The following is a 113762-nucleotide window of genomic DNA, read 5'->3' as shown; positions in this document are numbered from 1 at the left end:
CCCACCAGCCGTCCTCGCGCCGCTCGACCGCCCGCTTCACGATCAGCAGGTCCTGCTGCAGCGGGTGCCGCAGCACCGCCACGTCCCCGGCCCGGACGGCCGCCCCGTAGTGCACCAGCAGCCGGTCCCCGTGTGCCAGCGTGGGGTGCATGGAGGGCCCCGTCACCTCCGCGACCCCGAAGGGCGCGCCGGGTTCCCGCCCTTGCTCCGTCATCGACCGCCTCCGGGTCCTTCCGTATGTTCCGCCACACGTCCCATGGTCACCCCGGACTTTTGACCTAAGCCCCAGGGGGCACCCGCGAAAACGCGCCTCTCACGGAGTAATGTCCCACCTGAGAAGACGATCACGAGGAAGGACAGCTCAATGCTCTCCCGCCTGTTTGCCCCCAAGGTGAAGGTCAGCGCACACTGCGACCTCCCCTGCGGTGTCTACGACCCGGCCCAGGCCCGCATCGAGGCCGAGTCGGTCAAGGCCGTTCAGGAGAAGATGGCCGCGAACGACGACCCGCACTTCCAGGCCCGTGCCACGGTGATCAAGGAGCAGCGCGCGGAGCTCGCCAAGCACCACGTGTCGGTGCTCTGGAGCGACTACTTCAAGCCCCCGCACTTCGAGAAGTACCCGGAGCTGCACCAGCTGGTCAACGAGACCCTGAAGGCGCTCTCCGCGGCCAAGGCCTCGACCGACCCGAAGACGGGCGAGAAGGCCCTGGAGCTCATCGCCGAGATCGACCGCATCTTCTGGGAGACCAAGAAGGCCTGATCTTCGATCATGCCTCTTGACCTGCGATTTCCTTGGTTGCAGTGTCTCCGAGTCCGCACCCGGTCCGCATGCCGCCGAGCACGGCGTCCATGACGGCCCGGGTGCGGTCTTCTTCGCCCGGCCAGAGGTGCGCATGGATCCGCAGCGTGATGACGGACGCGCGCCCGAGGACGGGCTGCACCTGCTTGGCGCTCGCGCCGCCGGTGATGAGCGCGGAGGCGCAGAAAAGCCGCAGATCGTGGGTCACCATGTGCGGCAGCTCGACGGACTTGCGGCCCTCACACCATCTTCGGCCCGAAGGCGGGCGAGAAGAAGGAGCTGCGCGGTCTGCTGAGCGCCGGACACCGGCGCAACCGCCTCGCCTGGCTGGCTCCGTTCACGAGAACGGGTTCTGGCTCAGGTTCCGTGCAGCAGTGGCTGAGCGTTGCGAGCCGGGAGGTGGCTGCCTCGCTGGTCAGGGCTGGATCTCATCCGGCCCGTACGACATTGGGGTGCCGATTCACGAACCGAGGAGAGCTGACGTGCGCGACAGTCCGCGGACGAAGGAAGTCCTCGATGTCCTGCATGCCGAGCTGGAGGTTGGGCGATCGACGAAGACCGGGTTGGCCACGCGGGCTGCATGGCTGGCCTTCGTGCGATTCGCGAGGCAGCGCTTTGCCACCGCGCCGCCACCCGACTCGGACGGCTTGCTCTTCCAGTACGGCACGTACGCCTTCAGCGGGCGCCCGATGTTCACTGTGGACCTCACGCGACAGTTCGACATCGGTGACGACGGCGGCGAGCACGACCACTACGTACAGATCCACTGCGAACTCCGCTACGAGTGCGAACCCCCCTGGACGCCCTGGGAAGCTTCAACTCATGGTTCTTCCACGACGCCGATGCGGACCTCGATGAGTGGCTCGCCGCCATGGAGGGGCACCTCGAACTGCTGCTTGCTCGTGTGCCCGCCGAGATCGATGTGTACGAGGAGCCGGTCTAGTACTGGTCTAGTACTCCAGTCGCAGTTATGGATCTTGGAGGGCTGCCGCCGACAGCAATCGAGTACAGGAAACGCGAGCGGAGTGAGTCCTCACTCATTGACGGAGTGAGGACTCACTCCGTACTCTCGCAGTCATGACACCACCTGAGGAGAACCAGACCGCCCGTCGCCGCGCCCCCGGGATGTCGCCGGAGCGGCGCCGCGAGATGATCATTCAGACCGCGATCCCGCTGATCACCGAGTACGGCTCGGCTGTGACGACCGCGAAGATCGCCCGCGCCGCGGGCATCGGCGAGGGCACGATCTTCCGGGTTTTCGCCGACAAGGACGAGTTGCTGCAAGCCTGTATCGCGGAGGCGCTCTCCCCCGAGCACGCGATCCGCGAGCTCGACGCGATCGACGTATCCCAGCCGCTGCCCGACCGGCTCGCGGAGGCGGCGGAGGCGCTGCAGGCGCACATGGACCGGCTCGGCGCGATCATCGGCTCGCTGGGGCACGGCGGCGGCAAGCACCCCGGCACGGTGCGCGGCGCAGGCCGCGACGAGTCGACGACCCGTATCCGCGCGGCCCTCGCGGAGCTGCTGGAGCCCGACAAGGCCGCCCTGCGCCGACCGCCGGAGCAGATCGCGGCCCTCTTCATCGGGCTGCTCTTCACCCAGCCGCGTACGAAGGACGAGCCCGACCTGACCCCGCAGGAGCTGGTGGAGGTCTTCCTGCACGGGGCACTCTCGGGGGACGCCAAGTGAGCGCGCACAGAGGGCGCCTGGGGGTTACGGCCCTGGCCGTCCTGGCCTCCGTCCTGGTGTGGCTGGTCGCGGACCCACTGCTGGGGCACCGGCTGCGGATCGCCGACGGCGAGCAGACGCTCGACATCGGCGCCGTGCCTGTGGCGGTCGTCGCATTGCTCGCGTCGCTCTGCGGCTGGGGACTGCTGGCCGCCCTGGAGCGGTTCGGCGTACGGCGCGCCCGCGCCATCTGGACCGGGGTGGCCGGCGCCGTACTGGCCGTTTCCTTCCTGCCGTTCATCGGCGACGGCATGGACGGCGGCACCCGGGTCACTCTCGCTCTGATGCACCTGGCGGTGGCGGCGGTGCTGATCCCGGGGCTGGGCGGCAGGACCCCCCGGGGCGGGAGCCGGTGCCGCTAGTACTCCGGCCATTGCTGTGGATCTTTATGCCGTGGCCTCGCGTCAACGGTAGTGGCAGTCGCGGGCGCGGGCCTGGTGTCGGCGGCGCCATAGGGACCAGCGCGGACGACGCCGGGGCCCCGGCTGGACGCCGACGCAACGGATGTCTTGGAGGTCTCGTCCAAACGGGATCGAGGCACCAACCGCGATGCGGCAGCAGATGCACGGGGTCTACGACGGGCGTGTCCGCGAGGGGCTGCGCCGCGGATGGGCCGTCCGGTTCCAGCACGGCGCAACTCCTCCCGCGCACGGAGCCGGTGGTGGAGGGCCGGGTGCGGTCTGCATGATGGACGGCGGCCCACCCGGCAGGCCGTGCCACTCCGGCGCGGCCGCGGCCGGGAGGACGGCGGGAACCGACCACGGACCGGAGGGGAGCGGAACATGTTGTGCGTGCGGGGCGTCGTCCTGCCCGAGCGGGAAGAGCGGACGCTGTGGATCGACGGGGAGCGGCTGCGCACCGACGCCGCTTCGGGCTCCGAGGCCGACCTCGTCGCCTACGACACCGACCCGGCGCTGGAGCCTCGTGCACTGGCACACCCCAGCCGGATCGTGCTGCGCGGCCGGGTGGTGCGCTGACCCCGGCGCACGTCCCCGTCCCCCGGGGCCCCGGCCCGCGGGTGTCCCGCCCCGGTGGCCCCGGCCCGGGAAGGTTCAGGCCGCCGGCGTGTGCAGCAGCGGGCTCTTGTTGCGCAGCAGCCACTGCCGGTACGCGGCGGCGCGGAGGGCCGCCTCGCGGTAGGCGGCGAGGAGTTCGGCGTAGACGAGGGCGAAGGTCTCCGCGCCCGGGCCGGGCCGCCGGTAGAGCAACAGCCGTACCGCGAGGGGGTCGTCGCGCAGCGGGCGTATCGCCATGTCGTCGCGCGGGCCGGAGGTGGGCTGGCAGGGTGCCACCGCCTCGCCGACCACGATGAGGGACGTGGCGGTGTGGTAGTCGGCGTGCAGCACCGGAGGGTCGATCCCCGCGGCGGTGAGGACCCGGCGCAGTCCGTCCCACTCGCCGTCGACCGTGGGGTCCACCATCCACCGGTCCTCGGCGAGATCGGTGAGGTCGACCACCGGGGCCGCGGCGGCCGGGTGGTCGCGGGCCATGGAGATGAACTGCGGCTCCCGCTCGACGAGGACCCGCCGTTCCAGCCCTTCCGGCACCAGCAGCGGGCAGCCCTCGACCTCGTGGACGAACGCCACGTCCAAGTGCCCCGCGGCGGCCATGCGGAGCAGGGTGTTGGCGGAGACGTTCATGTGCAGGGAGAGGTCCGTGCCGTCGGGGAGCCGCTGTCTGAGCCGTCGCAGCCAGCCCGCGAGGGCGCGGCTCGCCGTGGAGCCGATGCGCAGCCGTCGATCGTCCGCACGGGCGACGGCTGCCCGGGTCTCCGTCACGAGCGCCGACAACCCCGCGATCAGCGGACGGGCCCGGCTGAGGACGGTGCGGCCCAGCGGGGTGGGCCGGCAGCCCGTGCGCTCCCGGAGGAAGAGCTCCCCGCCCAGGGCGTTCTCGATCCGGCGGAGCTGGGTCGTCAGGGACGGCTGGCTCATGCCGAGCCGACGGGCGGCCTTGTGCAGACTGCCCGCGTCGGCGATGGCGCACAGCACGCGCAGATGCCTCACCTCCAGCTCCATACTGCGAGAGTAGGACGGCACCCTTCGTCACACCAGACACCTGTGTCGCTCCAATTTCCTTGATTCACAAGGGAGTTGGAACTGGTCATGTCCGTGATGCCGCAGGGTTATCGCCAGTTGGCATCATCCGCCGGCGGGCCGGGCTCCCCGACACTCTCCTCACCGATCCCCACTCGGATGAGGAGAACCCCCCATGAGACACCCCGAGCGACGCCCCCGGGCGTTACTCTCCGCCGCACTCGGTCTGGGCCTCGCCGCGGCCCTGGCCTCCGCCGTACCCGCCACCGCCGCCCCGGCGCCCGACGCCGCGAGCCCCGCCGTCCCCACCGGCCCGGCCGCGTCCGCCGTCGCCTACGACGGTTCCGCCGAGGACGCCCGCGCCACCAAGGCGTTCTTCGACGCGGTGGTGAAGTCGGTCGCCGAGAAACGGGCCGAGAACCCGGGCGCGCAGGCCGTCACCGTCGTCTACAACGCGAGCAGCGCACCGAGTTTCCGCTCGCAGATAGCCGGCAGCACGCAGATATGGAACGGCTCCGTGTCCAACGTGCGGCTGCAGGAGGGCTCCAACCCGGACTTCCGGTACTACGAGGGCAATGATCCGCGCGGATCCTACGCCGGCACCGACGGGCACGGCCGCGGCTACATCTTCCTCGACTACCGGCAGAACCAGCAGTACAACTCCACCCGGGTCACCGCTCACGAGACCGGACACGTGCTCGGGCTCCCCGACCACTACTCCGGCCCGTGCAGTGAGCTGATGTCGGGCGGCGGTCCCGGAACCTCCTGCCAGAACGCGTATCCCAACGCGGCCGAACGGGCCCGGGTGAACCAGCTCTGGGCGAACGGTCTCGCGGCCGCCCTCACCAAGGTCTCCTGACGCAAGACCCCCACGGCGCCTCGTGCCCGGGTTCCGGCCCGGGCACGGGGCGTTCCACTCATCGGAGTGCCGCCGACGCCGGTTTTCGCAGCGCCGCCGGTGCGTGTTCTCGCAGCGGCGCCGGACCGCGGGCCGGTTCCGGCACGCCGTCCCGCCCCCACGGCGCGTCGGCTCAGGCGCTTTCCAGCAGCCTCCGGTCCAGTTCCGCACCCTCGGGCAACTGCCGCCGAATCCGCCCGAGCGCGTCGTCGAAGTCGCCGTCGGCCACGCCGGACTCGTACGCCGCCCCGCCGAAGTGCAGCGTGAGGTTCAGATCCGTCCGGCCGGGCGTGCCGTCGGCCCCTGGCTCACCGAGCGTCAGCAGGCAGCTGAGCGTGGCCTGTTCCGCACTCCCGCGCTGGGTGACGGGCAGCGGCATGTCCCATTCCAGTACGCAGCCGGAGAGTCGTTCACCCGATTCCGCCGCGCCCAGGGCGGCGAAACTCGGCCCTTCGTACTCGACTCCCCTGATGCGGGTGCTCACTCTGTGCCCGCTCGGGGCGATCGCCAGGGCGATCGCCTCCGCACCCCGGCGGTCCCGGTACCAGCCGGTCCACACGTCCGTCGACTCCGTTGACATGGCGCGGACTGTAGCGGTACGACCGGCCCTGTTGTACAGCCGGTCGGCTCTCGAACGGTTCTGCGCCGCTCCGGTCAGGCGGACGGGCCCGCGGCCGGCTCCTCGTTCGTCCCCTTCGTGCCGTCCGCACCCCGCCGGCGCCCCGATTCCCGGGCTTCACCGGTACCGCGCGTGCACGCGGAGTTGTGGCAGGGCCCGGGCCCCCACTCGGGGACGAACACACCGAGCACCTTGCGTCGTCTGATGGCGGAACCGACAGGCTGTCCGCAGGACGGACACGCGTACTCGCCCTGCGGGCGGCGGACGGTCCGGCGTCCTTCGCTGCCCATGGGTCCAGGATAAGTCGGCGGGCCCGGGACGAACAGCGCTTGCGCGCCCCGGGCGCCCCCGCCGGCGCGGCTACCGCTTCCTGCTGTACTTCCGTACGAGCACCCCGTTGCCGAAGGTGCGCACCCAGTCCAGTGTGAAGTCGGTGACGGCGAATCCGGCGCCGAACATCGGCATACCGCTCCCGTAGACCTGCGGATAGGTCTTGATCACCAGTTCGTCGATCTCGTCGAGGAGTTCACCGGCGATCCGTGAGCCGCCGCAGAGGTAGATGCCGAGTTCGCGGTCCTCGGCCTTGAGGGCTCGCACCCTGCCGACCAGGTCGTCGGCGATGATCTCCACGCCGGCGTCCGGGGACTTCTCCAGCGTGCGCGACGCGACGTACTCGCGCAGGTGCCCGTACGGGCTGGTGATGCCGGCGTCCAGCGCCAGCTGGTAGCTGGCACGGCCCTGGATCAGGGTGTCGAAGTGCTTGTTCGGCGAGTCCTGGAGGCCCAGCGCCTCGCGCCCCAGGACCGCGATGGTCTCGGGATACTCGGACTTGAGGTACTCCAGGTAGTCGTTGTCCACGAAACCGAACATGGACGAGGCATCGCCGTCCGGGTCTCCGATGAAGCCGTCGATGGAGCAGGCGATGAAGTACGTGAGCTTGCGCAAACCGGTCCTCTTGTTCCGTCGGGGATGCGGGCCCGGCCGGTCCGCCGAACCACTGCGGATATAGTGCTCCAGACGTAGTGGTTGCGCAAGTGCCTTTTTCGGAGGGCGCATTGACGAGAAAGGGGAAGGCATTGGCCAGGAACCCGGGACGCAGGACCGCACTCGTGGACGCCGCCATCGAGGTGCTCGCCCGCGAAGGGGCCAGGGGCCTCACCTTCCGCGCGGTCGACAGCGAGGCCGGGGTGCCGCCCGGGACGGCGTCGAACTACTTCACCAGCCGCGACGACCTGTTCACCCAGGCGGGCGCGCGGATCCATGTGCGGATGACGCCCGCGCAGACCGACGTCGACAAGGCGATGCGGCCCGCGCCGACGCGTGAGCTGTACGTGCGGCTGATGCAGTGGCTGGTGCGGCGCATGACCGAGGAGCGGACGGGCTACCTCGCGATGCTGGAACTGCGACTGGAATCGACCCGCCGCCCGGCGCTCCAGGCGGAGCTGAACCGCGCGGTCGGCGCCGAGCTGGAGGCCAATCTGCGCCACCACCTCGACTCCGGCCTGCCGGGCGACGCCGACACCTTCCTCGCTCTCTACCTGGCCATGACCGGGCTGATGCTGGAGCACTTCACCCTGCCCGAGGTGCTCTCCGACCGGGACGTGGACGAGCTGGTGGAGACAGTGGTCAACCGGATCGTCCCCGCGGAGTGACGAGCCCGGCGCGGGGCCGTTTCCCCGCGTGGTGGCCTCCGGCGGGTTCGACCGCGCCGCCTGCGTTCACGGCGGATTCGCGCGCACGGATTGCATCCGCGGCGGGTTCGACCGCACCGCCTGTATCCACCGTGCGGCGTGCGGCGGCGGCCTCCCGACCGGCCGTCGAGCGGCACGGCTCGACGGAGTCCGGCCTGCGGCCCGGCAGGCGCGGGGCAGCGAGCCCGGGCGGCTGGTGCGGGACAGCGGGCCCGGGCGGCGCGGGGGATCCGCCCCGGGCGGCAGGGGCACACCGTGGCCGGCGTTCACCGTCCGGACAGAGGCACGCCGCGGCCCGCTCCGCCTTCGCGGGCAGGGGACGCCGTGGCCGGCTCCGCCCTCGTGGGCACCCGCGGGCCGGTGCCGGAGCGCACCGCCCGGGCGCCTACGGGGCGGGGTCCGCGCCCCGGCGCCTACGGGGCGGGGGTCCGCGCCGCGCCTCCGCTCCCCGGGGCGACGGGCTCCCGCCACATGGGCCACATCAGCGGGCCGTCGGGCAACTGGACGGTACGGTCCGTGAACGCGAAGCCCAGCCGCTCGTAGAGGCGGCCGCTGCGGGCGCTGCTCGCCTCCAGGTAGGCGGGCACCCCCTCCCGGTCGCAGCGTTCCAGGGCCGGGGCAAGCAGGGCGGTACCGAGCCCTTCGCCCTGCCGCTCCGGAGAGACCGCGATCAGCAGCAGATACTCGTGCGCCCTGCCCTGCGGATGGACCGCACCGGTCAGCCGCCCGACGAGTTCGGCCCGCTCGTTGTCGGGGTCGGCGATCTCCCTCATCCGGGCGGGGGTGTCGTCCTCCTCCTCGGGCGCCTGGGCGGGCACCTGGAGCCAGAGCGCCGCTGCCGTCCCGTCCTCGGTCATGTCGACCCGCCCCTCGGTGAGCGCGATGTCGAGGAAGACCCCGAGGAAGACCCCGTGCACCCGGCGGCGGTGGGCCTCGTCGGGAAAGACCCAGCTGCTGACCGGGTCGTGCATGAACGCCTCGTCGAGCAGCCGCACCACCGCCTCACGGTCCCGCTCCCCCGCCTGCCGTATCCGTACGCCCATGTCCGGGCCGCCTCTCCGAGATCGTCAACTGGCCGCTGCGATCCTAGAGTTGCGGCCCGGAGTGCGCACCGGCACGCGGGCTCGTCGGGCAGGCCCGGACTCAGCGGCTGCGCCGCGTGACGAACTCCGCGAGGGAGAGCAGGTCTCCCGCCGCCCTGAGGTCCGGGGCGGCGAGGGACAACTGCTGCACGGCCCGGGCCATCCGGTCCGCCGCCTGGAGCTGGGCCCAGTCCCGGCCGCCTGCCCGCTCCACCGCGTCCGCGGCCCGGGCGACCGCCCCGGCGTCCATCGGCCCGGTGTACAGCTCGGCGAGCTCCGCCCCCGCCTCCGTGCCCGAGCTCAACGCCGCCACCACCGGCAGCGACTTCTTGTGCGCGGCCAGATCGGCACCGGCCGGCTTGCCCGTGCGGTCCGGGTCGCCCCAGATGCCGATGAGGTCGTCGATCAACTGGAAGGCCAGTCCTGCCTCCCGGCCGAAGGCGTCCATCGCGGCGATCTCCTCCTCCCCCGCCCCCGCGTACAGCGCGCCGAGGGCGCAGGCGCAGCCCAGCAACGCCCCGGTCTTGGCCGTGGCCATGGCGAGGCACTCGTCGAGAGAGACCTCCCGCGGCCCGCGCCGCTCGAAGGCGCAGTCCGCCTGCTGGCCGGCGCAGAGTTCGATCACACAGGCCGCGAGCCGGGCGGAGGCCGCGGCGGCGGCCGGGTGCCGGTCCTCCGCGAGCAGCCGCAGCGCGAGGGCCAGCATCGCGTCACCCGCGACGATGGCGTCCGGGGTGCCGAACACCGTCCAGGCGGTGGGCCGGTGCCGGCGGGTCGGATCCTCGTCGATGACGTCGTCGTGGAGCAGGGTGAAGTTGTGGGCGAGCTCCACGGCCGCGGCCGCGCGCACCGCGTGCTGCGGGTCCCCGCCGAGCGCCCGGGCGGCCGCCAGCACCAGGGCGGGCCGGATCGCCTTGCCCGCGGAGCCGACGGCGGGTGTGCCGTCGGCGTGCTCCCAGCCGAAGTGGTACATCGCCACTCGGCGCATGGTGCCGGGGAGGGACTCGACGGTGTCCCGCAGCCGGGGGTCGACGGCGCTGCGGGCGCGTTCCAGGAGCCGCGCCGCCTCGTGGGCTTCGGTGGCGGCGGCGTCCGGACTGGTCATGGTCACGGTCACGTCCTCTGCTGAAGGGGTGGGGCGGGGGCGGCGCCGGGCCGCCCCCGCCGGTTCGGTGCCGGGCGAGCGGCGCCGGGGTCAGCGCCAGCGGCTCACCTCGACGTTCTCCAGCACGCCGAGGGCGTCCGGCACCAGCACCGCGGCCGAGTAGTAGGCCGTGACGAGGTACGAGATGATCGCCTGCTCGTCGATGCCCATGAAGCGGACGGAGAGGCTGGGCTCGATCTCGTCGGGGATGCCGGTCTGGTGCAGGCCGACCACGCCCTGGTCCTCCTCACCCGTACGCATGCAGATGATCGAGGTGGTGCGGGCGTCCGAGATGGGGATCTTGTTGCACGGGAAGATCGGCACACCGCGCCAGGCGGGGATACGGCTCCCCCCGATGTCGACGGTGTCCGGGTAGATGCCCCGCCGGCTGCACTCCCTGCCGAAGGCCGCGATGGCCCGCGGATGGGCGAGGAAGAGCTTGGAGCCGCGCCGCCGGGACAGCAGCTCGTCCATGTCGTCCGGGCCGGGCACGCCGTCGTGCGGCTGAAGGCGCTGGCCGTAGTCGCAGTTGGCGAGGAGGCCGAACTGCTTGTTGTTGACGAGCTCGTCCTCCTGGCGCTCGCGCAGAGCCTCGACCGTGAGCCGCAACTGCTGCTCGGTCTGGTTCATCGGCTGGTTGTAGAGGTCGGCCACCCGGCTGTGGACCTTCAGCACGGTCTGCGCGACGCTCAGTTCGTACTCGCGCGGCGCGGCCTCGTAGTCGACGTACGTGTGCGGGACGACGGCCTCGCCGACATGGCCGGCGGAGAGGTCGATGGCGGCCTCTCCGTACTTGTTGGTCCGCTGGTGGGGGATCGAGACCACGGACAGGAGATGGCTGCCGAGGGACTCGGCCCGGTCCGCGAGGGTCAGCACGTCCTGCCGGGTGAGCTCCAGCGCGACGCACGCGGTACCGGCGCGGGCCGTGAACTCCCACACGGCGTCGCCGTCGACCAGCGACCTGTCACCGAAGTACGAGCCGTCGGCGAGGACGCCGAGCACGGCCTCGTCCCCGTAGGGCCCGGTGCCGATCTGCTCCACCCGTCCGTGCGCGAGGAGGAACACCCGGTCCGCGGTCTCGCCCTTCGTCGCCAGCACGTCGCCCGGGGCGAACCGCACCTGCCGGCAGCGCTGCGCCAGTTCGCGCAGCACGGCCTCGTCGTCGTACCCGCGCAGTGGTGGCAGCTCGCCGAGCTCGGCCGGGATGACCTCGACCTGGCTGCCCGTCTGGACGAAGGTGACGCGCCCGTCGCCCACCGAGTAGCTGAGCCGACGGTTCACCCGGTACGTACCGCCCTGCACCTGGACCCAGGGCAGCATCCGCAGCAGCCACCGGGAGGTGATCTCCTGCATCTGGGGCGCCGACTTGGTGGTGGTCGCCAGGTTCCGCGCGGCGGCCGTACCGAGACTCTGCTGCGGCGGTGCCGCGTCCTGGCCGCCCTCGCGCACCTCGTCACCAACCGAACCAACCGACATGGGACTCCTTCGCAATCATGGATTGACCTGCAACGAAGAGCCTTCCAGCACGCTGCGTAGGCCCGCCATTACACAAATGAGTGGGACTAGACCGGGACGTGCGGGGCATGGCGTGCGTTTTCCGCCCGATCGGCGCACTGGCCGGATCGGCTCGCACACCGTGCGAACGCCTCGCCTGGTCACGGGGGTTGGGGTAGAAGCCCCGTACGAACACTTCCAGCCGTGAAGGAGTCGGACATGGCCCCACCGATGTCCGCGGACAGCTTCCTCGACGCCCTGCGCGACGAGGGGCTGACGGTCGTCCAGGTCGGCGACTGGCGCAACCACAACCGCAACCACAAGGGCCCCTGGGGCCCCGTCCACGGGGTGATGATCCATCACACCGCCACCCGGGGCACCGCGGACACCGTCCGCATCTGCCGCGACGGCTACGAGGGCCTGCCCGGCCCGTTGTGCCACGGCGTCATCGCCAAGGACGGCAAGGTCCATCTGGTCGGTTACGGCCGGGCCAACCACGCCGGACTCGGCGACGACGACGTGCTGCGCGCCGTCATCGCCGAGAAGGCGCTCCCCCCGGACGACGAGGCGAACACGGACGGGAACCGCCACTTCTACGGGTTCGAGTGCGAGAACCTCGGCGACGGCAGGGACCCCTGGCCGGAGGCCCAGCTGGTGGCCATCGAGAAGGCGGCCGCGGCCGTCTGCCGGCGCCACGGCTGGAACGCCCGGTCGGTCATCGGGCACCTGGAGTGGCAGCCGGGGAAGATCGACCCGCGCGGCTTCACGATGAACGCCATGCGCGCCCGGATCACCGAACGGCTCAAATGACGCGGTCCGTGTGAGCGCGGCCGCCCCGGCGGGGCCGCGGAGACGCCGGCGCCGGGCACGGCGGCGTGAACGCAGCGGGCCGCGGCGGCCGGACACGGGCGGCGCGTGAACACGCCGGGCCGGGCGGCGACAATGGCGGCGTGAACGTGTTCGACCTCGCCGTCCTGCGGCCCCGGCTGCCCTCCCCTCTGGAGCCGGTGGCCGACGAGCGCTTCGCGCGGCACGGGGCACGGCTGCTGCTCAAGCGGGACGACCTCATCCATGCGGATCTGCCGGGCAACAAGTGGCGCAAGCTCGCGCCGAACCTCCGCGCGGCGGCCGGCCGGCCCGTGCTCACCTTCGGCGGCGCGTACTCCAACCATCTGCGCGCCACGGCCGCCGCCGGGCGCCTGCTGGGCTTTCCGACGGTCGGCGTCGTCCGGGGCGACGAGCTCGCCGGGAAGCCCCTCAACGCGTCACTGGCCGCCTGCGCCGCCGACGGGATGCGGCTGCACTTCGTGGACCGGGCCACGTACCGCCGCACGTCCGAACCGGAGGTGCTGGCCGAGCTCCTGGAGCGCATCGGGGAGCGTGAGGGGTGCTGGGTCGTCCCGGAGGGCGGCAGCAACGCCCTTGCGGCGCAGGGCTGTACGGAGCTCGGCCGCGAGCTGCGCGGCAGGGCCGACGTGGCCGCCGTGGCGTGCGGGACCGGCGGGACGCTCGCCGGGCTCGCCGCCGGACTCGGGGACGGAGCGCGGGCGCTGGGCATCCCCGTGCTCAAGGGGGCCTGCCTCGGCGAGCGGACGGCCGCCCTCCAGCAGGAGGCGTTCGGCGGACCGGCGGGCGACTGGTCGCTGGACGAGCGGTTCCACTTCGGCGGGTACGCCCGTGTCCCGCCCGACCTCGACGCGTTCGCGCAGGATTTCGAAGCACGTCACGGACTGCCCGTGGAACGTCTCTATGTCGCCAAAATGCTCTACGGACTTGTCGTCCTCGCCGGCGAGGGCGCCTTCCCGCCCGGGACCACCGTCGCGGCCGTGATCACCGGCCGGCCTCAGTCCGCGGCCTCGCGGTAGGCGGCCGCCTCCTCGAGGTCCAGCCGCCGCAGCAGCGCCCGCATCATCTCGTCGTCGATCCGCCGTTCGTCGCGCAGGCGCACGAACACCTCGCGTTCGGCCTGGATCACTTCGCGGGTGAGGCGGCGGTAGGTGTCGTCCGCGGACTCGCCCGTGACGGGGTTGACCGCCCCGAGCCGCTCCCAGGGCGAGTTCCTGCGGCGTTCGAGCACCGTGCGCAGCCGGTCGAGCAGCGGGCCGGGGAGGGCGTTGCGCGGGTCGTCGAGGAGTTCCTCGAGGCGCTGCTCCGCGGCGGCGGACGCCTCGCTCTGGGCCTGCGCCTCGGCCAGGGTGACGCTCTGCGGGTCGCGCTCCGGGAGCTTCAGCACGCGGATGAGGGCCGGCAGGGTGAGCCCCTGCACGACCAGGGTGCCGATCACCGTGGTGAAGGTGAGGAACAGGATCAGGTTGCGCGCCGGGAAGGGTTCCCCGTCCGCCATGAGGATCGGGATGGAGAAGGCGATCGCCAGCGAGACGACGCCCCGCATCCCGGCCCAGCCGACGATCACCGGGGTGCGCCAGTCCACGCCGGGCTCGCGCTCCCTGATGCGCTTCGACATCATGCGTGGCAGGAAGGTCCCGGGGAAGACCCACACGAAGCGGGACACGACCACGACGACGAAGATGACGACGGCGTACCAGGCGGCCTCCCCGACCGAGAAGGAGCCGAGCTTGCGCACCACGTGCGCCAGTTGCAGTCCGATCAGCGCGAAGACGGCCGACTCCAGGATGAAGGCGACCATCCGCCACACCGCCTCCTCCTGGAGCCGGGTGGCGAAGTCGACCTGCCAGGAGCGGTGCCCGAGGAAGAGGGCGACGACGACCACGGCCAGCACTCCGGAGGCGTGGACGTGCTCGGCCGCGGAGTAGGCGACGAAGGGGATCAGCAGGGACAGGGTGTTCTGCAGCAGGGGTTCCCTGAGATGGGTCCGCAGCCAGTGGATCGGCACCATCAGCACCAGGCCGACGCCGATGCCGCCGGCCGCGGCGACCAGGAACATCCCGACGCCCTCGCCCCAGGTGATGCCCTCGCCGACCGCGGCCGCCAGCGCCACCCGGTAGGCGGTGATCGCGGTGGCGTCGTTCACCAGGGACTCCCCCTGGAGGATCGTGGTGATCCGGCCCGGCAGGCGGAGCTTGCGGGCGACCGCGGTCGCCGCCACCGCGTCCGGCGGGGCGACCACCGCGCCGAGCACGAGCGCCGCGGTCAGCGGGAGGCCCGGGATCACCAGGTGCGCCACCCACCCGACGAGGAGGGTCGCGAACAGGGTGTAGCCGACGGAGAGCAGGGCGATCGGCCGGATGTTGGCCCGCAGATCGAGGTACGAGCTGTCGAGGGCCGCGATGTGCAGCAGCGGCGGCAGGATCAGCGGCAGCACGATGTGCGGGTCCAGCGCGTACTCCGGGACACCGGGCAGGTACGAGGCCACGAGCCCGACCGCGACGAGCAGCAGCGGGGCGGGCACCACCGTCCTGCGGGCGATTCCCGCGATCGCGGCGCTCGCCGCGACCAGCGCCACCACCGACAACGCCTCCATGATCCGCCCCTCACACGCTCACCCACGTCGTAACCTGGCCATCATGAGCGAGTGCCCGCACGTTCTCGACCTGCCGCGCCCCGAACCCGCGCCTCTGAGCGACACCTGCGTTGAGTGCCAGGCGACGGGGACGCACCCGGTGCAGCTGCGGATCTGTCTCTCGTGCGGACACGTGGGGTGCTGCGACTCGTCGCCCGGCCGGCACGCGACCCAGCACGCCGAGCAGGAGGAACATCCGGTGATGCGTACCCTGGAGCAGGGAGAGAGCTGGCGATGGTGCTTTCCGGACGGTTCGATCGTCTGACGTCTGGGTACGTCAAAGCTCCGCCGATTTCTCGCAATTGAGGACCGCAGAGCACTAGCCACTGTGTGTACTCATGGGCTTACCATGAGTGACAGAGCCGGGTAGGGGTCCCGGCGACACGGCACCATGGATCGCGATAGCGTCGCCAGTCCAGGTACTGGCTGCGCACCGACGCGCAGCACTCGGCTCCGGGATCGCCCTCCCGGAGCCTCGATCGACCTTGTGCCACCTTGGAGGTGAGGGTGTCCCAGATCGCAGGCGAGCCCGGGACTCAGGACTTCGTGGAAGTCCGGCTGCCCGCTGCGGGTGCCTACCTGTCCGTGTTGCGTACGGCCACGGCCGGCCTCGCGGCGCGCTTGGACTTCACCCTCGACGAGATCGAGGACCTGCGCATCGCGGTCGACGAGGCCTGTGCGATCTTGCTGCAGCAGGCCGTCCCCGGATCCGTTCTCAGCTGCGTCTTCCGGCTCGTCGACGATTCCCTGGAGGTCACGGTCTCGGCTCCCACGACCGACGGCCGCGCCCCGGAGCGCGACACCTTCGCCTGGACGGTGCTCTCGGCACTGGCGGGCAAGGTCGACTCCTCCGTGGCCGACGACCGTACGGTCTCCATCAGCCTGTACAAACAGCGCGGCGCGGGACCCGGGCCGGCGTGAGGGACGGGGACGGTCCGGTGCGCGACGAGGAGCGGATTCCCGGAACGCCGAACGGCGGGCGCACGGCTCCGGCGGGGCCGGGCGGCGGACCGGCGGGCATCCCGGAGCAGCAGGCCAGGCCGCACCCGGTGGACGAGCGTGACGGCCTCCCGGCCGCGGCGGAGCAGAAGCAGGCTGGGGGTACCTCCCAGGCGAAGCACTGGCAGAGGGCGGCCATGAGCGAGCACGAGCACGACCTCAAGGAACACGGGCACCACGCTCCGAACGACCCCCGGAGCGAGGCGCGGTCGATGTTCATCGCGCTGCGCAAGCTCCCGGAGGGCTCCCCCGAGCGCGCCGAGCTCCGCAACCAGCTGGTGCGGATGCACCTGCCCCTGGTGGAGCACCTGGCCCGCCGCTTCCGCAACCGCGGCGAGCCGCTCGACGACCTGACCCAGGTCGCCACGATCGGACTGATCAAGTCCGTGGACCGGTTCGACCCCGATCGGGGCGTCGAGTTCTCGACGTACGCGACGCCGACCGTCGTGGGCGAGATCAAGCGGCACTTCCGCGACAAGGGCTGGGCGGTGCGGGTGCCGCGGCGGCTGCAGGAGCTGCGGCTCGCCCTGACCACGGCGACGGCGGAGCTGTCCCAGCAGCACGGCCGCTCCCCCACGGTCCACGAGCTGGCCGAGCGCCTCGGCATCTCCGAGGAGGAGGTCCTGGAGGGCCTGGAGTCCGCCAACGCGTACTCGACCCTCTCCCTGGACGTCCCCGACACCGACGACGAGTCCCCGGCGGTCGCGGACACCCTCGGCGCGGAGGACGAGGCGCTGGAGGGGGTCGAGTACCGCGAGTCGCTGAAACCGCTGCTGGAGGACCTGCCGCCGCGGGAGAAGCGGATTCTGCTCCTTCGCTTCTTCGGCAACATGACGCAGTCGCAGATCGCGCAGGAGGTCGGCATCTCCCAGATGCACGTCTCCCGCCTCCTGGCACGCACGCTCGCCCAGCTCCGCGAGAAGCTCCTCGTCGAGGAGTGATCCCCTCCGGCGGTTCCGGACGGGCCTTCGCGCGCCTACCCCGGCCGCCGGAGGCTACGCCCGGCCGCGGATGCCCAGTGCCTCGGTCGTGCGCGGGTTGAGCAGCAGCACCAGCGAGGTGACGGCCACGACCGCCAGCACGATGCCCGCGGGGATCAGCGCACCCGACGAGCGGAGCAGGGTCCAGGCGACCGGCAGCGCCATGATCTGGGTGACGATCGCGGGGCCGCGGCTCCAGCTGCGGCGCAGCAGCAGTCCGCGCGCCGCGAGCAGGGGGATGACCCCCAGCGCGATCAGCGTCACCCCACCCGTCTCGGCCTGGGACGTGCTCTCCGGCGCTCCGGTCAGGCCCGAGACCAGCATGTAGATGCCGCCGGCGAACAGGGCGAGGGCCTCGAGCCCGCACAGGCCTGCCGCCGCGGTCAGCCGGCCGGGCCGCTTCGCGGGGGCGCCGGGGATGGTCTCGGGAGTCTGCTCAGCACTGCTCACCCCTGCAGGGTAGCCCCGCGCCCCGAGCACCCCGGGGGACGGGCCGTGCGGGCGCCGCTCGCCCCGGACTGGGCCGTGTACCGCGTGGTAGGTACTCTGGCGGCCATGCGCGCACTCCTCGTGGTCAATCCGGCAGCAACCACCACCAGTGCCCGCACCCGTGACGTCCTCATCCACGCCCTCGCGAGCGAGATGAAGCTGGAGGCCGTCACGACCGAGTACCGCGGGCACGCCCGTGATCTCGGCCGCCGGGCCGCCGACTCGGACGACATCGACCTGGTCGTGGCACTGGGCGGCGACGGCACGGTCAACGAGGTCGTGAACGGGCTGCTGCACGGCGGACCGGACCCGGACGGCCTGCCGCGCCTCGCGGTCGTGCCCGGCGGCTCCACGAACGTCTTCGCCCGCGCCCTGGGACTGCCGAACGACGCCGTCGAGGCGACCGGCGCGATCCTGGACGCCCTGGAGACGGGGAGCGGACGAACGGTCGGTCTCGGCATAGCGGCCGGCACGCCGGACACCCCGGACGAGGGCGTTCCACCCCGCTGGTTCACGTTCTGTGCCGGTTTCGGCTTCGACGCCGGGGTCGTCGGCCGGGTCGAGCAGCAGCGGGAGCGCGGCCGGATCTCGACGCACTCCCTCTACATACGCCAGGCGGCGCGGCAGTTCCTCGCCGACCCGCACCGCCGCAGTGGCGCGATCACCCTGGAGCGCCCCGGGGCGGATCCCGTGCGCGAGCTCGCACTGGCCATCGTCTGCAACACCTCCCCCTGGACCTACCTGGGGAATCGCCCGGTGTACGCGACTCCGGCCGCGTCCTTCGACAGCGCGCTGGACGTACTCGGCCTGGGCCGGCTCTCGACCGCCGCCCTGGCCCGCTACGCGACCCAATTGCTCACCTCGACCCCTGATCGCGGCCCCCGCGGCAAGCACGTGGCCTCTTTTCACGACCTCACGGACTTCACCTTGCATTCGAAGGTGGCACTGCCCTTCCAGATGGACGGCGACCACCTGGGACTGCGCAGCAGCGTGACGTTCACAGGCGTACGCCGTGCACTGCGTGTGATTGTGTGAGCGGAAGGGGCAAAAGTCCTTCCACTCGAACGTTTAGGCGCGGGTCCACCCCATGGAAGTACGGCTGTGACCTAGTCGACACCGAGGAATCAAAAAAAACTTTCCGGAAGGGGTTGTATCCGCAGCCGAGGTTTGCGAATCTCTACATGGCGATCGGGACGGCCCGCAGGACCGGCCTCCACGGAGAGCCAGAACCCCTCCTCAACCTGGACCACACCAGTTCAACTGGGCGTCGGCCCTTCACTTGCGGGGGGATTCGTGAAAGCGTTCACATTCACAAGCAACCTGCACGTAATACCAAGAGAGGTAGCAGCCATGGACTGGCGTCACAACGCCGTTTGCCGCGAGGAAGACCCCGAGCTGTTCTTCCCCATCGGCAACACCGGTCCTGCGCTGCTGCAGATCGAGGAAGCCAAGGCCGTCTGCCGTCGCTGCCCCGTCATGGAGCAGTGCCTGCAGTGGGCGCTCGAGTCCGGCCAGGACTCCGGCGTCTGGGGTGGCCTCAGCGAGGACGAGCGCCGCGCGATGAAGCGCCGCGCAGCCCGCAACCGGGCGCGCAACGCCAGCGCCTGACGGCCCCCTGCTAACAGCCTGAGCCCGGCGGCGCGTACGGCGAGTACGCATTCACCGCCCCCGAGCCGCAGCGCGCAGCAGTATCCCGAAGCTTTCGAGCCCCGGACCATCTCCAACGGTCCGGGGCTCGCTGCTGTGCACGCGGGAACGACCGGCCAGGGGTCGGGACGGCCCGGGAGTCCTCCCCGCCATCCGCGCGGGCGCGGCGCGCGGCAGTAGGAGTACCCCCCTGCCCGGCGTTCCCGGGCCACTTCGCGCCGACGCCCGCGGCGGCCACCTCGCTGAGGCTCGGAGCCGCTTCGGGATGGCCGCCCGGGCTACTTCTGGCTCCGTACGGGAATGTCGAGGACGACCCGGGTCCCGCGGCCGGCGGCCGGCTTCATGTCGAAGGTGCCGCCCAACTCCCCCTCCACCAGGGTTCTCACGATCTGGAGGCCCAGGTTCCCCGCCGTCTGCGGGTCGAAGTCCTCGGGCAGCCCACGTCCGTCGTCCTGCACGGTGATGAGCAGCCGCTCCGCGCCGCGGGGGCCGCCGCGCACCGCCGACACGTCGACCGTGCCGTGCTCCCCCGGCGCGAAGGCATGCTCCAGTGCGTTCTGCAGGACCTCGGTCAGCACCATGGAGAGCGGCGTGGCGACCTCGGCGTCGAGGATTCCGCAGCGGCCGGTGCGCCGGCACTCGACTTTGCCGGGGGAAATCTCCGCCACCATGGCGAGGACCCGGTCGGCGATCTCGTCGAACTCGACCCGCTCGTCCAGGTTCTGGGACAACGTCTCATGGACGATGGCGATGGAGCCGACCCGCCGGACCGCCTCGTTGAGGGCCTCCCGGCCCCGCACGGAGTCCATCCGCCTGGCCTGGAGACGCAGCAGCGCCGCGACCGTCTGGAGGTTGTTCTTCACCCGGTGGTGGATCTCCCGGATGGTGGCGTCCTTGGTGATCAACTCACGTTCACGGCGCCGGAGTTCGGTGACATCGCGGAGCAGGACGAGGGAGCCTATGCGGGTGCCCTTGGGCTTCAGCGGGATGGCGCGGAGTTGGATCACTCCCCCGTTGCCCTCGACCTCGGCCTCGCGGGGGGCGTAGCCGCTGGCGAGTTTGACCAGGGCCTCGTCCACGGGCCCCCGGGACGGCGCCAGTTCGGCCGTGATCTGCCCCAGGTGCTGCCCGACCAGATCGGCGGCGAGGCCGAGCCGGTGGTACGCGGACAGCGCGTTCGGGGACGCGTACTGGACGACTCCGTCGGCGTCGAGGCGGATCAGTCCGTCTCCGGCGCGCGGCGAGGCGTCCATGTCGACCTGCTGCTCGGGGAACGGGAACGCACCGGCGGCGATCATCTGGGCCAGGTCGGAGGCGGACTGGAGATAGGTCAGCTCCAGCCGGCTCGGGGTGCGCACCGTGAGCAGGTTGGTGTTGCGCGCGATCACCCCGAGGACCCGGCCTTCACGCCGTACGGGGATGGACTCGACCCGCACCGGCACCTCCTCGCGCCACTCGGGATCGCCCTCGCGCACGATGCGGCCCTCGTCGAGCGCGGCGTCGAGCAGCGGACGGCGGCCGCGGGGAACCAGGTGCCCGACCATGTCGTCCTGATAGGACGTGGGCCCCGTGTTCGGCCGCATCTGGGCGACGGAGACGTAACGCGTGCCGTCCAGGGTCGGTACCCACAGGACGAGGTCCGCGAAGGAGAGGTCGGAGAGCAGCTGCCACTCCGAGACCAGCAGATGCAGCCACTCGAGGTCGGACTCGCTCAGAGCGGTGTGCTGGCGTACGAGGTCGTTCATGGAGGGCACGTTGCGAGCGTACCTTTGGTGAGAACCTGACGGGACGGGCCTCCGTGGTGGAGGATGGGCCCCGAAATCAATGCGTGCAGACGGATGGACAGGGCAGAATGGTCTAGTCCACAATGACACCGTTGTACCGGATACGATCCGGACGACAACAGAAGACCTCCGCCCTCCCCGCACAGGAGGGTGGACCGAGGACCCGGCGCTCTCTGCCCTGACTGCGCCGCGGGCCTCCACACGGCCGAACGGGACCGCACACCCGCCGGCCGGGCAACTCCGGGCTGCGGTGCCGGACGGGCTGAGGGTCCCGTCCCGGCGCCGCGGCCCGCGGGTCTTTCTGGGGCCGGTCCTTCACTGGCCGGTCTTTCACCGGCCGTTTCAACGGCCGGGCGCGCGCCGCCGGCGGCCCGATGCGGCCCCGCCCGCCCGCACCCGGCGGTCGCGGATCAGCGGGTCTCGGTGACCTTGGCGAGGGCCCGCGGGGCGTCCGGGTCCTGGCCCCGCGCGATGGTCACCTCGTACGCCAGCAACTGGAGCGGAAGGATCTCCAGGATCGGCTGGACCTCCTCCGCCACCCCTTCGGTGGGCAGCACGAAGCCTGCGGACGCCGCCTCGACCTGCGGTTTCGGCCCGACGACGAAGAGGTCGGCACCACGCCCACGCAGCCGGTCGAGCACCGGCTGGAGCGCCTCGCCGCCGCGGCCGTCCGTCACCACCGCGATCACCGGGGAGATGTTGTCGACCATGGCGAGCGGGCCGTGCAGCAGATCGGCGCCCGAGTAGGAGAGGGCCGGGATGTAGCTCGTCTCCATCATCTTCAGCGCCGCCTCCTTGGCGGTCGGGTAGCCGTAGCCGCGGGACGTGATGACCATGCGCTCGGCGAAGCGGTAGCGGGCGGCCAGCCGCCGCACCTCGTCCCCGCGGGCCAGGATCTCCTCCGCGAGGCCGGGCAGCACGTGCGCCGGCGCACCTTCCCCGCCGCGCAGCCCCTCGACGAGCAGATAGAGCGACAGGAGGGACGCCGTGTACGTCTTGGTCGCCGGCAGGGCCTTCTCCGGGCCCGCCAGGATGTCGACGTGGTACTCGGAGACGGCGGCCAGCGGCGAGTCCGGGTTGTTCGTCACCGCGAGGGTGATCGCGCCGGCCTCGCGCGCCGCCCTGGTGGAGGCCACCAGGTCCGGCGAGCCGCCGGACTGGCTCACCGTGATCACGAGGACGTCGGTGAGGCTCGGCTTCGCCCCGTAGGCCGTCGTCGTGGACATGGAGGTCAGTCCGCACGGCAGCCCGAGCCGGACCTCCAGCAGGTACTTGGCGTACAGCGCGGCGTTGTCGGACGTGCCGCGGGCGGTCAGCAGCACGAACCTCGGCTTCCGCTCGGCGATCGCCGCGGCGGTCGCCCGGATTCGCGGCGCGCCTTCGGCGAGGATCCGGCGCAGGACCGCGGGCTGCTCGGCCACCTCCCCGGCCATGATCCGGCCCGGCCGCTCGCTGTGCCCCTCGGACGTCGTGGTGGACATGACGTGTGCCTCCCATACGAACCGGGCGCCGTCCGGGGTCAGTCGACCACGGGGAACCACACCCCCGCCAGCCGGGATTCACCGGGGCGCCACCCCATTCTGCTAGATTGGTCTATACCACATGACCTTTCAATCGATCGGCAGGCCCAGCGTGGAAGTTGTCATCGTCCAGGACGCAAAGGCAGGCGGGGAGCTCATCGCGCGGGGCATCGCGGATCTGCTGCGCCGAAAGCCCGGCGCACTGCTCGGGGTGGCCACGGGATCGACGCCGCTGCCCGTGTACGAGGCCCTGACGGCCCAGGTGCGGGCCGGGGACGTGGACGTCTCCCGGGCTCGGATAGCCCAGCTCGACGAGTACGTGGGCCTGCCGGCCGGCCACCCCGAGTCGTACCGCTCGGTGGTGCTGCGAGAGGTCGTGGAGCCGCTCGGGCTGAGCCCGGACTCGTTCATGGGTCCGGACGGCTCCGCGGAGGACGTCCAGGCCGCCTGCGAGGCGTACGACGCGGCACTGGCGGCGGCGGGCGGCGTCGATCTGCAGCTGCTGGGGATCGGCACCGACGGGCACATCGGTTTCAACGAGCCCTGCTCCTCGCTCGCCTCGCGAACGAGGATCAAGACGCTGACCGAGCGGACGCGCGTGGACAACGCGCGCTTCTTCGGCGGCGACATCGCGCAGGTACCGCACCACGTCATCACGCAGGGCATCGGAACCATCCTGGAGGCCCGGCACCTGGTGCTGCTGGCCACCGGGGAGGGCAAGGCGGAGGCGGTCGCGGCGACCGTGGAGGGGCCCGTGGCGGCCGTGTGCCCCGCCTCGGCACTGCAGCTGCACCCGCACGCGACCGTGGTGGTCGACGAGGCCGCGGCCTCGAAGCTGAAGCTCGCGGACTACTTCCGCCACACCTACGCGAACAAGCCGGCCTGGCAGGGCCTGTAGGCGCCGCGGGGCCGGGAGGCCGGGGTCCGGGACACCGCGGCGCCGGACCGGCGCCCGGCGGGGACGAACGGGGCCCGCCACCGCAGCCCGTCCGGCTCCGGTGCGCCGCCGCACCCTGGGTCCCGCACGCGCCGGGGAGCGCCGGGCCGGGCGGATGCCCGTACGCGCCCGCGCCGGGGAGCGCCGGGCCGGGCGGATGCCCGTACGCGCCCGCGCCCACCGGCCCGGCGGCCGTCCGGGGCACGCCGCGGCCCCGGCCGTGCGCCAGGGCCCCGCTCCGGCCCTCCGTGACCGGCAGCCCGGGGCTCACCGCCCCACCATCTGCTGCCACCTGGCAGCCCTCGTGCGCCGCACCGGACCAGGAGGCGCCGGGCCGGGTCGAGGGGCGACCGCTCCACGCCCGCCCCGCCACACGCAGGAACGGCGATGCCGGCCCGCCCCTCGATCGGGCGGACCGGCATCGCCGTTTTCGCGACCGGTCTCGACGGCCGGTGCGGCCGTCCTCCTCCGGTGTCCGGTCGCCGGGGCGTCCGGGCCCTCCGGCCCGGCCGCCGGACCGGGGCTGTGCACCGCCGCCGGTCCGAGCCGCCGGACACGCCCTGCGGGCCGCCGGGCGCGTGGTCCTCAGTTCCCGGTGACGGCCTCCGCCGCCGCGATCCCGCAGACCCGGGCCGCGCCGTAGGTGGCCACGTGGAGGGCCCCGCGGGGCGGGGCGGCGTTGAGCCCCATCTCGACGACGATCGTGTCGGGGCGGGCGGCGACGAGGGCGTCCAGGGACTGCGACATCCACGGGTGGCGGTGGGCGTCCCGGACGACGGCCACGATGCGGCGTCCGCCGGCAGCCCGGAGGACGTCGTCGACGGCGGCGTCCGTGTACGTGCCGGTCTCCGTGCCGGGGAGGCGGCGGGCGAGTTCGGCGGCGACGCCCCACGGGGTCTCGTCACCGACGGCGATGTTGGCCACGGGCGTGAACGCGGCGACGTACGGTGCCGTGGTCAGCGGCTCGCTGGGACGCTCGCCGACCGTCACGCGCACGGCCCGCCGCGCGGCCGTCAGGCCGATCTCGGTGCCGGGCGCGGTCCCCTCCTGTGAAGCCGCGCCCGGCTCCGATGCCGCCCCCCTGACCCCCCTGGTCCAGTCCGCGAGCGCGCGCACCCGCGCGGCCGCGTCGGCCAGTCGTTCCTCGGGCAGCTCGCCCTTGCGTACCGCGGTGACCAGCGCGTCGCGCAGTCGCAGCACGGTGTCCTCGTCGGCCAGGCCGCCGCCGACACAGATCGCGTCGGCACCGGCGGCGATCGCGAGGACACTGCCGCGCTCGATTCCGTAGACCGCGGAGATGGCCTGCATCTCCATGCCGTCGGTGACGATCAGTCCGTCGTAGCCCAGTTCCCGGCGCAGCAGTCCGGTGAGGACCTGCGGGCTCAGGGTGGCCGGGCGGTCGGGGTCGAGCGCGGGTAGCAGGATATGCGCGCTCATGACGGACTTGGAACCCGCCGAGATGGCCGCCCGGAAAGGCTGCAGCTCACGGGAGTGCAACGTGGCCAACTCCACATCGATCCGGGGCAGGGCGTGGTGCGAATCGACGGCGGTGTCACCATGTCCCGGAAAATGCTTGGTACATGCAGCGACGCCTGCGGACTGGAGGCCCCGGACGTAGGCGGCGGTGTGCCGGGCGACCAGGGCGGGGTCGGCCCCGAAGGAACGCACCCCGATGACCGGATTGTCCTGGTTCGAGTTGACATCAGCCGATGGAGCCCAGTTGAGGTCGACTCCGCACTCGGCGAGCCTGCGGCCGAGCTCGGCGGCCACCGCCCGGGTCAGCTCGACGTCGTCCACCGACCCGAGCGCGTAGTTGCCGGGGAAGGAGGAACCGGTACGGACCTCCAGTCGGGTGACGTCACCGCCCTCCTCGTCGATCGCGACGAGGACGTCCTCGCGCTCCGCCCGCAACCGGGCGGTGAGGGCCGCGAGCTGGCCGGGCGAGGTGACGTTGCGGCCGAACAGTCCGACGGACGAGAGCCCTTCGCCGATCCTGCGCAGCAGCCAGTCGGGGGCGGTCGTGCCGACGAAGCCGGGCTGCAGCACGGCGAGGGCGTCACGGGTGAGTGTGTCGGTGCGGTCCACGAGCGTTGTCATGAAAGGCGTCATCCCTTCACTGCGCCGGCCGTCAGACCCGCGGCCATCTTGCGCTGGACGAGGAGGAAGAGGATCACGATGGGGACGGCCATCATCGTGGCGCCGGCCATCATCGGCGCGTACTCGGTGCCGTGCTTGGTGGTGAAGTTGCCGAGCCAGACGGTGGCGGTCTGGTTCTGCTGGCTCATCAGCATCAGCGCGTACAGGTACTCGTTCCACGCCTGGATGAAGCCGTACACGGACGTGGCCACCATTCCCGGGGCGAGCAGCGGGAAGACCACCCGCACGAAGGCGCCGGTGCGGGTGCAGCCGTCGACCATCGCCGCCTCCTCCAGCTCCCTGGGGATGTTGACGATGAACCCGCGCAGCGTCCACACCGTGAAGGGGAGGATGAAGGTGAGGTACGTGATGATCAGGCCCGTGAGCTTGTCGTACTGACCGAGGTCGTTCAGCAGCAGGAAGACCGGGATGATCATCGCGACCAGCGGGACCATCTGGACGGCCAGGATGCCCACGATCACGATCTTGCGGCCGCGGAAGGCGAAGCGCGAGATCGCGAGCGCCGCCAGCATGCCGACCACGATGCCGATGACCACCACGACCAGCGAGACGACGAGGCTGCGACCCACCGGACCCCAGAAGTCGGCGATGTCGAAGGCCCGCGAGAAGTTCTCCAGGGTGAACGTCCTGGGGAAGAGGTGCGGGTTCGGGTCGATCGCGTCCTTCGCGGGCTTGAAGGCCGTGTTGAGCATCCAGTAGACGGGGAAGCCGGCGGCGACGAAGACCAGCAGGCCGAGCAGGTTCCAGCCGAGCCTGCCGCGGCCGGGCTTCCGGCGCCCGCCCGGGGCGGCGCTCTTGGTCACGGCGCTCACTCGACTTCTCCGATCTTGAGCATCTGGCGCATGTAGACGGCGACCACGCCGAGCAGCAGGACGACCGTCACCAGGGCGATCGCCGAGCCGCCGCCGTAGTCGTTGACCACGAAGGCCTTGTCGTACGAGTACGTCGTCAGCAGCTGGAACTCGGCCTCCGGATGGCCGTTGCGCATCACGAAGACCTGCGGGAAGACACCCATGTCCCAGATGACGGAGAGCGTCGTGAGCATCACGATGATGGGCTTGAGGACCGGCAGGGTGACGTAGCGGAACACCCCCCACGAGCCGGCGCCGTCGAGCCGGGCGGCCTCCTCGAGCTCCTTGGGCACCTGGGTGAGACCGGCGCTGAGCGTGATGACCACGAAGGGCACGGCGCCCCAGACGACGAGCAGCATGATGACGGCGAGGCCCTGGGGGCCGCTGGCGAACCAGTTGTGCCCGACCATGTCGACGCCCGGCAGCCGGCTCAGCAGCCAGTTGAGGACTCCGTAGTCGGTGTCGAACAGCCATTTGAAGATGGCGGTGGCCACGATGATGGGCATGCCCCAGCTGGCCACGAGCGCGATGTTGATCAGCGTCTTCACCCAGCCCGACACCCGCTGCAGCAGCAGGGCTGTCAGCATGCCGAGGACCATGGTGAGGATCACCGCGCCGCCGGCGAAGACGATCGTGCGGACGACGACGGCCCAGAACTCGCCGTCGCCGAGGATCTTGGTGAAGTTGGCGAAGCCGACCGACTCGGGCTCCTGGAAGCCCCACAGCTGCGGCTGCCCGAACTTCTGGAAGGAGAGGGCGACCAGCCGGGCCAGCGGATAGCCGAGGACCAGCAGCAGGACGAGCAGGCAGGGGGCGAGCAGGGTCCACGGGAGCGCGGCCCCGCCGCCCGCGCGCCGCCGCACGGCCGGCTTCCCCGCTCCACCGGTCCCCCCACCGGCGCCCTGGGCTGTTGACGGCCGCGTCGGCGGCACCTTGGCAGTGGTTGTCTCTGCGGCACTCATCGGGCGCTCCTAGCGGTCCCTCTCCTCGTACGGGAGCAGGGCCCCGTCGCCGACGACGGGGCCCTGCCGGAAGGTCACTTGGTGTTGATGACCTTGTCGATCGCCTCGTCGGCCGCCTTCGCGGCCTCCTCGACCGACTTCTTGCCGGTGCCGATCTCCTGGAGCATCGTCTTCAGGGTCTGGGCCTTCTCCACCTGACCCCAGCCCGGTGCCATCGGGACGAACCAGTTGGACTCGGCGGCCGTGGCAGGCACGACCGTCTTCGGGTCGTTCTTCAGGGTCGCCAGGTCCGTCTTGTTGTTGGGCAGGTTGCCCTTGGCGAGCAGGCCCTTCTGGCCCTGGGCGCCGGTGAAGGCGTTGATCCACTCGGCGGCGACGCCCTGGGCCTTGGACTTGACCGGGATGGCGAGGTCGGAGCCGCCCAGGAAGACGGGGAGCGGCTGACCGGACGGGCCGGGCATCACGAAGGTCTCGAGCTTGTCGGCGAGCTTGCCGACCTTGTCCGTCTCCGGGGCCGCCGCCGCGCCGCCCTCCCACGCCGCACCGAAGATGGCGGCCGAGTTGCCCTGGCCGAACACGATGTGACGGTCGGACTCGTCCTTCGTCTTGTCGCCGTGCATGTACTTGTCGAGGATCGACTTGTACTCGTTGAGGCCCTTGATGGACTCGGGCGAGGAGAGGTTGGCCTTCCACTGGCCCCCCTCGTTCTCGGCGATGGAGCCGCCGGCGCCGTAGACGAAGGACATCGCGGCGTACCAGTCGGGCGAAGGCTGGTACCAGGCGCTGAACTTGGCGCCCTTCTTCTTCTGGATCTTGTCCAGGGCGGCGGTCAGCTCCGCGTACGTCTTCGGGGTGGCCTTCACACCGACCTCGGCGGCGATGTCCTTGCGCCAGGTGCCGACGCGGCCACCGGCGTAGTACGGGACGCCGTACGTCTTGCCGTCGTAGGTGACGGACTCCTTGAGGCCGTCGAGCCAGGCGTCGGACTGGTCGAACTGCTTCGGGTCGACCTCGGCGAAGGCGCCCTTGACCATGTAGCCGAGCATCTCGGTGTTGCCCATCTCGACGACGTCGGGGGCCTTGTCGGTGGCGAGGACGGCGTCGAGCTTGGCGTTCTTGTCCGGCCAGCCGTAGTACTCGTGCTTGATCTTGATGCCGGGGTGCTTCTTCACGACCGCCGCGTCGGCCGCCTTCACCAACTCGGGCCAGTTGTTCTGGGCGTCGACCGTCAGCCAGACGGTGAGCTCCTTGACGTCCGCCCCGGCCTTGTCCCCGCCCTTGTCGCCGTCACCACACGCGGCAAGACCGACCATCATGCCCGCGACGCCGATCGCCGCGATGAGCTTGCGCTTCACGCCACCCTCCTCAGGGATGCTGCAACCCCCCGCCCACCGCGAGGACATACGGAGCCATACGCCGAGTACTGCTCGTGGGGCTGGGACTTGGTCTTTAATGGTTTAGACCAGTACCGGGAGCTTGGCCTAGACCTTTAGGGGTGTCAAGGGTGTATAAGAAGGGCTGTCGTGTCCGTTATCGGACCGACACCTGAGGGAGGGCGACGACCCGTGACCGGACCGTGCCACCATGTGAGCCGCAACCAACGGAGGAGCCGGTGACGGCAGCACCACACGAGTCGGGAAGGCAGGCCATGGCCACGGACGGGGCCGGCACCGAGCCGGAGAACGGGACGGCGACCCGGACCGCGCGCGTGCCCAAGTACTACCGCCTCAAAAGGCACTTGCTGGACATGACGGAGACGCTGCCCCCGGGCACGCCCGTCCCGCCCGAGCGCACGCTCGCCGCCGAGTTCGACACCTCGCGCACGACGGTGCGTCAGGCGCTCCAGGAACTCGTCGTCGAGGGACGGCTGGAACGCATCCAGGGCAAAGGCACGTTCGTCGCCAAGCCCAAGGTCTCCCAGGCCCTCCAGCTGACCTCGTACACCGAGGACATGAAGGCGCAGGGCCTGGAACCCACGTCGCAACTGCTGGACATCGGTTACGTGACGGCCGACGACACCCTCGCCGGGCTGCTGGACATCGCGCCGGGCGGCCGGGTGCTGCGCATCGAGCGCCTCCGGCTGGCGAGCGGCGAACCGATGGCGATCGAGACCACGCATCTGTCGGCGAAGCGCTTCCCGGCGCTGCGCCGGTCGCTGGTGAAGTACACCTCGCTCTACACCGCCCTGGCCGAGGTGTACGACGTCCACCTCGCCGAGGCCGAGGAGACGATCGAGACCTCGCTGGCCACCCCCCGCGAGGCAGGGCTGCTCGGCACGGACGTCGGCCTGCCGATGCTGATGCTCTCCCGGCACTCGCTGGACGCCGGCGGCGAACCCGTGGAGTGGGTGCGCTCGGTCTACCGCGGCGACCGCTACAAGTTCGTGGCCAGGCTGCAGCGGCCCGAGGCGGGCTGAGCACCGCCCGCGCGGACACCGCCGGGAGGCTCGTCGAGACGCGACCGCGGGCCGGGTCAGCCCCCAGGGGCTGACCCGGCCCGCGCTGCACAGAAGCCCCGTACCGGACCGTCGCCCCAGTCGTTGCCGTACCGATACGTGAAGCGGGGGTGACGCTGGCGAATCGGTCGCCTAGATTGCCTGCGCGTTACAGGTGATCACGACGGGACGGGAGCCACACCATGGCCGAGCCGGCACCATCGAATACATCCCAGCGGAGAACAACTCCGCAGTCCATCGCAGTCTGGGTACTCGTCGCGCTCGTCGGCGCGGCCGGTTGGAGCGTGCTCGCCCTCTCGCGGGGCGAGGAGGTCTCCGCCGTCTGGATGCTGGCGGCCGCGCTCGGCTCGTACGCCATCGGCTACCGGTTCTACGCCCGCTTCATCCAGTACCGCGTCCTCAAGGCCGACAGGACCCGCGCCACCCCCGCGGAACGGCTGGACAACGGTGTCGACTTCCACCCGACCGACCGGCGGGTGCTCTTCGGCCACCACTTCGCGGCGATCGCGGGAGCGGGACCGCTGGTCGGCCCGATTCTCGCCGCGCAGATGGGTTACCTCCCGGGCACCATCTGGATCATCGTCGGCGTGATCTTCGCCGGCGCCGTCCAGGACATGGTGACCCTGTTCTTCTCCACCCGCCGCGACGGCCGTTCGCTCGGTCAGATGGCGCGGGACGAGATCGGTCCCTTCGGCGGCATCGCGGCCCTGGTCGCCGTCTTCGCCATCATGATCATCCTGCTGGCGGTGCTGGCACTGGTGATCGTCAACGCGCTGGCGCACTCCCCGTGGGGCGTCTTCTCCATCGGCATGACGATCCCGATCGCCCTGTTCATGGGCGTCTACCTGCGCACCCTGCGACCGGGCAAGGTCACCGAGGTCTCCGTCGTCGGCGTCGCGCTGCTGCTCCTCGCGATCGTCGCTGGCGGCTGGGTCGCCGACTCCTCCCTGGCGGGCTTCTTCACCCTGGAGCCGGGCACCCTGGTCATCTGGATGGTGATCTACGGATTCCTGGCCTCGGTGCTCCCCGTCTGGCTGCTGCTGGCGCCGCGCGACTACCTCTCCACCTTCATGAAGGTGGGCACCATCGTGCTGCTGGCCCTGGGCGTGGTCATCGCGCTGCCGACGCTGAAGATGCCGGCCGTCACCGAGTTCGCGTCCAACGGGCAGGGACCGGTCTTCGCCGGCTCGCTGTTCCCGTTCGTCTTCATCACCATCGCGTGCGGCGCGCTCTCGGGCTTCCACTCCCTGGTCTCCTCGGGCACCACCCCGAAGATGATCCAGAAGGAGACACAGATCCGGATGATCGGCTACGGCGCGATGCTGACCGAGTCGTTCGTCGCCGTCATGGCGATGATCTGCGCCTGCATCCTCGACCCCGGCCTGTTCTTCGCGATCAACTCCCCGGCCGGCGTCATCGGCACCACGGTGGACTCCGCCTCCCAGGCGGTCGCGAACCTCGGCTTCACCGTCACGCCCGAGCAGTTGACGCAGGCGGCGAAGGACGTCGAGGAGGCGAGCCTGCTCTCCCGCACAGGCGGTGCGCCGACCTTCGCGCTCGGCATGTCGGAGATCTTCTCCGCGGTCATCGGCGGCGCCGGGCTGAAGGCGTTCTGGTACCACTTCGCGATCATGTTCGAGGCGCTGTTCATCCTCACCACGGTCGACGCGGGCACCCGGGTGGGGCGCTTCATGCTCCAGGACATGCTGGGCAACGTCTACAAGCCGATGAAGCAGGTCAGCTGGAAGCCCGGCGTCTGGTTCGCCAGCGCGGTCGTCGTCGGCGGCTGGGGGTACTTCCTCTGGGTCGGCGTGCACGACCCGCTCGGCGGCATCAACCAGCTCTTCCCGCTCTTCGGCATCGCCAACCAGCTCCTCGCGGCCGTCGCCCTCGCCGTCTGCACCACGCTGCTCGTGAAGTCCGGGCGCCTCAAGTGGGCCTGGGTGACTGCCGTCCCGCTGGCCTGGGACGCCACGGTCACCCTCACCGCCAGCTGGCAGAAGATCTTCTCCGCCGACCCGAAGGTGGGCTTCTTCGCCCAGCGCGACAAGTACCAGACGGGCATCGACTCGGGCGAGGTCCTCGCCCCGGCGAAGTCGATGGACGACATGCACACCATCGTCACCAACTCGACCGTCGACGGCGTGCTCTGCGCGCTGTTCGCCCTCCTGATAGTGGTGGTCCTGGTCGACGCCGGGCGGGTCTGCTTCAAGGCGATCAGCAAGCCGGAGACCGTCCGGCTCGCCGAGGTCCCGTACGTCGAGTCGAAACTCGTCGCGCCCGCCGGAATGTTCGCCACCAAGGAGGAGAAGGCGGAGCTCGCAGCGGTCGGCGCCGGCGCCCCGGCCCGCGAGTCCGCGGACTCCGGGGCCGCGGGCGGCGGCAAGGCGTGAGTACCGTGGGAGCCATGACGGCGGTGAGCGGGGTACGGCGTGCTCTGGACTGGGTCCGCTGGTACGTGCGCGAGGTCTCGGGCGAGTCGGTGTACGACCGCTACGTGGCCCACACGCGGTCGCACGACCCCGACGCGAAGGTGATGTCCCGCCGCGAGTTCGAACGCTGCCGCATGGACGAGCGGGAGGCGGACCCCCGCAAGGGATTCCGCTGCTGCTGACCGTCCGCACCGGCAGCCGCCCCCGGGCCTTCGCGTCTCCCCGCCGGGGAGACGCGAAGGCCCGTCGCCGTTCCCGGGGCGCACCCTGCCCCCCGCGGACCTCGCCGTGAGCCGCGCGGGCCCGGCGGCCAGGGGGCCTCGGGGACCCCGGCGCGCGGGCCCATCCCGGCGACGGGGCAGCCGAGTTCGGGGAGGACCCCGCCCGCCCCGCCGTGCTGCGGGACGCCGCCCCGCGGGCCGCGGAAGCCGGCGTACCGCTCGCGGCGGGCGGCGAGGAGCCGATCGCCGGCGCAGTGACGTTCACGGCCGGCGGCGGCCCCGGGCGGATGCCGCGGGACGCGGCGAAGCCGCGTCCCGGATGCATGCCGTCGTTCCGCGGGCCCGCGGCGAGGGTTTCCCGCCGGGCACCCGCGCGCGCGTCACGCCGCCCGCGCCCTCGGCCGCACCGGCCGGCGCCCTCCACCCGCTCCGCGGCGCACGCCCGCATGCCGTCTCCGCGAACGGCCAGGCCTCGTACGGGCACCCGGAAGGGGACGGCACCCGGGCCCTGCCCGCCGCCGCGGGGGTGTACGTCCTTGAGCTCCAAGCGGGGCCACGACACAACATGTGGGGGGTTCCGCAACTCGCGGCCCCCACATGTATGCTCATGCTCGCTGTCGCCGCAGGGAAATCCGGTGGGAATCCGGAACTGTCCCGCAACGGTGTACGGCGTGCGCGGGCCCGGATCCGGGGCCCCGTACGCCCGTGAGTCCGAGGACCTGCCGACGGTGCGCCCGGACCGTCCGGCCCGGGTGCCCAGACGTCCGGGCCTCGCGGAAAAGGCCGGTGGACGCGGTCCGCCCTGCCCGGGTGTGCGTCCGTGCCCCCGCGCCCCGCCGGCCCCCAGCCGAGCGAGGGAGAGCACCCCGTGACCATCGCGCCGCCCGATCCTGCTTCAGCGAAGCTCGCCGACGGACCAGGCACCGCGCTCCTGCGGACCCTGACCGAGCTCACCGCCGACCTGCCCGACGCCGACCCCGGCCGGGTCGCCGCCGCGGCCCTCCGGGGCCGCCACGCGGGCTCGGACGAGGCCGAACTGCGCGAACTGGCCACGGAGGCGGCCGCGGGCCTCATCTCCGAGGACCCGGCGTACTCCCGGCTCGCGGCCCGGCTGCTCACCCTCACCATCGCGGCGGAAGCGGCCGGCCAGGGAGCGTCCGCGTTCTCCGCCTCGATCGCCGTCGGCCGGCGCGAGGGGCTGATCGCCGACCGCACGGCCGCGTTCGTGCAGGGCCACGCCCAGCGCCTCGACTCGCTGGTCGACCCGGCCGCCGACGACCGCTTCGGCTACTTCGGCCTGCGCACGCTCTACAGCCGCTACCTGCTCCGGCACCCGATCACCCGCAAGGTCATCGAGACACCGCAGTACTTCATGCTCCGCGTCGCCTGCGGCCTCGCCGAGGACGAGTCGCTGCGCGCGCTGGACGAAGTGGCGTCGCTGTACGGGCTGATGAGCCGGCTCGACTACCTGCCGTCCTCCCCCACGCTCTTCAACTCCGGGACCCGGCACCCCCAGATGTCGTCCTGCTACCTGCTGGACTCCCCGCTGGACGAGCTGGACTCCATCTACGAGCGCTACCACCAGGTGGCGCGGCTCTCGAAGCACGCCGGCGGCATCGGCCTCTCGTACTCGCGCATCCGCTCCCGCGGTTCGCTCATCCGCGGCACCAACGGCCACTCCAACGGCATCGTGCCGTTCCTGCGCACGCTGGACTCCTCGGTGGCGGCCGTCAACCAGGGCGGCCGGCGCAAGGGCGCGGCCTGCGTCTACCTGGAGACGTGGCACGCGGACATCGAGGAGTTCCTGGAGCTGCGCGACAACACGGGCGAGGAGGCGCGCCGTACGCACAACCTCAACCTGGCGCACTGGATCCCCGACGAGTTCATGCGCCGGGTGAACGCCGACGCCGACTGGTCGCTGTTCTCCCCCGCCGACGTGCCGGAGCTCGTGGACCTCTGGGGCGACGACTTCGACGCCGCGTACCGCAGGGCGGAGGCGGCCGGGCTCGCCCGCCGCACCATCCCCGCCCGCGATCTCTACGGGCGCATGATGCGCACGCTCGCGCAGACCGGCAACGGATGGATGACCTTCAAGGACGCCTCCAACCGCACCGCCAACCAGACCGCGGAGCCCGGCACCGTCGTCCACTCCTCCAATCTGTGCACCGAGATCATCGAGGTCACCGACGACGGCGAGACCGCCGTCTGCAACCTCGGCTCGGTCAACCTCGGCGCGTTCGTCGTGCGGGACGCCCCCGACGGCGAGGACGTGATCGACTGGGAGCGGCTGGACGACACCGTCCGCACCGCCGTGACCTTCCTCGACCGGGTCGTCGACATCAACTTCTACCCGACGCAGCAGGCCGGCCGCTCCAACGCCAAGTGGCGCCCGGTGGGCCTCGGCGCCATGGGCCTCCAGGACGTCTTCTTCAAGCTGCGCCTGCCGTTCGACTCCGCCGAGGCGCAGTCGCTGTCGACGCGGATCGCCGAGCGGATCATGCTGGCCGCCTACGAGGCGTCCTGCGACCTCGCCGAGCGCAACGGGCCCCTCCCCGCCTGGGAGCGGACGCGCACGGCCCGCGGGGTGCTGCACCCCGACCACTACGACGCGGAGCTCGCCTGGCCCGAGCGCTGGGCCGCACTGCGCGCACGCGTCGCCGCCACCGGGATGCGCAACTCGCTGCTGCTCGCCATCGCGCCCACCGCCACGATCGCGTCGATCGCCGGTGTGTACGAGTGCATCGAGCCGCAGGTCTCCAACCTCTTCAAGCGCGAGACGCTGTCGGGCGAGTTCCTCCAGGTGAACTCCTACCTGGTGGACGACCTGAAGAAGCTCGGCGTGTGGGACGCGCAGACCCGTGAGGCGCTGCGGGACTCCGGAGGCTCGGTCCAGGGCCTGAACTGGATCCCGGCGGAGGTCCGCGCGCTGTACCGCACCGCCTGGGAGATCCCCCAGCGCGGCCTGATCGACATGGCCGCGGCCCGCACCCCGTTCCTCGACCAGTCGCAGTCGCTGAACCTGTTCATGGAGACGCCGACGATCGGCAAGCTCTCCTCGATGTACGCGTACGCCTGGAAGCAGGGCCTGAAGACCACGTACTACCTGCGTTCCCGGCCCGCGACCCGGATCGCCCGCGCCGCCTCGGGCGCGGCGCCGGCCGCCACCATCCCCGTCCAGCAGGCCGCCGACCCCGACGCCGTCGCCTGCTCGCTGGAGAACCCGGAGTCCTGCGAGGCCTGCCAGTAACTCCGCCCGCCGACCGCACACCACCGCTGGAGGACGGCGCCCCGCGCCGACTGCTATGAACGACAAGAACCTGCTCGACCCGGGCTTCGAGCTGACGCTGCGCCCGATGCGCTACCCCGACTTCTACGACCGCTACCGGGACGCCATCAAGAACACCTGGACGGTGGAGGAGGTCGACCTCCACTCGGACGTCGCGGACCTCGCCAAGCTCACCCCGGGCGAGCAGCACCTGATCGGCCGTCTGGTCGCCTTCTTCGCGACCGGCGACTCGATCGTCGCGAACAACCTGGTGCTGACGCTGTACAAGCACATCAACTCCCCCGAGGCGCGCCTGTACCTGTCGCGGCAGCTCTTCGAGGAGGCCGTGCACGTCCAGTTCTATCTGACGCTGCTGGACACCTATCTGCCCGACCCGGAGGACCGCGCGGCGGCCTTCGCCGCGGTGGAGAACATCCCGTCGATCCGGGAGAAGGCCCAGTTCTGCTTCCGGTGGATGGACTCGGTCGAGAAGATCGACCGGCTGGAGAGCCAGGCCGACCGCCGCCGTTTCCTGCTGAACCTGATCTGCTTCGCGGCCTGTATCGAGGGGCTGTTCTTCTACGGGGCGTTCGCGTACGTGTACTGGTTCCGCTCGCGGGGTCTGCTGCACGGTCTCGCGACCGGCACGAACTGGGTGTTCCGCGACGAGACCATGCACATGAACTTCGCGTTCGAGGTCGTGGACACGGTCCGCAAGGAGGAGCCGGAGCTCTTCGACGACACGCTCCGGCAGCAGGTCACCGACATGCTGAAGGAGGCGGTCGAGGCGGAGCTGCAGTTCGCGCGCGACCTGTGCGGGGACGGTCTGCCGGGGATGAACACCGAGTCGATGCGCGAGTACCTGGAGTGCGTCGCCGACCAGCGGCTGACCCGGCTCGGCTTCGCCCCGGTGTTCGGCTCCCAGAACCCCTTCTCCTTCATGGAGCTGCAGGGTGTGCAGGAACTGACGAACTTCTTCGAGCGCCGGCCCTCGGCGTACCAGGTCGCCGTGGAGGGCACGGTCGATCTGGACGAGGACTTCTGAGGACGGCGCCCGACGCAGACGGACGCGCGCGGGCGGGCGCCCGGACCGGGGATCGGTCCGGGCGCCCGCCCGTGTCGTCGTCCGGACGCTCCGCCCGGCGCAGTTCGCGGTCGGTCCTGCGGTCCCCGGCGTGGCCGAGGAGCGGGGCGAGGGCGACGAGGAGGAGGAGGCCGCCGGCGGTCAGGTAGTCGAGGACGCTGTTCATGTCCTCCACTGTCGCGGTACGGGCACGGAAAGGTCAGTGGCAGGACTGTCGTAGGGCATCGAATTACTGCCACACTCCGCTCATGCTGGAGAATGTGGCGGCCGTCGTGCTCGACGGCGTGCACCCCTTCGAACTCGGCGTCCTCTGCGAGGTCTTCGGCCTCGACCGCAGCGACGACGGGCTGCCCGTCCACGACTTCGCCGTCGTCTCGGCCGAGGGCCGCCGGCTGCGGACCCACGCGGGCTTCACCGTGGAGGTGGAACACGGCCCGGAGCGGCTGGCGGAGGCCGATCTCATCGCCGTGCCCACCGGCAGCGACTACACGGCGCGCGACTATCCCGAGCCACTGCTCGCGGCGCTCCGCGACGCCGTCGACCGCGGCGCCCGGGTCCTCTCCGTCTGCACCGGCGCCTTCGTGCTGGGGGCCGCGGGGCTGCTCGACGGACGCCGCTGCACCACGCACTGGCTGCATGCGGACGCGCTGGCCCTGCGCCACCCGCGGGCGAGGGTGGACGCCGACGTGCTGTACGTCGACGAGGGGCCGGTGGTCACCTCGGCCGGCACGGCCGCCGCCATCGACGCCTGTCTGCATCTGGTGCGCCAGGAGCACGGCCCGGAGGTCGCCAACAAGATCGCTCGGCGGATGGTCGTCCCGCCGCACCGCGACGGGGGCCAGGCCCAGTACATCGACCGGCCCCTGCCTCGGACCCGCTGCGACACCGTCGGCGAGGTGCTCGCCTGGATGGAGCGGCACCTGGACCGGGAGATGACCGTGGAGCAACTCGCCGGGCGTGCGCACATGTCGCCGCGGACCTTCGCCCGGCGCTTCCTTCAGGAGACGGGTACGACGCCGTACCGCTGGCTCCTGCGCCAGCGCGTGCTGCTGGCGCAGGAGTTGCTGGAGGCGACGGACGAGACGGTGGACGCGATCGCGGGCCGGGCCGGTTTCGGCAACTCCGCGGCCCTGCGCCACCACTTCCTGCGGACGCTGGGGACGACGCCGAACGCGTACCGGAGGACCTTCCGCGGCCCCGTCCGTGCCGCCTGAGCCCGTCGCCGTTCAGATCCCGCAGCCGGACGCCGACCAGAAGCGGCTCGCGCGGTGGTCGACGTGGGCGTGGTCGCCGTGGCCCGGGTAGCCGGGGCCGAGGATGCCGTTGAAGCCGTGGTTGCGGGCCTGCCGGGCCAGGGTGCACAGGGAGTGCGGGCCTGCGCCCAGGTCCGCCGCGTCGCCGTAGAGATGGCGGCTGCCCGATGCGCCGCCGACCGCGTCGTTGCAGGCGTGGGAGCGGAAACCGCTGGTGACCCGGAGGGGCTGGTCGCCGAGCGCGTGCCGCATGGCCTCCAGTTTCCACATGGTGCGCAGGGCGTTGGACTTGGCGGTGGCGGCACTCACCGCGCCGCCCGCCCAGGTGGAGTTGCAGTCGTTCAGTTCGGCGTAGCTGAAGTGGACGGGGGTGCAGTCGTCGTCCTGGAGGGCGTAGAGCTTGCTGAAGGTGGCGGGGCCGGCGACACCGTCGGCGGCGAGGCCGTAGGCGGACTGGAAGCGCTTGACGGCGGCCGTGGTGGCCGGTCCGTAGTCCCCGTCGACGGCCAGGACCGCCCCGTGGCCGGGATATCCGGCGACACGGATCTGGAGCTGGGTGACATCGGCGCCCGTGGCGCCCTGGGAGAGGGTGCGGGACCAGGTGTAGCAGCCGTCGGCGTGCGCTGTGCCGGCGGTGGCCACGACCCCGCCCAGCGATGCGACCATGAGCATGACAAACGACAGCAGGAGTCGAGCGGTACGTCTGGGCATCGGCCCTCCATGACGGGTCCACCGGATGAGGGAGTGCACGCCAGAGACTGACGGGACGGTCGACGCGCGTCAACAGGGCCCGGGGTGCCGACATTTGTCGGCCCATTGGCGGTAACGGCCGCGCCCCGCGCCGACGTTCGGTGCGGGGCGCGGACAGGCGCTTGCGGAGCGCGCGACGGCCGAAGGGCGGGTCAGTCGTTGGGCACGGTCTCGTAGCGCGGTGTGCCCTCCGCCATCTGCCGCAGCGCGTCCTTGCGGTCCCGCTTCGACAGCCGGTCGATGTAGAGCCGGCCGTACAGGTGGTCCGTCTCGTGCTGCAGGCAGCGCGCGAAGTAGCCGGTGCCGCGCACCTTGATGGGCTTGCCCTCGGCGTCCTGGCCGTGCACCTCGGCGTAGTCCGGGCGGGCGAGCGACGCGTACGCCGTCGGGACCGACAGGCAGCCCTCGTTGGAGTCGTCGAGGATCCGGAGCTCAGGCGGCAGCTCCTGCAGCACCGGATTGCAGACGACGCCCACGTGGCGCGCGCCTTCGTCGTCCGGGCAGTCGTAGACGAAGACCTTGAGGTCCACGCCGATCTGGTTCGCGGCCAGGCCCACGCCCTCGGCCGCCCGCTGGCTGGCGAACATGTCGTCGATCAGCGCCGCGAGCTTGTCGTCGAACTCCGTGACGTCCCGGCACTCCTTGTGGAGCACCGGATTGCCGACGACGGTGATGGGACGGGCACTGCCGCGCTCGCGGTAGGCCGTTTCGCGCTCCTCGCAGTCCTCCGTGTCGACGACGAAGCCGTCGTTGATCTGCTCGTCCGTCTCCTGCTGCGCCATTTCCGCCGTAAGCCTTCCTCAAAACCGTCCCGATGACCCGTACAGCCTACGGCCCTGCGGCAGTGGTCAGCAGACTTCCTCGAGATCGCGCCACTCGCGGCTGTCGGGGCTGTCCGCCACCCAGCCGTCGAGCAGCCCCCGCACGAGCGCGGCGGGGGCGGCGATTCCGCACTCCCGCTCCGGCACCCAGAGCTCGCCGGCGGTGCGGTGGCCCAGCGGACCCGGGTGGCCCGGCTCACTGTGGTCGTGCGGGTCCAGGTGCTCCCCGTCCCCCTCGGCGCTCGGCATCACGCCCTCGGAACACGCCCGGCACAGCAGCCGCACCGACGAGGACCAGTCCTCGGCCGCGAACCCGGCGTCGGCGGCGAGCTGCTCCAGCGCGTCCCGGTCCTCCTCGGTCGCGGCCTCCAGCAGCACCACCCAGGTCGGCACGGGCGAGGGCGCCCAGAGCTCGATCTCGTCGAAGACGGGGAAGCTGTGTCCCGCCGCGGTGGTGCGTTCGCCGTGCGGGACGCCGTCGTGGAGGACGACCTCGCCCCAGCGACGGCCGGACGACGGCAGCGGGATCGACAGCACCTCTATCCGTGCCGGGTCGAGCCTGCGGCCCCACACGACCTCCGCCTCGCCCTCGGGCGACAGCCGCACGGCGGCGCTGCCCAGCTCCATGCCGACGGGCTCCGCGCCCGCCGCCGCTCCCCCGCCGCCCGCGGCGCGCGGGCCACCGGGCACCTTCAGCCCGTACGCCTGCCAGGCGCGCCGGGCCAGCGGCCAGTCCTGCAGGGCGGTGGCGGCGATCCCCACGTTCCACCAGTCGGGGGCGCCCGTCTCCTTGTCCAGCAGGGCGACGGCCCGCAGGCCCGCGGCGCGGGCCTGCTCCCAGTCGTGCCGGAACTTGTGGAGGAGCGCGAGGTTGAACCACGACTCGGAGAGCCAGGGCTCCAGATCCGCCGCGCGCGTCAGCAGCGCGCCCGCGTCCTCGTACCGGCCGTCGCCGATCAGCGTGAACGCGCGGTCGGTGGCCTGCCGCCAAGAGGCGGAGGGCCGATGCCGTACCTTCCCGAAGATCCTCACGATTCCCGCCTGCCGGTCGCTCGGGTCACTGCCCCCGGACACTGCCTGAGTGTCTGCGTGTCGATGTCTCTCAGTGGTCCTTCTTTCGCATCCAACCATGCCCGGTCGGACGCCCGCTCATTACCCATGGGTTACCCAGGCTGAGCGGGACCGAGACCACCGCGCGACAGCACCCGGGCCAGGGACTCCACCACTTCCGGCTGGTAGTCGTGAGCGGTTCCCAGGCGGAGCTGCTCCAGTGCGGCGAGCGCGCTCCCGGCACTTTCACCGGTGAGATCGTCGTACGCGTTGACGGTGCGGACAATACGGGCGGGCAGCGGCTGTTCGCGGTACGGGTCGGCCTGCCGCTCGACGACCACCGCGACCGCCTGCGGAACCCCGGTCTGGCGGACGACGGCACCGCCGAGCAGGGCGATCCTGCGCTGCTCCGGCACCGGCAGCAGGGCGGTCGCCCCGTCCGGTACGGGGTCCACGAGGGAGAGCTGGCCGATGTCGTGCATCAGCGCCGCGTACTCCAGGACGATCAGGTCCGGGCCGGAGAGCCCCAGCTCACGGCCGACGGCCGCGCTCAGGGCGGCGACCCTGCGCGCGTGCCCGTGGGGGGTGTAGCCGGCGATCTCGGTCGCCCGTGCGAGCGAGGCGATGGTCTGCCGGTAGGTCGTACGGACCGCGGCGAACCGCCGGAACGACAACTGCGTGAGCAGCAGCGGCAGACAGAACACCGGCAGGGCCCAGAGCCCGGCGACGGCCGTGCCGAGCGCCATGACGGCACCCGTCGCACAGACCGCGGAGCCGATGCCGGGGAGCGAGCGCAGCTCCTCGCGCAGCAGAGGCCCGAAGGGGTACCTGGTACGTGCACGCACCATCAGGGCCGCGAGGACGGCGTCGCACAGGGCGGTGAGCACCAGCACGAGCAGCATCACCAGGACGTGACCGGGGCCGGTGGCGAGCTCTTCAGGGGCGCCCGGCCCGTGGAGCGGCCGGAAGCAGACCGCGGCGAACGTGACCGTGATCACCCTGCGGGCGACGTGGTCGGGCGCCGGCCCCCGGCCCTGGGCGACGTGCGGGACGGCGCCGGCCAGGGCGCCGGCCGTGACGACGGCCACGATCTGCGGGACGCCGTGCGCGGTGGCCTGACCGGCGTTCTCGGCGAGCAGGGCGTAGGCGAGCGCGCCGGCGGCGCCGAGGGGGGCCGGCTCCCGCTCCCCGGGCAGGGCTCCCCAGCGGGCGAGTTCGCCCACCGCGATCAGCAGCCCGAACGCCAGGGCGACGAGGGGTTCCGCGACCCCGTTCCACCCGGTCCAGCCGAGCCCGGCCGCGGCGAGCACGACCGCCGCCGCGTACACGGCGGTGACGACCCCCGGCGCCCGCGCGCTCATCCGCCCCGCCGGTGCCGGGCGGCGCCGCCGCGCCCGCCGTGCGACCCGGCGGCCGGCGCCCCCTTCGGCTGAGCCGGGAGGGCGGCCCGCCCGAGGAGCGGCCGGGGGGGCACGGCGGGCTCGTCGGCCGTGACGGCGGTCTCCCAGCCGTGCCGGTCCAGGGCGCGGACGAGGGCCCGGACCATCCGGGGGTCGAACTGGGTGCCCGCACACCGCTTGAGCTCCTCGACCGCGGTGGGCACGGGCCGTGCCCTGCTGTACGAACGGGTCGAGGTCATGGCGTCGAAGGCGTCGGCGACGGCCACGACACGGGCGACCTCCGGAATCTGGCGTCCTGCGAGGCCGTACGGGTAGCCGCTGCCGTCGAGCCGCTCGTGGTGGTGGAGGATCGCCGCACGGGCCTCGCCGAGGAAGCCGATGCCGCGGACGATCTCGTGCCCGTACTCGGGGTGCAGCTCGATCACCCGGCGCTCCTCCTGGGTCAGCGGGCCGTCCTTGCGGAGCACCCGTGTGGGCACGCCGAGCTTGCCCACGTCGTGGAGGATGCCCGCGAACCGGAGCACCTCGAGCCGGTCCTCGTCCATCCCCAGCTCGCGGGCGATCAGCACGCTCGCCCGGCCTACCCGCTCGCTGTGACCGCGGGTGTAGCGGTCCTTGATGTCGACGGCCTGGACGAGGGCGCGGATGGTGGACCGATGGGCGCCCTGCTCACGGTGGTACTGCGCGAAGACCCAGCACGAGATGTACATGGGCAGCAGCACGAACAGGGCGGCCGGCGGCCCGTAGGGGCTCCGCCACAGGACCGCCGTCATCAGCCCCGCCAGCCCGTGCACGAGGTGCGGGCCGAGTGAACCCGGCAGCAGCCCGCGCCAGGCGGCCCGGACCGGCACCCGCTCGGCGGTGGCGAGGATGCCCCCGTCGAGCGCGGCCACGACGAGGCAGAACGTCAGCGCGGCGGCGCAGGCGGGGACCAGAGCGTACGGGAGGGCGGGGGCCGCCAGGGCTGCGGGACCGCCGCACAGGGCCGCCGCGCCGGACGCGGCGCCCGCCGCCAGGCTGAGCCGGGCGGCCCGCCAGACCCGCCGGACGCCTCCCGGGCGCTGCTCCACGCGGGCGAGCAGGGCCCCCGGCACCGCGGCGAGCGCGGCCCCGGCGGGCGGCAGCAGCAGGGCGGCGGCGAGCAGGACGGGGAAGAACGATCCGGCGCCGACCGGTACGGACCCGCCCAGCATCCGCCCCAGGAAGGGGCAGCGCCCCGGGGCCTCACACAGGGCGTAGAGACCGGCCAGCAGCGCCACGGTGGTCCAGGGAGTGTCCGCCCCGGGGCGCACGGCGGGCAGGGCGCACGACCCGGCGCCCACCACCGCGCACAGGATGTATCCGCGCGCCGCTCCGGGAATGCGTCTCACCCGCCGTCAGCCTCCTCGGCAGCCCCCAAACAGAGCGTCAGGCTAGCGAGTTGTCCAACTCCGGACATTCGCTTGCCGGGGATTGGCACCATCGGGTGACAGGCGCGTGCATGTGCCCGTGCGGGGGCATGCGGTGTGCTCGTGCGGGGCAGGCGGGCGGCGTGCCCGTGCGGGGCAGGCGGGTGCGACGACACCGGCCCGGGTACGGCGAAGGGGCGCGACCTCATGGGTCCCGCCCCTGTGCCCGCGCCGCGGCCGGGCCGGCTACTCGGCCGGAGTCGGCACGTCCGCCGGGCCCGCCGTCACGTCGTGGTCGGGCACGGCCTCGCCGGCCCTGATCAGCTCGATCCGGCCCATGACCTTGGCACGCAGGTCCACCGGCACGTCGTCATGGCCGCAGCAGCGCTTGACGAGCTTCTTCACCGCCTGCTCAAGGCCGTACTTCTCCAGGCAGGGCGAGCACTCCTCGAAGTGCACCTCGAACTTGGTGCAGTCGGCATCGGGCATCTCACGGTCGAGGAACTCGTACAGATGGTCGAGTACCTCCGCGCAGTCAGTCTCGTGCGGCTCTCCGCAGCTCATGAGCCCGCGCCTTTCCGATCGTTCGTCGACTCCCCGGCGCCCGCGGGAACGAGCCCGCGCTCACGGGCGTAGTCCTCGAGCATGCCGCGCAGCTGGCGGCGGCCACGGTGCAGTCGGGACATCACCGTACCGATGGGAGTCCCCATGATGTCCGCGATCTCCTTGTACGCAAAGCCCTCGACGTCGGCGAGATAGACGGCGATGCGGAACTCCTCCGGGATCGCCTGCAGGGCTTCCTTGACATCGGAGTCCGGCAGGTGGTCGAGTGCCTGGGACTCTGCCGAGCGCAGACCGGTCGACATGTGCGACTCGGCGCGGGCGAGCTGCCAGTCCTCGATCTCCTCCGCCGCACTGCGCTGCGGTTCACGCTGCTTCTTGCGGTACGAGTTGATGAAGGTGTTCGTGAGGATGCGGTACATCCACGCCTTGAGGTTGGTGCCCTCACGGAACTGGTGGAACGAACCGTAGGCCTTCGCGTACGTCTCCTGTACGAGATCCTCGGCGTCGGCCGGATTGCGCGTCATACGCAGCGCGGCCGAGTACATCTGGTCGAGGTAGCCGAGAGCGTCCCGCTCGAACCGCGCGTTGCGCTCGGCGGCCGTCTCTTCCGTGTGGCCGTCGTCGGTCCCAGTGACCGGACCCACCTCCTCCAACGCTGTGGCGAGACCGAGACCGGACCCGCTCGAATCGGAGGATAGACGACCAACCGCTCCGCCCGCCGCCCGAATCGTTGCCGCCTTCGGCGCAGGCAGGACCGTCCAGTCCAGGTCGGCGGCCTGCGACCGGCTCGGGCAGATGGTCGAACCCATGCGACGGACTCCCTCTCCACGCTTGCTGTGCTGACGTGCTGCACAACGGCGAGTGCGCCCCGCACTATTCCCGGCAGCCGCACCGCCCTCCGTCCGGCCGGTCACACCAGGGCGGTGATCCACTTCCGTACGCCGTCGACGACGGTCCCCAGCGCCTCCTGCTGGGTGAGGGCCGCCCGCTTGGGCACCGAGAGCCCGTGGTCGGCCGCGTCCACCTCGATCAGTTCGTACGAACCGTCCGGGAACTCCTCCGGCCTGCCGAACGAATCGTTCCCGCCCTGGACGACCAGAACGGGCACCCCGGCGCCGAGGAGCTCGTCCGCCCGGGACTTCTCCGGCTTCCCCGGCGGATGCAGCGGGAAGCTCAGCGCCAGGACGGCGCGGGCGCCCAGCTCGCGGGCGGTGCGGCAGGCCACGCGGGCGCCCGCGCTGCGCCCGCCGGCGACGATCGGGAGCCCCTTCTTCTCCAGGGCCGGCCACAGTCCGCGCCAGCCGGTGTCCAGGGTCTTCGGCGCGGGCGCGACCTTCTTGCCCGCCACCCGCCACGGCTGCTCCACCAGGGCCACCGTGACCCCGGCGGCCGGCAGCGCGGCCGCCAGGGCCTGCAGGTCCTGTGCGCCGATGCCGCCGCCCGCGCCGTGGCTCACCGCCAGCACGACGCCGGCCCTGCCGGTTGCCGGGTGCCAGGTGATACGGGCGTCCCCGGCGGGTGTCTCGACGATCTCGCTCTGTGTCACGACAGCAGTGTCACACCACAGGCCCGGGAGACGCGGGACGGATCAGAAGAGCGTGCCGACCTCCGGGGCCTCCAGCTCCTCCAGCAGTTCCGGGCCGTTGTTGCGGACGCTGGAGACCGCCGTTCCCACGGGATAGGCGCGCATCAGACCCGTGGGCGGCGGCGCCAGAAGCTCGCGCAGCTCGTCCGGGTCGGTACGGGCCGGGTCCAGCCAGGCATCCCAGCGGTCCTCGGTGAGCATCAGCGGCATCCGCGGATGGATGTCGGACAGCGAGCGCGGGCCCTCGGCCGGCGCGACCCCCAGCGGCCCGGTCTCCGCCTCCGTGGTGATCACGGAGCAGGTCACCCACCAGGACTGTGGGTGGTCGTCCGGCAGGGTCCGGTCGCGCCAGAACTCGTACAGCCCGGCCATGGCGAAGACCGAGCCGTCGGCCGGGGTGACGAAGTACGGCTGCTTGCGGGGCCGCTTCTTCTTCCCCTTCACCTCCAGCTCCCGCTCCTCGGTGCCGGTGACCCACTCGTAGTAGCCGTCCGCGGGCAGGATGCAGCGCCGGGCCACGAAGGGCCGGCGGAACGAGGGCTTCTCGTGGACGGTCTCGGCCCGTGCGTTGATCATCCGGGCCGCGCCCTCGGGGTTCTTGGCGAAGGACGGGACGAGCCCCCACCTGAGTTTCCTCAGCTGACGAACCGGACGACGGTCGTCCGCGTCCTTCAGAGGACGTTCGAGTACCGCGTAGACCTCTTTCGTGGGGGCCACGTTCCAGTCGGGGGCCAGGGCCTCCGTCGGCTCCCACTTCTCGATCTGGAAGAGTCCGGTGAGGTCCTCGGGCCTGCGACTCGCTGCATAACGTCCGCACATGAGTGCCACACTGCCACGACCCCGAGCCTCCCGAGGAGCCACCCCGGAAATGGTCACACCCGAAATCTTCGGCACCCAGCCGGCCCCCGACCGCTGGCTCGTCATAGGCACGGCCGTGCTCGCCCTGGCCGCGGTCGTGCCGCACGCGGTCTGGCGGCTGTCCCGCAACGCGATCACCATCGCCCACGAGGGCGGGCACGGCCTCGTCGCCCTGGTCACCGGCCGGAGGCTGGACGGCATCCGGCTGCATTCGGACACCAGCGGCCTGACGGTCAGCCGCGGCAAGCCGACCGGCCTCGGCATGATCCTCACGGCTGCCGCCGGCTACACAGCGCCGCCGCTGCTCGGCCTCGGCGGTGCCTGGCTGCTCGCCGCGCACCGCATCACGCTGCTGCTGTGGTTTGCCACGGCACTGCTGATCGCGATGCTGGTGATGATCCGCAACGCCTACGGGGCGCTCACCGTGATCCTCACGGGTGCGGCGTTCCTCCTGGTGTCCTGGCTCACCGAACCGGAGGTGCAGGCGGGGTTCGCCTACGCGGCCGTGTGGTTCCTGCTGCTCGGCGGCGTGCGGCCGGCCTTCGAACTGCAGGCGAAGCGCAGGCACGGGGGCGCGCCGGACTCGGACGCGGACCAGCTGGCGAGACTGACGCACGTCCCGCCCGCGATGTGGTTCTTCCTCTTCCATGCCGTATCGCTGTGCTCCCTGATCGGGGGCGGTCGCTGGCTGCTCGGTCTGTGACCGATCGGGATGCCGCCTGACCGGTCGGCGAACGTCCGGTACTCCGCGGGCCCACTAAAGTGAGGGCCATGACCGAGAGCCCCGTGCACACCGTCCTCTGGCCCGCCCCCCACGCGAGTGGGCCCGTCGATGCGACGGTCACCGTTCCGGGATCGAAATCGGTCACGAACCGTGCTCTGGTGCTCGCCTCGCTGGCGGCGGAGCCGGGCTGGCTGCGCCGCCCCCTGCGCTCCCGCGACACCCTGCTGATGGCGGAGGCGCTGCGCGCCATGGGCGTCGGCATCGAGGAGCAGGTCTCCTCCAGTTCCACAGCGACCGGCGGGCCCGACAGCGGGGAGGCCTGGCGGATCATCCCGGCCGGGCTGCACGGACCCGCGACGGTCGACGTCGGCAACGCCGGAACGGTGATGCGCTTCCTGCCCCCGGTCGCCGCGCTCGCCGACGGCCCCATCCGGTTCGACGGCGACCCCCGCTCCTACGAGCGCCCGCTCGGCGGGGTGATCGACGCACTGCGCGTCCTGGGCGCCCGGATCGACGACGACGGCCGCGGCGCCCTTCCGATGACCGTGCACGGGGGCGGGGCGCTGGACGGCGGCGCGGTGGAGATCGACGCCTCGTCGTCCTCCCAGTTCGTCTCGGCCCTGCTGCTCTCCGCGCCCCGCTTCAACCAGGGGGTGGAGGTCCGGCACGTGGGCTCGCGGCTGCCGTCGATGCCGCACATCCGGATGACCGTCGACATGCTCCGTGCGGTCGGGGCGCAGGTGGACGAGCCGGAGACCGGCGGTGAGCGGGACGTCTGGCGGGTCCGCAGCGGTGCGCTGCTGGGCCGGGACCTGACCGTGGAGCCGGATCTGTCCAACGCCCAGCCCTTCCTGGCGGCGGCGCTGGTCACGGGCGGCCGGGTGACGATCCCGGACTGGCCCGAGCGCACCACCCAGCCCGGTGACGCCCTGCGGCAGATCTTCACCGAAATGGGCGGTTCCTGCGAGCTGACCGACGCCGGGCTGACCTTCACCGGCTCCGGCCGGATCCACGGCATCGACGTCGACCTGGGCGAGGTCGGCGAGCTGACCCCCGGCATCGCCGCGGTGGCCGCGCTGGCCGACTCCCCCTCGACGCTGCGCGGAGTCGCGCACCTGCGGCTCCACGAGACGGACCGCCTCGCGGCCCTGACCAAGGAGATCAACGAGCTCGGCGGCGATGTCACCGAGACCGAGGACGGCCTGCACATCCGGCCCCGACCGCTGCACGGCGGCGTCTTCCACACGTACGACGACCACCGGATGGCCACCGCCGGCTCCGTCATCGGCCTCGCCGTCAAGGGCGTGGAGATCGAGAACGTGGCGACGACCGCAAAGACCCTCCCCGACTTCCCGAGGATGTGGACCGGCATGCTCGGCGGGAACTGAGCGGGACGGCACGCGATGCGCCGCTACGGCAAGCACACCGACGAGGACGACGTCCGGGTCCGCCCGAACCGCAAGGGCAACCGGCCTCGCACGAGTATCCGCCCGAAGCACGAGGACGCCGCGGAGGGCATGGTCCTGACCGTGGACCGGGGCCGCCTCACCTGCCTCGTGGGCAACCGCACGGTCATGGCGATGAAGGCCCGGGAGCTGGGCCGCAAGGCGGCCGTCGTCGGGGACCGGGTGAGCCTGGTCGGCGATCTGTCCGGCCGCAAGGACACCCTCGCCCGCATCGTGCGCATCGAGGAGCGCGCCTCGGTCCTGCGGCGCACCGCCGACGACGACGACCCCTACGAGCGGGTGGTCGTCGCCAACGCCGACCAGCTGGCGATCGTGACGGCCCTCGCCGATCCCGAGCCCCGCCCCCGGCTGATCGACCGCTGCCTCGTCGCGGCCTACGACGGCGGCCTGGAGCCGCTGCTGGTGCTCACGAAGTCGGACCTGGCCCCGGCGTCCACGCTGCTGGACCTGTACGGCGCACTGGACATCCCGTACGTCGTGACCTCCCGCGAGGAGCTGTACGCCGGCGAGGCGGCGAACGTGGTGCGCGAACACCTCGACGGCCGGATCACCGCGTTCGTCGGCCATTCCGGCGTCGGGAAGACCACGCTGGTCAACGCGCTGGTACCGGAGGAGAGGCGGCGCACGACCGGGCACGTCAACGCCGTCACGGGCCGCGGCCGGCACACCACCACGTCCGCTCTGGCCCTGCCGCTGGCGGACGCCGGGGGCTGGGTGATCGACACTCCGGGCTTGCGGTCCTTCGGGCTGCACCACGTCGACCCGTCCCGGGTCATCCACGCCTTCCCCGATCTGGAGCCGGGCACCGAGCAGTGTCCGCGCGCGTGTTCGCACGACGAGCCGGACTGCGCCCTGGACGAGTGGGTGGCCCAGGGACATGCCGATCCGGCTCGCCTGTACTCCCTGCGGCGACTGCTGGCGACGCGGGAGCGACGCGACGGCGACTGATCCGCGCACGTTTGCGGGTGACTGCCACTGGTAAGTGCATAATCGCACCGAGCGGGACGAAGCAGTCACTGGACGCGGGACTGGCGACGCGGGAGGCACTGACCATGGCGTGGCTGCTCGTGATCGTCGCCGGATTCCTCGAGACGGGGTTCGCGATCTGCCTGAAGCTTTCGCACGGCTTCACCCGGCTCTGGCCGACCATCGCCTTCGCGATCTTCGCGATGAGCAGCTTCGGGCTGCTGACGCTCTCCCTGCGCAAGCTCGACGTCGGCCCCGCCTATGCGGTGTGGACCGGCATCGGGGCGTCCGGCACGGCGATCTACGGGATGATCTTCCTCGGGGAGGTCGCCTCGACGCTGAAGATGGTCTCGATCGGACTGGTGATCGCCGGGGTCATCGGCCTGCAGCTCTCCAGCCCGGCCCACTGAGAGCCGCGCGGACCAGCCGGCCCGCCCCCTCGGGCGGCCCGGCCACCAGACAGGACAGCGCCAGCCGCACGGCCAGCTCGCAGCGCAGGGCGATCTCAGCGGTCTCCTCGTCCGTCCGGCGGCAGGCGCCCTGTTCCAGCGCGGCGAGCGAGCGGTCCCGGACCGCGGCGACCAGTGCGCCGGGGGCGGGGTGACCGGCGTCCGCGCGCCGCTGGGCGGGGACACCCGGACCCGCGCCGGAGCGGCCGGCGGGCCTCGGCTCCGGGAGGCACTCGCCCCAGAAACCCGTGAGCAGGGCGCGCAGCAGCGGCCGGGAACGCGCCTCGTCCAGGGTCCACTCGGCCAGGCGGACAAGCTGTTCGGCGGCGCCGCCGGGCTCCGCCAGCACCCGGTCCACGCCGCGGAGGTAGGTGTCGGCCTCGCGCCGCACGAGCGCCCGGGCCAGGCCGTCCTTGCTGCCGAACTCGTTGTAGAGCGTCTGGCGGGACACGCTCGCCGCCGAGGCGACGTCGACCATGCGGACGGCGGGCCAGGGACGGCCGGCGAGAGCGGTGAGAGCGGCGTTCAGCAGTGCCTCGCGCGCTGTGGGCATCGTGGGCCTCCCGGGCGGGGCGCCTCCGCGGCCCCGCGGCTCTTCGCTCAGAGTTGACGCCCGGGCACCCACTGTCAAGGGGCGTTCGCAGGACACGGGCCCCTCCGGCCACGACGGCCGGGGACCGGACGGGCCGAACGGGTGGCGGCAGCCCGGGGATAGAGTGCGAACATGGCCGACTACCACGATGATCTGCGTCTCGCCCACGTCCTCGCGGACGCCGCCGACGCGGCGACCATGGACCGGTTCAAGGCGCTCGACCTCAAGGTCGAGACCAAGCCGGACATGACCCCGGTCAGCGAGGCCGACAAGGCGGCCGAGGAGCTGATCCGCCACCAGCTCCAGCGCGCCAGGCCGCGCGACGCGATCCTCGGCGAGGAGTACGGCATCGAGGGCACCGGCCCCCGGCGCTGGGTCGTCGACCCGATCGACGGCACGAAGAACTACGTGCGCGGCGTTCCCGTGTGGGCGACGCTGATCTCCCTGATGGAGGCCCGAGAGGGCGGCTACCAGCCCGTCGTCGGCGTGGTCTCGGCCCCCGCACTGGGCCGCCGCTGGTGGGCGGCGAAGGGCGCGGGCGCGTACACCGGGCGGAGTCTGTCCTCCGCGACGCGGCTGCACGTCTCGAAGGTCGCGAAGCTGTCCGACGCCTCGTTCGCGTACTCCTCCCTTAGCGGCTGGGAGGAGCGGGGCCGGCTCGACGGCTTCCTCGACCTGACCCGGGCCGTCTGGCGGACCCGCGGGTACGGCGATTTCTGGCCGTACATGATGGTCGCCGAGGGCTCGCTCGACATCTGCGCGGAGCCGGAGCTCTCGCTCTGGGACATGGCGGCGACCGCGATCGTCGTCCAGGAGGCGGGCGGCACGTTCACCGGCCTCGACGGGGTCCACGGGCCCCACAGCGGAAACGCGGCCGCCTCCAACGGCCTGCTGCACGAGGAGCTCCTGGAGTACCTCAACCGGGACTGAGCCACCGCCGCCGAGGGCGGTTGCCGGCCAGTACGCCCCCCGCACTCCCCCCGCGGGCACCGCACCCCCTCTTGTTGCCCCGCCGAATCACTGCGACTCTGAGAGTCCCCCCATTTGTGAACTTGTGAATCCCTTCTCGTTGAAGGATTCATCAAGGAGGTGGCTCCATCCATGCTCGTCCGTGACGCCATGAGCACGGTGGTCCTCACCATCGGCCCCGCGCACACCCTCAGGCAGGCCGCACGGCTGATGGCCGCACGACGCGTCGGGGCGGCCGTCGTCCTCGACACCGACACCAGCGGCCTCGGCATCCTCACCGAGCGGGACGTCCTGAACTCGCTCGGCGCGGGCCAGGACCCCGACCACGAATCCGCCGCCGCCCACACCACCACCGACGTCGTGTTCGCCGCTCCCTCGTGGACCCTGGAGGAAGCCGCGGACGCCATGACCCACGGCGGCTTCCGTCATCTCATCGTGCTCGACGCCGAAGGACCCGTCGGCATCGTCTCCGTACGCGACATCATCCGATGCTGGGCACCGGCCCGGCACCGGGCGGAGGCGACCACGCTCGCCGGCTGACCCGGACACACGAGCGGGCCGTGACCTCCCCCGGGGGAGGTCACGGCCCGCTCTCCCACGACAAGCGATCCAGTGCTGGTTTCGTCAGCCGCGCAGGGCCTGGACCGCGGCCTCCAGCCGCTTGCCGAAGTCTCCGTCGGCCCGACGGAAGTTGCCGATCGCCCGCTCGGCGATGTCGTCCCGGGAGACCTTGGCGATGAAGCCCGCCAGGTTCTCGATCAGACGGCCCCTCTCGTCCTCGGACATCAGCCGGTAGAGGTCGCCCGCCTGGACGAAGTCGTCGTCCTCGGAGTGCGACGGGGCCTCGTGGTCGCCGGTGACGCCCGAGACCGGAACCGGCTGCCACAGCGGCCTGTCGGTCTGGAAGGGACCGCCGAAGCTGTTCGGCTCGTAGTTCTTGGCGCCCTTGTGGCGGCCGTCGTACAGGAGTCCGTCACGGGAGTGGGTGCGCGCCTCCGTGGCGTGCGGACGGTTCACCGGCAGATGGTCGGCGTTGATGCCGACGCGGTAGCGGTGGGCGTCGCCGTACGCGAAGAGACGGCCCTGGAGCATCTTGTCCGGGGACGGGCCGATGCCCGGCACGAAGTGCGCAGGGCTGAAGATCGACTGCTCGACCTCCGCGAAGATGTTCTCCGGATTGCGGTCGAGCTCCAGCCGGCCGATCTCGATCGGCGGGTAGTCCTCGTGCGGCCACACCTTGGTGAGGTCGAACGGGTTGAAGCGGTAGGCCGCCGCGTCGGCCGCGGGCATGATCTGGACCTGCACGGTCCACGACGGGAAGTCGCCGCGCTCGATGGCCTCGCGCAGGTCGCGCTGGTGGCTGTCCGGGTCCTCGCCGGCCAGCTTGTTGGCCTCGGCCTGGGTGAGGTTCCTGATCCCCTGGTCGGTCTTGAAGTGGTACTTGACCCAGAAGACCTCGCCGGCCTCGTTGCTCCACTGGTAGGTGTGCGAGCCGTAGCCGTTCATGTGCCGGTACGAGGCGGGGATACCGCGGTCACCGAACAGCCAGGTCACCTGATGGGTCGACTCGGGCGACAGGCCCCAGAAGTCCCAGACGTTGTCCGCCTCCTGGCTGCCCGTGTACGGGTCGCGCTTCTGCGTGTGGATGAAGTCCGGGAACTTGATGGCGTCCCTGATGAAGAACACCGGGGTGTTGTTGCCGACGAGGTCGTAGTTGCCCTCCTCGGTGTAGAACTTCAGCGCGAAACCGCGGGGGTCGCGCACCGCGTCCGCCGCGCCGAGGTTGCCCGCGACCGTGGAGAAGCGCAGGAACGTCTCGGTCCGCTTGCCGACCTCGGAGAGGAACTTCGCCCGGGTGTAGCGCGTGACGTCCGCAGTCACCGTGAACGTGCCGTACGCACCGGCGCCACGGGCGTGGACCACACGCTCCGGGATGCGCTCACGGTTGAAGTGCGCGAGCTTCTCGAGCAGCAGCTGGTCCTGGACCAGGACCGGGCCTCCGGCGCCCGCGGTCTCGCTGTTCTGGTTGTCGGCGACCGGCGCGCCGGCCTCCGTGGTGAGCGGTCCCTGCGTCACGTGCGCCTCCTGCGAAAACTGCGTGCCGACCAGTCCTGTCCCTTGGCCGGCGATGTTCACGATCCTACAATGGACAATGTCTAAGTCAATCAGCGGTCCAAACTCACATTCGTTCGGGGTTCGCTCCCCCGACTGTTAGGCTGATACGTATGAGCGACCTGTTGGAACGACTGCGCGGACGCGGCTGGCGTATGACCGCGCAGCGGCGCGTCGTGGCCGAGGTCCTCGACGGTGAGCACGTCCATCTGACCGCCGACGAGGTGCACGCACGTGCAGTCGAGCGGCTGCCGGAGATCTCCCGGGCCACGGTGTACAACACCCTGGGTGAGCTCGTCTCACTGGGCGAGGTCCTGGAAGTGGCCACGGACCACCGCGCGAAGCGGTACGACCCGAACGCGCACCGCCCGCACCAGCACCTGGTCTGCGCCCACTGCGGCGCGATCCGCGACGTGCACCCGAACGGCAATCCGCTGTCGGACCTGCCGGACTCGGAGCGCTTCGGCTTCACGGTCTCGGACGTCGAGGTCACGTACCGGGGCATCTGCCCCAACTGCGCGAGCGCCTAGGGCCGCGTCGGACACGGCCCGGATCACGCGGGTCGACCCGCATCGCCGCTTCCCGGGCGGGCCGTCTCGGCCCGCCCGTTCGCCTTTCCCCTGCGACCGTTCCCGCCCCGGCGCACCTTCGACGCCACGATGGCGGGGCGCCTCCGTGCGCGTGCCCGTTGTGCCGCCCACCCTGCGGAAGCCGCCGGCGAACCCGGCAAACACCGAAGGCCCGGATCCATGGGATCCGGGCCTTCGGCCTTGAGTAGCGGGGACAGGATTTGAACCTGCGACCTCTGGGTTATGAGCCCAGCGAGCTACCGAGCTGCTCCACCCCGCGTCGGTGAGCTCAACAGTACGTCACCCCGTGGACCAGAGCAAATCCAATATCCATTCACCCGTTCGGGCCGCCGAGCGCGGTGCCGCAGGCCCCTCAGGCAGTGAGCTCCTGGTGAAGCGCCTCGCGCAGCGCGGCCGCACGATCGGCGACCTCCGCGGGCCCCAGCTCCACGGCCCGGGCACACCAGCGCTGGCCCTCCGCGAGCTCCCCGCGACGCGCGGCCAGCAGGGCGAGCCGGAGCGCCGCACGACCGTGCCCGGCGCGGGCGGCACGACCCCACCACAGGGCGGCCTCGCGCTCGTTGCCCTCGCGCGCGAGCAGCAGCCCCAGGTTGAACGCGCCGTTCCGGCTGCCTGCCTCCGCCGCCTCCCGGTACCAGCGGACGGCCTCCGTCACATCGCCCCGGGCCGCGGCGAGCATGCCGATGCGCACCTGCGCCCGGCGGTGTCCCTGCTCGGCGGCCCGCTCGTACCACTCCTCGCACTCGGTCTTCTCGCTCAAGGGCTCACCGAGCGCGGGCGCACGGGGCGGCGGCTGACGGGCGTCGAGCAGCGTGGCGAGCCGGAACGCCGCCTCGGCGCTGCCGCCGCCCGCGGCGCAGCGCAGATGGCGCTCGGCCGCCTGCTCGTCCCCGTCCCTCAGGCAGGCCATCCCGACCTGCAGGGCGGCCTCCGTGTGCCCGGCCGCCGCCGCGCGCTCGTACCAGCGCAGGGCCGTACGGTCCTCGTCGCGGCCTGCGTACAGGATGCCGAGGTTGAACGCGGCGTCCACGCTGCCCGCCTCCGCGGCCTTGGAGAACCAGGGCTCGGCGCCCACCGGGTCCCCGGCCTGCAGCAGCAGGACGGCGAGCGCGTTGGCGGCCTCGCGGTGCCCGGCGTACGCGGCACGGCGGTACCACTGCTCGGCCTGGCCGGTTCGGCCCTGGGCCGCGCAGAGCAGACCGAGGTTGTACGCCCCGTTGACATCGCCCGCGTCCATGGCGGCGCGGTACCAGCGCTCGGCGGACTGCTGCTCACCGCGCGCAGCGTGCAGCGCACCCAGCGCGTTGGCAGCGTTGCCATCGCCGTCCTGGGCGGCCCGTAGCCACCACACGGCGGCGCTCTCCTCGTCACCGGCGTCCTTGAGCAGGAAGCCCAGCGCGCAGGCGGCACGCGCCTCCCCCTCCTTGGCGGAGGTGAGATACCAGCGCGCGGCCTCCTTCAGCTCGCCCCGGCGCTCCAGGATGCCGCCCAGGTGCAGCGCAGCCCGGCGGTGCCCGCGGGCGGCCGCCTGCCGGTACCACTGCTCGGCTTCGCCCGGGTGCTCGGACGCGCCCGGTGCCGTGTCGGCGGTGGGGCGGTCCGTCACCGCGGAAGCAGCCGCGGCGGAAGGCCCGCCGGCGGCGCGCGGGGCGGGGACGACCGCTCCGGCTGCGACGACTCGGCCGCCCGCCACCGCGCCCTCGGAGGCGTTCTCGTCCTCGACCGCGCCGGCGCCCGCACCGGTGTGTGCGTCCGCGGCCGCGGTGGAGCCGCGGCTCTCCTGGGCGCTCCCGCCCGGGGACTGCCGCTCCAGGGCACGCGCCAGCCGGTAGGCGGCCTCACGGTGGCCCTGTTCGGCGGCCGCCCGCAGCCATCGCTCGGCGCCCGGCTCGCTGCGGTGCTCGAGCAGATCGGCGAGGGCGTAGGCGCCGAGGGCGTGCCCCTGCTCGGCGGACTGGCGGAGCCAGTACTCGGCGGCGGGCTCGTCGCCCCGCTCCCGGAAGTGCCGGCCGAGTGCGTGCGCGGCCGCCGCGGAGCCGGCGACCGCCGCGATCCGCCACCAGCCGGCCGCCTCGTCGGCGTAGCCGCGCTGGTGCAGCAGCACCCCCAGGTTGTTGGCGGCGGCGCGGTCGCCCTCGGCGGTGGCCGCGCGCAGATGCGGCTCGGCGCCGTCCAGGTCGCCCCGACGCAGCAGCATCGCGCCGAGGACACTCATGGACGCCACGTCCCCGGCCTCGGCGGCGCGCCGGTGCCTGGCCTCGGTCTCCGCCTCGGCGTCGGTGACGGGCAGGGGTTCCACAGGGGTCAGGGACTCGATCGGGTCCACGGCGTCGACGGCCGTCGCATCGGCCACGCCCACCGCGGCCACCGCGGTGACGGCGTGCTCATGCACAAACCGCCCCGTCTCCAACAGAGTTGTCCCGTCCCCCATAAATTCCATCGTCGCACCACCTACTACCCGCGTACACCTGGTATACCGCAGCCAGTGAGGTCACTTCAGCGTTTTGTCGACATGCCCACAGAGAGACAAGTCAAACACGCGTCGCCCGGGACACCGAACTCAACTCACCCCAATCGGGACACGCTTCGGGGGAAATCACCCCTGACACACGCCGAGGGCCCGGATCCTGATGGATCCGGGCCCTCGATCTCAGTAGCGGGGACAGGATTTGAACCTGCGACCTCTGGGTTATGAGCCCAGCGAGCTACCGAGCTGCTCCACCCCGCGTCGTTGTGTACCTACAGTACCACGGTGCGGAGTGGAGCCTGTCCGGTGAACCACCCGTTCGGTCAGCCTCCGGGTTTACTCGGCGGTGCCCCGGGGGCCGGCGACTGCGCTGCCGCCGCCCGCTCCAACGCCGCCTGCAGATCGGCCTGGGCCTTGCCGTACGCCGCCCAGTCGTTCTTCTTGAGCGCCGCCTCGCCTTCCTCGTACGCCTTCTGGGCGTCCGCGATGGCCTGCTTCAGCGCCGCGGTACCCGTGGCCGGCGGCTGGGGCGTGGTGTCGCCCGGCTCCGTCGGCGGCTGCGTCGCGGGCGGCTGCTCGGCGCCCTCCACTCCGAACACCGCGTTCAGCGCCTCGGCCAGACTGTCCTTGAAGACCGGCTTGCCGCCGTACGACACCGCCACCTTCTTCAGCAGCGGGTAGTTGGCGGCGCCGCCTCGGGCGTACACCGGCTCGACGTACAGGAAGCCGCCGTCCAGCGGAACCGTGAGCAGGTTGCCGTAGTCGATCTCCGAGTCGGTGCCCCGCAGGTCGCGGACGAACGTCGCGACCTCCGGCACACTGTTGAGCTCGCTCTGCACCTGCGAGGGGCCCTGCACGGTCGAGGTCACCCTCAGCAGTCTGATCGACCCGTAGCCCTTGCTGTTCGCATCGGCGTCGACGGCCATGAACGCGCCCAGGTTGGGCCGTCCGCTGGGCGTGAACGTCGTCGTCAGCGAGAACCTCTGGTCCTGCTCACCCGGCATCTTCAAGCTCAGGTAGTACGGCGGAACCGCGCTGCCGTCCTTCTGCGTCGGGTCGGCCGGCACCTGCCAGGCGTCACTGCCGCTGTAGAACTGCTCGGGGTCGGTCACGTGGTACCGGGTGAGCAGTTCGCGCTGGACCTTGAACATGTCCTGGGGGTAGCGGAGATGCGCCAGCAGACCGGGCTTGATCTCGCTCTTCGCCTTGACCGTGTCCGGGAACGCCTTCATCCAGGTCTTGAGGACCGGGTCCTTGGTGTCCCACTGGTACAGGTCGACCGTGCCGTCGTACGCGTCGACGGTGGCCTTCACCGAGTTGCGGATGTAGTTGACCTGGTTCTGCTGCGCGACGACGGCACGCTGGCTGTCGGTCAGCGAGTCGGCCGTGGTGTCCCCGAGCGTCGTACGCGAGGCGTAGGGGTAGCCGTTCGTCGTGGTGTACGCGTCGACGATCCACTTGATGCGGCCGTCGACCACCGCCGGGTAGGCGTCGCCGTCGATGGTGAGCCAGGGGGCCACCGCCTCGACGCGCTCCTTGGGCGTGCGGTTGTAGAGGATCCGCGAACCGTCACCGATCGCTCCGGAGTAGAGGATCTGCGGCTCGCTGAACGAGACCGCGTACGCGGCCCGGTTGAAGGCCCCGGAGAGGTCGACCCCGCTCTTGCCCTTGTAGCTGGTGGTCACCTCGCCGTTCTTCTCGTAGTCGAGCTCCTTCTGCGGGCCGCCGACGATCGAGTACTGCTCGGTCTTCTCGCCGTAGTAGATCCGCTGCTCGTACGTGCCGAGCTGGCCCTTGGTGGGCAGACCGGACTCGGTGAAGTCCGGGGCACCCACCGTGCCCTGGTCCTCGTCGGTGATGGTGTTCGTGCCCTTGGCCGCGATCGCGCCGTAGCCGTGGGTGTAGGTGAAGTGGTCGTTGATCCAGTTCCGCTTCGGAATGCCCTTGATGTTGAGCTCGCGCAGACCGATCACCGTGTCCTGCGGCTTCCCGTCGGGGCCGGTGTACCGGTCCACGTCGAGGGTCGCGGGGAACTGGTAGTACTTCCGCTCCTGCTGGAGCTGCTGGAAGGCGGGCGAGACGATGTTGGAGTCCACGAGCCGGTAGCTGGCCGCCGTGGCGGCCTGCTCGCGCTGCTCGGCCTTCCGCTTCGGGTCGCCCTTGCCCCCGTAGTTCTCCGACTTCGCCGCGTCGATGCCGTACGCCTCGCGCGTGGCCTCGATGTTCTTCTTGATGTACGGGGATTCCTTGGCCTGCTCGTTCGGCTGGACCTGGAACTTCTGCACGATGGCCGGGTAGAGGCCGCCGATGAGGATGGCGGAGAGCACCATCAGGCCGAAGCCGATCACCGGCAGCTGCCAGGTGCGCCGCCACAGCGTCGCGAAGAACAGCACGGCGCAGATGACGGCGATGCAGAACAGGATCGTCTTCGCCGGCAGATACGCGTTGGCGTCCACGTACCGCAGGCCCGTCCAGTTGCCCGCGGCCTTGAAGTCACTGGACTTCACGGCCAGGCCGTACCGGTCCAGCCAGTACGCCACGGCCTTGAGCGCGACGAAGAAGCCCAGCAGCACCGACAGGTGTCCGGTGGCCGCGGCGGTCGCCCGCGCCCCGGGGCTCGTGACGCGCAGCCCGCCGTAGAGGTAGTGGGTGAGGACCGCGGCGATCAGGGAGAGCACGACCGCGGCGAAACCGAAGCCCAGCAGGAACCGGTACCAGGGAAGGTCGAAGGCGTAGAACGCCACGTCCATCCCGAACTGGGGGTCCTTCTGGCCGAACGGCACGCCGTTGACCCACATCAGCCAGGTGCGCCACTGGGAGGAGGCGGACGCCCCGGCGATCAGCCCGACGAGCGCGGTGACCCCGAGCAGCACCCACTTCTTGTACGGGGCGATGCCCATCCGGTACCGGTCGAGGCTCTGCTGCTCGAGCGACATCGCGCTCAGCGGGGGCCGCAGCCGGTGCGCGAGCCAGATGTTCACCCCGACCGCGGCGGCCATCAGCAGGCCGAAGACCGCGAACAGACCGATCTTGGTCCAGAGGGTCGTGGTGAACACCGACGAGTACTTCACCGAGCGGTACCAGAGCCAGTCGGTCCAGAACCCGGCGAACATGACAAAGGCCATGGCGAGCACGGCCAGCACGCCGAGCGTCATCAGCAGCGTCCGTACGCGCCGGGACGGCCGGCCCACTCTGATCCGTGGCCCGGTCGGGCCTCCGCCGCGGTCCGGCATCTGGAAAGCCAACGTGCGCCCCTCGAAGTTCGCGGTCGTGTAAAGCGTTGTCAGGGTGCCGTCCCATGCGTCCGGCACCTTTGCGGTAGGCCCACGCGATCGTAGAGCCCACTCATGCAACTTACTGAGGCTTTACCTAGTTCCCGACTCCGGGGCCGAAGGAGGCAGGATATTGAGCATGTCCAACGTTTCCCCCGGCGGCCCCCCGATGGCCGCGAGCCCGCTCACCCGCGCGGTGCTCGAAATCGACGAGTACGCGTCCGGCCTCGGCTGGGACCAGCCGGCCCGGCTCTTCGCCCTCGTCGACACCGCGCAGCTGCGCGCCCAGGAGCCGGGCCTCGCCGCCCAGCTCGGTCTCGACGACGGGGACGCGGCCGCTCCGCTGACCCCGGTCGAGCAGGACGAGATCCCCTCCGGCACCCCGCTGGACGAGTTCCTCGGAACGATCGCCTGGCCCGACGCGGTGGCGGGGTGCGCACTCACTGTGGAGCGGCTGATGCTGCCGCCGTCCGCCGAGACCTCCGTCCCGGAGGGCCTCGACGAGGCCGGCCTGGCCCGATGGGTGGCCGCCCACCCGGACCGCCAGGAGGTCCGGATGACGGTGGCGGTGCTGCGGGACGGTGCCCGCGAGTCGGCACTGCGGCTGCGGGAGAAGGACTCCGCGACCGAGGTGCTCACCGGCGGCGATCTGGTGCCGGGGCTGGCGGAGGCCCTCTCGGCCACCTTCGAGGCGTAGCAGTGCACGGAGGGGGCGCACCGCGGTCGCGGCGCGCCCCCTCTCCGTCCTCGCGGATTCCGTACGTCCCCGCGGCGTCCGTGCCCGCGGATTCCGGCCGTGCCCGCGGCTCTTCTCAGCTCTTGGAGCAGCTGGGCAGATCGGCGGTCTTCCCGCTGCGGATCTTCTCCAGGGACTTCGTCGCGTCGTCGATCGTCTTCACCCTGACCAGCGTGAGGCCCTCGGGGATGTCGGAGGCTGCGGCGGCGCAGTTGTCGCTGGGCGTCAGGAAGTACTCGGCACCCGCGTTCCGCGCGCCGACCAGCTTCATCTCGATGCCGCCGATGGGACCGACCACGCCCCGGTCGTCGATCGTGCCGGTGCCGGCGACGAACTTGCCGCCCGTGAGGTCGGCCGGGGTGAGCTTGTCGACGATGCCGAGCGCGAACATCAGCCCCGCGCTCGGACCGCCCACGTCGGCCAGCTTGATGTCGACGGTGAAGGGGAAGGTGTGGTCCGTGCCGGCCGTGATGCCCACGATGGTCCGCTTGGCCTGCTCCGACCGCACCGTTCCGACCTGCACGTCCTGGGAACCGGTCGGCTCCTTGCCGGCCTTCTCCGCCGCGGCCGCCTCCTTGGCCGGGACGATCGTGAACGTCACCTCGTCACCCGGCTTGTGCTTGACCACGGCCTTCGAGACGTCGTCCGGCTTCTTCACCGGTGTCCCGTCGACGGCCTTGATGACATCGCCCGCATGCAAGGTGCCCTGCGCCGGGCTGTCCTTGCGGATCGAGGAGACGACGACGCGGGACTTCACCGGAATCCCCAGTTCGCGCAGGGCGGCGACCTTGGCGCTCTCCTGGGACTGGCTGAACTCCTCCGCGTTCTCCTGGTTCGACTGCTCCTCGGTCTTGCCGTCCGGATAGAGCGTCTCGTGCGGCACCACGACGTTGTCGTGTGCCAGCCAGCCGTACACGACCTCCGCCAGGTTCATCCTGTAGTCCGCACCCGTGACCCGGACCGTCGTCATGTTGAGGTTGCCGGAGGTCGGGTAGGTCTTGCGGCCGGAGATCTGGAGGACCGGCTCGCCACCGGAGTCGCCGAGGGTGTTCACCGTGGGCCCGGGCGTCATCTCGGAGTAGGGCGGGGTCATGAACACGCCCACACAGAGCAGCACGATGAGCACGAGAGTGGAGGCGAGCATCGTCGCTGTGCGGCGTGGCATGGAACGACAGTACGGGACTGGTCCGTCAGTGCACCCGTCGGGCCGGTCCGTACGGGGCCGCGACCGGGCCGCTCCCCGCGAGGCTCGTCCCCGCACCCGTGCCGGGCGGCGGTGAGGATCCGGCGGGGCCGCCGGTCGCGTCAGACGGCGTCCGTCCCGGAATGGGCCCTCTCCATGGCGTCCCGGAACCGTGCGTAGCCCGCGAGTTCCGCGACATCACCGGTGGTCCGGTTCCTCGATGCCCAGCTTCCCCATATCGCCGCGCCGATGGCAGCGAAAAGCGGAATCAACAACCAAGCGAGTGCCGCCATCACGACCTCCCTACCCCATGAGCTGGAACAACTGCTCGTACAACTGACCGATCAGCAGATTAACCATTTGCCGCTTCAACGCTCATGCCAGGGGGGCGGTTACGCAAATCGGGCCCGGGGCCGCCGGACGGCGCCACCCAGGGCGGGACAGCCCTTAGGCGCCGACCCACTCCTCCGTGCCGTCCGAGAACTGCTGGTGCTTCCAGATCGGGACCTCGTGCTTGAGGTCGTCGATCAGCTTCCGGCAGGCCTCGAACGCCTCCCCCCGGTGCGGGCACGAGACGGCGACGACCACGGCGAGGTCGCCGACCTCCAGGTCGCCGACGCGGTGGACGGCCGCCAGGGCCCGAACGGGGTACTCGGCGGCGACCTTCTCCGCGATGCGGCGCATCTCGGCCTCGGCGGTGGGGTGGCACGAGTAGCCGAGCGCGTCGACGTCCGCGCCGCCGTCGTGGTCGCGCACGGTGCCCACGAAGAGCGCCGTGCCGCCGGCGGCCGCGTCGCCCACGGCGCGGAACACCTCGTCGACGGAGAGCGGGGTGTCCCTTATCGCCAGCAGCCGGATCGGGTCGTCGGCCGCCTGCTCGCCCGGGTGATCGTTCGTGCGTCCCATGGAGCCATCGTGCCGTACGCCACCGACATCGCGTAATGGCGCGTTCGACCGGGTGGCGGCGGCGGGACTTGGAGCCTCCTACAGAGGGAGGCCGCCCGCACGGGGAGGGAGGTTCCGGTACGGCGGGGGCGGCCCGTGCGGAAGGAGGGGCCCGCCCACCGCCTCAGAGCCCGCGGCGCTTGCGGGCGCGTCGGACGAGGGCCGCCGTGCCCAGCAGCGCGACGGTCGCGCCCGCGGCACCCGCGGCGGCGGTGGCGTCCTTGCGGCCGAGGCGGCGGCCGGCGACGGTGTGCCGGCCCTGGACCTCCTCGAGCAGGGCGGCGAGCACCTCCTCGTTGGTCCACTGCGGACGCCAGCCGGCGTCGTGCAGCCTGCCGACGCTGACGACCCACGGGTGCATCGTGTAGGCGAGGTCACCCGCCGGTGAGGGCGTGAGGCCGATCCGGTGCAGCCGCGCCGCCGCGCCGAGGGCGACCGCCGACGGCAGCTCCATGCGCCGGATGCCGCTGAGCTCCTCGACCTCCTCCTGTTCCAGCCAGCCGTCGCAGCCGACCGCGAACTCGCCGTCGACCTTCTCCAGGGCGGCGTACTCCAGCGCGCTCACCAGGTCCTCGACATGGCAGAACTGCCAGGTGGGGCGGGAGCCGGCGACGACGAGCAGTCTCGGGGACTCGAAGTAGCGCGTGAGCGCCGTGTCGGTGCCGCCGATCAGTACGGCGGGCCTGGCGACCGTGACGTTGAGGCCGGGGTGTGCGCGAGGGGCCCGGCGGCTCAGGCGCTCGATCTCCAGCAGGTCGCCGACACCCGTGGCCTCCGCCGTGGCGCGCAGCTCCGCGTCCTCGGAGAGCGGAACGTCGTTGTCGGACAGCGCCCCGTAGACCATCGCCGAGGTGCACAGGACGACCCGGTGGACACCCGCGGCCGCGGCGGCGGTCAGCACGGTCTGGGTACCGCGTACGTTGTACGCGGTACGGGCCGCGGAGTCGGTCTCGAGGTCCAGGTCGAGGGCGAGGTGCACGACGACGTCGGCGCCGCGGAACTTCTCGGCGATGGCCGGGTCGCGCACGTCCAGGACGTGCCAGTGCGCCTCGGGCACGTCACCCCGGCGCTCGTCGACCGCGATGACCCGGCCGATCTCGTCCGACGCGACGAGGCGCCTGGTCAGCAGGTCACCGACGCCGGAGGCGGCGCCGGTCACCGCGACCACGGGGCCGCGCCCCGTGACCGGGGTCGAGGGGTTTCGCGTTGCGCGAACCTGCGGATCTGGGGAACTCACCGGGCGTCTCCAGCGGTTGTCTTCAGTACGTGCGCGGACAGACGTGTACGTAAGAGGTGGCGTCCATCCTGCCGCAGGCCGTGAGCCGGTGGAGCATCCAGCCCATGTCCGGCTTCACATGTCGACGCCTCCGCCACCGGCCGGGCGCCGCTTAGGCTGGTGGTGTAGTCGGGCATTCGCCGCCGGCAGGAAGCCGGCGGCCCTACGAGCCGAGGAAACCCGTGAGTGACACCCCATTCGGATTCGGCCTTCCGCCGGAGGAGCCGGAGAACGGCGACGAGGGCAAGAAGAAGGATCCCGCCGGAGGTGGGCAGGGCTCCGGCGGCGGCCAGGGCGGCCCGGCCAACCCCTTCGGGTTCGGGTTCCCGGGAGCGGGCGGCCCGGGAGGCGGCGCGGACAATCCGTTCGCCGCGATGTTCGGCTCGCTGAACCCGACGGACCTCGGGGCGGCCTTCCAGCAGCTCGGCCAGATGCTGAGCTACGAGGGCGGTCCCGTGAACTGGGACATGGCGAAGCAGATCGCCCGCCAGACGGTCTCGCAGGGCACGCAGGACGGCACGAAGGATTCCAGCGTCGGCCCCGCCGAGCGCGCCGCGGTCGAGGAGGCCGTGCGCCTCGCCGATCTGTGGCTGGACGGTGCGACGTCCCTGCCCTCCGGTGCCGGCACCGCCGTGGCGTGGAGCCGCGCGGAGTGGGTCGAGGCGACCCTTCCGGCGTGGCAGCAGCTCGTCGACCCCGTCGCCGAGCGCGTGGGCGTCGCCATGGGCGATGTGCTGCCCGAGGAGATGCAGGCCATGGCGGGCCCGCTGATCGGCATGATGCGCTCCATGGGCGGCGCCATGTTCGGCCAGCAGATCGGCCAGGCCATCGGCGTGCTGGCGGGCGAGGTCGTCGGCTCGACGGACATCGGTCTGCCGCTCGGGCCGGCCGGGAAGGCCGCGCTGCTCCCGCTGAACATCGAGGCGTTCGGCAAGGACCTCGGCGTCCCCAAGGACGAGATCCGGCTGTACCTGGCGCTGCGCGAGGCCGCCCACCAGCGGCTCTTCGCCCATGTCCCGTGGCTGCGCTCGCATCTGTTCGGCGCGGTCGAGGGCTACGCCCGGGGGATCAAGGTGGACACGTCCAAGCTCGAGGACGTGGTGGGGCAGTTCGACCCCTCACACCCCGAGCAGGTGCAGGAGGCGCTCCAGCAGGGCATGTTCCAGCCCGAGGAGACACCCGAGCAGAAGGCCGCGCTGGCCCGGCTTGAGACCGCGCTCGCCCTGGTCGAGGGGTGGGTGGACGCCGTGGTGCACGACGCGGCCAAGAACAGGCTGACGTCGGCCGGCGCCCTGCGCGAGACCCTCCGCCGGCGCCGCGCCTCGGGCGGCCCCGCCGAGCAGACGTTCGCCACGCTCATCGGTCTCCAGCTGCGCCCGCGCAGGCTGCGGGACGCCTCCCGGCTGTGGGCGTCGCTCACCGACGCGCGCGGCATGGACGGCCGCGACGGCCTCTGGGCACACCCGGACATGCTGCCGACGGCCACCGACCTCGACGACCCGGACGGGTTCGTCCACCGGGAGCAGCTCGACTTCTCGGAGCTGGACAAGATGCTCGGCGAGGCGGCCGAGGGCCGGGACGGGGACGACACCGACAAGTGAACCTGTACGACGACGCCGTCCGCGTGCTCAAGGAGTACGGCGGAGGGCAGGAAGAGCTGCGCCGGACGTATCTGGACCACTTGGCGGACCATCCCGACGGCATGTGGAAGGCGTGCGAGGCCGGGCATCTCACGGCCAGCGTGCTGGTCGTGGACCCGGCACACGAGCGGGTGCTGCTGACCCTGCACAGGAAGCTGGGCATGTGGCTCCAGATGGGCGGCCACTGCGAGCCCGGTGACGCCACTCTCGCGGACGCGGCCCTTCGCGAGGCGACGGAGGAGTCGGGCATCGCGGGGCTGACGCTGCTCCCGGGCGGTCCGGTGACCCTGGACCGGCACGCGATCCCCGCGCCGTGCCACTGGCATCTGGACGTGCAGTACGCGGCGCTGGCGGCGCCGGACGCGGCTCCGGCGATCAGCGACGAGTCGCTCGATCTGCGCTGGTTCGGCTACGCCGAGGTGGCGGATGTCGCCGACGCGTCGGTCGTGCGTCTGCTGGAGCGGACCCGCGCCCGGTTCTAGGCGTCCGGACCAGCCCGCCGACGTGCCGACATGTCGATGTGTCGTCGCGGGATCGGGAGCCGACGGGTCGGGGGCGGTCCCTCGACCGCCCCCGACCCGTCGTCCCGTGCTCAGTTCCAGACGTTGTTCTGGTTCTGGCTGTGGGAGCCGTGCTGGCCCGTGCCGAACTGGGCCCGGACGCCCTGCCCGACCTGGGCGTTCTGCGGCGGCAGGACCTCACTGGGCTGGACCAGGGCGAACCCCTGGCCGAGGAAGCTGAGCTCCCACCCCTCCCCCGTGTTGCCCCGGCGCCGCCAGACGCCGGTGGAATGGGTCTGCGCCTGCATCTGCACCCGCAGCGAGGACGACCAGGCGACGATCGCGTCGGCGTCCACGTTGACGTACTTGTCCGGGGTGACCTGCATCATCAGCGGCTGCCCAGAGGTCATCAGCGCGACCTTGCCCCGGCCCGAGATGTTGAGCTGGTACTTCCCGGAGCCGGAGATGCCGTACTGGCTGTCCACGGCGATGACCTCCGTGTGCAGCGTGGAGTCCAGCGCCAGCACGTAGGCGCTGTCGACGGTCATGCCGTCCTGGTCCACGTCCACCACGTGGACGTACTGGGCGAGGTTGGCGAAGTAGACCGTCCCCTGGCCCGAGCAGCGCATCAGGTCGAGGCCCTCGCCTGTGCGCGCACGGGCGTTGCGCTGGTTCCTCGACTGGTACTCGCCGTCGAAGTCGATCAGACCCTGGTAGGCGACCATCGCCCCCTTGCGGGCGAGGACGTCGTCGTGTCCGGTGAGCGCGACCCGCAGGAGCTGCGGGTTCTGCACGACGTAGCGCTCCTGGGACTGCTGTTCCGCGTAGCTGAAAAGCGGGCTCTGCATGGTGTGTTCTCGCTCCCCCTCAGCCCCGGACCCGCAGTCGGTCGGTGCTGTCCTCACTCGGCTGTACGACGACGATGCCCTGACCCGAGAAGGCCATCTGGTAGGCCTCTCCACTGCCCCGCCCGATGAGGGAGGAGGCCTTGAAGCTGCGCTTCCCCTTCACCTTCAGGTTCGGCGACCAGGCCACGAGGGCGTCCGGGTCGACATAGGTCTCGTCCTCGCCGCGGCCGCAGTCGACGACGATCGGTGTGCCGCGCGAAGTGAGCGCGACCCACCCGGTGCCCGCGACCGTGACGTTCCACAGCCCCTGGCCGGCGAACTTGGCGAGGCCCTTGACCCGCTCGACGCCCCACTGGAGATGCGCGTCGAAGGCGAGCAGATTGGTGCCGTTGACCGAGATCGAGTCGTTGTTGAGGTTGACGACCACGACGTCCGCGCCGTAGTCGGCCAGGTAGAGCAGCCCGTCGCCGGAGCACTTCATGATGGGCGCGCCCTCGCCGGTGACCCACTGTCCGGCGATCTGGCGGACGGCGGGCGGGTTCGGTTCGTACTGGACGAAGCCCTCGTAGGCGACCATCGAGCCGGCACGGGCGAACAGGTCCTGGCCCGAGGCCATGGCGACCTTGAGCATCGTGCGGCCGTGGTTCTCCATCCGGGCCACCACGGGTGTCGGGGCAAAGCCCGCGAGTTGCTGGTTCATTCTCCGGGCTCCCTCAGACCTCGTAGGGCTGGACGACGATGAAGTTGCCGGGGGCGCCCCGGAACTGGAGGTTCACGGTCTCTCCGCTGTGGCCCGGGTAGGAGTTGCGACGCAGTCGCACCTGGCTGGAGAGGATCACCTGGGAGGCCGCCGACCAGGCCACGACGGCGTTGGAGTCGGCGAACGTGGTGGGCGTGACCGGGAGGACGACCGGGATGCCGTGCGTCTTGACGACGACCGTGCCGGTGCCCTGGAACTGCATCGTGAACAGCGCCCCTCCGGGGATGCCGTGCCCCTCGATGCGGCGGACCTCGTGCTGAAGCGACTCGTCGAAGGCCAGCACGTTCTCCGCGGACACGCAGATCGCGTCCCCCTGGAGCTCGATGGGGTGCAGATGCGCGCCTTCCTCGGCGAGGAAGACCTGGCCGCGGCCGCTGCAGCGCATCAGCTGCATCTCCTGGCCCGTCGCGTTGCCGACGATCCGGCCGGAGAAGCCGGCGCCCTTGTAGCCGAAGTCGACCTTGCCCTGGTACATGACCATGCTGCCCTGGCGGGCGAGCACCGGCGTGCCGCCCATCGCCAGGTCGACCCGCATGAGCTGCTGGTTCTGCGGGGTCCACCGCTGGCCGGTGGGCAGTTCCTTGTAGGGCTGGAGGGCCGCCTGGAGTCCCGCGCCGGACTGCGGGGCACCCTGGGGAACGCCCTGCGGCACCGCCCCCGGCTGGCCGTACGGGGCGGGCTGCTGTCCGTAGGGGGCCGGCGCTCCGGGCACCTGGCCCGGGAACTGGCCGAACTGCGGCTGCTGCGGCGGCTGTCCGTACGGCGACGGCGGCGCCTGGGGCGGCACCGTGCCGGCGGGCGGCGTCATCGGGGCCGCGATCGTCGGCGCCGCGTGGATCTGCGGGTTGGCCGGAGCGGGGGCGGGCGCGCCGAACGCCGGCGCGGGCTGAGGCGTCTGGGGAGCCTGCGGGGCCGGTGGCGCCGCGGGAACACCGAACGAGGGAGCGGGCGCGGGGGCGGGCGCGGCAGCGGCCGGCGGGGCGAACCCGGGCACCCCCTGCTGCGGCTGCGGCTGGGCGGGCTCCTCCTCGGCCACCTCACCGCCGAAGTTCTTCAGCAGCGCGTCGAGGCCGCCGTCGAAGCCCTGGCCGACGGCGGCGAACCGCCAGACGTCCTTGAGGTAGAAGTCGCCCAGCATCACGGCGCGTTCGGTGGAGAACTCCGAACCGGTGAAGGCGTACCGGACGACTTCCTCGCCGCCGGCGACGATCCGGATGTATCCGGGGCCGATCTGCGACATCTGACCGGCGCCGTCGACCGTCGCGGTGAACGACAGCTTGTGGATGTGCGCCGGAACACGGTCCAGCGTGACGCGGAACGACTCCGTGTCGCCGGCCTGTGCTCCGAGCAGCTGGACGGACTCCTCGGGCGTTTTCGGCTGGTTGAAGAAGACGAAATAGCGGTCGTCCGAGAGCTGCTCATTGGCGTCGAGACCGAAGCAGCTGATGTCGAAGGTCAGTCCGGGAGCAGAGATCTGCACACCCACGTACAGATCCGTCCCCGGTGTCAGGTCACTGATCTTGGCCTTGTGGCCGCGTTGGAATTCCCTGGCCATGCGTAACGACCGTCCCCCATCCCGACGAAATGCGATTGCGTCGCGCCAGGCTAACGGCTGGCGGCGACATTGAGCCAAGCCGGGACGCATTCGGTACAGGATCGGCGAAGCTCACTCGCCGCGGGCGGCCGGCAGATGGGGCAGACGGTCCGCGGCGACCACGCCCTCCAGGTAGCCCCGGGCGCGCTCGGTGCGCGGGTAAGACTCCAGGAGCCGCCAGAAACGGGGTCCGTGGCCGGGCACCAGGAGGTGGGCCAGCTCGTGGAGGAGCACGTAGTCCACGACGTACTCCGGCATTCCCTTCAGCCGGTGCGAGAGGCGGATGCTGCCCTCCGCGGGGGTGCAGGACCCCCAGCGGGTGTTCTGGTTCGTCACCCAGCGCACCGACGCCGGTCCGGCGCGTCCGTCCAGGTACTGCTCCGAAAGCCGCCGGGCGCGCTCCGCCAGCTCCCCGTCGCCGAGCGCCCGCTTGCTCTCCTGGGCCGCGAGCTTGTCCAGCATCACCGTCACCCAGCGCTGCTCCTCCGCCTCGGACATCCGGGCCGGGATGAGCACCACGGTCCGGTCGCCGTCCCGGTACGCGGAGACCGTTCTGCGGCGCCTGGCGCTGCGGCGGACCTCGACCGCGCTCGTCGCGGAGTGGTGGGACGGCTGGGCGGTCGTGCTGCGCTGCTGGCTACGGGAGCGGAGCGGTCGGTCGGCGGACACGCCCCGACGTTACCCGCTGGAGCAGGGGAAGTCCCGCCCCCGGGCGGGTCGGGATGGCCCGGCGGAACGGTCCGGGCCCGAGCCTCGGAACGAGGGCGCGGCACTTGAACGACTAATACCCCACACCTGTGGACAACCTTTTCCGCCGCCCGGCGAGGACGGGCATTCTGATGCCGTACGAGAAGGGCCCCGCCGGAATCGGCTCCGGTGGGGACGGTGAACGGACGTCACGCGTACGGAGCGTGAACCGAGCGCGGACGGAACGGCGTGCGAACGGGGGCGGATGTGCATCCGGTGGTGAAGCCTGCACTGCGGCAGGCATGGCGGGATCTGCGATATGTGCAGTTCGGAGTGACGGCGGCGCATGCCGTGGTGATGGGGCCGGTGGACACGGCGACCGGGAGCCTGCTGTCGCTGTTCGACGGCACGAGAGGGCTGCCGCGGCTGCGTGAGGAGGCCAGGGCGATAGGACTTCCCGACGGCCACGCCGACGCTCTGCTGGAGCGGCTGGCCGAGGCGGGCCTGGTGGACGACGTGACGGGCGGCGGACCGGCGGCCGCCGCGCTGCGGAAGCGGACGGGGGCGTACGACCGGCTGCGGCCTGATCTGGCGTCGCTGTCGGTGGTCCACCCCGAACCCGGCGGCGGGGCGGCCCGGTTGGCTGCCCGTGGCGCGATGCGGGTCCAGGTGCGCGGCGCGGGCCGGGTCGGTGCGGCGCTCGCCGCCGTGCTGTCCGCGTCCGGGGTGGGCCAGGTGGAGGTGCTGGACGGAGGGCGAGTGGAACCGTGGGACGTGGCGCCGGGCGGGGTCCCCGCGGAGGCGGTCGGCGAGCGCAGGGCGGTGTCCGCGCAGCAGCTCGTGCGCCGTTCCGCTCCGGGCGGAACGCGGCGAACGGCCCGGCGCCCGGACGGCGGGCAGACGGAGCCGCCGCCCCTCTCCCTGGTGATCGTCGCGCCGCGCGACGGCCTCTCGGCGTACGCGCCGGACCCGGGGACCGCAGAGGACTGGATGGCCACCGGAACTCCCCATCTGTACGCGGGTGTTGCCGAGGCGTCCGGCGTGGTGGGGCCGCTGGTGCTGCCCGGGGGCTCGGCGTGTGCCGGCTGCCTGGCACTGGGGCGAGCCGAGCGGGACCCGGTGTGGCCGCGGATGGCGGCCCAGTGGCGCATGCCGCGCCACCGCGGCGCGGGGCCGGGGCCGTGCGACCTCGGACTCGCCACCACGGTCGCGGGCATGGCCGCCTCGCATGCCCTGTCCTTCCTGGACGGTGAACTGCCCGCCAGTACGGGGACCCGCTGGGAGGTGTCCTTGCCGCTGCTCGAGTGGCGATCGCGGCGGATCGGGCCCCACCGTGACTGCCCCTGCGGGGCGGCTGGGCAGACTGAGGGGGAGCGCGCCTCGGGGGCGGGGACGCCGCACGACACAATGGCCGGGGTAGCGGCGTCGACGGAGCAGTGCCGGACGGCGGACGCGGCACGGCAGCTGGGAATTGGAGGGGCGCATGTCTGATCTTCCCCGGAAGGCGGTCACCCGTACGGCCAAGTTGGCCGCTCTGCCACTGGGCTTCGCCGGCCGTGCCACATGGGGCCTGGGCAAGCGGATCGGTGGCAAGTCCGCGGAGATCGTGGCGCACGAGCTGCAACAGCGCACGGCGGAGCAGTTGTTCAAGGTGCTCGGCGAGCTGAAGGGCGGCGCGATGAAGTTCGGGCAGGCCCTGTCCGTCTTCGAGTCGGCGCTTCCCGAGGAGGTGGCAGGGCCCTACCGGGCCGCACTGACCAAGCTCCAGGAAGCCGCTCCGCCGATGCCGACGCGCACGGTCCACGAGGCCCTGGCGGAGCGACTGGGCGAGGACTGGCGCGAGCTCTTCCTGGAGTTCGAGGACAAGCCGGCGGCGGCCGCGTCCATCGGCCAGGTCCATCGCGCGGTCTGGCACGACGGGCGCGAGGTCGCGGTGAAGGTCCAGTACCCGGGAGCCGGAGAGGCACTGCTGTCCGATCTGTCCCAGTTGAGCCGGTTCGCCAGGCTGCTGGGACCCCTGATCCCGGGAATGGACATCAAACCGCTGATCACCGAGCTCCGCGACCGGGTGTCGGAGGAGCTGGACTACGAACTGGAGGCCGAGGCCCAGCGGGAGCACGCGGCGGAGTTCGCCGGCGACCTCGACGTGGTGGTGCCCGACGTGGTGCACCAGTCCGACCAGGTGCTGGTCACCGAGTGGATGGACGGGACACCGCTGGCGGATGTGATCAGCGGCGGCACTCAGGAGCAGCGGGACCGTGCCGGCCAGTTGCTGGCCCGGTTCCTGTTCTCCGGCCCCGCCCGGACGGGGTTGCTCCATGCCGACCCGCATCCGGGGAACTTCCGGCTGCTGCCCGCGGCCGGTGCGGCGGAGGGTGATGGCGATCCGGCCGAGTGGCGGCTCGGCGTCCTGGACTTCGGCACGGTGGACCGACTGCCCGGCGGACTTCCCAGGACCATCGGCGACTCGCTCCGGATGACGCTCGAGGGCGAGGCGGATGCGGTCTACGGAGTCCTGTGCGAGGAGGGCTTCGTCAAGGAGTCGATCGACCTCGACCCGGACGCGGTGCTGGAGTATCTGCTGCCGATCATCGAACCGGCGGAGGCGGACCGGTTCACCTTCACCCGCGGGTGGATGCGGACCCAGGCGGCGCGGATAGCCGATCCCCGGTCTCCCGCGCACCAGTTGGGCAAGCAGCTCAATCTGCCGCCGTCCTATCTGCTGATCCACCGTGTGACGCTGAGCACGATAGGCGTGCTGTGCCAGTTGAACGCGACCGTGCGGCTCCGGGACGAGCTGGAGTCCTGGTTGCCGGGCTTCCTGGCCGACGCCGGGGCCGGCGCTGAAGCGGACGCCGCGGCCGGAGGCGTGGTGGCGGAGGCCTGACCTCCCCGGCCCGGTCAGACCGCGGCGCGAGGTCCCGTCTCCGGTCGGCCGGGCGCCCCCGGTCGGCCGGCGGCACGAGGCCCGGCCGGAGGCCCGCTCACCACCACGACGAGTCGAGCCGGCCCTCGATGGCCCTGATGTTGGCCCGTGCGCACTCCTCGCAGAAGTAGTGGCGGCGGCCGTTCTCCACGGAGCAGGTCCAGGTGGGAGGAGTGCCCTCGGCGACCGCGCCGCACCGGGAACACACGACGTTCTCGGCACCCGGCTGGCCAGGGTGATGAGTCTGTTCGTCCACCACGTGACGATAACCCCGCACGGCGCGCGGGACGGGACAACGCACCGCGGGGGGCCGGTCCCGGGGACCGGCCCCCGCGTGGGGCGCTGATTCTGCGGACGACCAGGCCGCCGCGGACGCGGCGGCCTGACGGCCGGACTACTGCATGACGGCCATGGCCAGCGCGCGGCGGGCGCGCAGGGACGCGCGTTCGGCACGCCGCTGCATCCGCCGAGCGGTCGCCAGGCGCTGGGCCCGGCGCTCCGAGTCGGCTTCCCGCAGGCGCTCGTGCATATGCGCACGTGCCAGGGCTTCTGGGATGAGTTGCATTTCACGGGTCCTGTTCTGACGCGAGGCGTTCGCGCCGATGGTGGTGACGTCTGGAGTCGCGGAGCCGGAAGGCTCGCTGGTGGAAGAGGTCATCGGAGCCTGCTTCTGGGGATCGTGCGTGAGGGGACGGTCGACGGTGCCTGGGTACGCGTTCATGCCGCGACCGGGTTCTTGCGCGGACGGCCACGCGGCCGCTTGCGGGCGACAACGACACCCTGGACGAAGAGCTCTCCGCCCCAGACGCCCCAGGGCTCACGCCGCTCCTTGGCACCCGCGAGGCAGGCCTCGACCAGGGGGCAGGTACGGCAGAGGGACTTGGCGTACTCGACGTCCGCGGGCGACTCGGCGAAGAAGACCTCCGGGTCGTAGGAACGGCAGGGGACGGGTACGCCGAGGTTCTCGATGGCGTCGTCGAGCGCGGTCAGCGCGGTGAGGGGGGTCAAGGTGGAGTCCTCCGTGAGGCCGGGCGGGGGGATCGTTTCGGAAGGCGGTACGGACGGGGCGTGCGCTTCGAGTTGCACGGTGGTGTTTTCCTCGTCTGTTCGTCCGGTCTGTGGACCGGGCTTCGGCTGGTACCGGGTCTTGCTGGTCCCGAGGCCCCTTCGCTCTGTTTCCTCATCGGGGAAAACAGAAGGGCCGCGGATCCCGGGTGGGGTTCCGCGGCCCTGAAGGCGCCGGCCTGATCCTGGATCAGGCTGGATCACTCCAGGGTTCGAGCCCACGGAAGGCCCACATCGTGTGGTGCTGCGTCGTCTGCTGCTTGGTTCCGGCACTGGCCGCCGCGAGGGCATAGGCCTTGGCCTCTGCCGCCACTACTCCTGCTTCCAGTGCCTTGGTCGGTCGCTCATTGCGCTCCCGGACGGGCAGACCCGCGCCGGGGGCGACCGGACGGCCGGCCGCGAGGCCGGACAGACCGGTGCCAATGAACGCCGAACCGGAGAGGCCGAGCGAGCAGGCGGAGACGACCGAGCGATCGGTCATTTTGACGGTGGTGCGGATGAAGCTGGTGTTGATGCTGATCACTGGAATCGCCTCCTCTCGGCGTCTCGGGGACCGGCCGGGGCCGATCACGCGTATTCGGATAAGTACAGCACGGCAACAGGGCTTCGGAGAAGCCGCCGTTCCCGTGGTTAAGAACCTATGGGGCTGACTGGCGCGCGCGCAAACTATTTTCTCGACGAGTTTGTATCAGTCGCCCTCCTCGCCTCCACCGACCTCCTGGCCTGCGCAGATGGCCAGGACATCGGCTCCGAAGCGGTCCAGCTTGCGTCCGCCCACCCCCGAGATCCCGGCGAGTTCGCCCTCGCTGCCGGGCACGGCCTCGGCGATCGCCATGAGGGTCTTGTCGGTGAAGACGCAGTACGCCGGCTGGCCCAGCTCCCTGGCCTGCTCCGCGCGCCACTCGCGCAGCCGCTCGTACAGCGCCTCGTCCATGTCGGAGGGGCAGTCCTCACAGCGCATCAGTTTCATCTCGCCGGCGTCGGTGAGCGTCTTGCCGCACACCCGGCACAGCACCGGGCCGCGACGCTTCCGCCGGCCTCCGGCGGCGCCGCGCTCGATTCCTCCGGCGCCTCCGGCCGTTCGGGTACCGGGGGCAGCGGAGCCGGGCCTGAGGCCGTTCAGGAAGCGGGTGGGGCGCCGGGACGCACGGCCGCCGGGCGAGCGGGACAGGGCCCAGGAGAGCGACAGGTGGAGCCGGGCGCGGGTGACACCGACGTACAGCAGCCGGCGCTCCTCCTCGACCTGCTCGTCGGTCTTGGCGTAGGTGATCGGCATCATGCCCTCGGTGAGCCCGACGAGGAACACGGCGTCCCACTCCAGTCCCTTGGCCGAGTGGAGCGAGGCCAGGGTGACGCCCTGGACGGTCGGGGCGTGCTGGGCGGCGGCTCGCTCGTCCAGCTCAGCGACGAGATCGGCGAGACCGGCCTCGGGCCTGACCCGGGCGAAGTCCTCGGCCAGCCGGACGAGGGCGGCCAGCGACTCCCAGCGGTCGCGCACCGCACCCGAGCCGGCGGGGGGCTCGGTGGTCCAGCCCTTGGTGGACAGCACGGCCCTGACCTGCGAGGGAAGGTCCTCCGCGTCGTCCAGCAGGGAGTCGTTCCCGCCGGCGCGGGCCGCTCCGCGGAGGGCTACGCCCGCCTCCCGGACCTCCGCGCGCTCGAAGAACCGCTCGGCGCCGCGCAACTGGTAGGGGACGCCCGCGTCGGCGAGGGCCTGTTCGTAGACCTCGGACTGGGCGTTGACCCGGAACAGCACGGCGATCTCGCCGGCCGGGACGCCCGCGGCGATCAGGTCGCGGATCCGGCGGGCGGTGCCCTCCGCCTCGGCGGGTTCGTCCGCGTACTCCGTGTAGGACGGGTCCGGGCCGGGGTCGCGCTGGGAGACCAGTTCCAGCCGGTGCTCGGCGGCGCGGCCGCGGGCCTGTCCCAGCAGACCGTTGGCGAGATGGACGACCTGGGGCGTCGACCGGTAGTCGCGCACGAGCTTGACCACCGTCGCCTGGGGGTGGCGGGTGCGGAAGTTCAGCAGATGGTCCGGGGTGGCACCGGTGAAGGAGTAGATCGTCTGGCTGGCGTCGCCCACGACGCACAGGCTGTCCCGGTCGCCGAGCCACAGGTCCAGCAGACGCTGCTGGAGCGGCGACACGTCCTGGTACTCGTCCACCACGAAGTGCTGGTACTGGCGGCGAATCTGGTCGGCGATGTCGTGGCGGTCCTGGAGGATCCCGACCGTGAGCAGCAGGACGTCCTCGAAGTCGATCGCCGAGCGGTCGCGCTTCAGCTGCTCGTACAGCGCATAGATCTGGCCGATCTCCGCGGGGTCGCGAGGCGCGTCCCTGAGGGACTTGGCGACGGCGGCGGGATAGTCGGCGGGGACGGTCTGGGTGACCTTGGCCCACTCGATCTCGCTGGTCACGTCCCTGAGCTCATTGCGGTCGAGCCGGACACGGCAGCGGGCGGCCGCCTCGGCGACGAGCTGGACCTTGCGCTCCAGCAGCCTCGGCAGCTCGCCGCCGACGGCTTTCGGCCAGAAGTACTGGAGCTGCCGCAGCGCCGCCGAGTGGAACGTGCGGGCCTGTACGCCGCCCGCGCCCAGCTGCCGCAGCCGGCCGCGCATCTCCCCCGCCGCACGGTTGGTGAAGGTGACGGCCAGCACACTCGCCGGCTGGAGTATCCCGGCACGCACTCCGTAGGCGATGCGATGGGTGATCGCCCGCGTCTTGCCCGTACCGGCGCCGGCCAGGACGCACACCGGACCGCTCAGAGCGGTCGCGACCGCCCGCTGCTCGGGATCGAGCCCGTCGAGCACCGCGTCCGCGGACTCGGGGACCTGAGGGAAGAGGGAGGAGTGCGTTGCTGCTGTCACCCCGCCATGCTGCCAGGTCCCGCGAGATCACCGGGACGGTTGTCCACAGGGGGACGGGTTTGGTCGTACCGGTGGCACCGGTACGGGAATGGCGGCCGGGCCCCGTACGTTCAACACGCGGAAACCCCCGTGGGGCACCCCACCCCCACCGGCCCAGAGGAGCGGGAGAAGGACATGCAGGGAACTCTGACGATGTACAGCACCACCTGGTGCGGCTACTGCCGGCGGCTGAAGAGCCAGCTGGACCGCGAGGGGATCTCGTACGTCGAGATCAACATCGAGGAGGACCCGCAGTCGGCCGCGTTCGTCGAGAAGGCGAACGACGGCAACCAGACCGTTCCGACCGTCCTCGTGGTGCCGCCGAACGGCGGCGAGGACATCGTCATGACGAACCCCAGCCTGGCGCAGGTGAAGCGGGCCCTCGCGATCTGACGCGGCGGGTCCGGCACCGACGACGCCCCCTCCGGTGAAGACCACCGGAGGGGGCGTCGTCGTGCCCGGCGCGCGTCCGGCGGACGCGTTCCGCGCCCGTCGGCGCGGAACGCATGCGGAGCCTCAGGCGGGGGAGCCCGGCTTCGGCAGGGGCTTCCCGTACCAGAGCTCGATCAGCCGGGAGGCGATCGAGATCCCGTACGGGGGAAGGACCTCCCCCGACTCGAAGGCCGCGCGCAGGTCCTCCCGGGAGAACCAGCGGGCCTCGTGGATCTCCTCGCCGTCCACGGAGATCTCGGACGAGGTGGCGCGGGCCATGAAGCCGAGCATCAGGCTGTAGGGGAAGGGCCACGGCTGGCTGGCGACGTACTCGACCTCGCCGACGGTCACGCCGGCCTCCTCGTACACCTCGCGGACCACCGACTGCTCGATGGACTCACCGGGCTCGACGAAGCCGGCGAGGGTGGAGAAGCGGCCCTCCGGCCAGTGGACCTGGCGGCCGAGCAGTGCGCGGTCGTCCTCGTCCGTGACGAGCATGATCACCGCGGGGTCGGTGCGCGGATAGTGCTCGGCGCCGCAGGCCGGGCAGCGGCGGATGTGGCCGGCGGCGGCGATGACGGTCCGCTCACCGCAGCGGGAGCAGAAGCGGTGGAGCCGCTGCCAGTTCTCCAGGGCGACCGCGTGCACCATCAGTCCCGCGTCCCTGGGGGACAGCAGCAGACCGGCCTCGCGCAGCCCCGCGGGGCGGGCGGACTGGTCCATGCGGCCCGGGAGGGAGTCCTTCTGCAGGGCGAAGTAGCTGACGCCGCCCTCGTCGGTTCCGAGGAAGTACCGGTGGGTCTCGGTCGGGGGTGCCTCGAAGGCCGGGGTCGTCACCAGTTCGGTGCGGCCGTCGGGGGTGTCGTCGATCAGCACCTGACCGCCGGAGACGACGAACACCCGGGTCGTCGGGTGGCTCCACGCCGCCGCCAGCCAGGCCTCGTCGAGTCGGTGGTGTGCGGCGCGGTCGATGCCGCTGGGCGCGGTGAGGCCGATGGGACGGCCGTCGGCGACGTGATCGAAGGTGCTCACAGGTGCTTCCCACTCCCCCGGATTGACCGGTTCTCTGCGGATGACCGGTTGTCTGTCAGTGAAGGGCGCCGGCCAGGTCGCCCCACAGGTACGCGGCGGTTTCGACGCCCTTCAGCAGCAGGTCCAGCTCGATCTTCTCGTTGGGCGCGTGCCAGCCGTCCGACGGCACGGAGACACCCAGGAAGAGCACGGGCGCACCGAGCACGTCCTGGAGGTCGGCGGCGGGCCCCGACCCTCCCTCACGCGTGAAGCGGATCTTCTGCCCGTCGAAGGCACGGCTCATCGACCCGGCGAGCGCCTGCAGGGCGGGGTGGTCCAGCGGCGTGAGGCAGGGCCGGGTCGCCGCGCCGAAGGTGATCTCGTGGCGGATGCCCGCGGGGATCCGGGCGGCGACCCAGTCGCGGACCGCTTCCTCGATCCGGTCCGGGTCCTGGCCCGCGACCAGCCGGAAGGAGAGCTTCAGCAGGGCGGAGGACGGGATGATCGTCTTCCCTCCGGGCCCCTGGTAGCCACCGCCGATGCCGTTGACCTCGGCGGTCGGGCGGGTCCAGATGCGCTCCAGAGTGGTGTGGCCGGCCTCGCCGAGCGTCCCGTACGACCTGGCCGTGCGCAGCCACTCGGACTCGTCGAACGGCAGCTCGGCGAGGAGTTCGCGCTCGGTCGCCGTCAGCTCGCGGACACCGTCGTAGAAGCCGGGGACGGCGACCCGCTCGTCGTCGTCGTGGAGCGCCGCGACGATCCGGGCGGCGACGGTGGCGGGGTTGGGCACGGCGCCGCCGAAGGAACCGGAGTGGATGTCCTGGTCCGGTCCGTACAGCGCGATCTCGCAGTCGGCGAGCCCGCGCATGCCGGTGCACACGGTGGGGGTCGTCTCCGACCACATGCCGGTGTCGGAGACGATCACGGCGTCGGCGGCGAGCCGGTCCCGGCGCTGCTCGACCAGGGCGCGGAAGTGCGGCGAGCCGGACTCCTCCTCGCCCTCGACGAGGAGCTTGAGATTGACGGCCGGGCTCGTGCGGCCGGTGGCGGCGAGGTGGGCGCGCACACCGAGAGTGTGGAAGAACACCTGGCCCTTGTCGTCGGCGGCGCCGCGGGCGTACATCCGGCCGCCCCTGACGACCGGTTCGAACGGGTCGGTGTCCCAGCCGTCCTCGCGGGCGGCGGGCTGCACGTCGTGGTGCCCGTAGACGAGCACCGTGGGGGCGTCCGGGTCGGCGGACGGCCACTCGGCGAAGACCGCCGGTGCTCCCTGTGCCGCGCCCGGCGCGGACGGCTGGACCTCCCAGACCTCGGCGGTCGGGAAGCCGGTCTCCGTGAGCTTCGCCGCCAGCCACTCCGCACTGCGCCGTACGTCCTTGTCGTGCTCCGGCTGCGCGGAGACGGACGGGATGCGAAGCCACTCCGCGAGGTCGCCGAGGAAGGCGTCGCGGTGCTCCGCTATGTACGTACGGACGGCGTTGTCCGGGGTGTCGCTCATGGCCTCGAGCCTATCCGGCGCCGGGAGCGGCCTCGCCGACCGCCCGGTCGGGGAGGGGCCGGGGTCCGGTGCCGGCGGGCGGAGGACCGGCGGGCGGAGGACCGGCGGGCGAGAGGTCACCCTGCATGAGGATCCGCTCGAGGCCGGCCCTGCCGGGCAGCCCGCCGGGGCGGACGACCTCTCCGGTGCGGACGTAGACGAACGCCGCGGCGACCGACTCCGGCGGGAGGCCGTGCTGCTCGGCCCAGGCCAGACGGTAGACGGCGAGCTGGAGCGGATCGGCGTCGCGGCCGCGGCTGGTCTTCCAGTCCACGATCTCGAACGCCCCCGTGTCCTCGTCGCGGTAGACGGCGTCGATCCGGCCCCTGACGACCCTGCCCGCCAGGGTGACCTGGACAGGAGCCTCCAGGCGGTACGGGACACGGCGCGCGTAGGGCGTGCGCTCGAACGCCTCCTTGAGCGCGGCGAGCTCGCGCTCGTCCTCGATGCCCGCGCCGTCCGGGTCGCCGCCCGGCAGTTCGTCGGGCCCGAGCATGGGCAGCGGCAGTTCCTCGAAGCGCGACTCCACCCAGGCGTGGAAGCGGGTTCCCCGGCGGGCGGCGCGCTGGGGCGGGCGGGGCATGGGGCGTGCCAGCTCCCGCGCGAAGCCGTCGGGGTCGGCGGCGAGCCGCAGCAACTGGGACGCCGACAGCGACGCCGGCAGGGGAACCTCGCGCACGGTTTCGCGGGCACGCCGGAGCTCGCCGGTGAGCGCTTCGAGATCGCGGTCCCAGGAGGCGATGACCCGGGCGTCCTCGGGGGTGAGGGGCTCGGCGCGCTGGGCGGGCAGCCGGGGGTGAGCCGCGGAGGGGGTGGCCGGGCCGGCACCCGCCCTGCCGTTTGGACCGGGACCCGCCCCGTCGTACGGGAGGTCGTCGACCCCGGGGTCGGCGGACGCGGGGCCGCGGTGGGCGGGATCGCCGGAGGCGGGCGCGGTGTCCCCGCCGGGCACGAGGCCGGCGGGGCCGTGGTCCTCGTCGGGCCACGACTCGTCCGGCCACGGTTCGTCGTCGGGGTCCGTGAGCTCATCGGGCCAGAGGTCCTCGTCGGACGGAGCGTCGGGGAGGGAGCCGGCGGCTCCCGCCGGCGCGGCACCGTCGAAGGGGACCTCCTCACGGTCGTGGGGGCGGGGACCCGTGCCGTCGCTCACGGCTCCGGACCCGACGGGTGCCGTCACGGCGCCGTCGCCGGTCATCAGCGACAGATGGGCCAGCACCGTGTCCGCGGCCGCGCGGCGTCGCGCGGTCGCCGTGGGATCCAGCGGAAGCGGCCACGCCTGCTCCGCCGTCGCGGCGTGGAGAACCGGGTTCTCCGCGTCCTCCTCCGGCTCCTCGGCCCATGCCTCGATCTCTCCGAAGCCCGCGGCGCAGTGGTCGTACAGCGCCTCCAGGAACACGGACGGGCCGCGGCGGCGCTTCTGGGTGGGGCCCCACCAGTGCGCGGAGCCGAGGAGCAGCGAGCGGGGGCGGGTGAACGTCACGTAGCCCAGCCGGAGTTCCTCCGTGCGCTGATGCTCCTTCATCGCCTCCTTGAAGCCCTTGAGGCCCTTGGCGTCCCAGGTGGTGATGCCGGGCAGGGTGGCGGCGTCGCCGCGCAGCGCGTGGGGCAGCACCTTGGCCTGGGAGGTCCAGGACTCACGGGAACGGGTGCTGGGGAACTGGTCGGCGACCAGGCCGGGGACCGCGACGACGTCCCACTCCAGTCCCTTGGACTTGTGTGCGGTGAGCACCTTCACCGTGTTCTCGCCGCCGGGCAGCGCGTTGTCGAGGCCCTTCTCGTACTGCTCGGCCGTCCGCAGGAAACCGAGGAAGGCCAGCAGGGTCGCCTCGCCGTCGAGCGAGGCGAAGGACGCCGCGACGTCGAGGAAGCCGGCGAGGGTCTCGCGGCGGCGGGCGGCCAGTGCGTGCGGCGATGCGGAGAGTTCGACGTCCAGGCCGGTGGTGGCCAGGACGCGGTGGAGGACGTCCATCAGCGGGTCGGCCAGGGAGCGCCGCAGGTCGCGCAGTTCGGTGGCGAGGCGGGCGAAGCGGACCCGGGCCGCATCGGAGAACGGCAGCCCGTCGTCCGGCCCCGACTGTTCCAGGAAGGTGTCGAGGGCATCGGCGAGCGAGACGACCTCGGCCGGGTCGGTGCCTTCCACCGCGGCGGCGAGCCGCTGGTCGGCATCCGCCCCGTCGTCGCCGGCGCGGTGCACCAGCAGGCGGGCCCGGCGTCCGAGCAGTGCCAGGTCGCGGGCCCCGATGCGCCAGCGCGGTCCGGTGAGGAGCCGGACGAGCGCGGCGTTCGCGCCCGGGTCCTGGAGGACCTCGCAGACCGCGACCAGGTCGGCGACCTCCGGCAGGTGCAGCAGCCCGGAGAGTCCGACGACCTCCACGGGGACGTCCCGGGCGACGAGCGCGCCCTGGATCGCGGCGAAGTCGCCCGCCGTACGGCAAAGCACCGCGATCTCGCCCGGTTCCTTGCCCGTACGGACGAGATGCGCGATCGAGTCCGCGAGCCAGTCGATCTCCTCGGCGTGGGTCGGCAGCAGCGCGACCCGCACGGAGCCGTCGCGCTCCGCCCCGGGCGCGGGCCGGAGCGCCTCGACGCCTTCGTGGCGGGCGCGCAGCGGCCCGGCGAGGCCGTTCGCGAGATCGAGGAGGCGGCCGCCGCTGCGGCGGTTCTCGCTCAGGGAGAAGCGGGTGGCGGGGCGGCCGTCGGCGTAGGGGAAGTGCTCGGGGAAGTCGTCGAGGTTGGCCACGGACGCGCCGCGCCAGCCGTAGATCGCCTGGCACGGGTCGCCCACCGCGGTCACGGGATGGCCCGCGCCCTCGCCCGGCACACCGTCCGGGGCGGCGCCCCCGCCGAACAGACCGGCGAGCAGCAGGCGCTGGGCGACGGACGTGTCCTGGTACTCGTCCAGCAGGACCACCCGGAACTCGTCCCTCAGGATGCGGCCCACCTCCGGGCGGGTGAGCGCCAGCCGCGCGGACAGGGCGATCTGGTCGCCGAAGTCGAGGAGGTCCCGGGACCGCTTGGCCGCGCGGTAGCGGACGACGAGGTCGAGCAGTTCCCGGCGGGCGGCGGCCGCCTCGGGGACCTTGCGCAGGTCGGCGTTGCCGAGCTTGACCCGCTCCAGCTCGCTCAGCAGCGCGGAGTCGTGGGCCCGGAGCTCCTCGGGTGCCACGAGGTGCTCGGCGAGCTCCGCGTCGAGCGCGAGCAGATCGCTGACGAGGGAGGGGAAGGACCGGGTCAGCGCCGGGTAGGGGCCCGGGGCCTCGCGCAGCACGCGTGCGGCGAGCTGGTAGCGCGTGGCGTCGGCGAGCAGCCTGGAGGTCGGCTCCAGTCCGAGACGCAGCCCGTGGTCCGTCAGGAGCCGTCCGGCGAAGGCGTGGTACGTCGAGATGCTGGGCTCGCCCGGCGGGTCGTCCGGGTCGATCACGTCCGGGTCCGTGACCCCGGCCCGGACGAGCGCGGTGCGGACGCGCTCGGCGAGCTCACCGGCCGCCTTGTTGGTGAAGGTCAGGCCGAGGACCTGCTCGGGCGCCACCTGGCCCGTGCCCACCAGCCACACCACCCGGGCGGCCATCACCGTCGTCTTGCCGGACCCCGCCCCGGCCACGATGACCTGCGGCGCGGGCGGCGCGGTGATGCAGGCCGTCTGCTCCGGCGTGAACGGGATGCCGAGCAGCTCCTTGAGCTGCTCGGGGTCGGTGATGCGTGCGGACACCCCAGAGAGGCTAACGGCGACCGCCGACAGAGCCGGCCACCGGTGCTCCCGAGCACGTGTGCCCCGGCCGGTCGTCCGTGGTTTCCCGCGCCGCGCCGGCAGGGGCACGGAGCCCGCCGTCATTCGACGATGTGACGTCCTTCGGGCCTGGCGCTGCACGAGGAACGGAAGGAGCAGTGCTCGCACTGTGAGCCGGTACTGGGGGTGAAGCGTTCGTCGAGGACCCTGCCCGCGGCGGTGGCGAGCAGCTCGCCGACCCATTCGCCGGAGAGCGGTTCCTGGGACTGGACGCGCGGGAGGGCGTCTCCGCCCTCCTTCCTGGGGGCGGCCTGGCGCAGGTGCACGAGTTCGGCGCCACCGGGCGGGGGGCGCCGGCCGTCGAACACCTCGTCGACTGCTCCTTCGCGGACGGCGAGCTGGTAGACGGCGAGCTGGGGGTGGTGCGCGACCTCGTCCTTCGTCGGCGTCTGCTTGCCGGTCTTGAAGTCGACGACGTACGCACGGCCCTGTTCGTCCTGTTCGACGCGGTCCATGGAGCCCCGGACGCGCACCTCGTACGGGCCGGCCCCGAGGGTGACGTCGAAGTCGTGCTCGGTGGCGACGGGGGTGCGGCCCCCCCGGTCCATGACGTGCCATCGCAGGAAGCGCTCGAGCGCCGCGCGTGCGTGCTCCTTCTCCTGGAGGGACTTCCAGGGCGCGTCGAAGGCGAGGGCGTCCCACACGGAGTCGAGGCGCTCCATGAGGACGGCGAGGTCGGCCGGGGTGCGGCCGGAGGCGACCTCGTCGGCCAGGACGTGCACGACGTTGCCGAAGCCCTGGGCGGCGGTGGCCGGGGCGTCCGCCCTGACCTCGCGTCCCAGGAACCACTGGAGGGCGCAGGTGTTCGCGAGCTGGTCGAGGGCGCTGCCGGACAGGGTGACGGGGTGGTCGCGGTCGCGGAGGGGCACACCGCTGTGCGTCGGGTCCTGAAGTCCCCACCAGCGGTAGGGGTGCGCGGCGGGCACCAGCGGATGCCCCTCGTCGTCCGTGAGCGCGGCGAGCCGGGCCAGCCGTCGTGCGGCGGCGTCGCGCAGCGCGTCGGACGCCTCGGGGTCGACGGTGGTGGCCCTGAGCTCGGCCACCAGCGGGGCGACCGCGAGCGGCCGGCGTGGTCGGCCGGTGATGTCACGCGGTTCGACACCGAGTTCGGTGAGGAAGCGCGAGGGCTGGTCGCCGTCGTCGGAGGGGGCCTTGACGGCGGTGACCACGAGCCGGTCCCTGGCGCGGGTGGCGGCGACGTAGAACAGCCGGCGTTCCTCGGTGAGCAGGGCGCCGGGGGTGAGGGGCTCGGCGAGTCCGTCACGTCCGATCCGGTCGGCCTCCAGCAGGGAACCGCGGCGGCGCAGGTCCGGCCAGAGACCCTCCTGGACGCCGGCGACTACGACGAGCCCCCATTCGAGGCCCTTGGACCGGTGGGCGGTCATCAGTCGGACGGCCGCGGGGCGTTCGGGCCGGCGCGCGAGGGTGTCGGCGGCGATGTCCTGGGCCTCCAGCTCGTCCAGGAAGTTCAGGGCACCCCGGCCGCCGGTGCGCTCCTCGGCACGGGCGGCGGTCTCGAACAGCGCGCAGACGGCGTCGAGGTCGCGGTCCGCGTTGCGGCCGGCCGGGCCACCGCGGAGGGCGGTCCGCTCCAGGCGCTGCGGCCAGGGCGTACCGGTCCACAGCTCCCAGAGGGCCTCCTCGGCGGTGCCCCCGCCGTCGAGCAGTTCCCTGGCCTTGCGCAGCAGGACGCCGAGGCGCTGGGCCGCACGGGCGTAGGCGGGGTCGTGGGCGGTGAGTCGCTCGGGCTCGGCGAGGGCGCGGGCGATGAGGACGTCGGAGGGCGGCGGGACGCGGTTGCCCGCCGCCCGCTCCTCGTCGCGGAGGGCGCGGCCGAGCCGTCTGAGATCGGCGGTGTCCATGCCGCCGAGGGGCGAGGTGAGGAGGGTGGCGGCGGTGTCGGCGCCGATGGAGGGCTCCTCCCCGCGCGCGGCGCCGGAACCGGAACCGGAGTGGGAGTCCGTGCCGGCGCCGGAGCCGGGCCGTCCGGGGGCGCCTGCGCGGGCCTCGTCCCCGTCCTCCCCGACGCCACCGTCGCCGGCCTGTCCGCCGGTGTCACGGCCGGTCTCGTCGTCCTCGCCGGCGCCCTCGCCGTCCAGCCCGTCCTCGCCCGCGTCGGAGTCCCTCGGAGCGACGGGCCGCGCGGCGGTCCGCAGGGCGGTCAGCAGCGGCGCCACCGCGGCCTCGTGGCGCAGGGGGACGTCGTCGCCGTCCGTCTCGACCGGCACTCCGGCCGTGGTGAGCGCGCGCCGCGTCGCCGGGAGGCTGCGGCTGCCCGCGCGGACCAGGACCGCCATGTCGTTCCACGGCACCCCCTCCTCCAGGTGTGCACGCCGCAGGATGTCGGCGACGTTGTCGAGTTCCGTGGAGGCGGTCGGGTACGTGTACACCTCGACACGGCCGCCGGAGCGTGCGGCGGTCAGCTCTCGGTGGGCGCGGACCTTGTCCGAGGGCAGCCGGGTCAGTGGCATCCGCTGGGTGAGCAGGCGGGTCGCGGACAACAGGGTGGCCCCGGAGCGGCGGGAGGTCCTCAGGACCGCGACGGGGGCCGGGCGGCCGTCGCGGCGGCGGAAGGCCGCGGGGAACTCGAGGATGCCGTTCACGTCCGCGCCCCGGAAGGCGTAGATGGACTGGTCGGGGTCACCGAACGCGACCAGGGTGCGCCCGTCCCCAGCCAGCGCCCGCAGCAGACGGACCTGGGCCGGGTCGGTGTCCTGGTACTCGTCGACGAAGACGGCGTCGTACCGCTGTGCGATGTGCCCGCCCGTTCCCGGCCGCTCGGCGAGGAGCGAGGCCCGGTGGACGAGTTCCGCGTAGTCGAGGACGCCCTGCAGGTCCAGGACGTCCAGGTACTCGGCGAGGAAGGCCGCGGCGGCGCCCCAGTCGGGCCGTCCCGTGCGCCGGGCGAAGTCCGCGAGCGCGTCAGGGCCGAGGCCGAGCTCCCGGCTGCGGGCGAGCACCGCGCGCACCTCGTCGGCGAAGCCGCGGGTGGTCAGACAGGCCCGCAGCTCGGCAGGCCAACGCGCCCCTGCCCTTCCCTCCCGCTCCAGGTCGAGCTGTCCGGCGAGCAGATCGCGGACGGCCACGTCCTGCTCGGGACCCGACAGCAGGCGCAGCGGTTCGGCGAACAGGTCCGCGTCCTGGTGGGCCCGTACCACCGCGTAGCAGTAGGAGTGGAAGGTGGTGGCCTGCGGCGCCCGTGCGCCGCCGAGCCGCACGGCCATCCGGTCGCGCAGTTCGACCGCCGCCTTGCGGCTGAAGGTGAGCACCAGCAGCCGCTCGGGGTCGGCTCCCCGCTCGATCCGGGAGGCGACGGCCTCGACGAGGGTCGTCGTCTTTCCCGTGCCCGGCCCCGCGAGCACGAGCAGCGGCCCGTGACGGTGGTCAACCACCGCGCGCTGTGAGGCGTCCAGGAGAGGGGGATCCACCGGGCCCGGCGAGGTACGCACCAGTCGGTACGCGCCCGGGGTCCGCCCCTTGCGCCCTTGCGGGCCCGGGGGGAACCCCTGCCGTACCCGACGGTGCGGTGTACGCCCGGTGGAGGAGGAGGAACTCACGTGGATCGCCGGTCCTGGTGGGTGTGCTGACGGTGGTGACGACGGGCCCGGTGCGGGAGCACGGGCGGGGCGGACGGGCCTGGGGGCCGGTGGAGGAGGTGGCCGCTGGCGCGGGCGCCGGCGGCGGCGGGGAAGACGCTACGCCCGCCGGCGCCCCGGCGCAGACGTACCGCTCGGGACCGCCGCCGACAGCGGCGGCGGGCTCCGGACGTCCCATCGCACCGCCGGATGGCGGAAGCTGTCAGATGTGAGCCCCTCCGCCCGCCCCGTCCGCGGCGCCGTCCCAGCGGGCCCGCCGCATGTCCAGACGCGGCACGTGGCCCTCGGCGCCCGGCGGCGCCTGCCGCAGCGGGGTGCCCTCGGTGCGGTAGTGCTGCAGTGCCCTCGGTTCGTGACCGGACAGCAGGGTGCCGTCGGAGCGCACGACACGCCACCAGGGCACGGAGCCTCCGTAGAGCGCCATCACCCGGCCGACCTGGCGCGGTCCGCCCTCGCCCAGCCATTCGGCGACGTCGCCGTACGTCATGACCCGGCCGGGCGGGATGTGCTCGGCGACCTCGAGCACCCGCTCCGCGTACTCCGGCAGTTCCGGCACCTCATCGCTCATCCGGCCCATCTTGCCCCATGCCACCGACAGCGGGCCTGGAGCACTGCACATCGCATATATCAAGACAAAGACGGGCAAGTGGCACAGCAAGCACCTTCGCGTCGCACCCTGATGCCACCCTCTGTCGGTTCGCCATGCCACCATCGTCCGGGCGGTGACTGGTGATACGAGATCAAGAAGAGACCGACACGACGAAGGAGCTGGGCGTGCAGCCTCCCGCGGCGGCGAGCACCTCCGGCTCCGAGTCGCGCTCCGAAACCGCCGGACCGCACCAGGCCCCCGCCCAGGGCCCCGCACCGGACCGGGACCGGAAGACCGCACCGGCACACCCGTCCACGAGCCCCTCGCCGGCCTCCCCGGCCGACGACGCCGGTGAGCACACCCGGCCCGCAGCGCCCGCGCGCCCTTCCGCCGAGTCCGGGCGCCGGGCCGCGGAGCCCGAGCGGCGCCGCCCGGACGGCGGCTGCGGCGACGCGGACGACGTGGCCCACATCGACCGCCTCTCCGGTGACGAGCCGCTGCTGCCCGCGCGCGTCCATCGGCCCTCCGACCTGACGCGGCTGCTCGCGGGCATCCTGGCGGTCGCCGTCGTCCTGGGCCTCGCCGCCTTCGCCCACGGCACGACCACCGGCCTCGAATCGGACATCTCCAAGGGCACCGGCCAGGCGCCCGACCTGCTGGTGAAGCTCGCCGGACTGATGTCGAGCATCGCCGTGCTCCTCGTCCCCGTGGCCTTCGCGATCGAGCGGCTGATCAAACGGGACGGACTGCGCATCGCCGACGGCGTGCTCGCGGCGGTCCTCGCGCACGGTGTGACGCTCGCCACGGACCTCTGGGTCGCCAAGGGCGCACCGGGCCAGATCCAGGACGCGCTGACCCAGCCCGCCTCGGGCGGTGGGCTCACCGACCCGGTCCACGGCTATCTCGCGCCCGTGATCGCCTATATGACGGCGGTGGGCATGGCCCGGAGGCCGCGCTGGCGCGTCGCGCTCTGGGGCGTGCTGCTGCTCGACGCCTTCGCGATGCTCGTCGCCGGCTACACGACACCGTTCTCGATCATCCTGACCGTGCTGATCGGCTGGACCGTCGCGTACGGCACGCTCTACGCGGTCGGATCCCCGAACGTGCGGCCGACCGGCCAGACGCTGCTGGCCGGACTGCGGCACGTGGGCTTCCACCCGGTCACGGCCATGCGCGCGGAGGACGTATCGGACTCGGCCGACCAGGGAGACCGGGGGCGTCGGTACCTCGTCACCCTGGAGGACGGCCCTCCGCTCGACGTCACCGTCGTCGACCGCGAGCAGCAGGCACACGGCTACTTCTACCGGGTCTGGCGCCGGCTGACGCTGCGGAGCATCACCACCCGGCGGTCCACCCAGTCGCTGCGGCAGGCGCTGGAACAGGAAGCACTGCTCGCCTACGCCGCCATCGCCGCCGGGGCCGACGCGCCCAAGCTGATCGCCACCTCCGAGCTGGGCCCCGATGCCGTGATGCTCGTCTACGAGCACCTCGGCGGCCGCTCCCTCGACTCCATGCCGGACGAGGAGATCACCGACGAGGTGGTCCACGGGGCGTTCAGGCAGGTGCGTGCGCTGCAGTCGCGCCGTATCGCGCACCGCAGGCTCACCGGCGACGCGATCGTGGTGGATCGTTCCGGCAGGGTGGTGCTGACCGATCTGCGCGGCGGCGAGATCGCGGCGGGCGATGTGGTGCTGCGCATGGACATCGCCCAACTGCTGACCACGGTGGGTCTGCGGGTGGGAGCCCAGCGCGCGGTCGCCGCCGCCGTAGAGGTACTGGGCTCCGACACGGTCGCGGCCTGTCTGCCCCTGCTGCAGTCGATCGCGCTCAGCCGCTCCACCCGGGCGACGCTGCGGCGGCTCGCCCGGGAGCGTGCGCAGCGCGAGCGGGAGGCGGTGCTCGCGGCGGCGGAGTCGGCGCGGCAGGCCAGGGCGGAGCAGGACACCGGCGCGGCCGAGGACGACAGGAAGTCCGCCCGCAAGTCGCTGCGTGCCGAGAAGCAGGCCGAGAAGCGGGCCATGGACGAGGCGCTCGACGAGGCGCGCGAGGAGGACCTGCTCGCGCAGATCCGCCACCAGGTGCTGCTGATCCGGCCGCAGGCGCCGGTGGAACCGGCCCGGCTGGAGCGGATCAGGCCGCGCACGCTGGTGAGTCTGATCGCCGGGGCCATCGCCGCCTACTTCCTGCTCTCACAGCTCACGCGGACCGATCTCAGCGTGGTGAGCCAGGCCGACTGGGGCTGGGTCGCCGCCGCGGTCCTGTTCTCGGCGCTGAGCTATGTGGCGGCGGCGATGAGCCTGCTGGGCTTCGTGCCGGAGCGGGTGCCGTTCCTGCGGACCGTCGTCGCGCAGGTCGCGGGCTCGTTCGTGAAGATCGTCGCCCCTGCCGCCGTCGGCGGTGTCGCCCTGAACACGCGCTTCCTCCAGCGTTCCGGGGTCCGCCCCGGGCTCGCGGTGGCGAGCGTGGGCGCCTCGCAGCTCTTCGGTCTCGGCGCCCACATCCTGCTGCTGCTGGCCTTCGGCTATCTGACCGGCACGGAGAAGACGTCGTCCTTCACACCGTCGAGGACGGTCATCGCGGGCCTGCTGACCGTGGCCGTACTGGTGCTGGTGGTGACCGCGATCCCGTTTCTGCGGAAGTTCGTGGCGACGCGGCTGCGGTCCCTGTTCGCCGGGGTCGTGCCGCGCATGCTGGACGTGCTCCAGCGACCGGGGAAGCTGCTCACGGGAATCGGCGGCATGCTGCTGCTCACCGGCTCCTTCGTGATGTGCCTGGACGCATCCATCCGGGCCTTCGGCAACGGCGACCAACAGCTGAGCTACGCCAGCATCGCCGTCGTCTTCCTGGCCGGCAACGCGCTGGGGTCCGCCGCCCCCACGCCGGGCGGCGTCGGAGCGGTGGAGGGGGCGCTGACCTTCGGCCTCATCGCCGTGGGGCTGCCCGCCGAGGTCGCGGCCCCGGCCGTGCTGCTGTACCGGCTGCTGACGCTCTGGCTGCCGGTGCTGCCGGGGTGGCTGTCCTTCAACCACCTCACCCGTAAGGGCGCCCTCTAGGGGCCCGTTGCGGAAGTAGCTCCGTCCGCCCGCAGGGCGGGGTCTCCGGCGCCCTTCACGGTCCCCGCCGACAGGCGGAGCGCCGCACGGGGCCGCAGGATGGGGGCATGCCGACCTCCCCCACCGGCCGCCACGCCGCCGGCCCCGACTCCGGCGGCGACGGACGAGACACCGACGACCCCGGCCAGCCGGAGGCGCACGGCCGGGACGGGGACACCCCGGCACCTCGTCCGGACGGCGCCGCACGGGCCGACGAGGGGCCCGGCGCGAGCCCCAGCGGGCGCCCGCACCGCCGCGGCGGTGCCGCACGGCGTGCCGGCACCCTGCTCGCCGCCGCGACCGCCACCATGCTCCTCGTCACCGCCGGCTGCTCCGACGGCGACGGCGGCGGGGGCGGGAGCGAGGAGGAGCGCGACCGGGACCTCGGCAGCCAGAACCTCGACTGGAAGCCGTGTCCGGCCCCCTCGGAGGCCGAGGGCGGCGGCACCGCACCGTCGCCGCTGCCGGGCGGCACCAAGTGGGAGTGCTCCTTCATGGAGGTCCCGCGCGACTGGGCGAAGCCCGAGGGCGAAACCATCGAGCTGGCACTCATCCGGGCCAAGGCCCGTGACCAGGCCAACCGGATCGGCTCGCTGATCTTCAACTTCGGCGGCCCCGGCGGTTCCGGGGTCAGTACCCTGCCCGCGGCGGCGCAGGACTTCGAGCGGCTGCGCGCCCGCTACGACCTGGTGAGCTTCGACCCCCGGGGCGTCGGCCGCAGCCAGCCCGTCGAGTGCCTCGACGACCCGGAGCTGGACGAGTACTACGCCCAGGACGCCACCCCGGACGACAGCGCCGAGGAGAAGACGTACAGCGACAACCTGAACAGGTACGACTCCGCCTGCGAGGAGAACTCCGGCGCGGATCTGCCCCACGTCGGCACCACCAACGCCGCCCGGGACATGGATCTGATGCGCCAGGTCCTCGGCGACGACAAGCTCCACTACTTCGGCATCTCCTACGGAACGGAACTCGGCGGCGTCTACGCCCACCTCTTCCCCAAGAACGTCGGGCGGGCGGTCTTCGACGCGGTGGTCGACCCGACGAGCACCGCGGTGGAGGGCTCGCTCGGCCAGGCCAGGGGCTTCCAGCTGGCGTTCACCAACTTCGCCGAGGACTGCGTGGCCCGCGGGGACGCCTGCCAACTGCCGGGCAGCACCCCCGAGGAGATCCAGCAGTTCGTCATCGACCTCCAGAACCGGCTGGAGAAGAAGCCGATCCCCGGCATCGGCGACCGCGAACTCACCCAGACCCAGGCCACCAACGGCATTGCCCAGGCCCTGTACTCGAAGGAGTACTGGCCGTTGCTGGAGCAGGGGCTCGACGAGGCGGACGGCGGCAACGGCGCCCTGCTCCTCGCCCTGTCGGACGCGATGAACGGCCGCAACAGGGAGGGGCAGTACAGCAATCTCCAGGCCGCCAACGCGGCCATCAACTGCGTCGACTTCAAGGAGCGGTACTCCATGGAGGAGACGAAGGCCCGGCTCCCCGAGTTCCGCGAGGCCTCGCCGATCTTCGGCGAATACCTCGGCTGGGGTCTGATGGGCTGCAACCACTGGCCGGTGCCCGGGCAGTGGGAGACGCCCGACGTCAGCGCGGCCGGGGCGGCCCCGATCGTCGTCATCGGCAACACCGGCGACCCGGCCACCCCGTACGAGGGCGCCCGGGCCATGGTCCAGGCGCTCGGCAAGGGCGTCGGGGTCGAGCTGACGTACGAGGGCGAGGGCCACGGCGCCTACAACAGCGGCAACAAGTGCGTGGCGAGCGCGGTGGACCAGTACCTGCTGAACGGGAAGGTCCCGGCCTCCGGCACCGTCTGCCGCTGACGGACGGCCGGCACCGACGGGCCGGACCACCACCACCCGGTTCCCACCGTCACTGTCAGTGACGGCGCCTAGGATGGCGCAGCAGTGAACGGACAGGGCGAATGCACGGGGGGCAGGAATGTCTTTGCGTACGAGGCCGGCCGCGGCGGCCGTGGCGCTGGCACTGGCCGGCGGGCTGCTCGCGGCCTGTGACGCCGGCGATGGCGCGGGCGGGGACGGCAAGGGCCGTCCCGCCCCCTCCGTCCCGGTGAAGCAGGGCGACGCCGCCCAGGGGCTCCCCGACGCGCTCACGAAGCAGCGTCCGCGGTGGCAACCCTGCGCGGACCAGGAGGGCTGGACCTGCGCGTCGGTGAAGGTACCGCTCGACTACGGCGCCCCGGACGGCGAGACGATCTCCGTGGCACTGATCCGCCGCCCGGCGCGCGACGAGGACGAACGCCTGGGTTCGCTCCTGTTCAACTTCGGCGGCCCCGGAGTCTCCGGCGTTGATCTGCTGCCCCGTGCGTCCGCGGAGTACGAGAAGCTCAACTCGCGCTACGACCTGGTGGGTTTCGATCCGCGCGGGGTGTCGGAGAGCTCGGGCGTGGTGTGCCGCGACGACGCGGGCACGGAGGAGGCCGCCGAGCGCGTCGACCTCACTCCCGACACGGCAGCCGAGGAGGCGGCCTACTTCGCGGACGCCAGGGACTTCGGCGAGGGCTGCGAGCGCCGCGCCGGAAAGGTCCTCCCCCATGTGGGCACGGCGAACGCCGCGCGGGACATGGATCTGGTCCGCCATGTCCTGGGCGACCGCAAGCTCAACTACTTCGGCATCTCGTACGGCACCCAGCTCGGCGGCACGTACGCCCATCTGTTCCCGGCGAACGTGGGACGGACGGTGCTGGACGCGGTGGTCGACCCGACGGCGGACGCCGTGGGGCACGCCCGCAACCAGACCACCGGCTTCCAGCGGGCCCTGGACAACTACCTGAAGAGCAGGGGCGAGGACCCGAAGCGGGGCACCGCCCGGATAGCGGCGCTGCTGGAGCGGATCGACAGGGAGCCGCTGCCGGCGGGCAACGGCCGCGAGCTGAACCAGAGCCTCGCACTCACCGGAATCGTGCTGCCCCTCTACTCGCAGACCATGTGGCCCGACCTCACCGCTGCCCTGACTGAGGCGGAGGAGCGCGGTCGCGGAGCGCGACTGCTCGCCCTGGCGGACTCCTACAACGACCGTGAGCCGGACGGCAGTTACGGCACGCAGAGCCATTCGCAGCGGGCGATATCGTGCGCGGACGCCAAGCAGCGTCCGACCCCGGCCGAGGCGAAGGCCCTCCTGCCGGAGTTCGAGCGGATATCTCCGGTGTTCGGTCCGTTCCTGGCCTGGGACACGGCGGGGTGGTGCGCGGACTGGCCGGTCCCCGGGGAGCACGAGACGCCCGAGACCAGCGCGAAGGGCGCGGGCCCGATCCTGGTCGTGGGCACGACCGGCGACCCGGCGACGCCGTACGAGGGCGCCCGGCGGATGGCGGACGAACTGGGCGAGGGGGTCGGCGTCCTGCTCACCAACAAGGGCGAGGGTCATGGCGGCTACACCCCGTCGAACGGATGCGTGACGGGGATCGTGGACGGCTACCTGCTGGACGGGAAGGTCCCGGAGGACGGCAGGACCTGCGGCTAGGTGCCCGCGCACCCGCCTGTGGCGCAGAGGAAGAGGCACCGCCCGCGGGCCCGTCCGCTCATGCGAAAGGGCCGGCCCAGCGGGCCGGCCCCTTGCTCCGGAGCGCGGGTCTAGTAGACCGGCTTGTCCGGCTCGATCTGGTTGACCCAGCCGATGACGCCTCCGCCGACGTGGACGGCGTCGGCGAAGCCGGCGGACTTGAGCACCGCGAGGACTTCCGCACTGCGGACACCTGTCTTGCAGTGCAGGACGATCTTCCTGTCCTGCGGCAGGTCCTGGAGGGCGGTGCCCATCAGGAACTCGTTCTTCGGGATCAGACGCGCGCCGGGGATCGAGACGATCTCGTACTCGTTCGGCTCGCGGACGTCGATGATGTCGATGTTCTCGCCGTCGTCGATCCACTCCTTGAGCTGCTTCGGAGTGATCGTGGAGCCGAGCGCCGCCTCCTGGGCCTCCTCGGACACGACGCCGCAGAAGGCCTCGTAGTCGATGAGCTCCGTGACGGTCGGGTTCTCGCCGCAGACCGCGCAGTTCGGGTCCTTGCGGACCTTCACCTGGCGGTACTGCATCTCCAGGGCGTCGTAGATCATCAGGCGGCCGACCAGCGGCTCGCCGATGCCGGCGAGCAGCTTGATGGCCTCGTTGACCTGGATGGAGCCGATGGACGCGCAGAGCACGCCCAGCACACCGCCCTCGGCGCAGGAGGGCACCATGCCGGGCGGCGGGGGCTCCGGGTACAGGCAGCGGTAGCAGGGGCCGTGCTCGGACCAGAACACCGAGGCCTGGCCGTCGAAGCGGTAGATCGACCCCCATACGTACGGCTTGTTGAGCAGCACGCACGCGTCGTTCACCAGGTAGCGGGTGGCGAAGTTGTCCGTGCCGTCGACGATGAGGTCGTACTGACTGAAGATGTCCATCACGTTCTCGGCCTCGAGCCGCTCTTCGTGAAGGACCACGTTGACGTACGGGTTGATGCCCTTGACGCTGTCACGCGCGGACTCGGCCTTGGAGCGGCCGATGTCCGACTGGCTGTGGATGATCTGACGCTGCAGGTTCGACTCGTCGACCTCGTCGAACTCCACGATGCCGAGCGTGCCGACACCGGCCGCCGCCAGGTACATCAGCGCAGGCGAGCCGAGGCCACCGGCGCCCACACAGAGCACCTTGGCGTTCTTCAGCCGCTTCTGCCCGTCCATCCCGACATCCGGGATGATCAGGTGGCGGGAGTACCTGCGGACCTCGTCTACGGTGAGCTCGGCAGCCGGCTCGACCAGGGGTGGCAGCGACACGGGGACTCCGTCGTTGGTGGTTGCGTCAGTACGGTTGTTCTGGCTGTAACAGTGCCACGCGCCCTCTCATTCCGAGACACCCGGTCCAATCCGCGAGACAATTTCGTCCCAGTAGCCGGGCAACGAGTCGAATGCCCCGTTCTGTCCCCTGCCCGTGTCCGAACGGTCGGTGAAGAAGATCGTTCCCGCACCCTGCCAGCGGGCGATCCTCATCGCCTCGTCCAGATGGGTCCGGGGCACCCCGTGCACGAAGTGCACGAACCGCTCCGGCGGATGGTCGGCCGTCCACTCCGCCACCTGCGACCAGCGGTAGTCGGTCCACGCGCCGGAGAAGGTGACGAGCTGATCGGCCACCTCCGCGTATCCGGGATGCGGATGCTCGCCGTGGCCCAGGACGATGTGCCCACCGTCGAGAACGGCCTCCAGCGTGGCCGTCGCACGGCGGACCTGTGGCAGGTCCGCCTGCTCGACCGGGCAGCGGTCCAGCAGGAACCCTCCGACCTTGTACCAGTCGAGGTAGCGATGGGCGTCGGAGACGATCTCGCCGAACGTTCGGGCACCGTGGGCGAGGTCGATGCGTCCGAGCACCCGGACTCCGGCGTTGGTGAGCTTGCCCGCCGCCTCCAGACAGTGCGGGTCGGGTCTGCTGCCCGGGCCGTCCGAGACATTGAGGACGGCCCAGTGCAGCGGCGTGCCCGGTCTGGTCAGCTCGGCCCATTCGACCGGGGCGACCAGAGGGTGGGCGTAGCCCGGGACACCGAAACCGAGCCGGTCGGCGCCCGTGGCGGAGAGTGCGCGGTCCGTGCTGATCAGATGCGGCATGCCGCCTCCATCCAGATGTCCGCGAGGGACTCCTCCAGGTTGATCCGCGGCCGCCAGCCCAGGCGGTCGCGGGCGGTTCGTACGTCCGCCTGCTGCCAGCTGCCGCAGCCGTCGGGGTAGGGGTAGGGCGTGGCGCCCAGCTGCTCCGGGACGGACTCGGGGCCCCGGGGGGCGCCGATGACCGGGTGCCCGGGGCGGTGGGGCGCGCCGTCCAGCTCGTGCAGTGCCCCCGCGTAGCCGGCGACCCGGGCGAGCACCGCGGCGGCATCACGCAGCCGCACCGCACGGCCGGTTCCGATGTTGACGACGCCCTGCGCGGCGGAGAGCGAGGCGGCGTGGACGGCGCGGGCCACGTCCCGCACGTCGACGAAGTCGCGCTGGACGCCGAGCCCGCTGAGCTTCAACTCGCCGTCACCGGCCTGCATGGCCCGGCGCATGGCCTCGGCCAGCCGGCCGAGCGGTGAGCCGGCCGGGGTTCCGGGCCCGACGGGCGAGAACACCCGCAGGACGACCGCGTCCAGCCCGGACCCGAGGACCAGCTCGGTCGCCGCGAGCTTGGACACGCCGTACGGCCCGCCGGGGCGCGGCACGGCGTCCTCGGGGGTGGAGGAGCCGGGCTGCGAGGGCCCGTACTCGGAGGCGCAGCCGAGCTGGACGAGCCGGGCGTCGCAGCCGCTGCGTCGCATGGCCTCGCAGACGGTGGCCACGGCCACCGTGTTGTGCCGGGTGAGGTCGCGGGCGCCCCCGCGGGTGGCACCCGCGCAGTTGATCACGACTCCCGGGTGGACGGCGTCCAGGAACCGGGTGAGCGCCCCCGGGCTGCCGCCCGCGAGGTCGAACCGTACGTCGGCATCGTCACCGCGCCCCAGCGCGGTCAGATGCACGGCCGGGTCGGCCAGCAACCGGTCGGCGACGAACCGGCCGAGGAATCCGTTTGCTCCGAGCAGCAGCACCCTCATCGCGCGGCTCCTCGCGGCCGACGGGCCGGTGCTGGGTGTTGCGGGGTCATTGTCGTCTGTCTCCTCGGGGGATCGTGCGGTGGTGGGATACGCCCGCGGCGTCGGCTCCGCGGGAGTGCGTGGGGGAGGTCATGTGGTGTGGGCCGAGGCCCGCGAGAGGGCGGCGGTCGCGTGGACCAGCAGCCCGACGGCGACGGCGCCGCACACGAGGGCGGGCACGGCGGCGGGACCCCAGGCGTCCACCGCCGCCTCGACGGGCCGGGCGAGGGAGGCGCAACCTGGGAGGCGTCCGCCGAGGACCGCGGCCAGCGCCAGCATCTCGCCGGCGCAGGCGAGGCCGAGGCCGGCCGCGGCGGCGTGCGGGAAGCCGTGCACGGTGAGCAGCCGGGCGAGGAACAGCAGCAGGCCTAGGGCGACGGCCGAGGCGAGAGCCACGGGCAGCACGAGGGACGTCAGGACGAGCAGGGCGATGAGGCAGCCGGTGTGGAGGGCCACGGCGCCGAGCAGGAGGGGCCGTGCGCCCGCGGCGAACTCCTCGAGCCCTCTGCTGCCGCCCAGCCTGCGCCGCGCCTGGGCGGAGAACATCCGTGCGGTCCAGGCGGCGGGCGCCACGGCGAAGGCGAGGCCCGCGATCGGCCCGGCCGCGGGCGGCCAGGGCCCGTCGGGCCCACCGGCGACGAGTCCGGCGAGCAGCCCGTCGCCGAGGAGGGCGTACGCCACGAGCCAGCACACCAGGAGCCGCGTCACCGGCACCGTGCGCCCCGGGGCGCGCAGGGGCCCGCGCCGCAGACTCCAGGCGAGCGCGACGGCCAGCCCCACCGCCCCGGCCGCTCCCACTGCCGGCCGGGCCACGCCGTCGGTGAGACGGAGGCCGACCACAGTGAGGACGGCCACCGCGCCCGGTGCCAGCGCGGAGACCAGAGGCGCGGGGCGTGCCCCCGCTTCCTCGTCCCCCGCGGGCGGCGGACTCCCGTCGCCTCGCGGCACCCGGGCGTAGAGCTCCTCGGCGAGCGAGAACACATCGCGGTGCCGGAAGCGGGCCGCGGTCCGGTCGGTGACTCCGTGGGCCTCCAGACCGGCGGCGATCCCCAGCGGATCGACGGCCCGTTCGCACAGTTCGCGGTGGCGGTGCATCAGCGCCTTCACCGGGTCGGCGGGCCCGCGACGGCCGGTCCTGGCCCGAGCCGCGCCGGTTCCGCCCGGGGTTCGCTCCTTGGCCGCCGGTTCCGGTGAGCGGGCGCCGCGCGCCCCGGCGCCTGCGGGCCGCCGGGGAGCGTCGGCCACGGCGACCGGGCGGCGCTCGGACCCGGGCTGCCGCGCGGTGATGGTTCTGCCGGCCGGGGTGGCGGCGGTGGGGTCAGACATCGGGCCCTCCTGGTGCGGCCGCGGTGGTGATGGATGCGGGGTCCGCCCAGCTGGGACGGGTGCGGCCGCCGGTCCAGTGACCGGGGACATGCGCCTCCGCCGGGGTGGCGAAGGGGACGGGCTCACCGTCGCCGTCGACGGCGTCCGAGTCGCGGTGGACCGGGCTGTGGGAGATGAGCTCCAGATAGATGCCGCGGAACGCGGCGAGGTTCTGCTCGACCGTGAAGAGTTCGAGCGCCCGGGCGCGGGCCGCGGCACCGAGCCGTTCACGGCGTTCGGGGTCGCGCAGCAGTGCCAGACAGGCGTCCGCGAGCGCCCGGGGGTTGCGCGGAGGGACGACGAGCCCCGTACCGCCGATGACCTCGACGACCGCGCCGACATCGGTGGACACGGTCGCCCGGCCGCAGAACATCGCCTCGACGAGGCTGATCGGGAAGCCCTCGACGACGCTGGACAGAACGATCACCGCCCCGGCGGCATAGGCTTCGGCGAGGTCAGGGGCCTCCGGGCCGCCTATCTCCTCGAACGAGACGGGGTTGTCGCCGACCGCGTGTGCGTCCGCGGCCTCGTCGGGGAAGAGCTGCGCGGCCAGGGCCCTGCAGTGCGCGAGATAGGCGCCGGACTCGGGACCCGTCACGGGGGCGCCCAGAATCCGCAGCCGCGCCTCGGGCTCCTCCTTGCGCACCTCGGCGAAGGCGTGGAGCAGTGCCACGAGGTCCTTGGCCGGCTCGACGCGGCCGACCCAGACGAGGGTGTGCGGGTCGCCGGAGTCGTCCCCCTCCCCCACCGCGGTGAAGCGCTCGGCGTCCATGCCGGGGTAGACCGTGCGCAACCGGGCCGGGTCGGCGCCGCACTTCTCCTGCCAGCGTCTGGCGTGGGTGTTCCCGGGGGTGATCACGGACGCCTGTCGGTAGACCTCCGAGGCGAGGCACCCGTGGAAGGCGGCGAGCAGGGCGCGGACGGGGGAGGCGAGGGGCGCGTCGTAGGCCGCGAGGTAGTGGGCGCGCAGTTGCACGCCGTACTCCGTGACCAGCAGCGGCACCCCGAAGAAGCGTTTGGCCAGAAGCCCGGGCAGGGCGGCCGTGCCGCCGGACGCGGCGTGGCAGAGGTCGACCGAGCCTAGGGAGGCGTCGCCGTACCAGTCGAGCGAGAGCGGGCGCAGAGCGCGCTCGAGCTCGTCGGCGAAGGCGAGGTAGTCGGGGACCGCGGCGGTGTGCACGGCCCTGCGTGCGCCGGGGGCGCGGCAGGCGGACTCCAGTGTGCGCACGGCCAGTTCGGAGCGCAGCGCCGCGTACAGTCCGCCGCGCTCCCGGGCGAGTCCGGCCAGCCCGTACAGCCCCTCGGCGAACGCCTCGCGGTCGCCGTCGGAGCAGACGGCACGGGCGAGGGAGGCGAAGTGGGCGGCGAACACGCGCCGTTCGCGCCGGCCGTAGGTGCGCCCGTCGTCCTCGGGCGCCCACAGGGGCGCCGTCCGCACCCGCTGAACCTGGCGCGGGAGTTCCACCCAGCCCTGGTCCTCCTGGTGGGCGGAGCGGCTGAGGGCGTACACGTCGAAGTCGTGCTGCTCCAGCCCGCGCACGAGCCGGTCGCACCAGAGCCTGGACTGACCCGTCGCATACGGATAACCACCGTCCGTGAGCAGTCCGATCCGCACGAGTGCACCCCCGATCTCCTGTGTGGCCGGCCGCCTTCGATCCGACGGCCGCAGCGGGAAAAAGCTATGCGGATATGCCGGTGGCGCGACGGACGGTTGTCCATCGCGCCACCGGAAGGGGTGAATGCACGTAACTTTCCTCGTCTCGTAGCGTTCGGTCGCGCTACAAGCGGTTTCCGTCACGTTCCGTCAGACCGCGGCGAGCTTCCTCCGCATGCCGCGGCGCGGCGCGGCGAGCTCCGGGTCCGGCACCGGCCCCGGCGCCGGCACGGCCGCGAGCAGCTCCTTCGCGTACCGGTCCAGACCGAACCGATCCATCAGCTCCCGCACCCGGCTCTGATCCGCGTCTCGTCCTGCCGCCCCGCCGCCGGCAGCGGTCGGCGACCGACTCGCCCACCGAGCGGGCGCGGGTCGAGCGAGGAGACGGGGTCCTGGAAGACCATCTGGACCTCGCTGCGACCCAGGGGCGGACGGCGCGCGGCGCGATGCAAGGCTCCCGAGACGGCCGTATCACTCCACGGACAGGCTTCGCCGACGCGTTCGGCGAGGGGTGCGCACGCGAGCCGGAGCGCCGCCACCGGGGTTCGCGGATCAATCCCCCGGATGTGCCCACGGGTTGGGGCGGCACTTGATCCCGCCGATGTCCAGCGACTTCGTCTGCTGCTGCATCACGGGGGCGAGTGCGCCCGGTGTGCGGCAGTTCACATGGCCGTGGCCGAGACGGTGACCGACCTCGTGGTTGATGAGCATCTGGCGGTAGGACAGCATCGCCTTGGCGCCGTACGTCTCCGAGCCCTGGGCCCAGCGGTACGCGTTGATCATCACGCGCTCGGTGGAGGCGGAGTCGCAGGACACGTTGTCGACGGTCGTGTCGAGGCTCGACTTGGCGCACCAGGTCGCGGTGGTGCCCGGGCTCGCCAGCGTGATGACGAACTCGGGCTCTCCCGAGGAGACCCGTTCGAAGCTCATGGCGCCGCCGTGTGCCCAACTGCGCTCGTCGTTGAGGGTCTTCTGGACGGCGTCCGCGAACAGCTTTCCGTCCAGACCGAGTCCCTGCTCGACGTCCACCCGGTAGCGCACCTTCCGGCCCTTGCCGGGCGCCCGGTCGAGGCCGGGGACGGCCTCGAACTTCCCCGAGCCCTTGAGCTTGGGGTCGAGCGGGAACTGCCGGGTCATCAACTGTGCGTACGTGGGCGGCGCTGCGGGTGCGGCCGGCACCGCCCGCTGCGGCGGCACCACGCGCTGGTCCGAGCGGGAAGCGCCGTCCTCCGTGATCCGCTCGGCGCCCTCGGCGGCCTGGGTGGCGGTGGACGCGGGCCCGGTGTCGGTGACCTGCCCGGCGACCACCACCGCGAGGACGGTCGTCACCGCCGCGGCCGCGACGCCGGTGACCGTACGGCCGCGGGCGTGTTTGGCGGGGGAATCGTCGTCACCGCCGTCGTCGGACGCGGCCTCAGCGTCCTGCGGCCGCTCGCCTGCGGGCGGCTGCGGGTCGAAGGCCTCCACGAACTCCCGGCGCGGGCCGGGGATCCGGGCGCCCGCACCGATCGGCGGCCGCTGCCGCTGGCCCGGCGGGAAGGCCGGGGACTGTCCGGTCGTGGCGGTGGACGACGCGCCCGGGTGCCGGCCCGTGGTGGCGGCGGTGTGGCCGCGCGGGACGCCCTGCCAGTCGCCGTAGCGCCCGGCTGCCGCGGGCTGGCCGCCCCAGCCGCCGCCCGTCTCGTACTGCTGTGGGTGACCGCCGCGCACCTGCGGTACGCCGTGCGCCGGTGTGCCGTCGGCGGCAGGACCCGAGTGCTCCGGCGAGCCGCTCCGCCTGCGCCGCCCGGTGCCCGAACCCGCGGGCGAGGCCGCGGCGCCGCCGGAAGTGCTCCCGGTTGCGTCGGCCTTGGGTGCGGGGCCCTTGCGGCTGTGTCGTCCCACGCCCCGGATCAGCTCCTCGTGCTGTCGTCGAGTAGTTGCCGTACGGCCTCTGCGACCGTCTCCGGATACTCCATCATGGCGACGTGGCCCGCGTCCGGGAGGGTCAGGAGCCGCGAGTCGCGGAACGCGGCACTCGCCCTGCGCGCCATGCGGTACGAGACCAGTTGGTCCCGGCAGCCGTAGACCAGCAGCGTCGGTGCGAGCACCCGCTCCGCCTGGCGCCACAGACCGTGCTGGCCCCCCAGCGTGTACGCGTCGAGGATGCCGCGCGCGGAACGGGCCATGGCGTCCCAGAAGTAGGGCAGTGCCATCCGGCGCTCCATCTCCTCCACCGCGTGCAGGAGGGCCTCGTCGGTCACCCGGCCCGGATCCCCGTAACAGAGGGCCAGCACACCGCGGACCCGCATCTCGGCCGTCCAGCCGCGCGTCAGCCGCTGGAACAGCGGGGCGACGCCGGGCAGCCCGAGTGCCGCGGTGGGCCAGGCACTGCGCTGGGCGCGGAGCTCGGGCAGCGCGGGCGAGACCAGGGTGAGGGTGCTGACCAGATCGGGCCGGACGGCCGCGACCCGGGTGACGACGGCGCCGCCCAGCGAGTTCCCGAGCAGGTGGACGGGTCCGCGTCCGCTCGCGTCGAGCAGCCGGATCACCGCCCGGGCGTGGGCGGTGATCGTGTAGTTGCCGTCGTCGGGCGGCGGGGAGTCCCCGAATCCGGGCAGGTCGACGGCCTCGCCGTCCACCGTGTCCTCCAGCGCCGCCATCATCGACGTCCAGTTCTGCGACGAGCCGCCCAGTCCGTGGACGAAGAGCGCCGGGGGCAGCCCGGCCCTGGCGGGCGGACGGGCGCGCACCGTGAGCGTCAGACCGGGGAGCGCCACGGAGCGGAGCTCCTCCCCCTCGGCGACCCGCACGGAGCGGATCCGCGGAGCCGGGTCTGCGGCACGGGTTCCCGGCAGCTCGGTCGAAGACATGGGGGCAATGTTACGAGACGATCACGTGCCGGAACCTGTGTTCGGCATCACACATCGCATAGCGTCCGGCCGAGCATGCTCATAGGCTCGATTACGGGGTACTCGCTCCTGGCTGCACGCCGCAAAGGAAAGGGATCCAGATGGCTGCCGACCCGACGGACCCGGAGACCTTCACGGAGGACGACCAGGGGACGCCGAACGAAATCGAGGAGCTGGAGGAGCTCGACGAGGAGACGCCCGAGGCCGACGCCGCAGAGCAGCACACCGAGGTGCGGCCGGTCGGGGACGAGCCGCTGACGCGTATCGACCCGGCCAAGGCGAACGAGGCGGACGCCCTCGAACAGGCCAGGGTGGTGGCTCTCGACGAGGAGGACTACCGCTGATCTGTTCGGTTTCTTGGGGCCACCACCTACCGCGGACGTCCGGTACGTGAAATTCTGCGCCCGCACCGCGCGCACCACGGTTACTCAAAAGTACGATGGCGGGCGCGAGCGCAGAGCGCACGCACGGAACACTGTGCTTGTGACATCGAACGTGGGAGGCGGCGTGACAGCCATCGAGCAGACAGAGGCGGCGCGCCCGCGAGGCACGCGCCTGCCGCGCCGTGCCCGACGCAACCAGCTCCTCGGCGCGGCCCAGGAAGTCTTCGTCGCGCAGGGGTACCACTCGGCGGCGATGGACGACATCGCGGAGCGCGCCGGCGTCAGCAAGCCGGTGCTCTACCAGCACTTCCCCGGGAAGCTGGAGCTCTACCTGGCACTGCTGGACCAGCACTGCGAGGCACTGCTGCAGGCCGTGCGCGGCGCCCTGGCGTCGACGACGGACAACAAGCAGCGGGTCGCGGCCACGATGGACGCGTACTTCGCGTACGTCGAGGACGAGGGCGGAGCGTTCCGGCTGGTCTTCGAGTCGGACCTGACGAACGAACCCGCCGTGCGCGAGCGCGTCGAGCGCGTGTCGCTGCAGTGCGCGGAGGCCATCTCCGAGGTGATCGCCGAGGACACCGGGCTGTCGCAGGACGAGTCGATGCTGCTGGCCGTGGGGCTAGGCGGCGTCTCGCAGGTGGTCGCCCGGTACTGGCTCTCCAGCGGCTCGGGCATCCCGCGCGACACCGCGGTCCAGCTGCTGACCTCGCTGGCCTGGCGCGGCATCGCCGGCTTCCCGCTGTACTCGACCGAGGGCCACGGCGAAGGCCAGTGACGCCTCCGTCCGCCCGCTGTTCGCTGCGGGCGTGCACGGCTGAGCCGTGTGACGTCGCCTCACCGGGCTAATGTGTGCTGCGTACGGCGCGGCTGACCGCGCATCGCTGACCGTTCGGAGGGACATAGCCGTGGAGGTCAAGATCGGCGTGCAGCACGCGCCCCGGGAGATCGTTCTGGAGAGCGGTCAGACCGCCGAGGAGGTCGAGCAGTCGGTCGCCGACGCTCTGGCCGGCAAGGCGCAGCTGCTCAGCCTGACCGACGACAAGGGACGCAAGGTGCTGGTACCGGCCGACCGCATCGCCTATGTCGAGATCGGCGAGCCGACCACGCGCCGCGTGGGCTTCGGCGCGCTCTAGGCACCGACTGCCGGAAGGGCCCGGCGGGCGATGGGACGCCCGCCGGGCCCTTCCGCGTGTCCGCCCCGGTACCCCTTCAGGGCCGGTGTGTCCAGCGGTGATCGGGTGGTCCGGAGGGTTGTTTTCCAGCCGGTCCGGGTAGGACGGGCTACGACCAGATCCGCCCACCCGCCGTCCGTGAGGTGATCCGTGGTGATCCTGGAGGCTCTCGGTTCCGTCCTGCTCGGACTCGCGCTTTCCTGGGCAGCCCTGCGACGGCTTCCGGACCGACTCCCGGCCCAGCGCGTGGTCTACCCGGCGGGCTCTCTCGGCGCCCTGTTCGGCGCGTATCTGACGCACACGGCCCTCGGCACGGGCCATCTGCTCGGCACCCTCCTCGGCGCGCTGTTCGTGGCCGCCGTCACGCTGTCGCTGCTGATCCGGCCGGCGACGCGGCGGCTGCGCCGATCAGCCGCCGCCTGAGGCTCGCCGCCCGCCGCAGCCCGTCCGGCGCCGCGCGCCCCGGCCTTACCCCGCCGTCACGCGGCGAGGCCGAGCGCGGCCATCCGCTTCGTGTGCGCCTTGGTGATCCGGGTGAACATCTCGCCGACCGCCGCCAGGTCGAACCCGTCCGCCACCCCGCCCACGAGCATCGTGGACAGCGCGTCGCGCTCCGCGACGACCCGCTGGGCCTGGGACAGTGCCTCGCCCATCAGCCGCCGCGCCCACAGCGCGAGCCGGCCGCCGACGCGCGGGTCCGCCTCGATCGCGGCGCGGACCTTCTCCACGGCGAAGTTGCCGTGACCGGTGTCGTCGAGCACCGCGAGCACCAGGGCGCGGGTGTCGGAGTCCAGCCGTACGGCCACCTCGCGGTAGAAGTCGCTGGCGATCGAGTCGCCGACGTACGCCTTGACCAGGCCTTCCAGCCAGTCGGACGGGGCCGTCTGGCGGTGGAACTCGTCCAGCGCGGCCGCGAAGGGCTCCATCGCCTTCGTGGAATCGGTCTCGATCGCGGTCAGCCGGTCCCTCAGCCGCTCGAAGTGGTGGAACTCGGCGGATGCCATCTTCGCCAGCTCGGCCTTGTCCGCCAGCGTCGGCGCCAGCTTCGCGTCCTCGGCGAGCCGTTCGAAGGCCGCCAGCTCGCCGTAGGCGAGCGCGCCCAGCAGATCCACGACCGCGGCGCGGTACTGGGGGTCGGCGGAGGCCGCGGCCCAGTCCTGGGCTGCGATCCCGGTCAGTTCTTCGGCCGCGTCCGCGACGGGCGGGGTGGCGTTGTCAGGCGTCTCCATGAAGCGCACAATAGCCCGCCGCCGTCACCCTGGAAGGGCCTGGTCAGCCCCGGTCGCGACACGGTCGCCGGGAATTCGGCCAACACAGATGCACGAATCCGGGGTACAGTGGTATTAAGCCTGCCGGATATTCGGCGGGCCCTCTGAATGAGGATGCCCGGTCGGTGGCCCGATCGGCTCCGACCCGACAGCCCTCTGTGCGCATTCCGCCACATGAGGGGACCTCAGCGGCACGAGCGCTCGAGCGACGGCAGTGGTCCCGCGCCTTCCGGCCAATCCACGGCCGGCACCCGTACCCAGGTGCGGTAGGACCCCCAGCGTTCGCCTCGCGCCGCGTCTCACAGAAGAGGCAACACCCTGACTACGCAGGCCAAGACTTTCCGGGATCTCGGGATCCTTCCCGAGACCGCCGAGGCCCTCGAGGCCGTCGGCATCACGAACCCCTTCCCCATCCAGGAGATGACCCTCCCGGTCGCCCTCTCCGGCACCGACGTCATCGGCCAGGCCAAGACCGGCACCGGCAAGACGCTGGGCTTCGGCCTTCCGCTGCTGGAGCGCGTCACCGTGCCCGCCGACGTCGAGGCGGGCCGGGCGAAGCCCGAGGAGCTGACCGACACGCCGCAGGCGCTCGTGGTCGTCCCCACCCGCGAGCTGTGCACGCAGGTCACCAACGACCTGCTCACCGCCGGCAAGGTGCGCAACGTCCGCGTGACCGCGATCTACGGCGGCCGCGCCTACGAGCCGCAGGTCGAGGCGCTGAAGAAGGGCGTCGACGTCGTCGTCGGCACCCCCGGCCGGCTGCTGGACCTGGCGGGCCAGAAGAAGCTGAACCTCTCCCACGTCAAGGCGCTCGTCCTCGACGAGGCCGACGAGATGCTCGACCTCGGCTTCCTGCCCGACGTCGAGAAGATCATCCAGCTGCTGCCGGCACGTCGCCAGACCATGCTGTTCTCGGCGACCATGCCGGGCGCGGTGATCGGCCTCGCACGCCGCTACATGTCGCAGCCCACCCACATCCGTGCCACCGCGCCGGACGACGAGGGCGCGACCGTCGCGAACATCACACAGCGCGTGTACCGGGCGCACTCCCTGGACAAGCCCGAGCTGGTGGCCCGCATGCTGCAGGCCGAGGGCCGCGGCCTCGCGATGATCTTCTGCCGTACGAAGCGCACTGCCGCGGACATCGCGGACCAGCTCGCCCATCGCGGCTTCGCCTCCGGCGCCGTCCACGGCGACCTGGGCCAGGGCGCGCGGGAGCAGGCGCTGCGTGCGTTCCGCAACGGCAAGGTCGACGTGCTGGTGTGCACCGACGTCGCCGCACGCGGCATCGACGTCGAGGGCGTCACGCACGTGATCAATTACCAGACGCCGGAGGACGAGAAGACGTACCTCCACCGCATCGGCCGTACGGGCCGCGCGGGCGCGACCGGCACCGCCGTGACGCTGGTGGACTGGGACGACATCCCGCGCTGGCAGCTGATCAACAAGGCGCTGGACCTGAACTTCAACGATCCGGTCGAGACGTACTCCACGTCTCCGCACCTCTTCGAGGAGCTGAGCATCCCCGCGGGCACGAAGGGCGTCCTGCCCCGTGCCGAGCGCACCCGCGCCGGTCTGGACGCCGAGGAGCTCGAGGACCTCGGCGAGCCCGGCGGCCGCGGTTCGCGCTCCGGGGCGCGTACGGCCAGGACGGCCGAGCGTTCGGAGCAGCCCGCCCGTACCCGCACCCCGCGTCAGCGCCGCCGCACACGGGGCGGCGCCCCGCTGGAGGCGGAGGCCGCCGGCACCGCGGCCGAGGCACCGGCAGCCGTCGAGGAGACGGCGGAGGAGACGCCGCGCACCCCGCGCCGTCGCCGCCGGACCCGGGTCGGCGGGGCCGCCGAGGCGTCCGCCGTGGCGACGGTCGAGGCACCGGCCACCGAAGCCGCCGACGACGAGCCGGCCAAGCCGCGCCGCCGCCGCACCCGCACCTCGGCCACCACCGCCGAGACCGCGACCGAGGCACCGGCCACCGAAGCCGCCGACGACGAGCCGGCCAAGCCGCGCCGCCGCCGCACCCGCGCCAAGGCCGCCCAGCCGGAGGCCTGAGCCGTTCGCTGAGGGCCCGTCATCCCGCCCGGGATGGCGGGCCCTCAGCCGTGTCAGGGCGGCCCGTGGACGGCCACGAGCGCCGAACGCCCGGGTAACCTCGTCCGCATGAGCCGGCCGCCCACCTTCCGCCCGCCCGCCTGCGCCCGCGCCTACGCGCTCCGCACCAGCCGCGGTGACTTCGCCGTGCTGGACGCCGAACCGGCCGGGGGCGGCCGCCCCAGCCGGGGCACCGCGCTGCTGCTGCCCGGGTACACCGGCAGCAAGGAGGACTTCATCGCGCTGCTGGAGCCGCTCGCCGCGGCCGGCTTCCGGGCCGTCGCCGTCGACGGACGCGGCCAGTACGAGAGCGACGGTCCCGACGACGAGTCGGCCTACGCGCAGTCCGAATTGGCCCGGGACGTGCTCGCGCAGGCGGAGGCGATCGGTGACGCACCCGTGCATCTGGTGGGGCACTCGCTGGGCGGTCAGATCGCCCGGGCCGCCGTCCTCCTCGACGTGCGCCCGTTCCGGACCCTGACGCTGATGTCGTCCGGCCCGGCCCGTATCTCCCCGGCGCAGCAGCACAAGGTCAAGCTGCTGGGTGACGCGCTCGCGGTGATGGAGATGGGCGAGGTCTGGGAGGCCATGCAGGCGCTGGACCCGCCGGAGGAGGCCACCACCGACGGCGAGGAACTGCGGCGCCGCTGGCTGCGGCACCGTCCCGCCCAGCTGCTGGCAACCGGCAGGCAGCTCACCGTGGAGCCGGACCGCGTCGACGAGCTCGCCGCCGTGGGCCCGCTGCCCATGCACGTGCTGTCGGGTGAACGGGACGACACCTGGCCGGTGCCGCTGCTGGACGAGATGGCGGTGCGGCTCGGGGCGCTGCGCACGGTGGTCGAGGGCGCCGAGCATTCGCCGAACACGGACCGGCCGGCGCCGACCGCGGCGGCCCTGGTGGACTTCTGGTCCCGGAACTGACCGTCCCGTTCTCGACAGGCGCTGTCCGGTTCCCGGGCCGGCCGTCGCGGCTCAGAACTGACCGTGCAGGTGGTCCCAGAAGCCGTCCCGCAGCGCCCGCCGCAGATGGGCGTAGCCGCGCAGGGAGTGCTTGAGGAGCTTCTCCGCCTCGATGAGCAGGTCCTGGTCGACGGGACCGGGCAGATAGGGGTGGCCGGGCAGCAGTTCGGCCATCGGATCCCGGCCGCGTTCGGCCATCCAGGTGGCGGCTATCTGCGCGCCGACGAAGCGCACGTCGTCGCGCGACGGGGGCGGGCTGTCGTCCTCGTACGTCGTCACGGGCCGGCGCGTCACATAGGGCCGGCAGAAGTCGAGGTCGAAGGTGCGCTGACTGTCGACCTCCCAGAGCAGCGGCTCCGCCTGGTTGCGGCCCTCGGCCGCCTCTATGCCCCACAGATGGACCCGGGCGCCGTACCCCTGGGCGGCCTCCACCGCGGAGACGAGGTCCTCGTCCCCGCCCACGAGCGCCGCGTCGCTGATCGCCCGGTGCCGGGCCAGTGACTCCAGGTCGGTGCGTATGAGGGAGTCGACGCCCTTCTGCTGGTTGTTGGCGTTGAGGTTGCCGAGCCGGACCTTGACGTCGGGCAGTTCCGCTATGGCCTGCTGCTCGGCTGTGTGGATCCGGCGCCGGGCGCCGTCGTACCAGTAGACGCGCAGCAGCCGGCTGTCCGCGAAGATCGTGCGGGCCTTGTCGATGAACGCATCGATGAGCCCCTCGGCGTCGAGGTCGAACGAGCGCCGGTCCTCGGTACCCGCAACAAGCAACCCGGCCGCAGCATAGACGTAACCGGCGTCGACGAAGATGGCATGCGTGGACGGGGTCTTGGCGACCTCGGCGAGCATGCGCTGGAGCAGCTCGTTGGTGCGCTCCAGGCGGGCGCTCATCTCGGAAAGCTCAGAGTCGTTCATGACGACCCCATTGTGAGCGGGCCGGGGTCTACCTGCCAGTAGTTAGCCATCCAAAAATTTTCTTTAGCGTAGGGAATGTTTGTAGATGACATCCCGTTGAGAGGTACATACACAGACGGCCAGAGGGGAGCTCTTCATGCGCTTCGAGATCATGCGACTCGACGATGTCGACGGTACCGCCGTGGACAGCACTGTCGTGGACGCCGCCTCCGTGGGCCGGATGGTGCAGCAGGCCGCCGCGATCGGCCAGCGTATCTACATCCGGCCGGCCGAGGCCTCGGCTTCGTAACGCCTTCCGGCACAGCGCCCCCGAACGGAAAAGGGTTCCGTTCGGGGGCGCTGTGCCGAGCGGGGAGATCGCCGGCGATCGGGCCGGTCACGAGCCCTGGATCACCTGGGTGATTCCGTTGATGATCTGCTGCACCGCGATCGCCGAGAGCATCATGCCCGCCAGCCTGGTCACCAGCACCACCCCGCCGTCCTTGATCACGCGGATGATCAGCAGCGAGTAGCGCATGGTAAGCCACAGGACGACGTGCATCGCGACGATCGCGGCCCACACCGAGACCTGCTTGGCGGCGGTGCCCGCGTTCTGCACCGCGAGGATGACGGAGACGATCGCACCGGGCCCCGCCAGGAGTGGCATGCCCAGCGGCACGAGCGCCACGTTGACGTCCTTGGTCTGCTTGGGTTCGTCGGTCTTCCCGGTGAGCAGATCGAGCGCGATGAGCAGCAGGAGCAGACCGCCGGCGATCATCAGCGCGGGTACGGAGACATGGAGGTAGTCGAGGATCTGCTGGCCGAGGATCCCGAAGACGGTGATCACACCGAGGGCGACCGCGACCGCCTGCCAGGCCATCCGGCGCTGGACCTTGACGGGGCGCCCGGAGGTGAGTGCCAGGAAGATCGGGGTGATCCCGGGGGGATCCATGATCACGAACAGGGTGAGGAACAGGGAGCCGAAGACGGCGACGTCGAACACAGTGAGGCCTTGCAGGGTGTGGGACAACCGGGTGGTGGACGAGGAGGGGAGGCCGCGAGGCAGGTACGGCCGGGGCGCGCGGGAGTCCCGCGGCCTTCCGGGTGGCGGACGACCGCACTCGCACGAGAGACGTGCGGCCGGCCCCGAGGGACCGGAGGGATGTGGGGCGGTCAGACCTCGCGGCGGGGCGTTCCGCCCGTGCCCGGGACCGGGAACGCGCCGGTCGCACGGCGGATGATCTCGCCGTAGACCTCGGGGTCGGTGGTGAAGTCGCCGAGCAGACAGGTCTTGCGGCTGCCGTGGTAGTCGCTGGAACCGGTGGGCAGCAGCCCGAGCTCGGCGGCAAGTCCGCGCAGCCGGGCCCGAGTCGGCTCGTCGTGGTCCATGTGGTCGACCTCGATGCCGTCGAGGCCCGCCTCGGCCAGCCGGGCGATGACGTCCTCGGAGACGACCTCTCCGCGCTTCACGGCGAGCGGGTGGGCGAAGACCGTGACCCCGCCGGCCGCCTTCACCAGGCGGACGGCCTCGAACGGGTCGAGCTCGTGCTTCTCGACGTAGGCCCGGCCGCCGTTCGCCAGCCAGTCGGGCGTGAAGGCGGCGGACACATCGGGGACGACGCCCAGCTCCACGAGCGCGGTGGCGACGTGCGGCCTGCCCACCGAGCCGTCGCCGGCTATCCGGGAGACCTGCTCCCAGGTGACCGGCACACCCAGCTCACGGAGCTTGCCGACCATGGCTCGGGCGCGCGGCACCCGGTCGTCGCGCACCAGCTCCCGCTCTCGCGCCAGCTCGGGCTCCCCGGGGTCGAAGAGGTACGCCAGCATGTGCAGCCCCACGCCGTCGGTCCGGCAGGAGAGCTCGGCACCGGTGACGAGGGTCAGACCCTCGGGCAGTGCGGCCATCGCCTCGGCATGGCCGCCCACGGTGTCGTGGTCGGTGAGGGCCACGACGTCGAGTCCGGCGGCCGCCGCGTTGCGGACGAGCTCGGCGGGGGTGTCCGTACCGTCGGAGGCCGTGGAGTGGGTGTGCAGGTCGATGCGCACGACGCGGGACTCCAGGGCTCGGGGCGGACGGGCTGACGTTCAATCGTAACGGGGCCCCGGGCACCGCCCCGACCGGCTCGTCGCGTGAAGGCCGTCACGGATCGTGGGTGCCCCGAGGGCCGGGAACGCGCACTCGCGCCACCCCCGCGACCGGCCCGCGGCACCGGCACCCGCGGCGGACGACGGCGCCGGGCCGTGCCGGCGACGCCGTCCGAGCACGCCGGCGGGCCCCGGCGCGGACCGCCCGACGTCACATCAGCAGACGTGGCGACAGCGCCCCGCAGGGCAGCAGTTCGAGTTCCTGACCGGCGTCCCGAAGATCCGTCAGTATCAGTTCGTCGTACATCAGCAGCCCGGTCGACTCGGGCCAGACGATCGCCCACAGCCAGAGCCCGCGCGCCTCGCCCGCGAACACCGCACGGTCCTCCGGAGCGTCGTCGACGTGCCAGAGCGGTGTCGGCCGGCCCGCGGCGAGGACCTTGGCCTGGGGCGAGGTGTCGACGGTCATGTGCGGCCCCGGGTCGGGTCCGTCGATCCCGGCGAATCGGGCGCCGAGACCGACGCCGAGCTCCTCGGCGACGAGCAGCAACTCGCCCACACCGCCCAGGGGTCCGGGGCCGGAGCAGGCCACGGCCGTGGCCCGACCGCCGCTGCGGTCGTCACCGGCGTACGCGACCCCGGTGAACAGCCAGCCGACGGGAAGCGGCCACGGCATCCACACGGGCACCCTGGCGCGGGCCACCACCACACTGAGGGCCTCGACGCTCGGCGGGATCACGGGCTGCAGCGGATACACGGAACCGTGCACATCGCACTGCCACGTGTCGGCGAAGAGACCGGGCGCCCTGACCCGGCCACCACACTTCGGGCAACTGGGTTCGCCCCTCATAGCGCTCAACGGTCCTACCCGTGCGGCGCCGCGTCAAGGACGATCACCTGTCCCGCACGGCGGTTTCACCCGCCCTCAGCAGGGAGAATTATTTGCAGATTACATTAATTAGCCTCTCTAATTCATTGTCTGCATATAGCAACGATCTGAACGGAGAAGCGGAGGAGCGTCCATGCGCGCGAGGATCCGTACGCCGGAGGAGCCGGCCGGGCCGGCCGGACAGGAGCCGGCGGCGAGGCGGGGCCGCCCGGCGGGGCGGGTGGGATCCCGCGCCGGCCGAAGGCCGTCTGGGCCACCGCCGGCGCGTCCGTCGTCACCTTCAAGGGCATCGGCCCGGTCGACCCGATCCTGCGTTCCATCGCCAAGGGGCTGGACGCCACGGCGAGTCACGTCTGGCTGCCGTTCACCTCTTCGTCGCCG

103 protein-coding genes, 2 tRNA genes, 3 pseudogenes and 1 riboswitch (1 of these 109 running past the window's edge) are annotated in these 113762 nt (G+C 72.1%); of the genes and pseudogenes, 45 read left to right on the top strand and 63 right to left on the bottom strand.

Annotated elements, in window-relative coordinates; all coding sequences use genetic code 11:
* On the bottom strand, window positions 1–214 hold the 5' portion of the coding sequence (sodX, locus tag BLT82_RS05155) for a nickel-type superoxide dismutase maturation protease (RefSeq protein WP_093652588.1). Its footprint begins 206 nt before the window's first position; 214 of the gene's 420 nt are visible here — the first part of the coding sequence; the start codon lies at window positions 212–214; its stop codon lies off the left edge, out of view.
* Between the two features lie 150 nt (window positions 215–364).
* Between sodX and sodN the strand changes: the two genes are divergently transcribed.
* Window positions 365–760 carry a superoxide dismutase, Ni gene (gene sodN / locus BLT82_RS05150; RefSeq protein WP_093652587.1) on the top strand — a complete coding sequence of 132 codons (396 nt, stop codon included), beginning with the start codon at window positions 365–367 and terminating at the stop codon, window positions 758–760.
* A gap of 7 nt (window positions 761–767) precedes the next feature.
* Here the strand turns inward: sodN and BLT82_RS05145 are convergent.
* Window positions 768–1040: pseudogene (locus tag BLT82_RS05145) on the bottom strand (tyrosine-type recombinase/integrase); the annotation flags it as partial.
* 543 nt (window positions 1041–1583) lie between these two features.
* On the opposite strand from BLT82_RS05145, the gene BLT82_RS37060 reads away from it, so the two are divergent.
* The 4 genes from BLT82_RS37060 to BLT82_RS05130 all read left to right on the top strand — a co-directional run bounded on the left by BLT82_RS37060 (window position 1584) and on the right by BLT82_RS05130 (window position 3504).
* A complete protein-coding gene (locus BLT82_RS37060) occupies window positions 1584–1742 on the top strand; it encodes a hypothetical protein (protein ID WP_167745962.1) in 159 nt (52 codons plus the stop codon).
* 134 nt (window positions 1743–1876) lie between these two features.
* Complete coding sequence (locus BLT82_RS05140; protein ID WP_093652586.1) at window positions 1877–2488, top strand: TetR/AcrR family transcriptional regulator; 612 nt, start codon at window positions 1877–1879, stop codon at window positions 2486–2488.
* The gene (locus tag BLT82_RS05135) at window positions 2485–2889 is read left to right on the top strand and encodes a DUF6069 family protein (RefSeq protein WP_167745961.1); all 405 of its coding nucleotides are present in this window, start codon (window positions 2485–2487) and stop codon (window positions 2887–2889) included. The genes BLT82_RS05140 and BLT82_RS05135 overlap by 4 nt, the downstream gene beginning before the upstream one ends.
* Window positions 2890–3318: 429 nt before the next feature.
* Complete coding sequence (locus tag BLT82_RS05130; protein WP_093652585.1) at window positions 3319–3504, top strand: hypothetical protein; 186 nt, start codon at window positions 3319–3321, stop codon at window positions 3502–3504.
* Window positions 3505–3579: 75 nt separating this feature from the next.
* Here BLT82_RS05130 and BLT82_RS05125 read toward each other — a convergent pair whose 3' ends face one another.
* Window positions 3580–4545, bottom strand: coding sequence for a LysR family transcriptional regulator (locus tag BLT82_RS05125; RefSeq protein WP_093652584.1), 966 nt, complete (start codon window positions 4543–4545; stop codon window positions 3580–3582).
* A gap of 193 nt (window positions 4546–4738) precedes the next feature.
* Between BLT82_RS05125 and snpA the strand changes: the two genes are divergently transcribed.
* A complete protein-coding gene (snpA, locus tag BLT82_RS05120) occupies window positions 4739–5422 on the top strand; it encodes a snapalysin (RefSeq protein ID WP_093652583.1) in 684 nt (227 codons plus the stop codon).
* Window positions 5423–5594: 172 nt separating this feature from the next.
* Here snpA and BLT82_RS05115 read toward each other — a convergent pair whose 3' ends face one another.
* Window positions 5595–6041 carry a DUF6304 family protein gene (locus BLT82_RS05115; RefSeq protein ID WP_208867707.1) on the bottom strand — a complete coding sequence of 149 codons (447 nt, stop codon included), beginning with the start codon at window positions 6039–6041 and terminating at the stop codon, window positions 5595–5597.
* 399 nt (window positions 6042–6440) lie between these two features.
* Window positions 6441–7025: a dihydrofolate reductase family protein gene (locus BLT82_RS05105; protein ID WP_093652580.1), complete on the bottom strand. Its 585-nt coding sequence runs from the start codon at window positions 7023–7025 to the stop codon at window positions 6441–6443.
* A gap of 131 nt (window positions 7026–7156) precedes the next feature.
* On the opposite strand from BLT82_RS05105, the gene BLT82_RS05100 reads away from it, so the two are divergent.
* On the top strand, window positions 7157–7732 hold the full coding sequence (locus BLT82_RS05100; protein WP_093652579.1) for a TetR/AcrR family transcriptional regulator: 576 nt from the start codon (window positions 7157–7159) through the stop codon (window positions 7730–7732).
* Window positions 7733–8184: 452 nt separating this feature from the next.
* Here BLT82_RS05100 and BLT82_RS05095 read toward each other — a convergent pair whose 3' ends face one another.
* From BLT82_RS05095 to BLT82_RS05085, 3 genes are all read right to left on the bottom strand, one after another.
* Complete coding sequence (locus BLT82_RS05095; RefSeq protein WP_093652578.1) at window positions 8185–8814, bottom strand: GNAT family N-acetyltransferase; 630 nt, start codon at window positions 8812–8814, stop codon at window positions 8185–8187.
* 100 nt (window positions 8815–8914) lie between these two features.
* A complete protein-coding gene (locus BLT82_RS05090; protein ID WP_208867728.1) occupies window positions 8915–9958 on the bottom strand; it encodes a family 2 encapsulin nanocompartment cargo protein polyprenyl transferase in 1044 nt (347 codons plus the stop codon).
* Between the two features lie 90 nt (window positions 9959–10048).
* Window positions 10049–11473 carry a family 2B encapsulin nanocompartment shell protein gene (locus BLT82_RS05085; RefSeq protein ID WP_093652577.1) on the bottom strand — a complete coding sequence of 475 codons (1425 nt, stop codon included), beginning with the start codon at window positions 11471–11473 and terminating at the stop codon, window positions 10049–10051.
* Between the two features lie 237 nt (window positions 11474–11710).
* Here BLT82_RS05085 and BLT82_RS05080 point away from each other — a divergent pair, with 237 nt between their 5' ends.
* On the top strand, window positions 11711–12301 hold the full coding sequence (locus BLT82_RS05080; protein ID WP_208867706.1) for an N-acetylmuramoyl-L-alanine amidase: 591 nt from the start codon (window positions 11711–11713) through the stop codon (window positions 12299–12301).
* 140 nt (window positions 12302–12441) lie between these two features.
* Window positions 12442–13356, top strand: a complete 915-nt coding sequence (locus BLT82_RS05075) for a 1-aminocyclopropane-1-carboxylate deaminase/D-cysteine desulfhydrase (protein ID WP_093652699.1) — start codon at window positions 12442–12444, stop codon at window positions 13354–13356.
* On the opposite strand, the gene BLT82_RS05070 is transcribed toward BLT82_RS05075, so the two are convergent.
* Entirely contained in the window at window positions 13335–14933 is a 1599-nt protein-coding gene (locus BLT82_RS05070) for a Na+/H+ antiporter (RefSeq protein WP_093652575.1), read from the bottom strand. The two genes, BLT82_RS05075 and BLT82_RS05070, sit on opposite strands and share 22 nt — an antisense overlap.
* 43 nt (window positions 14934–14976) lie before the next feature.
* On the opposite strand from BLT82_RS05070, the gene BLT82_RS05065 reads away from it, so the two are divergent.
* The 3 genes from BLT82_RS05065 to BLT82_RS05055 all read left to right on the top strand — a co-directional run bounded on the left by BLT82_RS05065 (window position 14977) and on the right by BLT82_RS05055 (window position 16912).
* Window positions 14977–15237, top strand: a complete 261-nt coding sequence (locus BLT82_RS05065) for a UBP-type zinc finger domain-containing protein (RefSeq protein ID WP_093652574.1) — start codon at window positions 14977–14979, stop codon at window positions 15235–15237.
* Window positions 15238–15479: 242 nt separating this feature from the next.
* Window positions 15480–15893, top strand: coding sequence for an ATP-binding protein (locus BLT82_RS05060; RefSeq protein WP_018845530.1), 414 nt, complete (start codon window positions 15480–15482; stop codon window positions 15891–15893).
* Entirely contained in the window at window positions 15890–16912 is a 1023-nt protein-coding gene (locus BLT82_RS05055) for an RNA polymerase sigma factor SigF (RefSeq protein ID WP_093652573.1), read from the top strand. The genes BLT82_RS05060 and BLT82_RS05055 overlap by 4 nt, the downstream gene beginning before the upstream one ends.
* Before the next feature lie 54 nt (window positions 16913–16966).
* Here the strand turns inward: BLT82_RS05055 and BLT82_RS05050 are convergent, their stop codons facing one another.
* Window positions 16967–17401: a hypothetical protein gene (locus tag BLT82_RS05050; RefSeq protein WP_093652572.1), complete on the bottom strand. Its 435-nt coding sequence runs from the start codon at window positions 17399–17401 to the stop codon at window positions 16967–16969.
* A 105-nt stretch (window positions 17402–17506) separates the two neighbouring features.
* Between BLT82_RS05050 and BLT82_RS05045 the strand changes: the two genes are divergently transcribed.
* Together BLT82_RS05045 and BLT82_RS05040 are read left to right on the top strand one after the other, a co-directional pair.
* Window positions 17507–18475 carry a diacylglycerol/lipid kinase family protein gene (locus BLT82_RS05045; protein WP_093652698.1) on the top strand — a complete coding sequence of 323 codons (969 nt, stop codon included), beginning with the start codon at window positions 17507–17509 and terminating at the stop codon, window positions 18473–18475.
* A 315-nt stretch (window positions 18476–18790) separates the two neighbouring features.
* On the top strand, window positions 18791–19048 hold the full coding sequence (locus BLT82_RS05040) for a WhiB family transcriptional regulator (RefSeq protein ID WP_003953983.1): 258 nt from the start codon (window positions 18791–18793) through the stop codon (window positions 19046–19048).
* Window positions 19049–19365: 317 nt separating this feature from the next.
* Here BLT82_RS05040 and BLT82_RS05035 read toward each other — a convergent pair whose 3' ends face one another.
* On the bottom strand, window positions 19366–20832 hold the full coding sequence (locus tag BLT82_RS05035) for a sensor histidine kinase (RefSeq protein WP_093652571.1): 1467 nt from the start codon (window positions 20830–20832) through the stop codon (window positions 19366–19368).
* Between the two features lie 449 nt (window positions 20833–21281).
* Window positions 21282–22352 carry an SIS domain-containing protein gene (locus tag BLT82_RS05030; RefSeq protein WP_093652570.1) on the bottom strand — a complete coding sequence of 357 codons (1071 nt, stop codon included), beginning with the start codon at window positions 22350–22352 and terminating at the stop codon, window positions 21282–21284.
* 151 nt (window positions 22353–22503) lie between these two features.
* Between BLT82_RS05030 and nagB the strand changes: the two genes are divergently transcribed.
* Window positions 22504–23289 carry a glucosamine-6-phosphate deaminase gene (gene nagB, locus BLT82_RS05025; RefSeq protein WP_093652569.1) on the top strand — a complete coding sequence of 262 codons (786 nt, stop codon included), beginning with the start codon at window positions 22504–22506 and terminating at the stop codon, window positions 23287–23289.
* A gap of 624 nt (window positions 23290–23913) precedes the next feature.
* On the opposite strand, the gene BLT82_RS05020 is transcribed toward nagB, so the two are convergent.
* The 4 genes from BLT82_RS05020 to BLT82_RS05005 form a co-directional block, all read right to left on the bottom strand.
* Window positions 23914–25425, bottom strand: coding sequence for a glycoside hydrolase family 3 protein (locus BLT82_RS05020; protein WP_093652568.1), 1512 nt, complete (start codon window positions 25423–25425; stop codon window positions 23914–23916).
* Window positions 25426–25433: 8 nt separating this feature from the next.
* Complete coding sequence (locus tag BLT82_RS05015) at window positions 25434–26297, bottom strand: carbohydrate ABC transporter permease (protein ID WP_093652567.1); 864 nt, start codon at window positions 26295–26297, stop codon at window positions 25434–25436.
* Window positions 26294–27298: a carbohydrate ABC transporter permease gene (locus tag BLT82_RS05010; protein WP_093652566.1), complete on the bottom strand. Its 1005-nt coding sequence runs from the start codon at window positions 27296–27298 to the stop codon at window positions 26294–26296. The genes BLT82_RS05015 and BLT82_RS05010 overlap by 4 nt, the downstream gene beginning before the upstream one ends.
* A gap of 74 nt (window positions 27299–27372) precedes the next feature.
* Window positions 27373–28653 carry an extracellular solute-binding protein gene (locus tag BLT82_RS05005; RefSeq protein WP_093652565.1) on the bottom strand — a complete coding sequence of 427 codons (1281 nt, stop codon included), beginning with the start codon at window positions 28651–28653 and terminating at the stop codon, window positions 27373–27375.
* Between the two features lie 293 nt (window positions 28654–28946).
* Between BLT82_RS05005 and BLT82_RS05000 the strand changes: the two genes are divergently transcribed.
* The 6 genes from BLT82_RS05000 (at window position 28947) to BLT82_RS04975 (ending at window position 37969) form a co-directional block, all read left to right on the top strand.
* Window positions 28947–29714: a GntR family transcriptional regulator gene (locus BLT82_RS05000; protein ID WP_093652564.1), complete on the top strand. Its 768-nt coding sequence runs from the start codon at window positions 28947–28949 to the stop codon at window positions 29712–29714.
* 221 nt (window positions 29715–29935) lie between these two features.
* Complete coding sequence (locus BLT82_RS04995; protein WP_093652563.1) at window positions 29936–32146, top strand: carbon starvation CstA family protein; 2211 nt, start codon at window positions 29936–29938, stop codon at window positions 32144–32146.
* 14 nt (window positions 32147–32160) lie between these two features.
* On the top strand, window positions 32161–32367 hold the full coding sequence (locus BLT82_RS04990) for a YbdD/YjiX family protein (protein WP_208867705.1): 207 nt from the start codon (window positions 32161–32163) through the stop codon (window positions 32365–32367).
* 640 nt (window positions 32368–33007) lie between these two features.
* Window positions 33008–33147: riboswitch (cobalamin riboswitch) on the top strand.
* 127 nt (window positions 33148–33274) lie between these two features.
* On the top strand, window positions 33275–35653 hold the full coding sequence (locus tag BLT82_RS04985) for a ribonucleoside-diphosphate reductase subunit alpha (protein WP_093652562.1): 2379 nt from the start codon (window positions 33275–33277) through the stop codon (window positions 35651–35653).
* Window positions 35654–35708: 55 nt separating this feature from the next.
* The gene (locus BLT82_RS04980) at window positions 35709–36716 is read left to right on the top strand and encodes a ribonucleotide-diphosphate reductase subunit beta (RefSeq protein WP_093652561.1); all 1008 of its coding nucleotides are present in this window, start codon (window positions 35709–35711) and stop codon (window positions 36714–36716) included.
* Window positions 36717–37003: 287 nt separating this feature from the next.
* On the top strand, window positions 37004–37969 hold the full coding sequence (locus BLT82_RS04975; protein ID WP_093652560.1) for a helix-turn-helix domain-containing protein: 966 nt from the start codon (window positions 37004–37006) through the stop codon (window positions 37967–37969).
* A 12-nt stretch (window positions 37970–37981) separates the two neighbouring features.
* Here the strand turns inward: BLT82_RS04975 and BLT82_RS04970 are convergent, their stop codons facing one another.
* From BLT82_RS04970 to BLT82_RS04930, 9 genes are all read right to left on the bottom strand, one after another.
* Window positions 37982–38719, bottom strand: coding sequence for a D-Ala-D-Ala carboxypeptidase family metallohydrolase (locus tag BLT82_RS04970; RefSeq protein ID WP_093652559.1), 738 nt, complete (start codon window positions 38717–38719; stop codon window positions 37982–37984).
* Between the two features lie 191 nt (window positions 38720–38910).
* The gene (gene def / locus BLT82_RS04965) at window positions 38911–39540 is read right to left on the bottom strand and encodes a peptide deformylase (RefSeq protein ID WP_093652558.1); all 630 of its coding nucleotides are present in this window, start codon (window positions 39538–39540) and stop codon (window positions 38911–38913) included.
* Between the two features lie 66 nt (window positions 39541–39606).
* The gene (locus BLT82_RS04960) at window positions 39607–40611 is read right to left on the bottom strand and encodes a tetratricopeptide repeat protein (protein WP_093652696.1); all 1005 of its coding nucleotides are present in this window, start codon (window positions 40609–40611) and stop codon (window positions 39607–39609) included.
* A 131-nt stretch (window positions 40612–40742) separates the two neighbouring features.
* Window positions 40743–41990, bottom strand: coding sequence for an HD-GYP domain-containing protein (locus BLT82_RS04955; RefSeq protein ID WP_093652557.1), 1248 nt, complete (start codon window positions 41988–41990; stop codon window positions 40743–40745).
* Window positions 41987–43399, bottom strand: a complete 1413-nt coding sequence (locus BLT82_RS04950; protein WP_244291833.1) for an HD-GYP domain-containing protein — start codon at window positions 43397–43399, stop codon at window positions 41987–41989. The genes BLT82_RS04955 and BLT82_RS04950 overlap by 4 nt, the downstream gene beginning before the upstream one ends.
* A gap of 264 nt (window positions 43400–43663) precedes the next feature.
* Window positions 43664–43981 carry a mycothiol system anti-sigma-R factor gene (gene rsrA, locus BLT82_RS04945; protein WP_093652556.1) on the bottom strand — a complete coding sequence of 106 codons (318 nt, stop codon included), beginning with the start codon at window positions 43979–43981 and terminating at the stop codon, window positions 43664–43666.
* Window positions 43978–44625 (bottom strand): sigma-70 family RNA polymerase sigma factor, encoded by a 648-nt coding sequence (locus tag BLT82_RS04940; RefSeq protein WP_384076183.1) that lies wholly within the window; start codon window positions 44623–44625, stop codon window positions 43978–43980. Before BLT82_RS04940 ends, rsrA begins: the two co-directional genes overlap by 4 nt.
* A gap of 266 nt (window positions 44626–44891) precedes the next feature.
* Window positions 44892–45527 carry an alpha/beta hydrolase family protein gene (locus BLT82_RS04935; RefSeq protein WP_093652554.1) on the bottom strand — a complete coding sequence of 212 codons (636 nt, stop codon included), beginning with the start codon at window positions 45525–45527 and terminating at the stop codon, window positions 44892–44894.
* Between the two features lie 42 nt (window positions 45528–45569).
* On the bottom strand, window positions 45570–46385 hold the full coding sequence (locus BLT82_RS04930; protein ID WP_093652553.1) for an SOS response-associated peptidase: 816 nt from the start codon (window positions 46383–46385) through the stop codon (window positions 45570–45572).
* 49 nt (window positions 46386–46434) lie between these two features.
* Between BLT82_RS04930 and BLT82_RS04925 the strand changes: the two genes are divergently transcribed.
* The 4 genes from BLT82_RS04925 (at window position 46435) to BLT82_RS04910 (ending at window position 49990) form a co-directional block, all read left to right on the top strand.
* Complete coding sequence (locus BLT82_RS04925) at window positions 46435–47127, top strand: M50 family metallopeptidase (protein WP_093652552.1); 693 nt, start codon at window positions 46435–46437, stop codon at window positions 47125–47127.
* Between the two features lie 68 nt (window positions 47128–47195).
* A complete protein-coding gene (gene aroA / locus BLT82_RS04920; RefSeq protein ID WP_093652551.1) occupies window positions 47196–48536 on the top strand; it encodes a 3-phosphoshikimate 1-carboxyvinyltransferase in 1341 nt (446 codons plus the stop codon).
* Window positions 48537–48551: 15 nt separating this feature from the next.
* Window positions 48552–49562 (top strand): ribosome small subunit-dependent GTPase A, encoded by a 1011-nt coding sequence (rsgA, locus tag BLT82_RS04915; RefSeq protein ID WP_093652550.1) that lies wholly within the window; start codon window positions 48552–48554, stop codon window positions 49560–49562.
* A gap of 104 nt (window positions 49563–49666) precedes the next feature.
* The gene (locus BLT82_RS04910; protein ID WP_093652549.1) at window positions 49667–49990 is read left to right on the top strand and encodes a DMT family transporter; all 324 of its coding nucleotides are present in this window, start codon (window positions 49667–49669) and stop codon (window positions 49988–49990) included.
* Here BLT82_RS04910 and BLT82_RS04905 read toward each other — a convergent pair.
* Window positions 49956–50582 (bottom strand): TetR/AcrR family transcriptional regulator, encoded by a 627-nt coding sequence (locus BLT82_RS04905; protein ID WP_093652548.1) that lies wholly within the window; start codon window positions 50580–50582, stop codon window positions 49956–49958. The two genes, BLT82_RS04910 and BLT82_RS04905, sit on opposite strands and share 35 nt — an antisense overlap.
* 171 nt (window positions 50583–50753) lie before the next feature.
* Here BLT82_RS04905 and hisN point away from each other — a divergent pair, with 171 nt between their 5' ends.
* Together hisN and BLT82_RS04895 are read left to right on the top strand one after the other, a co-directional pair.
* A complete protein-coding gene (gene hisN, locus BLT82_RS04900; protein ID WP_093652547.1) occupies window positions 50754–51551 on the top strand; it encodes a histidinol-phosphatase in 798 nt (265 codons plus the stop codon).
* Window positions 51552–51722: 171 nt separating this feature from the next.
* A complete protein-coding gene (locus tag BLT82_RS04895; RefSeq protein WP_093652546.1) occupies window positions 51723–52130 on the top strand; it encodes a CBS domain-containing protein in 408 nt (135 codons plus the stop codon).
* Window positions 52131–52214: 84 nt separating this feature from the next.
* On the opposite strand, the gene BLT82_RS04890 is transcribed toward BLT82_RS04895, so the two are convergent.
* Complete coding sequence (locus BLT82_RS04890; protein ID WP_093652545.1) at window positions 52215–53666, bottom strand: catalase; 1452 nt, start codon at window positions 53664–53666, stop codon at window positions 52215–52217.
* Between the two features lie 149 nt (window positions 53667–53815).
* On the opposite strand from BLT82_RS04890, the gene BLT82_RS04885 reads away from it, so the two are divergent.
* Window positions 53816–54232, top strand: a complete 417-nt coding sequence (locus BLT82_RS04885; protein ID WP_093652544.1) for a Fur family transcriptional regulator — start codon at window positions 53816–53818, stop codon at window positions 54230–54232.
* A gap of 245 nt (window positions 54233–54477) precedes the next feature.
* On the opposite strand, the gene BLT82_RS04880 is transcribed toward BLT82_RS04885, so the two are convergent.
* From BLT82_RS04880 to BLT82_RS04865, 4 genes are all read right to left on the bottom strand, one after another.
* Window positions 54478–54551 (bottom strand) — tRNA-Met (locus tag BLT82_RS04880).
* Window positions 54552–54644: 93 nt separating this feature from the next.
* Window positions 54645–56732, bottom strand: coding sequence for a tetratricopeptide repeat protein (locus BLT82_RS04875; RefSeq protein ID WP_093652543.1), 2088 nt, complete (start codon window positions 56730–56732; stop codon window positions 54645–54647).
* 214 nt (window positions 56733–56946) lie between these two features.
* Window positions 56947–57020, bottom strand: a tRNA-Met gene (locus BLT82_RS04870).
* Window positions 57021–57082: 62 nt separating this feature from the next.
* Window positions 57083–59992 (bottom strand): UPF0182 family membrane protein, encoded by a 2910-nt coding sequence (locus tag BLT82_RS04865; RefSeq protein WP_208867725.1) that lies wholly within the window; start codon window positions 59990–59992, stop codon window positions 57083–57085.
* Window positions 59993–60170: 178 nt separating this feature from the next.
* Here BLT82_RS04865 and BLT82_RS04860 point away from each other — a divergent pair, with 178 nt between their 5' ends.
* Entirely contained in the window at window positions 60171–60728 is a 558-nt protein-coding gene (locus BLT82_RS04860) for a PPA1309 family protein (protein WP_093652541.1), read from the top strand.
* A gap of 115 nt (window positions 60729–60843) precedes the next feature.
* Here the strand turns inward: BLT82_RS04860 and BLT82_RS04855 are convergent, their stop codons facing one another.
* From BLT82_RS04855 to BLT82_RS04845, 4 genes are all read right to left on the bottom strand, one after another.
* Window positions 60844–61932, bottom strand: a complete 1089-nt coding sequence (locus tag BLT82_RS04855; protein WP_167745960.1) for a YlbL family protein — start codon at window positions 61930–61932, stop codon at window positions 60844–60846.
* Window positions 61933–62072: 140 nt separating this feature from the next.
* Window positions 62073–62243: a hypothetical protein gene (locus tag BLT82_RS37055; RefSeq protein WP_167745959.1), complete on the bottom strand. Its 171-nt coding sequence runs from the start codon at window positions 62241–62243 to the stop codon at window positions 62073–62075.
* 154 nt (window positions 62244–62397) lie between these two features.
* Window positions 62398–62856 (bottom strand): molybdenum cofactor biosynthesis protein MoaE, encoded by a 459-nt coding sequence (locus BLT82_RS04850; RefSeq protein ID WP_093652539.1) that lies wholly within the window; start codon window positions 62854–62856, stop codon window positions 62398–62400.
* A 163-nt stretch (window positions 62857–63019) separates the two neighbouring features.
* On the bottom strand, window positions 63020–64132 hold the full coding sequence (locus tag BLT82_RS04845; RefSeq protein ID WP_093652538.1) for an SDR family oxidoreductase: 1113 nt from the start codon (window positions 64130–64132) through the stop codon (window positions 63020–63022).
* Between the two features lie 221 nt (window positions 64133–64353).
* Between BLT82_RS04845 and BLT82_RS04840 the strand changes: the two genes are divergently transcribed.
* A complete protein-coding gene (locus BLT82_RS04840) occupies window positions 64354–65772 on the top strand; it encodes a zinc-dependent metalloprotease (RefSeq protein WP_093652537.1) in 1419 nt (472 codons plus the stop codon).
* Window positions 65769–66293: an NUDIX hydrolase gene (locus tag BLT82_RS04835; protein WP_093652536.1), complete on the top strand. Its 525-nt coding sequence runs from the start codon at window positions 65769–65771 to the stop codon at window positions 66291–66293. Before BLT82_RS04840 ends, BLT82_RS04835 begins: the two co-directional genes overlap by 4 nt.
* A 110-nt stretch (window positions 66294–66403) precedes the next feature.
* Here BLT82_RS04835 and BLT82_RS04830 read toward each other — a convergent pair whose 3' ends face one another.
* The 4 genes from BLT82_RS04830 to BLT82_RS04815 form a co-directional block, all read right to left on the bottom strand.
* Window positions 66404–67159: an AIM24 family protein gene (locus BLT82_RS04830; protein WP_093652535.1), complete on the bottom strand. Its 756-nt coding sequence runs from the start codon at window positions 67157–67159 to the stop codon at window positions 66404–66406.
* Window positions 67160–67178: 19 nt separating this feature from the next.
* Entirely contained in the window at window positions 67179–67859 is a 681-nt protein-coding gene (locus tag BLT82_RS04825; protein WP_093652534.1) for an AIM24 family protein, read from the bottom strand.
* Window positions 67860–67872: 13 nt separating this feature from the next.
* Window positions 67873–69474, bottom strand: a complete 1602-nt coding sequence (locus tag BLT82_RS04820; RefSeq protein ID WP_093652533.1) for a TerD family protein — start codon at window positions 69472–69474, stop codon at window positions 67873–67875.
* 111 nt (window positions 69475–69585) lie between these two features.
* Entirely contained in the window at window positions 69586–70182 is a 597-nt protein-coding gene (locus BLT82_RS04815) for a M48 metallopeptidase family protein (protein WP_093652532.1), read from the bottom strand.
* A gap of 285 nt (window positions 70183–70467) precedes the next feature.
* Here BLT82_RS04815 and BLT82_RS04810 point away from each other — a divergent pair, with 285 nt between their 5' ends.
* Both BLT82_RS04810 and BLT82_RS04805 read left to right on the top strand, forming a co-directional pair.
* A complete protein-coding gene (locus tag BLT82_RS04810; protein ID WP_093652531.1) occupies window positions 70468–71691 on the top strand; it encodes a ThiF family adenylyltransferase in 1224 nt (407 codons plus the stop codon).
* Window positions 71684–73087: an ABC1 kinase family protein gene (locus BLT82_RS04805; RefSeq protein WP_093652530.1), complete on the top strand. Its 1404-nt coding sequence runs from the start codon at window positions 71684–71686 to the stop codon at window positions 73085–73087. Before BLT82_RS04810 ends, BLT82_RS04805 begins: the two co-directional genes overlap by 8 nt.
* A 97-nt stretch (window positions 73088–73184) precedes the next feature.
* On the opposite strand, the gene BLT82_RS04800 is transcribed toward BLT82_RS04805, so the two are convergent.
* The 5 genes from BLT82_RS04800 to BLT82_RS04780 all read right to left on the bottom strand — a co-directional run bounded on the left by BLT82_RS04800 (window position 73185) and on the right by BLT82_RS04780 (window position 77057).
* Entirely contained in the window at window positions 73185–73382 is a 198-nt protein-coding gene (locus BLT82_RS04800) for a hypothetical protein (RefSeq protein ID WP_208867704.1), read from the bottom strand.
* A 138-nt stretch (window positions 73383–73520) separates the two neighbouring features.
* Entirely contained in the window at window positions 73521–73847 is a 327-nt protein-coding gene (locus tag BLT82_RS04795; RefSeq protein ID WP_093652528.1) for a hypothetical protein, read from the bottom strand.
* The gene (locus BLT82_RS04790) at window positions 73844–74212 is read right to left on the bottom strand and encodes a WhiB family transcriptional regulator (RefSeq protein ID WP_093652527.1); all 369 of its coding nucleotides are present in this window, start codon (window positions 74210–74212) and stop codon (window positions 73844–73846) included. The genes BLT82_RS04795 and BLT82_RS04790 overlap by 4 nt, the downstream gene beginning before the upstream one ends.
* 169 nt (window positions 74213–74381) lie before the next feature.
* Window positions 74382–74714, bottom strand: a complete 333-nt coding sequence (locus BLT82_RS04785; protein WP_093652526.1) for a hypothetical protein — start codon at window positions 74712–74714, stop codon at window positions 74382–74384.
* Between the two features lie 165 nt (window positions 74715–74879).
* Window positions 74880–77057: an ATP-dependent DNA helicase UvrD2 gene (locus BLT82_RS04780; protein WP_093652525.1), complete on the bottom strand. Its 2178-nt coding sequence runs from the start codon at window positions 77055–77057 to the stop codon at window positions 74880–74882.
* Between the two features lie 174 nt (window positions 77058–77231).
* Between BLT82_RS04780 and BLT82_RS04775 the strand changes: the two genes are divergently transcribed.
* Complete coding sequence (locus BLT82_RS04775; protein ID WP_093652524.1) at window positions 77232–77489, top strand: glutaredoxin domain-containing protein; 258 nt, start codon at window positions 77232–77234, stop codon at window positions 77487–77489.
* Between the two features lie 123 nt (window positions 77490–77612).
* Here BLT82_RS04775 and nudC read toward each other — a convergent pair whose 3' ends face one another.
* From nudC to BLT82_RS04750, 5 genes are all read right to left on the bottom strand, one after another.
* Window positions 77613–78560 carry an NAD(+) diphosphatase gene (nudC, locus tag BLT82_RS04770; RefSeq protein ID WP_167745958.1) on the bottom strand — a complete coding sequence of 316 codons (948 nt, stop codon included), beginning with the start codon at window positions 78558–78560 and terminating at the stop codon, window positions 77613–77615.
* 55 nt (window positions 78561–78615) lie between these two features.
* Window positions 78616–80037, bottom strand: a complete 1422-nt coding sequence (locus BLT82_RS04765; protein ID WP_093652695.1) for a dipeptidase — start codon at window positions 80035–80037, stop codon at window positions 78616–78618.
* Between the two features lie 10 nt (window positions 80038–80047).
* Window positions 80048–83785, bottom strand: a complete 3738-nt coding sequence (locus tag BLT82_RS04760) for a UvrD-helicase domain-containing protein (protein ID WP_167745957.1) — start codon at window positions 83783–83785, stop codon at window positions 80048–80050.
* Between the two features lie 119 nt (window positions 83786–83904).
* Window positions 83905–87420, bottom strand: coding sequence for an ATP-dependent helicase (locus BLT82_RS04755; RefSeq protein WP_093652522.1), 3516 nt, complete (start codon window positions 87418–87420; stop codon window positions 83905–83907).
* A 241-nt stretch (window positions 87421–87661) separates the two neighbouring features.
* Window positions 87662–88027, bottom strand: coding sequence for an MGMT family protein (locus BLT82_RS04750; protein WP_093652521.1), 366 nt, complete (start codon window positions 88025–88027; stop codon window positions 87662–87664).
* 206 nt (window positions 88028–88233) lie between these two features.
* On the opposite strand from BLT82_RS04750, the gene BLT82_RS04745 reads away from it, so the two are divergent.
* The 3 genes from BLT82_RS04745 to BLT82_RS04735 all read left to right on the top strand — a co-directional run bounded on the left by BLT82_RS04745 (window position 88234) and on the right by BLT82_RS04735 (window position 94626).
* Window positions 88234–91101, top strand: a complete 2868-nt coding sequence (locus tag BLT82_RS04745; RefSeq protein ID WP_093652520.1) for a lysylphosphatidylglycerol synthase domain-containing protein — start codon at window positions 88234–88236, stop codon at window positions 91099–91101.
* A gap of 107 nt (window positions 91102–91208) precedes the next feature.
* The gene (locus tag BLT82_RS04740) at window positions 91209–92966 is read left to right on the top strand and encodes an alpha/beta hydrolase (protein ID WP_093652519.1); all 1758 of its coding nucleotides are present in this window, start codon (window positions 91209–91211) and stop codon (window positions 92964–92966) included.
* Between the two features lie 118 nt (window positions 92967–93084).
* Window positions 93085–94626 carry an alpha/beta hydrolase gene (locus tag BLT82_RS04735; protein ID WP_208867703.1) on the top strand — a complete coding sequence of 514 codons (1542 nt, stop codon included), beginning with the start codon at window positions 93085–93087 and terminating at the stop codon, window positions 94624–94626.
* Between the two features lie 110 nt (window positions 94627–94736).
* Here BLT82_RS04735 and moeZ read toward each other — a convergent pair whose 3' ends face one another.
* From moeZ to BLT82_RS04700, 9 genes and pseudogenes are all read right to left on the bottom strand, one after another.
* On the bottom strand, window positions 94737–95915 hold the full coding sequence (gene moeZ, locus BLT82_RS04730; RefSeq protein ID WP_093652518.1) for an adenylyltransferase/sulfurtransferase MoeZ: 1179 nt from the start codon (window positions 95913–95915) through the stop codon (window positions 94737–94739).
* 66 nt (window positions 95916–95981) lie between these two features.
* Window positions 95982–96737 carry a spherulation-specific family 4 protein gene (locus tag BLT82_RS04725; protein ID WP_093652517.1) on the bottom strand — a complete coding sequence of 252 codons (756 nt, stop codon included), beginning with the start codon at window positions 96735–96737 and terminating at the stop codon, window positions 95982–95984.
* Window positions 96725–97696 (bottom strand): NAD-dependent epimerase/dehydratase family protein, encoded by a 972-nt coding sequence (locus BLT82_RS04720; RefSeq protein WP_093652516.1) that lies wholly within the window; start codon window positions 97694–97696, stop codon window positions 96725–96727. Before BLT82_RS04720 ends, BLT82_RS04725 begins: the two co-directional genes overlap by 13 nt.
* A gap of 129 nt (window positions 97697–97825) precedes the next feature.
* The gene (locus tag BLT82_RS04715) at window positions 97826–99061 is read right to left on the bottom strand and encodes a hypothetical protein (protein WP_093652515.1); all 1236 of its coding nucleotides are present in this window, start codon (window positions 99059–99061) and stop codon (window positions 97826–97828) included.
* Entirely contained in the window at window positions 99054–100715 is a 1662-nt protein-coding gene (pelF, locus tag BLT82_RS04710) for a GT4 family glycosyltransferase PelF (RefSeq protein WP_093652514.1), read from the bottom strand. The genes BLT82_RS04715 and pelF overlap by 8 nt, the downstream gene beginning before the upstream one ends.
* 189 nt (window positions 100716–100904) lie before the next feature.
* Window positions 100905–101033 (bottom strand): hypothetical protein, encoded by a 129-nt coding sequence (locus BLT82_RS38535; protein WP_280142448.1) that lies wholly within the window; start codon window positions 101031–101033, stop codon window positions 100905–100907.
* A pseudogene (locus tag BLT82_RS38775) lies at window positions 101013–101212 on the bottom strand (ABC transporter ATP-binding protein); the annotation flags it as partial. The gene BLT82_RS38535 and the pseudogene BLT82_RS38775, both read right to left, overlap by 21 nt.
* A 94-nt stretch (window positions 101213–101306) precedes the next feature.
* Window positions 101307–102638, bottom strand: coding sequence for a DUF3152 domain-containing protein (locus BLT82_RS04705; protein WP_093652513.1), 1332 nt, complete (start codon window positions 102636–102638; stop codon window positions 101307–101309).
* An 8-nt stretch (window positions 102639–102646) separates the two neighbouring features.
* Entirely contained in the window at window positions 102647–103606 is a 960-nt protein-coding gene (locus BLT82_RS04700; protein WP_093652512.1) for an alpha/beta fold hydrolase, read from the bottom strand.
* Window positions 103607–103746: 140 nt separating this feature from the next.
* On the opposite strand from BLT82_RS04700, the gene BLT82_RS04695 reads away from it, so the two are divergent.
* From BLT82_RS04695 to BLT82_RS04680, 4 genes are all read left to right on the top strand, one after another.
* The gene (locus BLT82_RS04695; protein WP_093652511.1) at window positions 103747–103989 is read left to right on the top strand and encodes a hypothetical protein; all 243 of its coding nucleotides are present in this window, start codon (window positions 103747–103749) and stop codon (window positions 103987–103989) included.
* Between the two features lie 163 nt (window positions 103990–104152).
* Window positions 104153–104806, top strand: a complete 654-nt coding sequence (locus BLT82_RS04690) for a TetR/AcrR family transcriptional regulator (RefSeq protein ID WP_093652693.1) — start codon at window positions 104153–104155, stop codon at window positions 104804–104806.
* Between the two features lie 130 nt (window positions 104807–104936).
* The gene (locus BLT82_RS04685; RefSeq protein ID WP_208867702.1) at window positions 104937–105164 is read left to right on the top strand and encodes a DUF3107 domain-containing protein; all 228 of its coding nucleotides are present in this window, start codon (window positions 104937–104939) and stop codon (window positions 105162–105164) included.
* A 192-nt stretch (window positions 105165–105356) separates the two neighbouring features.
* A complete protein-coding gene (locus tag BLT82_RS04680; protein WP_093652692.1) occupies window positions 105357–105626 on the top strand; it encodes a hypothetical protein in 270 nt (89 codons plus the stop codon).
* Window positions 105627–105682: 56 nt separating this feature from the next.
* Here the strand turns inward: BLT82_RS04680 and BLT82_RS04675 are convergent, their stop codons facing one another.
* Window positions 105683–106432: a ferritin-like fold-containing protein gene (locus tag BLT82_RS04675; RefSeq protein WP_093652691.1), complete on the bottom strand. Its 750-nt coding sequence runs from the start codon at window positions 106430–106432 to the stop codon at window positions 105683–105685.
* A 459-nt stretch (window positions 106433–106891) separates the two neighbouring features.
* On the opposite strand from BLT82_RS04675, the gene BLT82_RS04665 reads away from it, so the two are divergent.
* Both BLT82_RS04665 and BLT82_RS04660 read left to right on the top strand, forming a co-directional pair.
* A complete protein-coding gene (locus tag BLT82_RS04665; protein ID WP_093652508.1) occupies window positions 106892–108520 on the top strand; it encodes a DEAD/DEAH box helicase in 1629 nt (542 codons plus the stop codon).
* Between the two features lie 108 nt (window positions 108521–108628).
* On the top strand, window positions 108629–109480 hold the full coding sequence (locus BLT82_RS04660; protein WP_093652507.1) for an alpha/beta fold hydrolase: 852 nt from the start codon (window positions 108629–108631) through the stop codon (window positions 109478–109480).
* A 51-nt stretch (window positions 109481–109531) separates the two neighbouring features.
* Here BLT82_RS04660 and BLT82_RS04655 read toward each other — a convergent pair whose 3' ends face one another.
* A complete protein-coding gene (locus tag BLT82_RS04655; protein ID WP_093652690.1) occupies window positions 109532–110404 on the bottom strand; it encodes an NYN domain-containing protein in 873 nt (290 codons plus the stop codon).
* Window positions 110405–110564: 160 nt separating this feature from the next.
* On the opposite strand from BLT82_RS04655, the gene BLT82_RS37050 reads away from it, so the two are divergent.
* Entirely contained in the window at window positions 110565–110717 is a 153-nt protein-coding gene (locus tag BLT82_RS37050) for a hypothetical protein (RefSeq protein ID WP_017947180.1), read from the top strand.
* Between the two features lie 87 nt (window positions 110718–110804).
* Here BLT82_RS37050 and BLT82_RS04645 read toward each other — a convergent pair whose 3' ends face one another.
* The 3 genes from BLT82_RS04645 to BLT82_RS04635 form a co-directional block, all read right to left on the bottom strand.
* Window positions 110805–111410 carry a MarC family protein gene (locus BLT82_RS04645; protein ID WP_093652506.1) on the bottom strand — a complete coding sequence of 202 codons (606 nt, stop codon included), beginning with the start codon at window positions 111408–111410 and terminating at the stop codon, window positions 110805–110807.
* A gap of 170 nt (window positions 111411–111580) precedes the next feature.
* A complete protein-coding gene (locus BLT82_RS04640) occupies window positions 111581–112453 on the bottom strand; it encodes a PHP domain-containing protein (RefSeq protein WP_093652505.1) in 873 nt (290 codons plus the stop codon).
* A 250-nt stretch (window positions 112454–112703) separates the two neighbouring features.
* Complete coding sequence (locus BLT82_RS04635; protein WP_093652504.1) at window positions 112704–113342, bottom strand: DUF6758 family protein; 639 nt, start codon at window positions 113340–113342, stop codon at window positions 112704–112706.
* Window positions 113343–113594: 252 nt separating this feature from the next.
* On the opposite strand from BLT82_RS04635, the pseudogene BLT82_RS37750 reads away from it, so the two are divergent.
* Window positions 113595–113753 (top strand): annotated as a pseudogene (locus tag BLT82_RS37750) (MFS transporter); the annotation flags it as partial.
* Between the last annotated feature and the right edge of the window lie 9 nt (window positions 113754–113762).

Source organism: Streptomyces wuyuanensis (assembly GCF_900103455.1).
In the GTDB taxonomy this organism is placed as follows: Bacteria; Actinomycetota; Actinomycetes; order Streptomycetales; family Streptomycetaceae; genus Streptomyces; species Streptomyces wuyuanensis.
This window is presented reverse-complemented; position numbering and strand designations above follow the sequence as displayed.

Bases quoted from the DNA above. Each gene is read 5' to 3' on its own strand.
- sodN (WP_093652587.1), top strand. From the start codon at position 365: ATGCTCTCCCGCCTGTTTGCCCCCAAGGTGAAGGTCAGCGCACACTGC.
- BLT82_RS05140 (WP_093652586.1), top strand. From the start codon at position 1,877: ATGACACCACCTGAGGAGAACCAGACCGCCCGTCGCCGCGCCCCCGGG.
- BLT82_RS05125 (WP_093652584.1), bottom strand. From the start codon at position 4,545: ATGGAGCTGGAGGTGAGGCATCTGCGCGTGCTGTGCGCCATCGCCGAC.
- snpA (WP_093652583.1), top strand. From the start codon at position 4,739: ATGAGACACCCCGAGCGACGCCCCCGGGCGTTACTCTCCGCCGCACTC.
- BLT82_RS05115 (WP_208867707.1), bottom strand. From the start codon at position 6,041: ATGTCAACGGAGTCGACGGACGTGTGGACCGGCTGGTACCGGGACCGC.
- BLT82_RS05095 (WP_093652578.1), bottom strand. From the start codon at position 8,814: ATGGGCGTACGGATACGGCAGGCGGGGGAGCGGGACCGTGAGGCGGTG.
- BLT82_RS05090 (WP_208867728.1), bottom strand. From the start codon at position 9,958: ATGACCAGTCCGGACGCCGCCGCCACCGAAGCCCACGAGGCGGCGCGG.
- BLT82_RS05085 (WP_093652577.1), bottom strand. From the start codon at position 11,473: ATGTCGGTTGGTTCGGTTGGTGACGAGGTGCGCGAGGGCGGCCAGGAC.
- BLT82_RS05080 (WP_208867706.1), top strand. From the start codon at position 11,711: ATGGCCCCACCGATGTCCGCGGACAGCTTCCTCGACGCCCTGCGCGAC.
- BLT82_RS05070 (WP_093652575.1), bottom strand. From the start codon at position 14,933: ATGGAGGCGTTGTCGGTGGTGGCGCTGGTCGCGGCGAGCGCCGCGATC.
- BLT82_RS05065 (WP_093652574.1), top strand. From the start codon at position 14,977: ATGAGCGAGTGCCCGCACGTTCTCGACCTGCCGCGCCCCGAACCCGCG.
- BLT82_RS05045 (WP_093652698.1), top strand. From the start codon at position 17,507: ATGCGCGCACTCCTCGTGGTCAATCCGGCAGCAACCACCACCAGTGCC.
- BLT82_RS05040 (WP_003953983.1), top strand. From the start codon at position 18,791: ATGGACTGGCGTCACAACGCCGTTTGCCGCGAGGAAGACCCCGAGCTG.
- BLT82_RS05035 (WP_093652571.1), bottom strand. From the start codon at position 20,832: ATGAACGACCTCGTACGCCAGCACACCGCTCTGAGCGAGTCCGACCTC.
- BLT82_RS05030 (WP_093652570.1), bottom strand. From the start codon at position 22,352: ATGTCCACCACGACGTCCGAGGGGCACAGCGAGCGGCCGGGCCGGATC.
- BLT82_RS05020 (WP_093652568.1), bottom strand. From the start codon at position 25,425: ATGACAACGCTCGTGGACCGCACCGACACACTCACCCGTGACGCCCTC.
- BLT82_RS05010 (WP_093652566.1), bottom strand. From the start codon at position 27,298: ATGAGTGCCGCAGAGACAACCACTGCCAAGGTGCCGCCGACGCGGCCG.
- BLT82_RS05000 (WP_093652564.1), top strand. From the start codon at position 28,947: ATGGCCACGGACGGGGCCGGCACCGAGCCGGAGAACGGGACGGCGACC.
- BLT82_RS04995 (WP_093652563.1), top strand. From the start codon at position 29,936: ATGGCCGAGCCGGCACCATCGAATACATCCCAGCGGAGAACAACTCCG.
- BLT82_RS04990 (WP_208867705.1), top strand. From the start codon at position 32,161: ATGACGGCGGTGAGCGGGGTACGGCGTGCTCTGGACTGGGTCCGCTGG.
- BLT82_RS04980 (WP_093652561.1), top strand. From the start codon at position 35,709: ATGAACGACAAGAACCTGCTCGACCCGGGCTTCGAGCTGACGCTGCGC.
- BLT82_RS04975 (WP_093652560.1), top strand. From the start codon at position 37,004: ATGCTGGAGAATGTGGCGGCCGTCGTGCTCGACGGCGTGCACCCCTTC.
- BLT82_RS04970 (WP_093652559.1), bottom strand. From the start codon at position 38,719: ATGCCCAGACGTACCGCTCGACTCCTGCTGTCGTTTGTCATGCTCATG.
- def (WP_093652558.1), bottom strand. From the start codon at position 39,540: ATGGCGCAGCAGGAGACGGACGAGCAGATCAACGACGGCTTCGTCGTC.
- BLT82_RS04955 (WP_093652557.1), bottom strand. From the start codon at position 41,990: ATGAGCGCGCGGGCGCCGGGGGTCGTCACCGCCGTGTACGCGGCGGCG.
- rsrA (WP_093652556.1), bottom strand. From the start codon at position 43,981: ATGAGCTGCGGAGAGCCGCACGAGACTGACTGCGCGGAGGTACTCGAC.
- BLT82_RS04930 (WP_093652553.1), bottom strand. From the start codon at position 46,385: ATGTGCGGACGTTATGCAGCGAGTCGCAGGCCCGAGGACCTCACCGGA.
- BLT82_RS04925 (WP_093652552.1), top strand. From the start codon at position 46,435: ATGGTCACACCCGAAATCTTCGGCACCCAGCCGGCCCCCGACCGCTGG.
- aroA (WP_093652551.1), top strand. From the start codon at position 47,196: ATGACCGAGAGCCCCGTGCACACCGTCCTCTGGCCCGCCCCCCACGCG.
- rsgA (WP_093652550.1), top strand. From the start codon at position 48,552: ATGCGCCGCTACGGCAAGCACACCGACGAGGACGACGTCCGGGTCCGC.
- BLT82_RS04910 (WP_093652549.1), top strand. From the start codon at position 49,667: ATGGCGTGGCTGCTCGTGATCGTCGCCGGATTCCTCGAGACGGGGTTC.
- BLT82_RS04905 (WP_093652548.1), bottom strand. From the start codon at position 50,582: ATGCCCACAGCGCGCGAGGCACTGCTGAACGCCGCTCTCACCGCTCTC.
- hisN (WP_093652547.1), top strand. From the start codon at position 50,754: ATGGCCGACTACCACGATGATCTGCGTCTCGCCCACGTCCTCGCGGAC.
- BLT82_RS04895 (WP_093652546.1), top strand. From the start codon at position 51,723: ATGCTCGTCCGTGACGCCATGAGCACGGTGGTCCTCACCATCGGCCCC.
- BLT82_RS04885 (WP_093652544.1), top strand. From the start codon at position 53,816: ATGAGCGACCTGTTGGAACGACTGCGCGGACGCGGCTGGCGTATGACC.
- BLT82_RS04875 (WP_093652543.1), bottom strand. From the start codon at position 56,732: ATGGAATTTATGGGGGACGGGACAACTCTGTTGGAGACGGGGCGGTTT.
- BLT82_RS04865 (WP_208867725.1), bottom strand. From the start codon at position 59,992: ATGCCGGACCGCGGCGGAGGCCCGACCGGGCCACGGATCAGAGTGGGC.
- BLT82_RS04860 (WP_093652541.1), top strand. From the start codon at position 60,171: ATGTCCAACGTTTCCCCCGGCGGCCCCCCGATGGCCGCGAGCCCGCTC.
- BLT82_RS04855 (WP_167745960.1), bottom strand. From the start codon at position 61,932: ATGCCACGCCGCACAGCGACGATGCTCGCCTCCACTCTCGTGCTCATC.
- BLT82_RS37055 (WP_167745959.1), bottom strand. From the start codon at position 62,243: ATGGCGGCACTCGCTTGGTTGTTGATTCCGCTTTTCGCTGCCATCGGC.
- BLT82_RS04850 (WP_093652539.1), bottom strand. From the start codon at position 62,856: ATGGGACGCACGAACGATCACCCGGGCGAGCAGGCGGCCGACGACCCG.
- BLT82_RS04830 (WP_093652535.1), bottom strand. From the start codon at position 67,159: ATGCAGAGCCCGCTTTTCAGCTACGCGGAACAGCAGTCCCAGGAGCGC.
- BLT82_RS04825 (WP_093652534.1), bottom strand. From the start codon at position 67,859: ATGAACCAGCAACTCGCGGGCTTTGCCCCGACACCCGTGGTGGCCCGG.
- BLT82_RS04820 (WP_093652533.1), bottom strand. From the start codon at position 69,474: ATGGCCAGGGAATTCCAACGCGGCCACAAGGCCAAGATCAGTGACCTG.
- BLT82_RS04805 (WP_093652530.1), top strand. From the start codon at position 71,684: ATGTCTGATCTTCCCCGGAAGGCGGTCACCCGTACGGCCAAGTTGGCC.
- BLT82_RS04795 (WP_093652528.1), bottom strand. From the start codon at position 73,847: ATGAACGCGTACCCAGGCACCGTCGACCGTCCCCTCACGCACGATCCC.
- BLT82_RS04775 (WP_093652524.1), top strand. From the start codon at position 77,232: ATGCAGGGAACTCTGACGATGTACAGCACCACCTGGTGCGGCTACTGC.
- BLT82_RS04765 (WP_093652695.1), bottom strand. From the start codon at position 80,037: ATGAGCGACACCCCGGACAACGCCGTCCGTACGTACATAGCGGAGCAC.
- BLT82_RS04750 (WP_093652521.1), bottom strand. From the start codon at position 88,027: ATGAGCGATGAGGTGCCGGAACTGCCGGAGTACGCGGAGCGGGTGCTC.
- BLT82_RS04740 (WP_093652519.1), top strand. From the start codon at position 91,209: ATGCCGACCTCCCCCACCGGCCGCCACGCCGCCGGCCCCGACTCCGGC.
- BLT82_RS04735 (WP_208867703.1), top strand. From the start codon at position 93,085: ATGTCTTTGCGTACGAGGCCGGCCGCGGCGGCCGTGGCGCTGGCACTG.
- BLT82_RS04725 (WP_093652517.1), bottom strand. From the start codon at position 96,737: ATGCCGCATCTGATCAGCACGGACCGCGCACTCTCCGCCACGGGCGCC.
- BLT82_RS04720 (WP_093652516.1), bottom strand. From the start codon at position 97,696: ATGAGGGTGCTGCTGCTCGGAGCAAACGGATTCCTCGGCCGGTTCGTC.
- BLT82_RS04715 (WP_093652515.1), bottom strand. From the start codon at position 99,061: ATGTCTGACCCCACCGCCGCCACCCCGGCCGGCAGAACCATCACCGCG.
- BLT82_RS38535 (WP_280142448.1), bottom strand. From the start codon at position 101,033: ATGGATCGGTTCGGTCTGGACCGGTACGCGAAGGAGCTGCTCGCGGCC.
- BLT82_RS04700 (WP_093652512.1), bottom strand. From the start codon at position 103,606: ATGTCTTCGACCGAGCTGCCGGGAACCCGTGCCGCAGACCCGGCTCCG.
- BLT82_RS04695 (WP_093652511.1), top strand. From the start codon at position 103,747: ATGGCTGCCGACCCGACGGACCCGGAGACCTTCACGGAGGACGACCAG.
- BLT82_RS04675 (WP_093652691.1), bottom strand. From the start codon at position 106,432: ATGGAGACGCCTGACAACGCCACCCCGCCCGTCGCGGACGCGGCCGAA.
- BLT82_RS04665 (WP_093652508.1), top strand. From the start codon at position 106,892: ATGACCCTCCCGGTCGCCCTCTCCGGCACCGACGTCATCGGCCAGGCC.
- BLT82_RS04660 (WP_093652507.1), top strand. From the start codon at position 108,629: ATGAGCCGGCCGCCCACCTTCCGCCCGCCCGCCTGCGCCCGCGCCTAC.
- BLT82_RS04655 (WP_093652690.1), bottom strand. From the start codon at position 110,404: ATGAGCGCCCGCCTGGAGCGCACCAACGAGCTGCTCCAGCGCATGCTC.
- BLT82_RS37050 (WP_017947180.1), top strand. From the start codon at position 110,565: ATGCGCTTCGAGATCATGCGACTCGACGATGTCGACGGTACCGCCGTG.
- BLT82_RS04635 (WP_093652504.1), bottom strand. From the start codon at position 113,342: ATGAGGGGCGAACCCAGTTGCCCGAAGTGTGGTGGCCGGGTCAGGGCG.